This is a genomic window from Sphingopyxis sp. LC363, from assembly GCF_000756385.1.
GTDB lineage: Bacteria > Pseudomonadota > Alphaproteobacteria > Sphingomonadales > Sphingomonadaceae > Sphingopyxis.
In genome coordinates this window covers 1-89,578 of record NZ_JNFC01000006.1, presented here as the reverse complement: position 1 = coordinate 89,578, position 89,578 = coordinate 1, and the positions used below count along the sequence as shown (strand labels likewise).

At 65.9% G+C, this 89,578-nt stretch carries 80 protein-coding genes; 37 read left to right on the top strand and 43 right to left on the bottom strand.

Annotated elements, in window-relative coordinates:
* Positions 1–143: 143 nt before the first annotated feature.
* Positions 144–431: a 4a-hydroxytetrahydrobiopterin dehydratase gene (locus FG95_RS03700; protein WP_037554043.1), complete on the bottom strand. Its 288-nt coding sequence runs from the start codon at positions 429–431 to the stop codon at positions 144–146.
* A 51-nt stretch (positions 432–482) separates the two neighbouring features.
* Between FG95_RS03700 and FG95_RS03695 the strand changes: the two genes are divergently transcribed.
* Genes FG95_RS03695 through FG95_RS03680 form a run of 4 tightly spaced genes read left to right on the top strand, consistent with a single transcriptional unit; the run spans position 483 to position 2,573 of the window.
* Positions 483–914, top strand: a complete 432-nt coding sequence (locus FG95_RS03695) for a metallopeptidase family protein (RefSeq protein ID WP_052182051.1) — start codon at positions 483–485, stop codon at positions 912–914.
* A 23-nt stretch (positions 915–937) separates the two neighbouring features.
* The gene (gene ccmA / locus FG95_RS03690) at positions 938–1,522 is read left to right on the top strand and encodes a heme ABC exporter ATP-binding protein CcmA (protein ID WP_037554064.1); all 585 of its coding nucleotides are present in this window, start codon (positions 938–940) and stop codon (positions 1,520–1,522) included.
* The gene (locus tag FG95_RS03685; protein ID WP_037554042.1) at positions 1,519–2,166 is read left to right on the top strand and encodes a heme exporter protein CcmB; all 648 of its coding nucleotides are present in this window, start codon (positions 1,519–1,521) and stop codon (positions 2,164–2,166) included. The genes ccmA and FG95_RS03685 overlap by 4 nt, the downstream gene beginning before the upstream one ends.
* The gene (locus FG95_RS03680) at positions 2,163–2,573 is read left to right on the top strand and encodes a VOC family protein (protein ID WP_037554040.1); all 411 of its coding nucleotides are present in this window, start codon (positions 2,163–2,165) and stop codon (positions 2,571–2,573) included. The genes FG95_RS03685 and FG95_RS03680 overlap by 4 nt, the downstream gene beginning before the upstream one ends.
* A gap of 361 nt (positions 2,574–2,934) precedes the next feature.
* On the opposite strand, the gene rplA is transcribed toward FG95_RS03680, so the two are convergent.
* The 7 genes from rplA to FG95_RS03645 all read right to left on the bottom strand — a co-directional run bounded on the left by rplA (position 2,935) and on the right by FG95_RS03645 (position 8,211).
* Positions 2,935–3,633, bottom strand: a complete 699-nt coding sequence (gene rplA / locus FG95_RS03675; RefSeq protein WP_037554039.1) for a 50S ribosomal protein L1 — start codon at positions 3,631–3,633, stop codon at positions 2,935–2,937.
* A 4-nt stretch (positions 3,634–3,637) separates the two neighbouring features.
* Positions 3,638–4,069, bottom strand: coding sequence for a 50S ribosomal protein L11 (gene rplK / locus FG95_RS03670; protein ID WP_037554038.1), 432 nt, complete (start codon positions 4,067–4,069; stop codon positions 3,638–3,640).
* Between the two features lie 155 nt (positions 4,070–4,224).
* On the bottom strand, positions 4,225–5,154 hold the full coding sequence (locus tag FG95_RS03665) for an acyl-CoA thioesterase (RefSeq protein ID WP_052182050.1): 930 nt from the start codon (positions 5,152–5,154) through the stop codon (positions 4,225–4,227).
* Positions 5,155–5,253: 99 nt separating this feature from the next.
* Positions 5,254–5,790 (bottom strand): transcription termination/antitermination protein NusG, encoded by a 537-nt coding sequence (gene nusG, locus FG95_RS03660; RefSeq protein ID WP_037554037.1) that lies wholly within the window; start codon positions 5,788–5,790, stop codon positions 5,254–5,256.
* Between the two features lie 34 nt (positions 5,791–5,824).
* Positions 5,825–6,022 carry a preprotein translocase subunit SecE gene (gene secE, locus FG95_RS03655; RefSeq protein ID WP_037554036.1) on the bottom strand — a complete coding sequence of 66 codons (198 nt, stop codon included), beginning with the start codon at positions 6,020–6,022 and terminating at the stop codon, positions 5,825–5,827.
* 158 nt (positions 6,023–6,180) lie between these two features.
* A complete protein-coding gene (locus FG95_RS03650) occupies positions 6,181–7,527 on the bottom strand; it encodes an MFS transporter (protein ID WP_037554035.1) in 1,347 nt (448 codons plus the stop codon).
* A gap of 75 nt (positions 7,528–7,602) precedes the next feature.
* Positions 7,603–8,211 carry a TetR/AcrR family transcriptional regulator gene (locus FG95_RS03645; protein WP_037554034.1) on the bottom strand — a complete coding sequence of 203 codons (609 nt, stop codon included), beginning with the start codon at positions 8,209–8,211 and terminating at the stop codon, positions 7,603–7,605.
* Between the two features lie 140 nt (positions 8,212–8,351).
* Here FG95_RS03645 and FG95_RS03640 point away from each other — a divergent pair, with 140 nt between their 5' ends.
* From FG95_RS03640 to FG95_RS03625, 4 genes are read left to right on the top strand one after another with little or no spacing between them, the layout of a single operon-like run.
* Complete coding sequence (locus tag FG95_RS03640) at positions 8,352–9,506, top strand: efflux RND transporter periplasmic adaptor subunit (RefSeq protein WP_037554033.1); 1,155 nt, start codon at positions 8,352–8,354, stop codon at positions 9,504–9,506.
* 6 nt (positions 9,507–9,512) lie between these two features.
* Positions 9,513–12,677, top strand: a complete 3,165-nt coding sequence (locus FG95_RS03635; protein ID WP_037554032.1) for an efflux RND transporter permease subunit — start codon at positions 9,513–9,515, stop codon at positions 12,675–12,677.
* The gene (locus FG95_RS03630; protein ID WP_081932983.1) at positions 12,670–14,070 is read left to right on the top strand and encodes an efflux transporter outer membrane subunit; all 1,401 of its coding nucleotides are present in this window, start codon (positions 12,670–12,672) and stop codon (positions 14,068–14,070) included. Before FG95_RS03635 ends, FG95_RS03630 begins: the two co-directional genes overlap by 8 nt.
* A gap of 10 nt (positions 14,071–14,080) precedes the next feature.
* A complete protein-coding gene (locus FG95_RS03625; RefSeq protein WP_037554031.1) occupies positions 14,081–15,181 on the top strand; it encodes a DNA alkylation repair protein in 1,101 nt (366 codons plus the stop codon).
* A gap of 9 nt (positions 15,182–15,190) precedes the next feature.
* On the opposite strand, the gene FG95_RS03620 is transcribed toward FG95_RS03625, so the two are convergent.
* From FG95_RS03620 to FG95_RS03595, 6 genes are all read right to left on the bottom strand, one after another.
* Positions 15,191–17,245, bottom strand: a complete 2,055-nt coding sequence (locus tag FG95_RS03620) for a transglycosylase domain-containing protein (protein WP_200880141.1) — start codon at positions 17,243–17,245, stop codon at positions 15,191–15,193.
* Positions 17,246–17,498: 253 nt separating this feature from the next.
* Entirely contained in the window at positions 17,499–17,981 is a 483-nt protein-coding gene (locus tag FG95_RS03615; protein ID WP_037554029.1) for a DUF421 domain-containing protein, read from the bottom strand.
* Positions 17,981–18,499, bottom strand: coding sequence for a hypothetical protein (locus FG95_RS03610; protein WP_152567562.1), 519 nt, complete (start codon positions 18,497–18,499; stop codon positions 17,981–17,983). The genes FG95_RS03615 and FG95_RS03610 overlap by 1 nt, the downstream gene beginning before the upstream one ends.
* Positions 18,500–18,594: 95 nt before the next feature.
* Positions 18,595–19,482, bottom strand: coding sequence for a DUF4886 domain-containing protein (locus FG95_RS03605; protein WP_037554061.1), 888 nt, complete (start codon positions 19,480–19,482; stop codon positions 18,595–18,597).
* A gap of 77 nt (positions 19,483–19,559) precedes the next feature.
* On the bottom strand, positions 19,560–22,676 hold the full coding sequence (locus FG95_RS03600; RefSeq protein WP_052182048.1) for a TonB-dependent receptor plug domain-containing protein: 3,117 nt from the start codon (positions 22,674–22,676) through the stop codon (positions 19,560–19,562).
* Positions 22,677–22,708: 32 nt separating this feature from the next.
* Complete coding sequence (locus FG95_RS03595; RefSeq protein WP_037554026.1) at positions 22,709–24,052, bottom strand: dicarboxylate/amino acid:cation symporter; 1,344 nt, start codon at positions 24,050–24,052, stop codon at positions 22,709–22,711.
* Positions 24,053–24,275: 223 nt separating this feature from the next.
* On the opposite strand from FG95_RS03595, the gene FG95_RS03590 reads away from it, so the two are divergent.
* Positions 24,276–26,063, top strand: a complete 1,788-nt coding sequence (locus FG95_RS03590) for a sensor histidine kinase (RefSeq protein WP_161786527.1) — start codon at positions 24,276–24,278, stop codon at positions 26,061–26,063.
* On the top strand, positions 26,060–27,397 hold the full coding sequence (locus tag FG95_RS03585) for a sigma-54-dependent transcriptional regulator (RefSeq protein ID WP_037554025.1): 1,338 nt from the start codon (positions 26,060–26,062) through the stop codon (positions 27,395–27,397). The genes FG95_RS03590 and FG95_RS03585 overlap by 4 nt, the downstream gene beginning before the upstream one ends.
* A 7-nt stretch (positions 27,398–27,404) precedes the next feature.
* On the opposite strand, the gene FG95_RS03580 is transcribed toward FG95_RS03585, so the two are convergent.
* The 8 genes from FG95_RS03580 to FG95_RS03545 form a co-directional block, all read right to left on the bottom strand.
* Positions 27,405–28,586 carry a dipeptidase gene (locus tag FG95_RS03580; protein WP_037554023.1) on the bottom strand — a complete coding sequence of 394 codons (1,182 nt, stop codon included), beginning with the start codon at positions 28,584–28,586 and terminating at the stop codon, positions 27,405–27,407.
* Entirely contained in the window at positions 28,583–30,154 is a 1,572-nt protein-coding gene (locus FG95_RS03575) for a serine hydrolase (protein ID WP_037554021.1), read from the bottom strand. The genes FG95_RS03580 and FG95_RS03575 overlap by 4 nt, the downstream gene beginning before the upstream one ends.
* On the bottom strand, positions 30,151–31,290 hold the full coding sequence (locus FG95_RS03570) for a YkvI family membrane protein (protein ID WP_037554020.1): 1,140 nt from the start codon (positions 31,288–31,290) through the stop codon (positions 30,151–30,153). Before FG95_RS03570 ends, FG95_RS03575 begins: the two co-directional genes overlap by 4 nt.
* Positions 31,287–32,327: a DUF1611 domain-containing protein gene (locus FG95_RS03565; RefSeq protein ID WP_037554058.1), complete on the bottom strand. Its 1,041-nt coding sequence runs from the start codon at positions 32,325–32,327 to the stop codon at positions 31,287–31,289. Before FG95_RS03565 ends, FG95_RS03570 begins: the two co-directional genes overlap by 4 nt.
* Before the next feature lie 20 nt (positions 32,328–32,347).
* Positions 32,348–34,534, bottom strand: coding sequence for a TonB-dependent receptor (locus FG95_RS03560; protein ID WP_037554019.1), 2,187 nt, complete (start codon positions 34,532–34,534; stop codon positions 32,348–32,350).
* Between the two features lie 4 nt (positions 34,535–34,538).
* Positions 34,539–35,681 carry a dipeptidase gene (locus FG95_RS03555; protein WP_037554018.1) on the bottom strand — a complete coding sequence of 381 codons (1,143 nt, stop codon included), beginning with the start codon at positions 35,679–35,681 and terminating at the stop codon, positions 34,539–34,541.
* 82 nt (positions 35,682–35,763) lie between these two features.
* Positions 35,764–36,771: a dipeptide epimerase gene (locus FG95_RS03550; protein WP_037554017.1), complete on the bottom strand. Its 1,008-nt coding sequence runs from the start codon at positions 36,769–36,771 to the stop codon at positions 35,764–35,766.
* Positions 36,771–38,750 carry a serine hydrolase domain-containing protein gene (locus FG95_RS03545; protein ID WP_037554016.1) on the bottom strand — a complete coding sequence of 660 codons (1,980 nt, stop codon included), beginning with the start codon at positions 38,748–38,750 and terminating at the stop codon, positions 36,771–36,773. Before FG95_RS03545 ends, FG95_RS03550 begins: the two co-directional genes overlap by 1 nt.
* A 141-nt stretch (positions 38,751–38,891) precedes the next feature.
* Between FG95_RS03545 and FG95_RS03540 the strand changes: the two genes are divergently transcribed.
* Together FG95_RS03540 and FG95_RS03535 are read left to right on the top strand one after the other, a co-directional pair.
* Complete coding sequence (locus FG95_RS03540) at positions 38,892–39,515, top strand: helix-turn-helix domain-containing protein (RefSeq protein ID WP_037554057.1); 624 nt, start codon at positions 38,892–38,894, stop codon at positions 39,513–39,515.
* 23 nt (positions 39,516–39,538) lie between these two features.
* Positions 39,539–41,236 (top strand): N-acyl-D-amino-acid deacylase family protein, encoded by a 1,698-nt coding sequence (locus tag FG95_RS03535; RefSeq protein ID WP_037554015.1) that lies wholly within the window; start codon positions 39,539–39,541, stop codon positions 41,234–41,236.
* Here FG95_RS03535 and FG95_RS03530 read toward each other — a convergent pair.
* Together FG95_RS03530 and FG95_RS03525 are read right to left on the bottom strand one after the other, a co-directional pair.
* Entirely contained in the window at positions 41,233–42,132 is a 900-nt protein-coding gene (locus FG95_RS03530; protein ID WP_235211443.1) for an oxygenase MpaB family protein, read from the bottom strand. The genes FG95_RS03535 and FG95_RS03530 overlap by 4 nt on opposite strands.
* A 14-nt stretch (positions 42,133–42,146) precedes the next feature.
* Positions 42,147–44,594, bottom strand: a complete 2,448-nt coding sequence (locus tag FG95_RS03525; RefSeq protein WP_037554013.1) for a TonB-dependent receptor — start codon at positions 44,592–44,594, stop codon at positions 42,147–42,149.
* A gap of 138 nt (positions 44,595–44,732) precedes the next feature.
* On the opposite strand from FG95_RS03525, the gene FG95_RS03520 reads away from it, so the two are divergent.
* Together FG95_RS03520 and FG95_RS03515 are read left to right on the top strand one after the other, a co-directional pair.
* Positions 44,733–45,482 (top strand): helix-turn-helix transcriptional regulator, encoded by a 750-nt coding sequence (locus FG95_RS03520; RefSeq protein WP_037554012.1) that lies wholly within the window; start codon positions 44,733–44,735, stop codon positions 45,480–45,482.
* A 55-nt stretch (positions 45,483–45,537) separates the two neighbouring features.
* Positions 45,538–46,662, top strand: coding sequence for an acyl-CoA dehydrogenase family protein (locus FG95_RS03515; protein WP_152567561.1), 1,125 nt, complete (start codon positions 45,538–45,540; stop codon positions 46,660–46,662).
* Here the strand turns inward: FG95_RS03515 and FG95_RS03510 are convergent.
* Positions 46,659–47,681 (bottom strand): acyl-CoA dehydrogenase family protein, encoded by a 1,023-nt coding sequence (locus FG95_RS03510; protein ID WP_037554008.1) that lies wholly within the window; start codon positions 47,679–47,681, stop codon positions 46,659–46,661. The two genes, FG95_RS03515 and FG95_RS03510, sit on opposite strands and share 4 nt — an antisense overlap.
* 227 nt (positions 47,682–47,908) lie before the next feature.
* On the opposite strand from FG95_RS03510, the gene FG95_RS03505 reads away from it, so the two are divergent.
* The gene (locus tag FG95_RS03505; RefSeq protein WP_037554006.1) at positions 47,909–48,820 is read left to right on the top strand and encodes a DMT family transporter; all 912 of its coding nucleotides are present in this window, start codon (positions 47,909–47,911) and stop codon (positions 48,818–48,820) included.
* Here the strand turns inward: FG95_RS03505 and FG95_RS03500 are convergent.
* On the bottom strand, positions 48,817–49,719 hold the full coding sequence (locus tag FG95_RS03500; RefSeq protein WP_037554004.1) for a hydroxymethylglutaryl-CoA lyase: 903 nt from the start codon (positions 49,717–49,719) through the stop codon (positions 48,817–48,819). The genes FG95_RS03505 and FG95_RS03500 overlap by 4 nt on opposite strands.
* A gap of 118 nt (positions 49,720–49,837) precedes the next feature.
* Here FG95_RS03500 and FG95_RS03495 point away from each other — a divergent pair, with 118 nt between their 5' ends.
* Positions 49,838–51,001: a CaiB/BaiF CoA transferase family protein gene (locus tag FG95_RS03495; RefSeq protein WP_052182046.1), complete on the top strand. Its 1,164-nt coding sequence runs from the start codon at positions 49,838–49,840 to the stop codon at positions 50,999–51,001.
* 4 nt (positions 51,002–51,005) lie between these two features.
* Positions 51,006–51,710, top strand: a complete 705-nt coding sequence (locus FG95_RS03490; protein ID WP_037554001.1) for a glutathione S-transferase family protein — start codon at positions 51,006–51,008, stop codon at positions 51,708–51,710.
* Between the two features lie 6 nt (positions 51,711–51,716).
* Here FG95_RS03490 and FG95_RS03485 read toward each other — a convergent pair whose 3' ends face one another.
* The gene (locus FG95_RS03485; RefSeq protein ID WP_037554000.1) at positions 51,717–52,607 is read right to left on the bottom strand and encodes a LysR family transcriptional regulator; all 891 of its coding nucleotides are present in this window, start codon (positions 52,605–52,607) and stop codon (positions 51,717–51,719) included.
* A 150-nt stretch (positions 52,608–52,757) separates the two neighbouring features.
* On the opposite strand from FG95_RS03485, the gene FG95_RS20890 reads away from it, so the two are divergent.
* Positions 52,758–53,033: a hypothetical protein gene (locus FG95_RS20890; RefSeq protein ID WP_200880140.1), complete on the top strand. Its 276-nt coding sequence runs from the start codon at positions 52,758–52,760 to the stop codon at positions 53,031–53,033.
* 12 nt (positions 53,034–53,045) lie between these two features.
* Positions 53,046–53,411, top strand: coding sequence for an isochorismatase family protein (locus FG95_RS20885; protein WP_200880139.1), 366 nt, complete (start codon positions 53,046–53,048; stop codon positions 53,409–53,411).
* Positions 53,412–53,474: 63 nt separating this feature from the next.
* Here the strand turns inward: FG95_RS20885 and FG95_RS03475 are convergent, their stop codons facing one another.
* Both FG95_RS03475 and FG95_RS03470 read right to left on the bottom strand, forming a co-directional pair.
* Positions 53,475–54,200 carry a glutathione binding-like protein gene (locus FG95_RS03475; protein ID WP_037553999.1) on the bottom strand — a complete coding sequence of 242 codons (726 nt, stop codon included), beginning with the start codon at positions 54,198–54,200 and terminating at the stop codon, positions 53,475–53,477.
* Positions 54,200–54,697 carry a DUF3237 domain-containing protein gene (locus tag FG95_RS03470; protein WP_052182045.1) on the bottom strand — a complete coding sequence of 166 codons (498 nt, stop codon included), beginning with the start codon at positions 54,695–54,697 and terminating at the stop codon, positions 54,200–54,202. Before FG95_RS03470 ends, FG95_RS03475 begins: the two co-directional genes overlap by 1 nt.
* A 123-nt stretch (positions 54,698–54,820) precedes the next feature.
* Between FG95_RS03470 and FG95_RS03465 the strand changes: the two genes are divergently transcribed.
* Both FG95_RS03465 and FG95_RS03460 read left to right on the top strand, forming a co-directional pair.
* Positions 54,821–57,088: a TonB-dependent receptor gene (locus tag FG95_RS03465; RefSeq protein WP_037553997.1), complete on the top strand. Its 2,268-nt coding sequence runs from the start codon at positions 54,821–54,823 to the stop codon at positions 57,086–57,088.
* 104 nt (positions 57,089–57,192) lie between these two features.
* Positions 57,193–57,903, top strand: a complete 711-nt coding sequence (locus FG95_RS03460) for a glutathione S-transferase N-terminal domain-containing protein (RefSeq protein WP_037554055.1) — start codon at positions 57,193–57,195, stop codon at positions 57,901–57,903.
* 127 nt (positions 57,904–58,030) lie between these two features.
* On the opposite strand, the gene FG95_RS03455 is transcribed toward FG95_RS03460, so the two are convergent.
* Positions 58,031–58,798: an SDR family NAD(P)-dependent oxidoreductase gene (locus FG95_RS03455; protein ID WP_161786526.1), complete on the bottom strand. Its 768-nt coding sequence runs from the start codon at positions 58,796–58,798 to the stop codon at positions 58,031–58,033.
* 109 nt (positions 58,799–58,907) lie between these two features.
* Between FG95_RS03455 and FG95_RS03450 the strand changes: the two genes are divergently transcribed.
* Genes FG95_RS03450 through FG95_RS03420 form a run of 7 tightly spaced genes read left to right on the top strand, consistent with a single transcriptional unit; the run spans position 58,908 to position 64,345 of the window.
* Positions 58,908–60,203 carry a spinster family MFS transporter gene (locus FG95_RS03450; protein WP_052182044.1) on the top strand — a complete coding sequence of 432 codons (1,296 nt, stop codon included), beginning with the start codon at positions 58,908–58,910 and terminating at the stop codon, positions 60,201–60,203.
* Entirely contained in the window at positions 60,200–61,087 is an 888-nt protein-coding gene (locus tag FG95_RS03445; protein ID WP_052182043.1) for an SDR family NAD(P)-dependent oxidoreductase, read from the top strand. Before FG95_RS03450 ends, FG95_RS03445 begins: the two co-directional genes overlap by 4 nt.
* A 10-nt stretch (positions 61,088–61,097) precedes the next feature.
* Positions 61,098–61,493 (top strand): nuclear transport factor 2 family protein, encoded by a 396-nt coding sequence (locus tag FG95_RS03440; protein ID WP_037553995.1) that lies wholly within the window; start codon positions 61,098–61,100, stop codon positions 61,491–61,493.
* 10 nt (positions 61,494–61,503) lie between these two features.
* Positions 61,504–62,151 (top strand): carboxymuconolactone decarboxylase family protein, encoded by a 648-nt coding sequence (locus FG95_RS03435; protein ID WP_037553994.1) that lies wholly within the window; start codon positions 61,504–61,506, stop codon positions 62,149–62,151.
* Positions 62,151–63,080 carry an SMP-30/gluconolactonase/LRE family protein gene (locus FG95_RS03430; RefSeq protein ID WP_037553993.1) on the top strand — a complete coding sequence of 310 codons (930 nt, stop codon included), beginning with the start codon at positions 62,151–62,153 and terminating at the stop codon, positions 63,078–63,080. The genes FG95_RS03435 and FG95_RS03430 overlap by 1 nt, the downstream gene beginning before the upstream one ends.
* A gap of 42 nt (positions 63,081–63,122) precedes the next feature.
* Positions 63,123–63,740 carry a glutathione S-transferase family protein gene (locus FG95_RS03425; protein ID WP_037553992.1) on the top strand — a complete coding sequence of 206 codons (618 nt, stop codon included), beginning with the start codon at positions 63,123–63,125 and terminating at the stop codon, positions 63,738–63,740.
* An 11-nt stretch (positions 63,741–63,751) separates the two neighbouring features.
* Positions 63,752–64,345, top strand: a complete 594-nt coding sequence (locus tag FG95_RS03420; RefSeq protein WP_052182042.1) for a VOC family protein — start codon at positions 63,752–63,754, stop codon at positions 64,343–64,345.
* A 232-nt stretch (positions 64,346–64,577) separates the two neighbouring features.
* Here FG95_RS03420 and FG95_RS03415 read toward each other — a convergent pair whose 3' ends face one another.
* Entirely contained in the window at positions 64,578–66,143 is a 1,566-nt protein-coding gene (locus FG95_RS03415) for a long-chain-fatty-acid--CoA ligase (protein WP_037553991.1), read from the bottom strand.
* Positions 66,144–66,223: 80 nt separating this feature from the next.
* On the opposite strand from FG95_RS03415, the gene FG95_RS03410 reads away from it, so the two are divergent.
* Positions 66,224–67,282 carry a 5-methyltetrahydropteroyltriglutamate--homocysteine methyltransferase gene (locus FG95_RS03410; protein WP_443027697.1) on the top strand — a complete coding sequence of 353 codons (1,059 nt, stop codon included), beginning with the start codon at positions 66,224–66,226 and terminating at the stop codon, positions 67,280–67,282.
* A gap of 26 nt (positions 67,283–67,308) precedes the next feature.
* Here FG95_RS03410 and FG95_RS03405 read toward each other — a convergent pair whose 3' ends face one another.
* The 6 genes from FG95_RS03405 to FG95_RS03380 all read right to left on the bottom strand — a co-directional run bounded on the left by FG95_RS03405 (position 67,309) and on the right by FG95_RS03380 (position 74,335).
* The gene (locus FG95_RS03405; protein ID WP_037553989.1) at positions 67,309–68,001 is read right to left on the bottom strand and encodes an alpha/beta fold hydrolase; all 693 of its coding nucleotides are present in this window, start codon (positions 67,999–68,001) and stop codon (positions 67,309–67,311) included.
* Between the two features lie 118 nt (positions 68,002–68,119).
* Entirely contained in the window at positions 68,120–69,040 is a 921-nt protein-coding gene (locus tag FG95_RS03400; RefSeq protein ID WP_037553987.1) for an NAD(P)-dependent oxidoreductase, read from the bottom strand.
* On the bottom strand, positions 69,037–70,335 hold the full coding sequence (gene eno, locus FG95_RS03395) for a phosphopyruvate hydratase (RefSeq protein ID WP_037553985.1): 1,299 nt from the start codon (positions 70,333–70,335) through the stop codon (positions 69,037–69,039). Before eno ends, FG95_RS03400 begins: the two co-directional genes overlap by 4 nt.
* Positions 70,332–71,312 (bottom strand): phosphotransferase family protein, encoded by a 981-nt coding sequence (locus FG95_RS03390; protein ID WP_052182041.1) that lies wholly within the window; start codon positions 71,310–71,312, stop codon positions 70,332–70,334. The genes eno and FG95_RS03390 overlap by 4 nt, the downstream gene beginning before the upstream one ends.
* 140 nt (positions 71,313–71,452) lie before the next feature.
* Entirely contained in the window at positions 71,453–72,583 is a 1,131-nt protein-coding gene (locus FG95_RS03385; RefSeq protein WP_235211442.1) for a lysophospholipase, read from the bottom strand.
* Between the two features lie 117 nt (positions 72,584–72,700).
* Complete coding sequence (locus tag FG95_RS03380; RefSeq protein ID WP_037553982.1) at positions 72,701–74,335, bottom strand: long-chain-fatty-acid--CoA ligase; 1,635 nt, start codon at positions 74,333–74,335, stop codon at positions 72,701–72,703.
* 143 nt (positions 74,336–74,478) lie between these two features.
* Here FG95_RS03380 and FG95_RS03375 point away from each other — a divergent pair, with 143 nt between their 5' ends.
* Positions 74,479–74,931, top strand: a complete 453-nt coding sequence (locus FG95_RS03375) for a MarR family winged helix-turn-helix transcriptional regulator (protein WP_037553981.1) — start codon at positions 74,479–74,481, stop codon at positions 74,929–74,931.
* On the opposite strand, the gene FG95_RS03370 is transcribed toward FG95_RS03375, so the two are convergent.
* Both FG95_RS03370 and FG95_RS03365 read right to left on the bottom strand, forming a co-directional pair.
* Complete coding sequence (locus FG95_RS03370) at positions 74,928–75,503, bottom strand: NADPH-dependent FMN reductase (protein ID WP_037553980.1); 576 nt, start codon at positions 75,501–75,503, stop codon at positions 74,928–74,930. The two genes, FG95_RS03375 and FG95_RS03370, sit on opposite strands and share 4 nt — an antisense overlap.
* Positions 75,504–75,567: 64 nt before the next feature.
* Positions 75,568–76,074, bottom strand: coding sequence for a MarR family winged helix-turn-helix transcriptional regulator (locus FG95_RS03365; RefSeq protein WP_037553978.1), 507 nt, complete (start codon positions 76,072–76,074; stop codon positions 75,568–75,570).
* A gap of 185 nt (positions 76,075–76,259) precedes the next feature.
* Between FG95_RS03365 and leuD the strand changes: the two genes are divergently transcribed.
* Positions 76,260–76,844, top strand: a complete 585-nt coding sequence (gene leuD, locus FG95_RS03360) for a 3-isopropylmalate dehydratase small subunit (RefSeq protein WP_037553977.1) — start codon at positions 76,260–76,262, stop codon at positions 76,842–76,844.
* Here the strand turns inward: leuD and leuC are convergent.
* The 4 genes from leuC to FG95_RS03340 all read right to left on the bottom strand — a co-directional run bounded on the left by leuC (position 76,841) and on the right by FG95_RS03340 (position 82,053).
* A complete protein-coding gene (gene leuC, locus FG95_RS03355) occupies positions 76,841–78,253 on the bottom strand; it encodes a 3-isopropylmalate dehydratase large subunit (protein ID WP_037553976.1) in 1,413 nt (470 codons plus the stop codon). The genes leuD and leuC overlap by 4 nt on opposite strands.
* The gene (locus FG95_RS03350; protein ID WP_037553975.1) at positions 78,250–79,545 is read right to left on the bottom strand and encodes an acyl-CoA dehydrogenase family protein; all 1,296 of its coding nucleotides are present in this window, start codon (positions 79,543–79,545) and stop codon (positions 78,250–78,252) included. The genes leuC and FG95_RS03350 overlap by 4 nt, the downstream gene beginning before the upstream one ends.
* Positions 79,546–79,566: 21 nt before the next feature.
* Entirely contained in the window at positions 79,567–80,877 is a 1,311-nt protein-coding gene (locus FG95_RS03345) for a phosphotransferase family protein (RefSeq protein WP_052182052.1), read from the bottom strand.
* Positions 80,878–81,150: 273 nt separating this feature from the next.
* The gene (locus tag FG95_RS03340; protein WP_052182040.1) at positions 81,151–82,053 is read right to left on the bottom strand and encodes an EamA family transporter; all 903 of its coding nucleotides are present in this window, start codon (positions 82,051–82,053) and stop codon (positions 81,151–81,153) included.
* A 174-nt stretch (positions 82,054–82,227) separates the two neighbouring features.
* Here FG95_RS03340 and FG95_RS03335 point away from each other — a divergent pair, with 174 nt between their 5' ends.
* The 6 genes from FG95_RS03335 (at position 82,228) to nirD (ending at position 89,532) form a co-directional block, all read left to right on the top strand.
* Positions 82,228–82,809: an ANTAR domain-containing response regulator gene (locus FG95_RS03335; protein WP_037553973.1), complete on the top strand. Its 582-nt coding sequence runs from the start codon at positions 82,228–82,230 to the stop codon at positions 82,807–82,809.
* Positions 82,806–84,014, top strand: a complete 1,209-nt coding sequence (locus FG95_RS03330; protein ID WP_037553972.1) for a CmpA/NrtA family ABC transporter substrate-binding protein — start codon at positions 82,806–82,808, stop codon at positions 84,012–84,014. Before FG95_RS03335 ends, FG95_RS03330 begins: the two co-directional genes overlap by 4 nt.
* A 259-nt stretch (positions 84,015–84,273) precedes the next feature.
* Positions 84,274–85,509 carry a nitrate/nitrite transporter gene (locus FG95_RS03325; RefSeq protein WP_037553971.1) on the top strand — a complete coding sequence of 412 codons (1,236 nt, stop codon included), beginning with the start codon at positions 84,274–84,276 and terminating at the stop codon, positions 85,507–85,509.
* Positions 85,510–85,511: 2 nt separating this feature from the next.
* Entirely contained in the window at positions 85,512–86,714 is a 1,203-nt protein-coding gene (locus tag FG95_RS03320) for a hypothetical protein (RefSeq protein ID WP_037553970.1), read from the top strand.
* Complete coding sequence (gene nirB, locus FG95_RS03315) at positions 86,714–89,191, top strand: nitrite reductase large subunit NirB (protein ID WP_037553969.1); 2,478 nt, start codon at positions 86,714–86,716, stop codon at positions 89,189–89,191. Before FG95_RS03320 ends, nirB begins: the two co-directional genes overlap by 1 nt.
* Positions 89,188–89,532, top strand: coding sequence for a nitrite reductase small subunit NirD (nirD, locus tag FG95_RS03310; protein WP_037553968.1), 345 nt, complete (start codon positions 89,188–89,190; stop codon positions 89,530–89,532). The genes nirB and nirD overlap by 4 nt, the downstream gene beginning before the upstream one ends.
* Positions 89,533–89,578 lie beyond the last annotated feature (46 nt).

Sequence of the window (89,578 nt, the reverse complement as noted above, 5' to 3'; positions counted from 1 at the left end):
TGGCAGCTTGCTGCCTAGTCGTAGTGGGGTGGGGTCTATCGGCCTTGCGCAAGGCCGATAGACCCCACCCCCAACCCCTCCCCTGAAGGGGAGGGGCTTTCTTCTCTCAATGGCCGCAACCGGTCGAAACCGACCCGCCCCCCTCAGACCAGCGCCTCGATCGCCTCCGCCAGCTTCGCGTCGCGTTCGGACAGGCCGTCGGCGTCGTGCGTCGTCAGCAGGATGTCCACGCGGTTGTAGACGTTCGACCATTCAGGATGATGATCCATTTTTTCGGCGACGATCGCGACGCTCGTCATGAAGCCGAAGGCCTGCGCGAAATCGGCGAATGTGAACCGGCGCGTGATGGCATCGCGCGACGGTTCGTGCGTCCATTCGGGAAAGCGGACGAGCAGCGCGGCGCGCTGGGTGTCGTCGAGTTTCTGGACCATATCTTTTCTCCCGCTGGTCAATGCCGTGCGCTCGCCATAAGGAAGGGCGCGATGAGCGACAAGAGCAGCCTGCCCCCCGACTTGCCCGGCGCATGGACCGGAACCGCCCCCGACGCCGACGCGCTGTTCGCGATGGCCGAGGCGGCGCTCGCAACCATGCCCGATGTGTTCAAGCCGCATATCGAGGGCGTGGTGATTTCGATCGAGGAATTCGCCGACGACGACGTGCTCGCCTCGCTCGACATCGAGCACCCCTATGATCTCACCGGCCTGTACGAAGGCCGCCCGCTGACTGAGCGCAGCATCGGCGAAAGCGGCGGGATGCCCGACCGCGTCACCCTCTATCGCATTCCCATCCTCGTCGAATGGATCGAGACGGGCGAAAAGCTCGAATGGCTGGTGCGCCATGTCCTGATCCACGAGATCGGCCATCATTTCGGCTTCTCCGACGACGATATGCACGCGCTGGAGCGCATGGCGTGAGCGCGCCTCCGCGCGCGGGTGGCGTGGCCGAGCTTTTGCTGCTCGACGACGTCGCCTGTATTCGCGGCGACCGGCTGCTGTTCGAAGGCCTGTCGCTGACGCTGGACCGCGGCGACGCGCTGTGGCTGCGCGGCCCCAATGGCGCGGGCAAGTCGAGCCTGATCCGCCTCGCCGCCGGGCTTCTGGGCGCAGCCGCAGGCACGGTCGAGCGCCGCGAGCGCGTCGCGCTGATCGACGAAGCCAGCGCACTCGACACTGAACTGCCCTTGCGGCGCGCCCTCGACTTCTGGGCGCGCGTCGATACGGTCGACGGCCATGCCGTCGACCGCGCGATGGATGACATGGCGCTGACGCCGCTCGCCGACGTGCCAGTGGCGATGCTGTCGACCGGGCAACGCAAGCGCGCCGGGATGGTGCGCGTGATCGCCAGCGGCGCGCCGATCTGGCTGCTCGACGAACCCGCGAACGGCATGGACGATGCCGCACAAGCGCGACTGATTGCGGCGATCGCGAAGCACCGGGCAAACGGCGGCGCGGTGCTGCTCGCGTCGCACTTCGCGCTCGGCATTCCGGACTTGGCCGAACTCGACATGGGGGCGCTCGCTTGACCGCGCTCATCGCTCTTTTCTGGCGCGACCTGCGGCGCGCGTGGGGCAGCGGGGCGCTGTGGTTGCCGGTGATGTTTTTCCTGCTTGTCGCGACCGCCTTTCCTTTTGCGGTAGGGCCGGACGCGCCGCTGCTGCGCCGCGCAGGCGGCGGCATGGTATGGGTTGCGGCTTTGCTGGCGGCGCTGCTGCCGATCGACCGGCTGGTGCGACCCGACCGCGAGGCGGGCGTGCTCGACCAGCTTGCGGTGCGAGGTTTCGCCGACGAGTTGATCGCGGCGGTCAAGATCGCTGCGCACGCCGCCGGCTTTGGGCTGCCGCTGATGATCGCCTTGTTCCCCGCGTCGGCGCTGCTGGCGCAGGATGCGGAGCGCGTCGGACTGCTCGCGACGGGGATCGCGATTGCCATCCCGGCACTGGCCTCGCTCGCGGTACTGAGCGCTTCGCTGACCGCGAACCACAAGGGCGGCAGCGCGATCGGCGGACTGCTCGTCCTGCCGCTCGCGGTGCCGATGCTGATTTTCGGCGCAGGAATGCTCGACCCGTCGGGGCGCGGCGCAATCAAGCTGCTGGCCGCGGTCAGTCTTCTGCTGACCGTGATCGGGCCGTTCGCGGCGGGCGCGGCGATGCGGGGGCTGCGCGAATGACGCGCCAGTCGCTTGCGCATATCGCGCTGGTCGTGCGCGATTATGACGAGGCGATCGACTTTTATGTCGGGGTTCTGGGGTTCACGCTGATCGCCGACGAGTATCAGCCGGCGCAGGACAAGCGCTGGGTGCTCGTCGCTCCGCCGGGCAATCCCGAAGGCGGGGCGACGATCCTGCTGGCGCGGGCGGCGAACGAGGAACAGGCGAAATTCGTCGGCGACCAGTCGGGCGGGCGCGTCTTCCTGTTCCTGCAAACCGACGATTTCGTCCGCGATTACCAGCGCCTGCTCGACAAGGGCGTGCGGATCGAGCGCGAACCGCTGGAAGCCGACTATGGTACCGTCGCGGTCTTCCTCGACCTTTATGGCAACAAGTGGGATTTGATCGAGTTTCGTCGGTCGGCCTGATTGCCGGCGCGCGAAAGTTGACGAAGTTGACGCCCCCATGCGCGCGCGAACAAGGCGATAACCGCGACGGCGATCGATGGAACAGGGCTTTGGTATCGGCGTCATCCAACAGCGTAGATCATGTCGATATTTTTTAGGAAAGCGATTTATGGCGGATGACGGCATTCGACCGAACCTAGCCGTCGCCCCCGCGAAGGCGGGGGCCGCTGTCGTTTTACACAATGCCGCTGAGTAAGGCCGCTAGCGGCCCCCGCCTTCGCGGGGGCGACGGTTGTGGAATGTCCGCTCTCCACCCCATAGCCGACATAAGAAAAGGGCCGGAGTTTCCCCCGGCCCTTCCCTAAGTCATATGCGCTTGCGATCAGGCGCCGGCGACGTCGGCCGTGTCGACCTTCACGCCGGGACCCATCGACGACGACAGCGCGACCTTGCGGACGTACTTGCCCTTGGCGCCCGACGGCTTCGCCTTGACGATCGCGTCGACGAAGGCGTCGAAGTTCTGGCGGAGCTTTTCCTCGCCGAACGACAGCTTGCCGAGGCCGGCGTGGATGATGCCGACCTTCTCAACGCGGAATTCGATCTGACCGCCCTTTGCGGCCTTCACGGCTTCGGCGACGTTCGGGGTCACGGTGCCCAGCTTCGGGTTCGGCATCAGGCCCTTGGGGCCCAGCGTCTTGCCGAGGCGGCCGACGATGCCCATCATGTCCGGCGTCGCGATGACGCGGCCATAGTCGAGGTTGCCCGCGAGCATGTCTTCCATCAGGTCTTCGGCACCGACCTTGTCGGCGCCGGCGGCCAGCGCCTTTTCGGCATTGTCGCCGCGCGCGAAGACCGCGACCTTGACGTCCTTGCCGGTACCGGCGGGCAGCGTGACGACGCCGCGGACCATCTGGTCGGCGTGACGCGGATCGACGCCCAGGTTCATCGCGATTTCCAGCGTTTCGTCGAACTTGGCGGTCGCCAGCTCGCGCACCAGCTTGATCGCTTCGTCGACGCCGTGGAGCTTCAGCGCATCGACCTTGCCCTCGAGGGCCTTCTGCTTCTTGGTCAGCTTAGCCATGGGTTCAGCCCTCCGTCACTTCGAGGCCCATCGAGCGGGCGCTGCCTTCGATGATCTTCGTCGCCTGTTCGAGATCGTTCGCGTTGAGATCCTTCATCTTGATCTCGGCGATTTCGGCTAGCTTCGAACGGGCGATCTTGCCGCCGCTGATCTTGCCGGGTTCCTTCGAACCCGACTTGAGGTTCGCAGCCTTCTTGATCAGATAGGTCGCCGGAGGCGTCTTGGTGACGAACGAGAAGCTCTTGTCCGCATAGACGGTGATGATGGTGGGCGTGGGCGTGCCCTTGTCCATGCCATCGGTCGCGGCGTTGAACGCCTTGCAGAATTCCATGATGTTGACGCCGCGCTGACCGAGCGCCGGCCCGAGCGGCGGCGACGGGTTGGCGGTGCCGGCGGGCACCTGCAGCTTGATGTAGCCGCTGATCTTCTTGGCCATGATGGCCTCCTTTCTTTCTGTCGCCCCGGACCGCGATCCAGAGCTCAAAATAAGCGGTCGAACAGAAGGGCATCACGCCTTCCTCCCGCGCGGAATCGCAACCTTGTCTGATGCGAAGCGGCGCCCATAAGACCAAAGGCGCCGAAAAACAAGCCTTATTGGGGGCGGTAGCGGATCAGGCCTTCCTGCGCGACGGTGGCCATCAGCGTGCCGTCGCGGCGATAGATCGATCCACGGCACAGCCCCCGGTCGCCGCCCGTCCACGGGCTGTCCATCACGAAGACGAACCAGTCGTCGACGCGAACGTCACCGTGAAACCACATCGCATGATCGAGGCTGGTCGACACCATGCCGGGCGTCCAGAAACTGACGCCGTGCGGCAGCATCGCCGAAGACAAGAGCCCCATGTCCGACGCGAAAGCGAGAAAGCCGCGGTGGAGCAGCGGGTCGTCGCCGATCGGCGACGCGACGCGGAACCACTGATAATGCTGCGTCGCCTTTTCGGCGGCGGGCGGCCGAAAGCTGCGCACCTCGAACGGGCGGCTGCGTGCCATATGCGCGAGTTGGCGGTCCGAGATATGCGGGTCGGCCGCGATGAAGTCGGTGAAATCCCAGCAATCCTCGGGCGGCAGCAGCTCGGGCATCGGAACCTGATGTGACAGCCCTTCCGCAGGCAGCTGGAACGAGGCGGTCAGGTTGAAGATCACCTTGCCGTCCTGGCGCACGACGACGCGGCGGTTCGAAAAACTGCGGCCGTCGAAGTCGCGGTGGAGGCGGAAGTGCAGCGGTTTGGTCTCGTCGCCGCCGCGCAGGAAATAGGCGTGCAGCGAATGCACCTGCTTGTCGGGATCGACCGTGCGCGCGGCGGCGGTCATCGCCTGCGCGATGACCTGCCCGCCGAAAATCCGGTCGCGCGAGGTGGTCGGCCGCGCGGGAAAGGTGAATTCGTCGTCGAGGCCGGGCACGGCGTCGAGATCGAACAGACGGGCCACCGCGCCGACGACCTTGTCGGCGGGCGTGCTGCTGTTGATTTCGCGCGCAAGATCGAGGCGCGCCTGCAGCTCTTCGGGCGTGAGTATGGTCATGACGACAGCCTAACCCCTGATCCGTCGCCCCCGCGAAGGCGGGGCCGCTGTCGACATAGCGCAAGGCTGCCGACGGCCCCCGCCTTCGCGGGGGCGACGTTACTTGAAGCGTTCGACCTGTTCGAAGTCGAGTTCGACCGGGGTGGCGCGACCGAAGATCGACACCGACACCTTGACCCGCGCCTTTTCGAAATCGAGTTCCTCGACCAGCCCGTTGAAGCTGGCAAAGGGACCGTCGAGCACCTTGACCTGATCGCCGATTTCATAATCGACGCGGATTTCGGTCTTCGGACGCGCCGCCGCCTCTTCCTTGCTGTTGAGGATGCGCGCGGCTTCGGCCTCGCTGATCGCCTGCGGCTTGCCCGACGAACCGAGGAAACCCGTGACCTTCGGCGTGTTCTTGACGAGGTGATAGACGTCGTCGGTCATCGTCAGCTTGGCGAGGACATAGCCGGGGAAGAATTTGCGCTCGGCCTGGACCTTCTTGCCGCGCTTGACCTCGGTGACGGTCTCGACCGGCACCTCGACCGCTTCGACGAAGTCGGTGAGGCCCATGCGTTCGGCTTCGGAAAGCACCGAATCGCGAACCTTGTTCTCGAAACCCGAATAGGCGTGAATGATGTACCAGCGCGCCATGTCTATCCGTATCCTGTCCCTGTAACCGCGGGCGTTAGCGCGCGAGCGACGTCAGCCAGCTGACGATCGCGTTGAAAACCGTGTCGACGCCAAGGAAGAAGAGCGAAAGGATCGTCGTCATGATCAGCACCATGATCGTCGTCTGCACCGTTTCGCGGCTCGTCGGCCAAACGATCTTGCGAGCTTCGGCGCGCACCTGATTGATGAACTCAGCCGGGCTGGTCTTGGCCATGTCGATCGTCCTGTCCTAATAGCGTCAATGATCCGGGCCAGATGGGTTGCCGCCGCCCACGCGTCAAGCGCGCTTTGGGCAAGTGTCCGCCCACCCTCCCCGAGCATGTCGGCGAAAGGCGGAAGGGGAACGGCGCATCTGTCCGAATGAAGCGGCCTTTACTTGGGCAGCGCCGCGATTGCAAGCGCGGGCGCACGGGTGAATTCGCGCTGCATCCAGAGCAAGAGGCCGACCATCAGAATCCACGCGGTCGTCGGTTGCAGCGCGAAGATCAGGTGCAGCTCGCGCGCCGCCGCCTTGCCGTTTTGCGGGTCGAAGCCGACGAGGTCGAGCGCCGCATAGCTGACCGCGATCGCGGCGGCGACGCCGAATTTGGCCATCAGGTTCAAAAGCGCGAAGAGGAAGGCCGACCGATTGCGCCCGCAACGCTCGCTATCGCGCGGAATCAGGTCGGCGAGTATCGAATAAGTGAAGAGCAGCCCGACAAAGCCGGTGCCGAGCATCAGCGAAAAGCCGACCGCCTGCCCCAGCCCGCGCGGCTGCTGCGCCAGCGTCGCGACGAGCAGGCTGGAGATCAGCAGCCCCATCGCGATCATCATCGGCGGCTTGCCGAAGCGGCGCGCGAGGAAGGTCCAGATCGGAGACGCGAGCGCCCCGCCAATGAAGCTCGCAAACAGCAGAACGGCGCTCTGCGCATCGAGGTCGAGCACCGCGGCGGCGAAGAAGACGAAGAGCGACGTCAGCGACCCGAAGGCGAAGCTGTTGAGGAACTGTACCCCGAGCAGCAGCATCAACGGACGGAACGACAGCGACGTCCGGATTTCATGCCGCCATCCGAAGCCGGCTTCGGCCACCACCGTCCGCGGCGGCACGCGGCGGATCGCCAAGAGCGCGATCGGCACCAGCAGGAGGAAGAGGCTGGCGTAGGCGATGATCCGCCCTTGCAGGCTGAGCCCCGGAATAAGCAGCTGCGCCGCGGCAGGCGCGGCGAAAGCGAGGATCAGCGCGATCTTCGCGAACCAGTCGCGCATGCCATAGAGAAGCGCGCTGTCGGCCGGCGTGCGAACGAGCGCGGAGCCCCACGACAATTGCGCCACCTCATAGAGACTATAGCTTGAGTAAAAGAGCACCATTATCAGGAAGAGCGCCGCAAAGGGTAGCTGGTTGCCGACGGTCACGAGCGCAAGCAGCAGCAGCGACAGGGGAAGCAGTGCAAGCAACATCCAGCGCCGGTGCGCGCCGAGCCCGGTCCGAACGCGATCGACCGTTGTGCCGATCAGCGGATCGACCACGCCGTCCCAGATCGTCGTGAGCGAAAAGAGCAGCCCGACCAGCGCGACCGAAATCGCCCCGCCCTCGGCGATATAGGGCGGCAGATAGACGCTGAACGGCAGGCCGAGCATAACCGTCGGCCCCGCGGTGGCGGCATAGGCCGCGACGGCGCGCGGCCGCAGATCGGAGGTTTCGTCGGCCGGGGCGGCCGATGGCAGGGCGGTACTGGCCAAGATGCGACGCTCCCGAAACGGAAGCCGCAAGCTTTCAGCTATTTACAATTGTGTCAACAACAACCGGCGGGTCGCCTACCGAATCTTGAAGTGCGACAGGAACGGCTGGAGGCGCCAGTCAATCTGTTCACTATCGAGCCATTCAACCTCGATCCCCATCAAGGTGTTCAACATCGAATCGCCGACGACGATATCGAAGAACAGGCGCGCGGCGGCGTCCGGGCGGTCGATCTCGGCCTTGCCGGTGGCCGCCCATTCGGCGAACAGTTCGATCAGTTCCTCGAGCGCGGGCACATGAAGGTCGAGGTAGATCTGCATCGCGAATTCATGGTCGCGCAGACTTTCGGAGATCAGCATGCGCATCAGGCCGACAGCGTGCGGCGATTCCATCAGCTCTTTCTGGCGATGCGCGTAACGCTTCAGGATGTCGACACTCGACAGTCCCCGAATCGCATCGTCATCGAGCGACCGGAGCATGGCTTCGTCGCACCAGCGCGTCGCGATCGCGCGAAGCAGCCCCTGCTTGTTACCGAACAGTTCATAGAGCGTCGCGAGCGAGCCGCCCGAGCGCTTGACGATCTCGGCAAGGCTGGTGCGTTCATAGCCCTGTTCGAGAAACAGCGACTCGGCGGCGTCGAGAATGGCGCTTTGCCGCCGTTCGCGTGGTGAAGAATACCTATCCATTTGACATAAAGTCGATTCCGGCGTGCCCAATTATGCCCCCCCTCTCTTGCCCTTTTCTGTAATTTAAATTACACGACCCCTCAGCGCAAGCTTTTGCGTATATAACAATCCCGCACAACTGCGATTTTTCAGGGGTCCTTATGAGTCGCGTCCGTCCTCTCAGCTGCGCCGCCGGCGCTGCGCTGGCTTTTTTGCTGGCCGCCTGCTCGTCCGAGGCGCCCCCCGCGCCCCCGCCGCCCGAGGTCAATATCGTGACCGTCCGCACGCAAGCCGTGCCGAACGTGATCGAACTGCCCGGCCGGGTTCAGGCGTATCGCACGTCCGAAGTCCGCGCGCGCGTCAACGGCATCGTCGAGCGGCGGCTGTTTAACGAGGGCAGCTACGTGCGCGCCGGGACGCCGCTGTTCCGGATCGACCCGCGCGAGCTGATCGCGACCGCCAATGCGGCGCGCGCGCAGCTTGCCCGTGCGCAGGCGACCGCCGCCAACGCCCGGCAGGTCGTCGGCCGTTACCAGCCGTTGCTCGCCGACCAGGCGATCGGCAAGCAGGAATATGACGCAGCGGTCGCCGCGCAGCGCACCGCCGAAGCCGATGTGGCGGCCGCACAGGCCAATCTGGAATCGGCGCGCCTCAACCTCGGCTATGCGTCGGTCACCGCGCCGATTTCGGGCCGCGCGCGCCGCGCCGAGGTTACCGAGGGTGCGCTGGTGAGCGCGTCGCAAGGCACGCTGCTGACCACGATCGAGCAAATCGACCGCGTCTATGTCAATTTCGGCCAGTCGAGTTCCGACCTTTTGGCGATCCGCGGCGACATGGGATCGGGCAAGGTGAGCGTGCCGGAGCTCGAACGCGTCGAGGTCCAGCTGATCCTCGAGGACGGCACCGCTTATCCGGTCGTCGGCCACCTCGACTTCCTCGACCTCTCGATCGACGAAGCGACGGGCACCGCGGCGCTGCGCGCCGAATTTCCCAATCCCAATTCGGCGCTGCTTCCCGGCCAGTTCGTCCGCGCACGCATCTTTGCGGGCAATCGCGCCAACGGCGTGCTGATCCCGCAGCGCGCGGTCAAGCTGGCGGAGGACGCGGCGAGCGTGATGGTGCTCGACGCCAAGAATGTCGCGACGCCGCGCCCGGTCAAGCTGGGCACGATGGTCGCGGGCCAGTGGGCGATCCTCGACGGGCTGAAGCCCGGCGACCGGGTGATTGTCGACGGGCTGCAAAAGGTGCAGCCGGGTGCGCCCGTCCGCGTCGCGCAGCCCAAGGGAACGGCGTCGACCCCCGCGGCGAAGCGCTGATCCGACATGACCCCCCGCTTCTTCATCGACCGGCCCATCTTCTCATGGGTCATCGCCATCGGCATCCTGCTTGCCGGGATCATCGCGCTGCGCGGCTTGCCCGTGGAGCAATATCCGTCGGTCGCGCCGCCGTCGCTGACTATCAGCGTCACCTATCCGGGCGCCGACGCGAGCACGCTCGAACAGAATGTCACGCAGGTCATCGAGCAGGAACTGAACGGGGTCGAGGGCTTCCTCTATATGGCCTCGACCAGCGAATCGAATGGCACCGCCTCGATCACCTTGACCTTCGAGGCGGGGACCGACATCGACAATGCGCAGATGGAGGTGCAGAACCGCCTGCGCCGCGTCGAACAGCGCCTGCCCGAGGATGTCCGTCGTCAGGGCATTTCGGTGACCGAAGCTAACTCGGGCTTCCTGCTGATCGTCGCGATCACGTCGAAGAGCGGCGACACCGACCCGATGGAGGTCAACAATTTCGCCAACACGCGCGTGCTCGACGAGCTCAGGCGCGTAAACGGCGTCGGCAACGTCCAGGCCTTTGCGCCCGAATATGCGATGCGCATCTGGCTCGATCCGCAAAAGCTCGCTTCCTATAACCTCTCCGCCGCCGAAGCCTTGGGCGCGGTGCAGGAGCAGAACAGCCAGACGCCGGGCGGCCAGCTCGGCGACCAGCCGCTCGCCAAGGGCGCGCAACTCAACGCCGTCATCACGACGCAGGGCCGCTTCACCAAGCCCGAGCAGTTCGAAAGCATCATCCTGCGCGCCAACCCCGACGGGTCGGCGGTGACGCTGGGTGATGTCGGCCGCGTCGAGCTGGGCGCGGCAAGCTATCTCTTCTCGTCCGAACTCAACGGCAAGCCGATGGCGGGTCTCGCGGTCCAGCTGACCCCCGGCGCCAACGCGCTGTCGACCGCCGAAGGCATTCGCGCGCGGATGGACGAGCTTTCGAAGGGCTTCCCACCCGACATCACCTGGTCGATCCCCTATGACACGACTCCCTTCATCAGCCTGTCGATCGAAGAGGTTGTAAAGACGCTGGCCGAGGCGATGCTGCTCGTCTTCCTCGTCATGTTCCTGTTCCTCCAGAACTGGCGCGCGACGGTGATCCCGACCGTCGTCGTGCCGATCGCACTCGCGGGCGCGTGCCTTGGCCTGTGGATGTTCGGCTTCTCGATCAACGTGCTGACGCTGTTCGGCATGGTGCTGGCGATCGGTATCCTCGTCGACGATGCGATCGTGGTGATCGAAAATGTCGAGCGCATCATGAACGAGGAACATCTGCCGCCGTATGAGGCGACGGTGAAGGCGATGGGACAGATCACGTCGGCGATCATCGGCATCACTTTGGTGCTGATCGCGGTGTTCATCCCGATGGCCTTCTTCCCCGGATCGACCGGCGGCATTTATCGCCAATTCTCGATGACGCTCGCGATCTCGATCGCCTTTTCGGCGCTGCTCGCGCTGACGCTCACGCCTGCGCTCTGCGCGACGCTCTTGAAACCGCACGACCAGACCGCGCGCAAGGGACGGATCGGGGCATTTTTCGACCGCTTCTTCGGCCGCTTCAACGACTGGTTCGGGCGCACCACCGACCGCTACCAAGGCGGCGTGGGCAAGATGCTGGCGGCGCCGCTGCGTTGGCTCGGCGTCTTCGTCGCGATGGTCGCGGTGACCGCATTGCTCTTCTTCCGCTTGCCGGGTTCCTTCCTGCCGCAGGAGGATCAGGGCTATCTGATCACCGTCATTCAGGCGCCGCCGGGCGCGACGACGCAGCGCACCGGCGAGGCGACGAAGCAGGTCAAGGCCTTCTTCGCCGAACAGCCGCAGGTCGCCAACATCGTGCTCGTCAACGGCTTCAGCTTCTTTGGCCAGGGTCAGGCGAATGCGATCATGTTCACGCCGCTGAAACCCTGGGAGGACCGCCCGGGGAAGGAAAACAGCGCCGATGCGATCGCGGGCAAGGCGATGGGCACCTTCATGGGCATCAAGGAAGCGTTCGTCTTCTCGCTCAGCCCGCCGTCGATCCCCGAACTCGGCACGTCGAGCGGCTTCACCTTCAAGCTGCAGGACCGCGGCGGCAACGGGCGCGACGCGCTGATCGCCGCGCGCAACCAGATCCTCGGCGGCGCGATGCAGAGCAAATTGCTCGCCAACGTCCGCCCCGAGGGGCAGGAGGATGCGCCGGTGCTGAAGCTCGACATCGACCGCATCCAGGCGCGCGCGCTCGGCCTGTCGATCGGCGACGTCAATGCGACGCTCGCGATCAGCTTCGGCAGCGCCTATGCCAACGACTTCACCCGCGAAGGCCGCGTGCTGCGCGTGCTGCTCCAGGCCGACGCCGCGAGCCGCATGACGCCGCAGGACGTGCTCGATCTGCGCGTGCGCAGCGCGAACGGCGGCATGGTGCCCTTCGGTTCGTTCAGCACCGCCGAATGGTCGGCCGAGGCGCCGCAGCTCCAGCGCTATAACGGCTATCCCGCGATGACGATCTCGGGCGAGCCCGCGCCGGGCCAGTCGACCGGCGAGGCGATGGCCGAGATGGAGCGGCTCGCAGGCGCGCTTCCGGCCGGCTTCGCGTTCGAATGGACCGGCATTTCCTATGAAGAGAAGCAGTCGGCGGGCCAGATCGGCATGTTGCTCGGCCTGTCGCTCGTCGTCGTCTTCCTGTTGCTCGCCGCACTTTACGAAAGCTGGTCGGTGCCGGTCGCGGTGCTGCTCGTGGTGCCGCTCGGCGTGCTCGGCGCGGTGCTCTTCTCGATGCTGCGCGGGCTGTCGGCCGACATTTATTTCAACGTCGGCCTGATCACGATCATCGGGCTTGCGGCGAAAAACGCGATCCTGATCGTCGAATTTGCAATCGAGCAGGAAGCCGAAGGCAAATCGACGCTCGATGCGGTGATGAAAGCGGTCAAGCTGCGCCTGCGTCCGATCATCATGACCAGCCTCGCCTTCATCCTCGGCATGGTGCCGCTCGTCATCGCGAGCGGTGCGGGCGCCGCGAGCCGCATCGCGGTCGGTTCGGGCGTGATGGGCGGGATGATCGCCGCGACGTTGCTCGGCATCTTCTTCATCCCGCTCTTCTATCTGTCGGTGCGCAAATGGCTGAGCCGCAAGCGGCCCCCTGCCCCCGCCGAAAAAGGCCATCATGAGGAGCCCGGCCATGCGTAACCTGATCGCGCTCGCCGCGGCGACGACGCTCGCCGGCTGCGTCAACATGGCACCGAAGCACGAGCGCCCGCCGCTGTCGACTGCCACCGACTATCCCGCCGAATTCGCCGGCGACGTGACGCTCGGCCAGCGGGCGGCCGACGTCGCATGGCGCGACTTCTTTGCCGACCCGCAACTCGAGGTGTTGATCGAGCAGGCGATCACCCGCAACCGCGACCTCGCCGTCGCCGTGGCGCAGATCGAGGAAGCGCGCGGGCTCTACCGCATCCAGGACGCCGATCGCCTGCCGACCGTGGGCGCGAGCGCCGATGCGACGCGCTCGCGCAGCCAGTTGGTCCCGGGCACCGGGGCCTCGACCACCAACCGCTATTCGGTCGGCGTCGGCGTGACCTCGTTCGAGCTCGATTTCTGGGGGCGGGTCAAGAATCTGTCCGAAGCCGCGCGCAGCCAGTATCTCGCGACCGAACAAGCCGAGCGCGCCTTCCGCCTCGCGCTCGTGCGCGACGTCGCCTCGACCTATTTCTCGTCGCGCGGCGCCGAGGAGCAGATCGAGCTCGCCGAAGCCACGGTGACGAGCCGCAAGGAAGGGCTGCGCATTGCGAAACGCCGCCTTGACGCCGGCGTGACCTCGGCGCTCGACTATCGCCAGTCGGAGACGCTGTTGACGCAGGCCGAGACGCAGCTCGCGAGCCTGAAGCTCGGCAAGGCGCAGGCCGATAATTTTCTCGCCGTGCTCACCGGCGGGCCCGTCGCGGGTCCCCTGCCCGCGCCGCTGCCGCTCGTCGCGCAGGCGCAATCGCCGGCGCTGACCGCCGGGCTGCCGTCGGACCTGCTCGTCGCGCGTCCCGACATCGTCGCGGCCGAGGAACGGCTGCGCGCCGCGCGCGCCAATGTCGGCGCCGCGCGCGCGGCCTTCTTCCCGTCGATCTCGCTGACCGGCAATCTCGGCTTCGCGTCGGGGTCGCTCGACAATCTGTTCAGCGACGACGGTTTCGGCTGGAGTTTCGGCCCGTCAATCACGCTGCCGATCTTCGATTTCGGACGCAACAAGGGCAATCTGACCGTCGCCGAGGCGCGCGAGAATATCGCGGTCGCGACCTATGAGCGCACCGTGCAAGGCGCCTTTCGCGAGGTCGCCGACGCGCTTGCCGGGCGCCGCTACCTCGCCGAACAGGTCGAGGCGCAGGAGCGCGGCACGCTCGCGACGCGGCAGATCGCCGACCTTGCGCGCAAGCGGTATCGCGAAGGCGTTTCGACCTATCTCGAAGTGCTCGACGCCGAGCGCAATCTGTTCGCGTCCGAACAGACGCTGATCGAACTCCGCCGCGCGCAGGTCGACAATCTGGTCACGCTCTACGTCGCGCTCGGCGGCGGGCTGGTCGAGCGCCGCTGAGGCCGGCATTATGAGCGCCGATGCCCCGGCTCTGCTGAAGGATATTCTCGGGCCTCAGGCGCTGGAGACGATCGCCGATGCGGGGACGGCGGCGGCCGCGCGCTTCGACCGCGGTGCCTTCCTGCGCGCGGCGTCGCACGGGCTTGAGGCGCTGTCGATCATGGAGCGCGTGCGGCATATCGCAGACGCGCTCCATCCGGCGCTGCCCGGCGCATATGCGGACCGCCTTGATGTTCTCCGCGCGATGGCTCCACGCTTGACCCACGGATTCCAGGCGATCGCGATCAGCGAATATGTCGCGCGCCACGGGCTTGCAGACTTCGATGCGTCGATGGATGCGCTCGCGGACCTGACGCGCTTCGGCTCCGCCGAATTCGCGATCCGCCCCTTTCTGGTGGCCGATAGTGCGCGCGCGCTGGCGACGATGACCCGCTGGAAGAACAGCGATGACGATCATGTCCGCCGGCTCGCGAGCGAGGGCGCGCGGCCGCGCCTGCCGTGGGCGGCGCGCGTGCCGGCGCTCAGGGCCGATCCGACGCTGGCGGCGCCGATCCTCGAGGCGCTCAAGGCCGATCCCAGCCTTTATGTCCGCAAATCGGTCGCCAACCATCTGAACGACATCGCCAAGGACCGGCCCGAATGGTTGCTCGCGCGCCTCGCCGGCTGGCCGCAGGAGGATGCACGCACGGCATGGATCGTCCGCCACGCGCTGCGCACGCTGATCAAGCAGGGTGACCCCGGCGCGCTCGCGCTGATCGGCGTCGGCCATGGCGCGGCGGTGCGCGTGCGCGATTTCGCCATCGTTCCCGCGACGGTGCGCCTTGGCGACCGGATCGCGATCGGCGCCGAAATCCTGTCGGATTCGCCTGACAATCAACCGCTGGTCGTCGATTACCGCATTCATTACGCCCGCGCGGGCGGCAAGACCGCGCCCAAGGTGTTCAAGCTCAAGAGTTTCGAACTCGCGGCGGGCGATACCGCCACCCTCCGTATCAACCAGACGATCCGCGATTTCAGCACGCGGCGCCATCATCCGGGGCGGCATGAGGTCGAGCTGATCGTCAACGGCCGGACGATGGCGACCGCGGCGTTCGACCTGGTACCGAGCTGAGGCCCCCGCCTATGGCGGCGTCGTCACCGGCGGCGGCTCTACCTCGACCGGTTCGGGCGTGCGGTCCTGAATCGGCAGGCGCAGGTCGATGCGGCGACCGCCCACCTCGGTCGAGATCACGGCGTCGCCGTCCTCGATCCCCACGCGCGTCCGGTCGCCGACCGGGATGTCGCCGATATCGGGGATGTCGAGGGGTTCGACCGGACCCGCGGGATCGGCGCGTCGGGGTCGCGGCGCAGCTTTCCGGCCCGATGCCTCGGTCATGAAGTCGCGCCAGATGCGTGCGGGCATGCCGCCGCCCGATATGCCCCGAAGCGGTGTATTGTCGTCGTTGCCGATCCACACCCCGACGACGAGGTCGTTCGCATAGCCGACGAACAGCGCGTCACGATTGTCCTGCGTCGTGCCGGTCTTGCCATAATTGGCCTGCGGCAACCGCGCGGCGCGGCCGGTGCCGCGATTGACCGCGGCGCGCAGCATCGTCTCGATATCCTCATGCTCGCTCGACCCGAAGCGCGACGGCCCCCATACCAGATTTTCGAACCAGCCCTTTTCGGCCTCCTTGAACGCGTGCGGTTCGACCGGATAGCTGTTCGCCGCGACCGCGGCATAGGCGGCGGTCAGTTCGAGCAGGGTCATGCTCGACGTGCCGAGCGCGAGGCTGGGGTCGCCCTTCGGCAGCGGCGCGGTGACGCCCAGGTCGCGCGCCATCGCGATCACCTTTTCGTCGCCGACTTCGCCGAACAGGCGCACCGCGGCGACATTGCTCGACGAGGCGAAGGCGTCTTCGAGGCTGATGTCCTTCGAATAGGCGCCGCCCGAATTTTTGGGGCGGTAGGAGCCGGTTTCGATCGCGCTGTTGTCGATCCGGTCGTCGGGTTCCCAGCCCGCGTCGAGCGCCGCGAGATAGACGAAGAGCTTGAAGGTCGAACCCGGCTGGCGCCGCGCCTGCGTCGCGCGGTTGAAGGGCGAAGCGGCGTAATCCTTGCCGCCGATCATTGCGACCACCTCGCCATTCGGGCGCATCGCGACGAGCGCGACCTGCGCCTTGCCGAGCCCCGCGCGGCCTGTCACGCGGCGCGCGATCGATTGCAGCCGCGCGTCGAGCGTCGTCGTGATTGTCTGGCGCGAATAACCGACATCGCTCAATTTGCGCGCGGCGGGCAGCGCCCAATCGGCGAAATAGGTGCCGGTGGGCAGCGTATTGCGCGTGCGCACGTCGATGCGCGGGGTGCGGATCGCCTTGGCTTCGGCCGCGGTTATAGCGCCGGTGTCGACCATCGCGTTCAGGACGAGTTTCATGCGCTTTTCGGCAAGATCGGGATTGCGCGTCGGCGCGAGGCGCGACGGCGCCTGCACCAGCCCGGCCAGCATCGCCGCCTGCGCGGGGGTCAGCTTTTCGGGATGGCGGTAGAAATAATGAAGCGATGCCGCGCGCAGGCCATAGGTGTTGTCGCCGAAATAGGCGTTCGAGAGATAGCGTTCGAGAATCTCGTCCTTGGTCAGCCAGGCTTCGAGCCAGAAGGCGATCAGCGCCTCGCGCGCCTTGCGGCCCAGCGTCCGCTTCGGCGTCAGGAAGGTGAATTTGGCGAGCTGCTGGGTGATCGTGCTGCCGCCCTGCGTCCGGCCGCCGGTGACATTGCTCCACACCGCGCGCGCGATGCTGCGCGGGTCGATGCCCCAATGGCTGTAGAAGCGCCGGTCCTCGATCGCGAGAAAGGCGCCGGTGACATGTTTGGGAAGCTTCTTCGCCTCGACCGGTGCATCGACGATGGCACCGGTGCGCGCGATCGGCGTGCCGTCGGAAGCAAGCAAGGTGATCTGCGGCGGCGCGATCGGTTCGAGCGATTTCGACAGCGGCGCGGTGAGTGCGAGCCAGCCGACGAGCAGGAGGAAGGTGACGCAGAAAATGGCGAAGCCGCGCGAAATGCGGCGCATCCATTTGCGCCGCCGCGTTTCGGGAACGGGCGGCTGCGGGGGCGGCGCCATGTCGGCGAAGCGCCCATCCGGCGGCATCATCGCGAGGGTGGGGTCGGGGCCGTCGGGTTTACGAAACCAGGTCATGCTCGGGGCCGTATTACAGCCCCAATACAGCATAAGCAAATGGATTGGGGCGGGCGCGGCTAAATCTGATCCGCATCCCCGAGCCCTTCGACTGCCCTGACGGACGCTCAGGATAAACTTCGGCCTTTGGCCGAAGACGAGGGGCTATGCCGAGCGAAGTCGAGGCTGCGGGGTTACGCGGTTCTCGCTCCGCTCGAACGAGCCCCTCGTCTTCGCTCGGGGATGCGGAAGCTTCGGATTTCGCGCAATGGGTCTAGTCGGCGGGATCGTCGCGATCCTGCTGCCGCGCGCCGCCATGGTCCTTCTTGATAAAGCTCATCTTGCCCTGCGGCTCGAGGATCGCCCAGGCGACGTCGGCGAGCCGACCGATCCCGGCGAGCCGCATTTCGGAGAGGATTTCGTCGCGCGTCAGCCGGTCGCGGCGCAGGTTCTCGGTCACGATCCGGCCGTCGCGAACGACCACCCGCGGCGTCCCTTCGAGCAAATCCTTCGCGCGCGGTACCAGATAGGCGGTCCAGCTGAGGACCAGCGCCCAGAAGGCGAAGGTGCAGATCGCCAGCGTCGCGCCGGTCAGGCTGAAATCATTGTGCGTCACGCCCTGCTGGATCAGGTCGCCGAGCACGACGAGAACGACGAATTCGAACGGCGTCATCTGGCCGAGCTCGCGCTTGCCGAGCAGGCGGATCAGCAGGAACAGGACGAAGAACATCACGGTGGCGCGAAGGACGATATCCATCAGGGAAGCACCTTTATCCTCAGCGGCATCGCACCGATGGGCCGGTCGCCGTCGAACACCGCGATCTCGCCGCGCGTGCCCGCGAACAGCGGGGGGTTGATCTGGCCGTCGATCTTGACCTGCAACCGCTCACCGGCGTCGAGCGGGCCGTAGGAGAAATGGAAATATCCGTCCTCGAAGCTCTCTTCGGCCGGCGCCGGGATCATCGTGTTGACCGTCATGTCGTGCCACAGCGCCGGAGTCACCGCGATCACCGCATCGTCGAGCGGGGCGTTGGCGGTCAGCGTGACGTCGGTTTCGAAGAATTCGCCGTTGCGGATGATCACCGGCGTCTTCACGGTCAGGCGGGCGGCGCCGAAATCGGCGGTGCGCGGGGGGCTCGGCTGGCCGCCGGTTAAACCAAGGACGGCGGCCAGCAGCAGGCTGCCGAGGAGGAGGATCGATATCGGGCTGGCGTGCCGGTCCCAGAAACGCTGGCGCGACGGCTTCGCATCCTCCAGTCCTTCGAGCGCTTGCATCCCATCCTCCTGCCCGGCCGTGACCGGCCGAGAGCCCATATTGGACGCTTGGCGCGGCGGTTCGTTCCCGCGGGTTCGGTGGTCGGCAGTGTTATCTAGGCGGCGTTCGCGAGCGTGTCGCGCGCGATGCGTTGGAGCGCCGTCGCCTGCGCATCCGACAGACCGAGTTCGTCGGCGCCCTTTTCCTTCGGACCCAGCGTCGTGGGATCGATCCCCGTAACCGCGCTGAAGGTAACGAGCGCCGAGAGATAATAACCCGCGACGCTCGCGTGATAATGGTCGTAAGCCCAAAGGTCGAGCTGGTCATAACCGATCCCGTCATAGGGATTGGGGTCGGCGACCCCGCTCGTCATCGCGCGGTTCCACGCTTGCCCGACCGGCAGCACGCCCGCGACCGCGGGGTTGGCGGACCGCGCGCGGTCGGCGGCGGCACGAAGGTCTTCGGCCATCGCCGTCACCGGCTTGCCATACCAATGCCCCTTGGGCTTATAGGCCTGGTCGGCGCGCGACCAGGTCGCGACGAGGCGGATGTCGACCGCGGGATTGCGCGCCTTGAACAGCGCCGCGAGGCGGCCGACATTGCGGATATATTCGGCGGGATCGCCGGGCCGTTCACGGTCGAGCGTGCTATATTCCTGCAGCACGACGACGTCCCACGCGCGGTCGAAACGCTGGCGCCGCTCGTCATAATGAAAGCCCAGCGTCTTGCCGCCCTGCGTTTCCAGGCTGACGCGATAGTCGAGCCCCGCCTGCTCGGTGAACAGCTTGAACAGCGCGGGCACGCCGCCGTAACCCGCATTGTTGAGGTCGGTGACCGACCCCGCGCGCCAGTTGCGCGCCGCCGAATGCGCGCCTTGGGTGAAGCTGTTGCCGATGAAAAGGATCGTTTTCGGCGCCGCCTTGGCCTCGGCCGCCGACGCGGCAGCTTCACCATGCGGGGCGGTGCTGGCGACCGCCTGGCCGGGCGCGCACCCTGCCAGCATCAGCAGCACCGCTCCCGACATGGCCTTCAGGGGTCCAGTGGATCGAAGCCCCGAAGCTCTTTGCATTGCATTTCCCATCAGAATTTCACCGTCGCACCGACATAGAAGCGGCGTCCGGCAATATCATAGACGCCGTTCTGGTTGGTCAAGCGACCGCTCTCGGTCCCGCTCGGCAGGAAGGGGCTGGTCGAATTGAACAGATTGTTCACCCCGCCATAGAGGCGGAATTCCTTGCCGCCGCTGTCGATATCGAACGACATAAACAGGTCGTGCTCCCACACGTCGCCGATGTTGAGGAAAATCGGCACCTCGGCATTCGGGTTGGTTTCGAGGAGCGCCGCATATTGATCGGCGAGCGAATTGCTGTCGTTGATCTTGCCGTAATAAGTCGTCGTCCAGCGAATGCGGAAATTGTCGAGCTTCCAGCTCAATGAGCCGCGCGCGCGATATTTGAAGCTGCCTTCGGCAAGGTCGCCCGCAAGATCGTTGGTGACCGTCCCGTCGACGCCCTGGAACTGCACCTTCTGCTTCAGCACATGCGTGCCGTCGTAGCGCAGGTCGAAGCGGCCGGGAATGCCGAGCGCGTCGTCGAGGCGGAAGCGATAGTTGAACGCGACGTCGATCCCCTGCGTGTCGAAGCGCGCCAGATTGACCTGCCGCTGGACCAGCTCGACGATCTGGCCGTTGTTCGCGTTGCGCGTGATGTCGGCGCAGAAGGGGTTGTCCGCCTGCGGCACGTCGGTGTCATAGCATTGCAGCTGGATGTCGCGGTTCGAATAGGCGTCGATCGCGTCCTTGATGCGGATGTCGTAATAATCGACCGCGATCGTCAGGCCGGGCACGAAACGCGGCGCGATCACGGCGCCGAGCGTCAGCGTATCGGCGGTTTCTTCCTTGAGGTCGAGGTTGCCGCCGTTGGGGCTGTAGAGGTTGTTGCCCGCCTGCGAATATTGCTGCGTTACATTGTCGGCCGCCTGCTGCGCGAACAGCGCCTGAATGCCGGGATCGAGTCGGCAATTGGCCGCAATCCGCCCCGCCGTCGTCGGAGTGACGCCGTCGCAGAGATCGTTCGCGGCCTCGAAATTGCCGCGCGGCGGCGAATAAAGCTCGGCGATGTCGGGCGCGCGCTGGGCGCGGGCATATTGCGCGCGGAAGCGGATATCGGGGATCGGGGCATATTGAACGCCGCCGCGCCAGCTGAACACCGTCCCGACATTGTCGATATTATAGTCGGCGACGCGCGCCGAGGCATCGACGCTAAGCAGATAGGCGCCCGGCGCGTCGCGGAGGAGCGGCACGCTGACTTCGCCATAGCCTTCCAGCGCGCGGATCGAGCCGCCGAAATTGGGCACCGCGTTGCCCGTCGTTCCGCCCGTTTGCGACAGGAGGTCGCCGGTGAGTTCCTGGCTGTCCTTGCGGTAATCGATGCCGAAGGCGGCGCCGACCGGACCGGCGGGAAGCTGGAAGAGTTCGCCGGTGACGAAGGCCTGGCCGGTATATTGGCGGATCGTCAGCTCCTGATGCAAGTCGGCGCGGATCCACGCCGCCGCCTCCGGCGTGATCGCTCCTTCGCCGAACAGGTTGATCGGCACGCAGCCCGCGGCGCGCGCGTCGGCGTCGGCGCATTGCGGCCCGTTGGCTCCCATTTCGGCATCGAGCGCCTGCGTCAGGTTGACGCCGTTGATCTCGTTCCGGCGCCACTGGTCCTGCTTGTACTGGCCGTAGCCGAAGCTCGCTTCCCAGTTCCAGCTGTCCGAAATCTTGCCGCGCAGGCCCGCCCAGCTGCGGATCGTCTCGCGCTTGTTTTCGGTGATCTGGCCGCCGACCTCGTCGAAGCGGCGATCCCAGGCGATGCCGACGCCGGAGGACGGCGTTTCGTTGCCGCGCAGTTCGGCGGGGACGAAGGGATTGCAGGGGCCATTACGCAAGCACGGGATCTTGCCATATTCGACCTCGGTCGTGATGCCTGTGACCGGATCGGTCAGCGGATAGGTCGAATCCCAGCCGATACCGACCGATTCGCGCGTTTCGCCCGAGGTGATCCGCGAATATTGGAGCTGCGCGAAGGCCTCGACCGCGTCGGAAAATTCAAATTCGAGCTTGGCGGCGCCGAGATAGCGTTTGCGCGCGAGGATCAGCGAGCGACCGGTGCGCTGGTTGTAGCCGTCGCGATTGGGCAGGAAATAGCCCGTGTTGCCGTCGTCGGTGGTTCCCACTCCGATCGGCTCGCCCGTCTGGACATCGGGGCCGAGCGGCACGAGCTGGCCGTTCCGGTAAAAACGGTCGCGCCGCGAACTGACTCCCGAAAACACGCCGCCCGGAATGAAACTGCTGAGATCGCTCATCACCAGCGGCGGAAATTCGGACGCAGGACGCGATCCGCTGGCGGGCGCGCCGTTTTCGTTGATATAGACCCCCTCGAACTCGTTGATGCCATTATCGAAATCATAATCGTAGGACACCGGCCGCACCGCCCATTCGCGGTCGACCGCGCGGATGCCCCAGTCGCGGTCATAGGTGCCGCTGAGGAGGAAATAGCCGCGTCCGTCGGCGAAGCGCGTGCCATAGGTCGCGCCGAGCGTCAGCTCCTGCCCGTCGCCCTCCGAGGTGATGCCCGCACGTGCGCGCAGCGTCAGGCCGCGCTCATTCTTCTTGGTGATGATGTTGACCACGCCCGCGACCGCGTCCGAACCATAGACCGACGAGGTGCCGCCGGTGATGACCTCGACCCGGTCGATGAAATCGCTGGGGATCGTCGACAGGCTGACGAGATTGCTGATCCCCGAGTTCGACACGGTGCGGCGGCCGTCGATGAGGACGAGCGTGCGGTTCGAGCCCAAGTTACGCAGTTCGATCGAGCTGAGGCCCGAATTCTGCGTGTTGCCGGTGACCGTCGAATCATTGTTCGCCGACGACAGCTGCGGCAGGTCGGCAAGCGTCTCGCTGAGTTCGCTATCGCCCGCTTCGAGCAAATCTTCTGAGGTCACGCCGATCACCGGCGCCGGCGTGTCATAGGTTTCGCGCGCGATGCGGCTTCCGGTAACGACGATCGCTTCTTCGCCCGCCGCCGCGGCGGCAGCAGCTTCGTCTGGCGTTTCCTGCGCGGCGAGTGGCGCGGCGAAAGCGCCGATGCCGGCGAGAACCAGCACGGTGCGGCTGCTGTGGCGGGCCCAGCGGGCTTTGGTCATATTCATTGTCTCACTCCCCATATCTTGTTCTTGTCCGGTCAATCGGCGTCGGTTTCGATCGGCTGTGCGGCGAGCGGCGCGGGCTCGCCCCCCAGCGCGCGGTGAAGCGCGTCGCGGTCGAGCGCCTTTTCCCATCCCGCGACGACGATCGCCGCGAGCGCATTGCCGATGAAATTGGTGAGCGCGCGGCACTCGCTCATGAAGCGGTCGATGCCGAGGATCAGCGCGAGCCCCGCGACGGGCACCGACGGCACGATCGACAACGTCGCCGCGAGCGTGATGAACCCCGCGCCGGTAACCCCGGCCGCGCCTTTCGAACTGACCATCGCGACGAGCAGCAGCGCGATCTGGTCGCCGAGGCTGAGATCGACCCCGACCGCCTGCGCGATGAACAGCGCCGCGAGCGTCATATAGATGTTGGTGCCGTCGAGGTTGAAGCTGTAGCCGGTCGGCACGACGAGGCCGACGATCGGCTTCGCGCAGCCCGCCTGTTCGAGCTTCTGGATCAGGCTGGGCAAGGCCGCTTCGGACGACGAGGTACCGAGCACGAGCAGCAATTCGGCCTTGAGATAGGCGATCAGGCTGAAGATCGAGAAGCCGCACAGCCGCGCGACCGCGCCGAGGACCACGATCACGAAGAAAAGCGAGGTCAGGTAGAAGGTCGCGATGAGCAGGCCGAGGTTGGCGAGCGATTCGACGCCATAGCGGCCGATCGTAAAGGCCATCGCGCCGAACGCGCCGATCGGCGCGAATTTCATCAACATGCCGACGAGGCCGAAGAAGACGACCGAGACTTTTTCGAGCAGGCCGAGCACCTGCTGTCCCGGCTCGCCCGCGTGCGACAGCGCGAGGCCGAAAAGGATCGCGGCGAACAGCGCCTGCAAGATCGATCCCTCGGTCAGTGCCGAAACGAAGGTGGTCGGAATGATTTCGAGCAGGAAGGCGGTGAGCGTCGCTTCGTGCGCCTTCGCCTCATATTGCGCGACCGCCCCGGCATCGAGCGTCGCCGGGTCGATGTTCATGCCCGCGCCCGGCTGGATCACATTGGCGACCACCAGCCCGACGATCAGCGCGAGCGTCGAGAAGAAGAGGAAATAGGCGAAAGTCTTGCCGACGACGCGGCCGAGCGCCTTGGTCTCGCCACCGATCGAAGCGATTCCCGTCGCGACGGTCAGGAAGATGACCGGCGCGATGATCATCTTGACGAGCTTGATGAAACCGTCGCCGAGCGGTTTGAACTCGGTCGCCACCGACGGCCAATAATGGCCGAGCAGCACGCCAGCGAGGATCGCGCCGAGCACCTGGACATAGAGATGTGCCCACCACGGCCGCGGATTCGGCTCCGCCTGTATCGCGTTCAGATCGATCGTGGCTGCCACCAGCCTCTCCCCATTCTCGCGCCCATCGACGCATCTCGCGGCCGTCGAGCGACCTTTCCGCTAATCTAGGAGCGGCGCAGAGAGGGGGTCAAACATGACATGAGATGGGCACAATATCATGTAATAAATAGATTTTATATATTCGCGTATCGACCGGCGAACGCATATTGTGCGATTCTCCGCATACACTCGGCAATGTTTGTGCAATAATCCGCACATGCCTTCGATGAGCGATTCGACTCCGATCGGTCCCCAAGCCAACCGCCGGCGCGTGATCGTCGCGGCTGCGGCGGGACTTGCCATCCTGCTCGTCGCCGGGTTCGCGCTTGCGCAGTGGGCGGCGGGCCGCGCGAGCGCACAGGCCGATCTGGAGGCGCGCCAGAATGCGCGCGCGCACGCGAGCCTGCTCGAAAGCGAATTGCAGAAATTCCGCCTGCTGCCTCGCGTCCTCACCGAATTTCCCGACGTGCGCGCGGCGCTCGCCGACAAGAGCGCCGCCGCCTCGCGCCGTCTCGACCGCGAACTCGAGCAGCTCGCGGCGCGCACCGATGCCACGGTGATCTATGTTCTCGACGCCGGCGGCACGACGATCGCGGCGAGCAACTGGCGCGCGCCGACGAGCTTCGTCGGCCAGAACTACCGCTTTCGGCCCTATTTCCAGGGCGCGATGCAGCGCGGCGCGGCCGAGCTGTTCGCGCTCGGGACGGTGAGCGGACGCCCCGGACTCTATCTGGCGCGGCGCGTCACCGTGGGCGGACGCCAGCTCGGCGTGATCGTGCTCAAGGTCGAGTTCGACAAGCTAGAGGCACGTTGGGCCGATTCACCCGCGACGACGCTGGTGACCGACGCGGCGGGGATCGTCGTGATGAGCAGCGATCCGCGCTGGCGCTTCCGCTCTTTCGCGCCGATCTCGGCCGAAGCGCAGCAACGGCTACGCGCGACGCGCAGCTATGGTGAGGCGCGGCTAGCTCCCCTGCCCGCCGACCGCATCGACGGCGATCTTCGTATCGGCGACGATCTGTTCCGCCAGGCCGACGAGCGCGTGTCGCTCCCCGGCAGCACGCTCCGCCTGCTCCAGCCCGCCGGGCCCGCGCGCGCCAGCGCCGGCGCGATCGCGCGCGTCATCTTCCTGATCCTCCTTATCCTGGTAGGCGCGGCGATCGTCACGCTGCTCCGCTTCGTCGAGCGGCAGACGATGCGGCAGGCCGCGCACGAAGCGCTCGAACGCGAGGTCGCCGCCCGCACGCGCGATCTGCGTACCGCCAATGAGGAGCTACGTCAGGCATCGGAACGACAGGCCGAAACCGATCGCCGTTATCGCGCCGCGCGCGAGGAACTGGCGCAGGCGAGCCGGCTCGGCTCGATCGGGCAGATCACCGCGGGCGTCGCGCATGAGATCAACCAGCCGGTCGCCGCAATCCGGACCTTCGCCGAAAACGCGCTTGCCTATCTCAATCGCGAGCAGGCGGGCAAGGCGCGCGGCAATCTGGACCATATCGTCGAGTTGACCGCGCGGGTCGGGGCGATCACCGGCGAGCTGCGCAATTTCGCGCGCCGCGCGCCGGCGCCGCTCGGTCCCGTCCCGATGCAATCGGCGATCGACGGGGCGTTGCTGCTGATCGGCGACCGGCTGCGCGCGCAGGGCATCGCGCTCGACGTGGAGGTAGAGGATCCGGCCATCGCGGTGCATGCGGGCCGCGTGCGGTTGGAGCAGGTGCTGATCAACCTGCTGCAAAATGCCGCTGAGGCGGTGCGCGACGTCGACGGTGCGCGCGTCACATTGCTGGCGCACGGCAGCGCCCCGGTGCTGATCGACATTTGCGACAACGGCCCCGGCGTTCCCGCCGAGATCCTTCCGCAGCTGTTCACGCCCTTCGTCACCGGGCGGCCCGACGGGCTGGGACTGGGGCTGGCGATCGCGAGCGACATCATGAGCGGCTTCGGCGGCACGCTGACGCTCATCCCCTCGCCGCTCGGCGGTGCAGGCTTTCGCCTGACGTTGAGGCCGGCATGAGCTTCTTCACCGCCGAGCAGACGATCTTTTTCGTCGACGACGACTCCGCACTGCGCGAGGCCAATGTCCAGACGCTCGACCTTGCCGGGCTGACAGCCGAGGCCTATGCGGACGCGCACAGCGTGCTGCCGCGGATCGCCGCCGATTTTCCGGGTGTCGTCGTGACCGACATCCGGATGCCGGGGATGGACGGGCTCGAGCTGCGCGCCGCGATCCACGCGATCGATCCCGAGATTCCGGTCGTGCTGATCACCGGCCATGCCGACGTCGCGATGGCGGTGCGCGCGCTGCACGACGGCGCCTTCGACTTCCTCGCCAAGCCCTTTGCCGCCGACCATCTGGTGGGCGTCGTTCGCCGCGCGCTCGCGCACCGCGCGCTGATCCTCGACAACCGCCGGCTGACCGCGGCGGCCGCGGCGATCGACAGCCCGCTGATCGGCGAAAGCCCCGCGATGGTGCGGCTGCGCGAAACGATCGCGCAGCTCGCGCAGGCGGACATCGACGTGCTGATCGAGGGCGAGACGGGGACGGGCAAGGAACTGGTCGCGCATATGCTCCACCGCCAGAGCCGGCGGAGCGCGGCGTCGCTCGTCGCAGTCAATTGCGCCGCGCTGCCGCAAGAGCTGGCCGAAGCCGAGCTGTTCGGCAGCGACATGATCGACCGGGCGACGGGCAAGCTGGGACAGGCCGGGCGGATCCGCAGCGCGCATCGCGGGACCTTGTTCCTCGACGAAATCGACACGATGCACCCCGCGGTGCAGGCCAAGCTGCTCCGCGTGATCGAGGAGCGCGAAGTGCAACCCTTGGGCGCCAGCGCGCCCGAACCCGTCGACCTGCGCGTCGTCGCGGCGACCAAGACCGACCTGAGGGACGCGGTGCGCGGCGGCGATTTCCGCGAAGATCTCTATTACCGGCTGCACGTCGTGAAGCTGCGCATCCCGCCGCTGCGCGAGCGGCGGTCGGACATTCCGCAGACCTTCGCCTTCTTCCTCGACGAAGCCGCGGCGAAGATGGGGTTGGCGGGGTTCCGGATCGACGACGCGGTGCGCCGCCACCTTGTCGAGCACGACTGGCCGGGCAATGTCCGCGAGCTCAAGAATTTCGCTTATAGCGTCGTGCTCGACCTGCCGTCGGACCCCGGCCGCGCGGCGATGCCCGCCGACGCGCCGCTCGCCGAGCGCGTGCGCCGTTTCGAGGCGACGATTATCGAGGACACGCTTGTGCAGACGCGTGGCCATATCGCCGAAACGATGGCACGGTTGGGGGTGCCGAGAAAGACGCTTTACGACAAGATGGCGAAGCTGGGGATCGATCCCAAGCAATTCCGGAGCTGAACCTCGTCTATTTTCCCTGCGCAGCAAGCACGCGCAAGATGTTGCCGCTCCACATCTTCTCGATGTCGGCGTCCGAATAGCCCGCCGCCTTCAGCCGTTCGGTGACCTTGGGCAGCGCCGAAATATCCTCGATGCCGGGCAGGCCGCCGCCGCCGTCCCAGTCGGCACCGAAGCAGATGTGATCCACCCCGCCGACCTCGATCGCGCGCAGCACCATCGTCATATAATCCTCGAAATCGGCCGCCCACAGCGCCTCGGTCTTGTCGAGTTCGCGCCACTGGCGATTGAGATCGGCCTGTTCGGCGGGAGACAGTGACCCGATCCGTTCATATTTGCCGAACAGCTCGCCGCGCGCGGCCGACATCTTCATCTCCGACATGAAGATGGTCGAGATGCACATCGCCCCGCCCTTCGCCGCGAGCGCCTTCAACCGCCCCTCGTCGAGGTTGCGCGGATGGTCGTAGGCCGACCTCAGGCTCGAGTGCGACAACAGGATGGGATATTTCGACAATTCGAGCATCTGGTCGAACGCCGCGTCGGACGAATGGCTCGCGTCGATGACGATGCCGAGACGGTTCATCTCCGCCACCCACTGCTTGCCGAGCGGGCTCAGTCCCTTCCAGCGTCCCTCGCCCGTCGCGCTGTCGGCGAATTGGTTATCCTTCGAATGCACCGGCCCGGCGAGGCGCAGCCCCTTGTCGTAGAACTCCTGGAGCAAAGACAGATCCTCGCCGAGCGGATAGCTGTTCTCCATCGACTTGAAGGCGATGAGCTTGCCTTCCTTGTTCAGCCGCACTGCGTCGGCCGCAGTCCGCGCAGGCGCGATGGCGTCGGGATATTTGGCGATGGTGCGGTCGATCAGCGCCGACCGCGCCCGCGCGAAAGCCAGCGCGTCGGCATAGCCCTTGGCGGTCAGCGGGCCTTGCTCGGTATAGATGGCGAAGAAGCCGCCATCGAGGTTGCCGTCCTTCATCCGCGGGATGTCGAGCTGCGCCATATCGTCCGCGAGCGCGTGGCGATCGGCGAAGCTCCAGCCCGTGCGTTCGAAATGAAGCGGCGTGTCGAGATGCGTGTCGAGCACGAGCATCCGGCTGTGCAGCGGCGCTTCGGGCGCCGCCTTCGGCTGGTCGCCGCCGGTCGAGCAGGCGGTCAGCGCGGTGGCCGTCAGCAGGATCGCGATAGGCTTCACTTCTTGTCCTCCACAGGCTTCAGGTCGAGATCGTGATAATCCCAGCTGAAGTCGGCGATCTTGCTAACCGCCTTCATCGTCACGCCCGTCACCTTGCCGTCGGCGTCGAGCGCGAAGGTCACATAGGCGGGTTCGATCGCCGGATCGTCGAATTTGGTGACGAAGCTGTCATATTGCCAATGGTCGAGCCGCCCCGCCATCCGCGGCGTTGATGTAAAATCGATCGTCAGCCCCTTCGCGTCCGAGCCGATCACGACGTCGCCATACCAGGGGTCGCGATAGCGCCCGGCGTAGCCCGCCAGCGCGAGCGAGGGACCGCTCTGCGCCGGCGATGCCTTCGACTGTTTCAGAAACTCGACCCCTCCGGCGAGCCGCGCCTGATACCAATCCTCCCATTTCGTAATCCAGCCATATTCGGGCTGGTCCAGATAATGGTCGAGCAGATCGTAGGTGAGGCCGAGGAGCATCCCGCTGTCCTCGCTGTTCATCATGATCGCGAAGCCGACATTTTTGTCGGGGATCATCACGACGCGCGTGATCGAACCGAAGACGCCGCCGCCGTGCTGGATGATGCGGTGGCCGCGATAGTCCTGCACATTCCAGCCGAGCGCATAGGCCTGCTGCGTCGGCTGCGCGGGTTTGAGCGCGTCGGGCAGCGGGGTGATCGGCACCGGCGTCACCGGCGTCCACATCTCGGCCGCCTGTTCCTCGCTGAACAGGCGTTTCCCATCGGGGAGTGCGCCATGCGCGAGCTGGACCTTGAGCCACGCCGCCATGTCGTCGGCGCTGAGCGCCAGCCCGCCCGCGGGGGCACCGTTGCGGCCGAGTTCGTCGCGCTCGTTCAGCGCCTGTTGCGGGCCGAGCCCGCGCAAGGGGCCCGACAGCCGCGCGTGCGGCCACGACCGGTTGGCAATGCGGAAGCGGTCCTCGCTGTCGCTCGTTGCATTCTTCATGCCGCCGGGGCGCAAAACGTGCGCGCGGATGAAGTCCTCCCACGTCTGGCCGGTGACCTCTTCGATCAGCTGACCCGCGACCGCGTAGAGGATATTGTCATAGGCATAGGCCGAGCGGAAACTCGTCTTGGGCTTCAAATAAGCGACGCGCTCGACCGTCTGCTTGCGCGTGAGGTGCGTGCGCGGCACGAACATCAGATCGCCCTGCCCGAGCCCGAGCCCGCTGCGGTGGACGAGGAGATCGCGGATCGTGATCTCGCGCGTGACCCACGGGTCGTACATGCGGAACCACGGCATATGTTTGATGACGGGGTCGTCCCACGCGATCTTGCCTTCGTCGACCAGCACCGCGAGCGCCGCGGCGGTCATCGCCTTGCCGGTCGAGCCGGTCTGGAAAATCGTCTGTGCATCGACCGGCGCGCGCTCGCCGAGCTTGCGCACGCCCCAGCCGCGCGACAGCGTCGTCTTGCCGTCCTCGACGATCGCGATCGACCCCCCCGCCGCGCCAATTTTCTTGCGCAGCGCCTCGACGCTTTCGCCGATGTCGGCGGGCGGCTCGGCCCACGCCGGCACGGCGACCGACAGCATCAGCGACAGGGCAAGCAGGCGTTTCATGGCAAAGCCTCCATATGGGGAGCGAGTGCGGGGCGCAGCAGGCGCCAGATACCGACGGTGAGCAAGGGCAACACGAAGGTCGCGAGGAACAGCCACGCGAGGAAGCGGTATCCGCTGGCGATCAGGTCGACGAGGCCGACGCGCGCCGCGACGAACATACAGCCGACGAGCACGACGCCGCCGATCGCCGCGCGCGCGCCGGTCCCGAGCGGCCGGCGGCCGCGCGCCTCGACGACGCCCGACACGCGCTCGTTGATCGCATGGATCGCGCCAACCCCGCTTTCGAGCAGCGCGGCGAAGATCATCAGCTGGAACAGCACATGAAAACCCGGCACCGCCATCTGGCGCAGCAGGAAATCGGAGGGCAGCGTCTCACCGCCAATCGCGGGGTAGAAAGCCATCATCGCGACGAAGAAGAGGATCGCGGGCAGCATCGTCAGCGGCCCTGCGATCAGCCCGGCAACCACGGCATCGCGCTGGCTCGTCAGGTGACGGAGGACGGGCAGTATAACGACCGCCCCGACGATATTGTAGCTCGCATAGGTGATGCCGCCCGCCACCCAGTTCCCCGAAGGCGGCGGCGCATTGGCGAAACCGCTCGCGATCAGGTCGCCGAAGCTGGTGAGCGCGAACAGCAGGAACAGCGCGTAGACCGCATAGATCAGCATCGAGGCATATTTGAACAATGTCTCGACCAGCGCGGTTCCGAAGGCGGTGAAACCGAGGATGCCGAGCGCGAGCAGCACCGATCCCGCGAGCTCGGGCCAGCCGAACGTCGCCGCGCCGATCGCACCCGCAGCCGCACCGAACACCGCGAGGATCAGTACGACGAAGATCAGATAGGCGACCTCGAACGCGATCCAGGCGGGGCCGAGCAGTCCTTCGAAGAAGCTGCGATAATCATAGGCCCGTATCCGGCGCGCGAGCGCAAAGGTCAACGCGGCGACGACGCTCCAGATCAGCGTCGCGAGCAGCATGGCGGAAAGCCCGCCCCAAGGCCCCGACGGCACGAAATATTCCGCCAGTTCGCGCCCCGTGGCATAGCCGCCGCCGATGATGACGGCCTTCAGCGCGAAACCGGGCAGCAGGAAGCGCTGGAACCAGCTCGACCTGCCACCCGTCTCGCCCACACTCATGCGAGAATATTGTCCACGAGCGCATCGAAGGACGCGCCGCCGCGGATCGGATCGGTGACCGGCAGGCCGAGGCGTTGCCGCTCGGCCGCCATCAGCGCCTCGGCCGCGTCGGCGTCGTAAGCCGAGGTGTTGAGACTCACGCCGCCGCAGCGGATCGCGGGATTGGTGCGGCTGCCGAGGCGGATCGTCAGGTCGATCACCTCTTCGATGCTCGGCAGTGCAAAGCTTTCCATGCCGAGAATCACCTTGCGCGCCGGATCGTGGCAGACGACGAACACGTCGGGCTGGCTGCCGTGCAGCAGGCCGAGCGACACCGCCGCATAGGCGGGATTGAAGATCGATCCCTGCCCCTCGATCAAATCCCAATGGTTTTCAGGCGCGTCGGGGCTCAATATCTCGGCCGCCCCGGCCTCGAAATCCGAAACCACCGCGTCCATCGGCATGCCGCCGCCCGCGATCATGATCCCCGTCTGGCCGGTCGCGCGGAAATCGGCGTCGATCCCGCGCGCGACGAAGGCGCGATGGAGCGCAAGCGCCGTATATTTCTTGCCGAGCGCGCAGTCGGTGCCGACGGTCAGCAATCGTTTGCCGCTCCGCTTGCGCCCATTGGCGATCGGAATCGACGGCGGCGGGGTGCGCACGTCGATCAGGCGCTGGCCGGTGCGCCGCGCCGCCTCGACGAGCGCGGGGATGCTTGTGAGCCGCGTGTGGAGCCCGCTGACGATATCGAGCCCCGCCTCCATCGCCTCGACAAGCACGGCGACCCACGCGTCGCCGATGACGCCGCCCTGGTTCGCGACGCCGATCACCAGCGACTTCGCCCCCGCGGCACGCGCCTCGGCGGGGGACAGCCGCGGCAGGCCGGCGCTGACCGAGCAGGCGCCGATTCCATATTCGCCGACGCAGCGGTCGGCCGCCCAGTCGGCGAGGCCAAAGGCGGTCTTGGCATAGCCCGCCTCGGTCGTGTCGCCGAGGAACAGCAGATAGGGTTGCGGCAGGGTCAGGCTTTCGGCCAGTCTGCCGGTGGGCGCGTTCATCTTGTCCAACTCCAGTTCGCTCAGAAAGCCATGTCGAGCGCGACGCCGATCGTGCGCGGCTGCAGCGGCGAGATCCCGAGGAAGCTCGGCTGGTTCAGCCCGTCGGCAAACGTCGATCGCGCCATCTCGCCCTTGTTGTCGAGCAGATTGCGCGCATAGGCGCGGAGCGTCCAGTGATCATCGAAGGTCACCGACGCGTTGAGATCGACCGACGTATAGGCCTTGGCGCGCGCGACGAGCGGATCGCTCTCGACCAGCGACAGGCGGTTGCTCGCGTGGCGGATGCCGGCGCCAAAGCTGCCCTTGTTGCCGCCGCCCAGTTCGAACTCGTAATCGGCGCGCAGCGCGCCGCTGAACTTGGGCACCGCGGGCAGGCGGTCGCCATCGACGCCGCTGATCTCGGGCACGTCCTCGCTAAGCGTCGCGTCGGTGTAGCTGCCGGTGGCGCTGATCGTCAGCCCCGCCGCCGGGCGCAGCGCGAGGCTGCCTTCGAAACCCTTGCTCGTCGCCTTGCCGCCGTTCGCGCCGCCCGACACGCCGCCGAAGGCGCGTGTGACCTGGATGTCGGTCCAGTCCATCCAGAAGAAGGCGGCATCGACCGACACCATGCGGTCGGCGAAATCGGCCTTCAGCCCGACCTCGTAATTGGTCATGCGGTCGGCATCGACGCTCGGCGGGACATTGGGAACGATGACGTTCGGGCCGCCGGGGCGATAGCCCGTCGCGACGCGGGCGTAGAGCATCGCATCCTCGTTGATGTGGAACTGCGGGCTGACCGAGAAGGTCCAGACGCTTTCGGCCGATTCACCCGGATCGTTGGCGCTGGGAACGATCGCGCCTTCGCTGATCTGGGTGAAAGTCTGTTCGTTGCGCGCCCAGCGGAGGCCGCCGGTCACTTCGAACTGCTCGCTCAGCTTGAAGGTCGCGTTGCCGAAGATCGCATATTCCTTGTAGGTCGCGGGCAGCCCGACGATCGCCAGCGGGTCGAGGCCCGGGATGCTATTGCCGTCCATGTCGAACGACCGCACGAGCTGGGCATTGCTCGTTTCCTCGTCGGTGAAGAAACCGCCGATCATCCATTCGAACCGCCCGCCGCTCGGCGAAGCGAGACGGACTTCCTGCGTCCATTTCTTGAGCCCGAGGTCGAGCGAAAAGGGTGTGATGCCCGGATCGACCGCGCCGTCGGTGAGCAGCGGGAACAGCACACCAAAGGCGTAGCTTGCATCCTGCACCTGCCGGCTCTGCGTCTGACTATATGTCGTCGCGGAGGTCAGCGTCGCGGCGCCGAAATCATAGTCGATCGTCGCCGAATAATAATCGAGATCGATGTCGTAGGATTCGGGGACATAATTGTTGAACGAATGGCCGTTGCCGAGCCGGTTGCCGTCGAGATCGGCGGCGTAGAGACCATTTCCGTCCGAATCGAGCGACTGCCAGATGCCCGCGAGCTTGATGCTGAGCTCGGGCGTCGGCTGCCACAAGAGCGCGGCGCGGCCGCCGCGCTGTTCATAGTCATTCTGGTCCTTCAGCCCCGCATTGTTGACGCTGTCGACCCAACCCGGCGTCTTGCGCCACGCGAAGCTGCCCGAAATCGCGAGCGTGTCGGTGACGATCGGCGCGTTGGCATAGACCTGCCCGCCCCAGCCAAGGCTACCCGCGTCCTTGATCGTGAAACCCTCGACGCCCGCGCGCACCTTGAAAGCGCTCGTATCGGGCTGGACGGTCACATATTTGACGAGGCCGCCGATCGAGCTGGCGCCGTAAAGCGTGCCCTGCGGCCCCTTGAGCACCTCGATGCGTTCGAGGTCATAGGGCATGAGGTCGATCGTGAACGACCCCGCCCGATTGTAGAGCGCGCTCGACCCCACCGGCGCATCATCGAGATAGATGCCGACGGTCTGGCTGGCGTTCAATGGCGCGACGCCGCGCAGCGTGATCGTCGTCTGGCCCGGCGTGCCGCCATTGCTGACGTTCATGCCGGGAACATAGCCCGCATAGTCGACGAGCGAGGCCGAACCCTGCTCCTGCAGTTCCTCGCCGCTGACCACGGCGATCGATATCGGCACGTCCTGCACATTCTGGACGCGCTTTTGCGCAGTGACGACGATCTCGCCCGCGGCTTCGATCGCGCCCGCTTCCTGCGCCTGTGCCGGCATCGCGGCGATCACCGCGGCGATGCTTGCTGCAACGAAAAGTCCCTTGTTCATCGTCTTACCCCCAGACTTGGGCGAGCAGGCGGCGGAAATTGCCACCGAGCACGGCCCGGATGTTATCGTTCGAATAGTTGCGGCGGATGAGTTCCTCGACGAGATCGAAGGTCTTCAACGGATGGTCGAAACCGTCGATGTCGATCTTGTCGCGAAAAGCGTAGCTGCCCTTGTAGCTGCCCTTGAGCGCGGCATATTCGTCCGGCTGCATGTCGTCGTAACCGTGCAGGTCGGCGTCGGAGCCGATCCCGACATGGTCGATGCCGACGAGCTTCGCGACATGGTCGATATGATCGGCCATATGCCCCACGTTGGTCGGGTCGGTCGTCCGCACGAACATGCGCACCCCCGTGATGCCCATCACCCCGCCCTTTGCGGCGAGCGCCAGAATCGCTTCATCGGTCTTTACGCGCGGGTGATCGACGAGCGCGCGGGCGTTGCTGTGGGTGATCGCGATCGGGCCCTTCGCTATCTCGATCGCGTCCAAGGTCGTCTTGTCACCGCAATGCGAGACATCGACGAGCATCTTCTGCTTTTCCATCTCGGCGATGATCGCCGCGCCATAATCGCTGACGCCGCCGTCGACGCGCTCGGTGCTGCCCGACCCGATCCGGTTCTGGCTGTTGTAGGTAAGCTGCGCGCAGCGGAGGCCGAGGCGGCGGAACAGCGCGACATCCTCGACCTTTTCGAAATGCTCGGCATTCTGGATGCCCATGATGACCGCGCATTTCTTTTCCGCCTTGGCGCGGTCGAGATCGGCGACCGTGTCGACGAGGGTGAAGACATGGCTGTTGCGCCCGGCGAAGCCCTGCCAGCCGGCGAGGAATTCCATCGCCTGCGCCTTCGCGTCGGGGCCGCCAAGGCCGTAAGCGTTGTGAAAGCCGGTGATGCCGCTCGCCCGGAACTCGGCGGCTTCGGCGTCGGTCAGCCGGTGCGCGACATAATTCTCGTCGAGCGTGATCTTGAGCGGCGCGAGCATGTCGATGACGAGCGACGAGGCGACGAGGTCGACCGCGCGGCGCGAATAGGCCTTCGCCGGGGCCGCCGCGAAGGCATAGGCGCCGCGATTCACCATCGGCGCGGACAAAGCGACCCCGACCGCGCCCGCGAGTGCCGCGCGGCGCGTCATCGGGAATGACGACGTCATTCCAGCCTCCCTCAATGAAATCTCAATTCAAAGACTATTGTCCTAATCAGAAAATTGTCAACCCGTTTAGGACATCAAATTGTCACGAACCCCAAATTTCTGCCGGGCAATGGATCATCCCGCCGCGATATTCGACACCCGGCACGCGATCGCGCGCAAGGAAGGTCGGCCCGTCGAGATCGACGATGTCGCAGAGCTGGCCGACCAGATAGGACGGCGCCATCGACAGGCTGGTCCCCATCATGTTGCCGACCATCACATCGAGCCCGAGCTTTTTCGCCTGCCGCGCGATCGCCAGCCCTTCGGTCAGGCCACCGCATTTATCGAGCTTGATGTTGACGATGTCGAAGCGCCCGACGAGTGCGGCGGTATCGACGAGCGAGAGCGCGCTTTCGTCCGCAGCGAAGGGCAGCGGCCGCTTCAACCCGTCGAGGTCGGCCTCGCGCCCGCGCCTGAGCGGCTGTTCGAGCTGCGCGACGCGCGCAGAGACGAGCACCGGGAGCAGGTCGGCGAGCGTGCCGACGTCATAGCCCTGATTGGCGTCGACGCCGATCCACGCGTCGGGGCGTGCGGTGCGGATCGCTTCGATGCGCGCGATATCGTCGGCAAGGTCGCCCGTCAGCTTGACCTTGATCGGCGCCTCCGGGTCGATCGCTAACGCGGCCTTCGCCATATTCTCGGCGCTGTCCGCCCCGAGCGTCAAGGTCGAGCGCAGAGCCCTGGGCTGCTCAAGCCCCGCGAGCGCCCACACGGGACGTCCCGCCTGCTTCGCTTCCAGATCCCAGAAAGCGCAGTCGAGCGCATTGCGCGCGCCGCCGGGCGGCAGCAGATGCTGCAATTCCTCGCGCGTTGCGCCGCGCTCGATGTCATCGCGAACCCGTGCCGCTTCGGCCAGCATATGGTCGATGTCGTCCCCGAGATAATAGACCCCGGCTCCTTCGCCGCGCCCGACATGTGTGCCGTCGGATATCTCGGCGACGAGCAGCGCGGTTTCGGTGAAGACGTGGCCGGAGATGCGGAAGGGCTGATGATAGGGAAAACGCTCGACCCGAAGGTCGAGCGTCAATTTCGAGGCCTGCTGCGTCGCCATCAATAGACCATCCCGAAGCCATAGAGATGGAAGACGAGCGTCACCCAGACGAGTACGAGCGCGGCGAGCGCGAGCAACACCGCGCCCAGCTTCATCGTCCACTTCTGCTTGCCCTTGATGCTGAGCCAGAGATGCCAGGCCGCCGTCGCCAGCAGACCGAAAGCGGCGAGCGGGGTCAGGATACGCAGCAGGTGGATGAGCCAGTCGAGCGGCCCGCCGATGCTGCCGATGTCGGCTGAGAAAGCGGCGATCAGCCCGATCCATCCGGCGAGCGCGCCGAGCGCGATCCAAGCGAAGACACGCGACAGGCGATAGGCGCGGAGCGACTTGTCCTGAAGCGCGAACTCGGCCTTGAAGCTGCGCCGCACCAGCGCACGCACCGGCCATGCCAGCGCCGCGAGCAAGATAATGCCGAAGGCGAGGATCAGCGCGGGATTGAGCCATGCGGCGTTGACGCCGGCGGGCGCGGGCTCGAAGACCATGAAGGGCGACCCGGCGTCGATGCTCCAGCGCACGACGCGGCCGTCCTTGACCTCGGCGGCAAGACGCTCGCCCGTGCCCGTATCGCGCCACACAAAGGGTTCGACCTCGACCCAGTCGCGCGCGCCAGCGCCGAGCCCGTCGAGCGCGGGGAGCGTGATCTTTCCATCCTCGGTCAAGCTGATCGACGCCTGCCCCAGCAGGCCGAACAGGCTCATGAAATTGGTGAAGGAGCCGCGGCTGCTGATATAATTGCCGACCATCATCTGCGCATGCTCACGCGCCGTCTTGGCATCGACCTGCGCCGGCTTTTCGGCCGGACCCGGCAGGTAGCGATCGGCGAATTTGTGGAACAGCGCGCTGCGCACCGCACCCGCCGCGCCGTCCTTGCCCGCGCTGTTCATCGATACGAAAACTCCGGTATCGGCGTCGGGGAACAGCCAGAGGTAGGAGTGGAACCAGACGGTGTCGCCGCCATGCGCGATCGCGCGGTGGCCGTTGACCCATTGTTCATAAAAGCCGAGCGCCATGCTGTTAAGCGGGCCGACGCCGGGGGCCTTGAAATCGTGCATCATCTTCGCGGTTTCGGGCTTCATCAGCCCCGCGCCGTCATTGAGGTGCGCAATCATGAACTTCGCCATGTCGGCGCCGCTCGACGACAGGCTGCCCGCGGGCGCGGGGATCACCATTTCGAACGGCTCGGGCTTCCCGGTGACGTCGGGATAGCCCTTCGACATATGCGGCACGAGGCGCGCGGGAAGCGGCTGGCGGAACGACGAATGCGTCATGCCGAGCGGCTGGAAGATATGATTTTCGATATAATTGTCGAACGGCTCGCCGCTGACGCGCTCGACGATATAGCCCGCGAGCGCGGTGGCATAGTTCGAATAGGCCGGGGTCGTGCCGGGCGCGAAGACGCGCTCGGGCAGCGCAAGCGGCATCTGCTTCTTCAGCGTCATCACCGCTTTCGGATCGCTGCTGATCAGGTGGCGCACCGATTCCTCGAAGCCCGCGGTGTGCGTCATGATGTTGCGCATCGTCACCGGCTTGCCCTCATAGGGCGGAATCTTGAAATCGAGATAGGCGTTGACGTCCTTGTCGAGGTCGATCTTGCCGGCCTCGACCTGTTGCATCACCGCGGTCCAGGTCAGCAGCTTCGACACCGAGCCCGGGCGGAAAAGCGTCGTCTCGGGCAGGACGGGCGCACGCTTGGCGACATCCGAATAGCCATAGCCCTTCTGAAGCACGACCTCGCCGCCGCGCACGACGACCACGACCGCGCCCGGAATGCGCCCGCGTTCGAGGGCGTAGGGCAGATAGCCGTCCATCCACGCTTCGAGATCCTTGGGGTCGAGCGCGACCGGCGCCGTAGCCGTCTTGGCAACCGGCGCAGTCGCCTCGGCCTTCTTCACGGCGGGCGCGGGCACCGGCCCCTGCGCCGCGAGCGGCAGCGCGGCAAAGGCCGCCAGCCCGATCATCGCCTTGCGGATGAAACGCATCGCTTTCCCCTTTTGTCTGGCGCGCCTGTCACACCTTGCGGCAAGCCGCGCGACCCCTTACCAAGGGACCAACAGTTGTTGGCCCAATAGGGACATAATGATCCTGATTAGAAAATTGTCAAATATGGAATGGAAAAACTGATGGCGGACCGTGCAACCCCGCCGACGCTCGGCACGGTGATGAAGGGCATTCGCGCGCGAAACGGCTGGACGCTCAAGGAAATGAGCGCGAAGTCGGGCATTCCGGTTTCGACGCTGTCGAAGGTCGAGCATGACCGGCTGACGCTGAGCTATGACAAGCTCCAGCAACTGAGCCAGCGACTCAAGATTCGCATGTCGGACCTGTTCGCCGAGGATGAGGAGGACAGCACCCCGCGCGTCACCGGGCGCCGCAGCATCGGAACGATCGAGCGCGCGGCGCGCGTAACCACCGACAATTACGACTATCATTACCTCTGCACCGATCTGCGCCAGAAGCGGATGATCCCGATCCTGACGCGCATCCGCGCCCACAGCGCGAGCGAGTTCGGCGAGCTCGTCCATCACCAGGGCGAGGAATTCATCTATGTCCTCGAAGGGCGGATCGAGGTGCACAGCGAATTCTACGACCCCGTCACGCTCGACGTCGGCCAGGGCATCTATATCGATTCGTCGATGGGCCACGCCTATGTCGTCGCCGACGGGTATGACGAAGCCCTCGTCCTCGGCGTCTGTTCGAGCGCCGACGACGGGCTGATGGACAGCTTGATGAGCCTTCACGGATAACCCACCGAAAAACGGAGAAGAAAATGGCACCGCCCCGGCGCTTCGCACCCTCGCTTTTGCTGCTGTGCAGCTCGATGCTGGTCGCGGGGCCGATCGCCGCGCAGGCGCCGGCCTATGACCTGATCATCCGTGGCGGCACCCTCTACGACGGGTCGGGCAAGCCGCCCGTCGTCGGCGATCTCGCAATCAAGGACGATCGCATCGTCGCGGTCGGCAAGGTCGACGGCACCGCGAAGAGCGAGGTCGCGGCAAAGGGCATGGCGGTCGCGCCCGGCTTTATCAATATGCTGAGCTGGGCGACCGAATCGCTGATCGCCGACCCCAAAAGCCAGAGCGACATAAGACAGGGCGTCACGCTGGAGGTGATGGGCGAAGGCTGGTCGATGGGGCCGATGAACGCCACGATGAAGCGCCAAGAGACCGAGCGGCAGGGCGACATCAAATATCCGATCGAATGGACGACGCTTGGCGACTATTTCGGCTGGCTGGAGAAGCGCGGCATATCGACCAATGTCGCAAGCTTCGTCGGCGCGGCGACGGTCCGCGTGCACGAGCTGGGCGAAGGCGACGTCGACCCGAACCCCGAGCAGCTCGCCCGGATGCGCGCGCTGGTGAAGCAAGCGATGAATGAAGGCGCGATGGGGGTCGGCAGCTCGATCATCTACGCGCCGGGCTCCTACGCCGAGACCGACGAGCTCGTCGCGCTGACGAGCGAGGCCGCGAAATGCGGCGGCATGTATATCAGCCATATGCGGTCAGAGGGCGACCGGATCGAGGAGGCGGGCGACGAGCTGATCGAGATTTCGCGCCGTTCGGGCGCGCCCGCCGAAATCTATCACCTCAAGATGGCGGGGCGCAGCAATTGGGGCAAGCTCGACACGATCGTGAAGAAGATCGAGGATGCGCGCGCCGCGGGGCTGCGGATCACGACCGACATGTACACCTATACGGCGGGAGCAACCGGGCTCGACGCCGCAATGCCGACGTGGGTGCAGGCGGGCGGGCTCGAGCAATGGATCGAGCGGCTGAAGGATCCCGCGATCCGCGCGCGCGTCGCCGAGGAAATGAAAAAGCCCGGAAGCGACTGGGAAAATCTCTATTTCGGCGCGGGCGCCGACAAGATGATCCTCTCGGGCTTCAAGAATGACGCGCTGAAACCGCTGACGGGCAAGACGCTCGCCGAAGTCGCGAAGATGCGCGGCAAGTCGCCCGAGGAAACCGCGATGGACCTCGTCGTCGAGGACGGCTCGCGCGTCGGCACCGTCTATTTCCTGATGTCCGAGGACAATGTCCGCAAGCAGATCCAGCTTCCCTGGATGAGCTTCGGGTCGGACGCGGCGTCGCAGGCGCCCGAGGGCGTTTTTCTGAAATCGGGGGCGCACCCGCGCACCTATGGCAATTTCGCGCGGCTGCTCGGCCGCTATGTCCGCGACGAGAAATTGATCCCGCTCGAACAGGCGGTGTACCGGCTCACCACCCTGCCCGCGACCAATTTGGGCATCAAGGATCGCGGCGCGCTCAAGCCCGGCTATTATGCCGATGTGGTGGTCTTCGACCCGGCGACGATCGGCGACCGTTCGACCTTCGAGAAACCGCACCAATATTCGGTCGGGGTGCGCGACGTGTTCGTCAACGGCGTCGCGGTGCTGCAGGGCGGCGAGCATAGCGGCGCGACGCCTGGCCGCGCGGTGCGCGGCGCCGGGTGGAACCGCTGTTCCTAAGCGGCGGCTAAAAGCCGCCGCTGCTCGGCGGGTGACTTGAACAGGAAATCGTGCGGCAGACCGAGGCGGACGCTTGCCTGACAATGCGGCGCAGCACGGTCGACATGGTGATCGGCGAGCCGGCCGGCGATGCCCAGCGCGGTGCGGTCGAGCCGTGTCAGATCATAGCGCGGGCCGAGGTCGAGCTTGCGACGGATATGATCGGGCAAGAGCGACACCGACGCGCGCGCAATGGCGCGATGCAGGAAGCGCGGCACGCCCGGCGCGGCGCGGCCCGACTGGATAATATCGAGAAATTCGAAGATGATCGGATGCGGCTCGAAGCGCGGTTCGAGCTCCTCCATCATCGTCATGAAGGCCGCCACCGTCGGCGGCGTACGCCGCGCCCCGAACTCGCGACCGATCGCATCGCCATCGGCCATGAAGCGATCCTTGTCGGCGTCGCTCAGGGGGTGGACGAAACGATCATAGGCCATCAGGAAGCCGTATGAGGCGGTCGCCGCGACCCAGTCGAGCAGCAGCGGGTCCATCGCACGATATTTGTCGCCCGCCGGCGTTTCGCCCTTCACCTTGCCGTGCATGCGGTTGACCTTGCCGATCACCTCCTTCGCGGCGCTTGCGGGCCCATAGCAGGCGAGCATCGCGACGAGACCCGTGCGGCGCGAACGGCCGATCGGGTCGGCCTTGTAGGTCGAATGATCCCACACGCCCGACCGGATGCGCGGCTCGGCGAATTCGAGCAGCACCGCCGCGATGCCGCCGATGCCGAGCGCGATCGCATTCTTGTAGACGCGCCACTGGACGCTGTCCGGCGCGAGCAGCGCGGGTTCGCCGAGGGGCGCGGCGAAATCGATCGCCGTCCCCAGATAATCCTCCTGCATCGGCGCACGCACCACTTTCTCTCGCTCCTTCAGAAGTCATAACCCAGAGTGAGGCCCCAGGTTCGCGGCTGGTTGGCGAAGCGCACGACGACATTGGCGTTGCTCGCCACCGCCGACCAATAATATTTGTCGAACAGATTCTTCGCCCAGAGCGAGGCCGACCAGCCGCTTTCGCTCTTGAGGCCAAGGCTCGCATTGACGATGCCATAGGCGTCGACCTTGTAGAGATCGAGATCCTCGAAGATCGTGTTCGACTTGCTCTGGTACCGCGCGCTGACCGCTCCGGTCAGGCTCAGCGTGTCGCTGACCGGCGTGTCATAGGCGAGCGTCACGCTGCCCTGAAATTCGGGGCTGTAGATAAATTCGGCGCCATCGAAATTCTCCGGCTGTCCCGCCGCGTTGGTGCCGTCATAATCGTTGATCCGCGTCTTCAGCCACAGCGCGTTGGCGGCGAGCGTCAGCCCCGTCGCCGGGCGGATCGTCAGCTCGCCCTCGACGCCGTAAGCTTCGCTGTCGGGAACATTGTCGAGGCGCGAGAGCGCGGTATAGATCGGATCGGCGAAATAGGTGCTGATCTGCTTGTCGCGATAGTCGTAGTAGAAGGCCGAAAGATTGGCCTGCACTAGGCGATCCGCCAGCGTCGCCTTCACGCCCACTTCATAGGCGGTGAGCTTCTCCTGCGTCACCGGCGCATTCTGGCGCGCGAGGTTCGCGGCGTTGATCGGCGTCGTCCCCGATTTATAGCCGCGCGAGACCGAGGCGTAGAGCAAGGTATCGTCGTTCGGCGACCAGTCGAGCGCGGCGCGCCACGCGACATTATTCTCGTCGAGCAGCGACTGGACCTCGCCGAAGGTACCGGTCATGGGATCGAAAGTGTTGCACTGACCCTCGGCGATTTCGGGCGCGAGCACGCCATAGGTCTGGAAATAGAGCGCGCGGTTCACGACATTGACGTTGGGCAACATATTGCCGTTGAAGTCGCGCGAGCAGCCGTTGTAGCGCTGCTTGTCCTCGGTATAGCGCACGCCGAGCGTGAGTTTGAGCTGGTCGGTGAGTTCGGCATCGGCGTTGCCGAAAATGCTCCATGTCTTGGTGCGGATACGGCCGAAATCCTCGTAGGTGCGGAAAGCCTGCGAAAGTTCGAGCGGGGTGTACCCGCCCGAATTGAACGGCGTTCCTAGCAAGGGCACGCCCGCGCCGCGGATCAGCCCGACATTGGCATTCTGGCCGAGCAAAGTGCGGTTGGAATCGATGATCCGATCGTTGGCGTAATAGGCCCCGACGAGCCAGTTCACCGCGCCGCTTTCGCCTTCCAGATGCAGTTCCTGTGCAAAGCTCTTGATCCGCCCCACCGTGTTCTGGAGCAGGATTTCGAAGGGCGCACCGCTCCAGTCGGAGAGCGCGTTGCGCTTGAAATCATTGTAGCTGGTGAGCGAGACGAGCTTCATCGTCTCGCCGAGATCCTGATCCCAGCGCAGCTTCAAGCCCCAGAAACGATTGTCCTCGGCGAGCGGGCCGGCGAGGCCGAGCCCGGTGCCGATATCCGCCGAACGCGCCGCTTCGGGTGCCCAGTCGGCCTGGCTCGCCTTGGTCGGGAAATTCGCCCCGAGATAGTCGGCGAGCCCCGGCGCATTGAAGAAGCGCGAATTGCTGGTGCCGCTGACGGGGTTGGTGGCGGGGGTGAAACCGATCCCCTGCCCCGCGACGGTATCCGACCTGTTGCGCCACCAGGTCACCGACAGGTCGAAATGCGTCCCCGGCGCAGGGTCGATGGCAAGCGAGCCGCGGATGCCCAGCTTGTCGACCTCGCCAAGCCGTTCGCCCCGCGTGTTGCTGACCTGCCAGCCCTTGTCGCTATTCTCGCTGCGAAAGGCGATGCGCGCGGCGATGCCTTCGCCAAGCGGGCCCGAGATATGGCCGCCGATATTCCAGGTCTGGTAATTGCCGAGGTCGGCCTTGATGCTGCCCTCGAAACTGTCAGTCGGCTTGGCGGTGATGAAGTTGATCAGGCCTGCGGTGGTGTTGCGGCCATAGAGCGTGCCTTGCGGCCCCTTCAGCACCTCGACGCGCTCGAGGTCCATCACCGGGCCGGTGTTCATGATCGGATAGGCATAGGCGACCTCGTCGACATAAGTACCGACCGTCGAGGTCGACGACAGGTTGATCGTATTGAAGCCGATCCCGCGCAGCGTATAGGTCGGAACCCCCTGATAGCTTTGCGAGACGGTAAAGCTCGGCGCCACCGCGGTCAGGTCGCGCATGTCGGTCACGCGCAGATTTTCGAGCGTTTCGGCATCGACCGCCTGGATCGCCATGCCGACGTCGTTCATCGATTCGGCGCGGCGCTGCGCGGTGACGATGATGTCGCCTTCGGCCGCGACGCTGTCGGGCGCGGTTTCCTCCGCCGCAAAGGCCGGAGCCGCGACGACGAGCCCCATCGCCGAACCGGCGGCCAGGAAAATACGCATTGCCTTCATCACTCATCCTCCCTCAAACGGCTTGTCGCGGGGCTCGTCTTTGTGCGAGCGTCGCGCGAAACCGGACCGTGACAGAACAAGGGATTGCGGCGGGAGGGACAAGCTGACACCTGTGTCAGGGAGTGGAGGGACGAGCGGGTGATCGACGAGAGGGCGGAATGCTGGTCGGAAATGCCGGGGCTGATCGCAGCGGTGCAGGCGGCTGGCGACGCGATCGGCCTGCCCTATGTCGCGGCACAGGCCGACCTTGGCGACCCCGAGCCGATGAGCGACGAGGCCGGACGCCCCTATGCCGAAACCAGCTTTCGCTGGGTCGATCCGAATTACGCCTATTGGCGCGACCGCAAGCTGGCGCTGCACATCGCCTTCCTGACCGCGGCGCGGCTGGTGGGCGAACCCTTTTACTACAGCGACGGCCGCCTTCGCACCTGGCGCGCGACGCAGCTTCTTGAAGCCGTCGATTGCTCGCAGGCCAAGAACACGCCCAATTTCGGCGAAGCGATCATCGCGCCGGTGCATCTGCCGCGCGGGCTGGTCGGCGCGGTCTTCTGGTGCTCGCGCGAGTCCGTCGGGGTCGAGGCGATCTTCGCAAAGCACGCCGGGCATCTGCACAACCTCGCGGTCAGGCTGGTCGCGACGCACAACGAAGCGCGCGGACGCCCGCGCAACGCGACGGTGCCGCAGACGCTGACGCGGCGCGAAGTCCAGTGCCTGCGCTGGGCGGCGGCGGGCAAGACCGACGGCGAGATCGGCATCATCCTGTCGCTCTCGGTGTCGACGGTGCGCTTCCACCTGCGCAATGCCGCGGCGAAGCTCGGCGCGACGGGACGCGCGCAGTCGATCCAGATCGCGGCGGGGCTCGGCTTCGTCGGCGCGCGCGCGGCCTGATGCAGGTGCCAGCTTGGCCCGGCATCGCGCAGGGGCCTAAGCCGGAGCCATGGACATGCTGAACGATCCGGCGCTGATCGCCTTTCGCGACCAGGTTCGCGCCTTCCTGGCTGCGCATCTGCCCGACGATATTCGCCTAGCGGCCGCACGCGCGACCAGCGTCTTCATCGATCCCGACGTGTCGCTGCCGTGGCAACGCATCCTGCACGCGCGCGGCTGGGCGGCGCCCGACTGGCCCGCCGAGTTCGGCGGCCCCGGCTGGAACGAAATCGAACGCTATATCTTTGCCGCCGAATGCGCGCTGGCGGGCGCGCCGAACCTCGCGCCAATGGGGCTCAAGATGGTCGCGCCGGTGATCATGCACTATGGCAGCGCCGAACAGCGCGCCCATTATCTGCCGCGCATATTGTCGGGCGAGGATTATTGGTGCCAGGGCTTTTCGGAGCCCGGCGCGGGGTCGGACCTCGCCGCGCTGCAACTGCGCGCGGTGCCCGACGGCGACGACTATGTCCTGAACGGGTCCAAGATCTGGACGACGCACGCGCATTTCGCGAACCGCATGTTCGCGCTCGTGCGCACCTCGAACGAGGGCAAGCCGCAGGCGGGGATCAGTTTCCTGCTGCTCGACATGAAGGCGCCGGGCATCGCGGTCGAGCCGATCCGCACGCTCGCCGGTGATCACGAACTCAACCAGGTGTTTTTCGACGACGTCCGCGTCCCGCGGGCGAACCGGCTCGGCGGCGAGAATGAGGGCTGGTCGGTCGCGAAACATCTGCTCACCTTCGAACGCGGCGGCAAGTATGCGCCAGGGCTGATCTGCCGCCTCGAACGGCTGCGCGCCCGCGATGACATCGATCCGGTGCTGCGCGCGCGGCTCGACCGCGAAGCGGTTGCGCTCAAAGCATTGCAGGCGCTCGAGCTGAAAGCGATGCGCGGCGTCGGCGGCAGTCCGGCGCTTTACGCCTCGGCGCTCAAGATACTCGGGACCGAGACCGCGCAGCGTATCGACACGCTGGCATGCGAGGTCGCGGGCCATGCCGCATGGGCCGACGCCGACGGACAGACGCCCGCCGAGCTGGCGGTCGCGGTGCCGCGCTATCTCAACGACCGGGCGGCGAGCATCTATGCGGGGTCGAACGAAATCCAGCGCGACCTGATCGCGCGGACGATGCTGGGTTAGTCAGCCGCCTCGGTAAAACGCGCGAGATGACCGGCGCGCGGGCCGAATGCCGCCGCGATCGCGAGCGCCCTTTTGAAATAGCCACCCAGACTCAGTTCCTCGGTCAGCCCCATCGCGCCATGGATCTGCACCGCGCTTTCGCCGACCACACGCACCGCGTCGCCAACCTCGATACACGCCGCGCTGACCGCCTGCGCGCGGTCGCGGTCGTCCTGATCGACTGCGGCGACCGCCACCTCGGTGAGCGCGACCGCCTTCATCATCGCGAGCTGCATGTCGGCCGCGCGATGGCGCAGCGACTGGAAACGGCCGATCTCGATCCCGAACTGTTTGCGCTGGCCCAGATAGTCGACGCTGTCGGCGATGATGCGCTGCATCAGCCCGACCGCCTCGGCACATCGCCCGGCCAGAATCAGATCGTTCGCATAATCGGCCAGCACCCGCGCTTCGTCCCCGTCCGCCAGCAGGTCCGCATCGCCCGGCTTGAGCGTGAAGGAAAGGTCGGCCGACACGCTGCCGTCGTGCATGATGCGGTGGCGCTGCTCGACCTTGTCGCCATCGGCGGCAACGAGCAGCAGCGCATCGTCGCTTGCGAGCAGCAACAGGTCGGCCTCGGCCGCGCCCGCGACCAGCGCCGCGCTGCCGCGCACCAGCTCGCCTTCGACAGCGGGCATCGACGCGGTCGAAGCCGTACAGACGATCGCGATGCGACGATGGCCCGCCGACAGATCGCCGAGCGCCGGATGCCCGGGCGCAACGCGCGCGAGAAGCACCGTCGCCGCGACATGCGATAGCCAGTCGGCGCCCGCGAGCGCCGGACCAAGTTCGGCCATCACGACCGCAATGTCGACCGCACCGCCGCCGAAACCGCCGACGCTTACGGGCAGCGCGATGCCGGCAAGGCCAAGCGTTTCGCACAGGTCGCGCCAGCCGGGACGTTCGTTGTCGGCGAGGAAGCGCTGCACGCTGTCCTGCAGCATCTGTTGCGCTTCGCCAAGCGGCGGGTCGAGTTCGGCCATGTCAGATCCCTCGCCCGGCAGGCCGCGTCTTTGCGTATATTTGCGTCATCTGCTCTCCCGCACCCTTTCTGCAACCTGTCGCGCCGCGGGTCTAGCTGATTGGCGTGGCAGGTCGGGCGTCTGCACCCCCCACTCAACCTCATATACTTAGTAATCAAAGTATTGCATGGAGGCGGAATGAACGGGACAAGACGAGTCGATATCGCAACACCGGTCCGGTCGGCGGCATGAACCCGATCTGGCTCCCCGCGTCGCTGTTCGGCGGCCTGTTCCAGGCGTGGCGCACCGCGCTGCAACAGCGCCTCCGCGCCGAACTCAGCGTCAGCGGCGCGGGGCTCGTCCGCTATCTATACGGCCTCCCCTTCGCCCTCGCCTTTGCCGCCATCTGGCTGACGATCCGGCACGAAGCGGTGCCGACATTCGGCACCGCTTTCGCGGGCTTCGTCCTCGCCGGGGCGGTCACCCAGATGGCGGGCACGATCCTGCTCATCATGGCATTCGGGCATCGCGGTTTCGTCGTCGGCACCGCCTTTTCCAAGACCGAAGCGGTGCAGGCCGCACTCGTCACCGCGCTCTTCCTCGGCGAACGATTGCCGCTGCTCGCGTGGATCGGGATCGTCGCCGGGGTTGCCGGCGTGCTGGTGCTCGCGCTTGCCGGACGCGGCGTTTCGACGCGCGAGATCTGGCGCGCGCTCGGCCAGCCCGCGGCGCTCTGCGGCCTCGGCGCGGGATCGATGTTCGCGCTCGCGGCAATCGCGGTGAAGCTCGCGACCGCCGAACTCGATGGCGTTGATCTAATCGGGTCGGCGCTCGTCACGCTCGTCGTCGTCATGGCGATCCAGACCGGCTTGCACCTGCTCTGGGTCGCGTTGCGCGATCGCGACACGCTGCGCGCCATATTCCGGACCTGGCGCAATTCGAGCCAGGTCGGGCTGCTCTCGGCGCTCGGTTCGGCCTGTTGGTATATCGGCTTTGCTGCGGCGCCGGCGGCGCTCGTGCGGATCGTCGGGCAGGTCGAGGTCGTCTTCACCATCGGCTTCGCGCATTTCTATCTGCGCGAGCCGGTGCGCTGGCACGAGATCGTCGGGCTGCTGCTCGTCGTCGGCGGCGTCGTGATGGCGCTGCTCGCGACCTTCTAGGGAAAGGCGGGCGCCTTGCTGACCATGGCGGGCAACGGACGACCCATGACGCCGGCGAGCCAGTCGGCGGCTTCAATGACCTGCGACAGCGTCACACCTGTCCCCATGCCGCTCCGATCGAGCAGATAGACGACATCCTCGGTCGCGACATTGCCCGCCGCGCCGGGCGCGAAGGGACAGCCGCCGAGCCCGCCGAGCGACGCATCGACCGTCGCCGCGCCTTCCTCCACCGCGGCCCAGACATTGGCGATGCCGGTGCCGCGCGTGTTGTGGAAATGGACGCGCACCGGCAGATCGCCGACCGCCTCGCGCACGCGCCCGACCATCTCCGACACCTGCGCCGGCACGCCGACCCCGATCGTATCGGCGAGCGCGATTTCGCGCGGGCGCGCGTCGGCAGCGCGCTTCGCCATCTCGACGACGCGCTGGGTCGCCACCCTGCCCTCGAACGGACAGCCGAACGCGGTGGCGATGGTGATCTGCCCGCTGCGTCCCGCCCCCCGCGCCAGCGCGACGATCTCCATCGCGGCGGCGAGCGATTCGTCCGAGCTTTGCCCCTGATTGCGGATGCCGAAACTGTCGCTCGTCACGCACACCGCGCCGAGTTCGTCGATCCGGCCCGTCGCGAGCGCGCGCTCGGCGCCGCGGCGATTGAGGACGAGGCCGATATAGGTCATATCATCGCGCGCCGGCAGCATCGCCACCAGCTCCTCGGCGTCGGCAAGTTGCGGCACCTTCTTCGGATTGACGAAACTCGTCACCTCGATACGCCGGATCCCATAATCGATCGCACGGCGGATCAGTTCGAGCTTGTCGGCGGTCGAAACGATCGCCGTCTCATTCTGCAGCCCGTCGCGCGGGCCGACCTCCACCAGTTCCACGGCTTTATTTTTCAACATCTTGCGTCCCGAGTGTTCCGAGTCATTTAGCAGGTTGAAAATTACATAGCATTCTAAGTATACAAAGGCCATGGGCGAGGCAGGTCGTTTTATCAGAGTCGGCCGCGAAAGGAATGATATGAGCGATACGGGCAGCGGGGGCGCGCTGGAGGGCATCAGGGTGGTCGAGATGGGTCAGCTCATCGCCGGCCCCTTCTGCGGGCAGCTTCTCGGCGACATGGGCGCTGAAATCGTCAAGCTCGAACCGCCGGTGACCGGCGACCAGATGCGCAACTGGGGCCAGGGCGACAAACCGAGCTGGTGGCGCGTGATCGCGCGCAATAAATATTCTGTCGCGGTCGATTTGCGCTCCGAAGAAGGACAGGCGCTCGCGCGCGAACTGATCGCCAAGGCCGACATATTGATCGAGAATTTCCGCCCCGGTACGCTCGAGAAATGGAACCTCGACCCCGTCGAACTCCGCAAGACGAACCCGGGGCTGATCGTCGTGCGCGTATCGGGCTATGGCCAGACCGGCCCCTATTCGTCGCGCGCGGGCTTCGGCGGCATCGGCGAAGCGATGGGCGGCTGGCGCGGAATCGTCGGCTATCCCGACCTCCCCCCTGCGCGCATGGGCGTGTCGATCGGCGATACGCTCGCCGCGACTTACGGCTGCATGGGCGCGCTCGCCGCGCTTTACCACCGCAGCAAGACCGGCGAAGGCCAGATCGTCGATTCCGCGCTCTACGAGGCGGTGCTGCAGGTGATGGAATCGACCGTGTCGGACTATTCGGCAAGCGGCACCAAGCGGCGGCGCACCGGATCGACGCTCCCCGCGATCGCGCCGTCGAACGTCTACCCGTGCAAGGACGGCGAATATCTGATCGGCGCCAATCAGGACGGCGTCTTCGCAAGGCTCGCCGCCGCGATGGGCCGCCCCGAACTCGCGAGCGACGATCGCTATGCGACGCACCGCGCGCGCGGCGCGCGGCAGGAAGAACTCGACGCGCTGATCGGCGAATGGACGCGGATGCTGACCATCGAGGAACTCGAGACGAGGATGATCGAAGCGAGCGTGCCTGCGGGTCGCATTTTCGACGCCGAAGACATGATGGCCGACCCGCATTTCGCCGCGCGCGAAGCGCTGGTGACGGTGGCCGACGAAGAACTGGGCGAAGTCACGATGCAGGGTGTCTTCCCGAAACTGTCGGCGACGCCGGGCAGCGTGCGTCGCCCTGCCCCGCTCACGGTCGGACAGGATAGCGCCGACGTGCTCAGACGCTGGCTTGGACGGGAGGGCTGACGCGATGATCACCCTCTATGGCGGCCCGACCCCCAATGCGCGCAAGATCGCGATCGCGCTCCTCGAAATGGGGCTCGACTGGCGGCTCGAGTATATCGACATCCTCGCGGGCGACCAGCTGACGCCCGAATTTCTCGCGCTCAACCCGAACAACAAGACGCCGGTGATCGTCGACGAGGACGGACCCGGCGGCGAGCGCTTCGTGCTTTGGGAAACCGGCGCGATCCTCCTCTACCTCGCCGAGAAGAGCGGGCGTTTCCTGCCCGCCGATCCGGTGAAGCGCGCGATCTGCTGGCAATGGCTGATGTTCCAGGTGTCGGGCGTCGGCCCGATGTTCGGGCAGGAGGCGCATTTCACTCACTATGCCAGGGACCGGCACGACTATGCCATCGCGCGCTACAGCCGCGAGGTCGACCGGTTGATGATGGTGCTCGACAAGCGGCTGGGCCAAGCCGAATGGCTCGCGGGCGACGACTATACGATCGCCGACATGGCGACCCTGCCCTATCTGCGCCGCCAGTTGATCGAAAAGGCCGGACGTTTTCCGAACGTCGATCGCTGGGGCGCCGCGATGCTCGAACGCCCCGCGGTCGCAGAGGGGATGACGGTCGGCGTCGCGCGCGCCGAGACGATCGAGGGCGGCCTCACCGGCTTCACCGACGAGCATCGCGCAATCCTGTGGGGCGACCGCCAGCACGCGAAACGCTAGGCGCGGTTATACGGTTCCCGCCAGCGACGGCGTCTGTTCATAATATTCGATGAGCAGGTCGGTGAGTTCGCGTATCTTTCGCGCCGGATGCGGGCTGGGCGGCCGGACGACGTATATGCCCGCCGGCGGCGGAAGATGCCGCGTCATGACCCGCACGAGCGCGCCCGACGCCACATAGTCGTGCGACAGGCCGTCGGGGAGATAGGCGATCCCGAGCCCGGCGACCGCCGCCGCGATCAGCGCCGTCCCGTTGTCCGCCTTGAAACGCCCCTGCGGACGGACCGTCACGACCCTGTCGCCATCGAGGAGCAACCAGCTTTCGGTACCCTGCATCAGCGCCTGATGGGCGACAAGTTCGTCCGGAGTCTCGGGCGCGCCGTGTGCGTCGATATAGGCTGGGCTGGCGAGCAACCGTCCATACATCGGGCCGATGCGGCGCGCGATCAGGTTGGAGTCCTGCAGATAGCCGACACGGATCGCGCAATCGTAACCCTCCGCGATCAGGTCGACGAAGCGATCGGTGTAACAGGTCTGGATATGGAGCCGCGGATGGCGGCAAGCCATTTCGGCGAGCACGGGCGCGAAATGGGTCGGGCCAAAGGTCAGGGGCGCCGAAACCCGCAAGCGCCCGCGCAGCTCGCCCGCGGGAAGAATTGTCTCTCTCGCCACATCGATTTCGGCGCTGGCCCGCGCCGCATGGTCGCGGAAAATGACGCCGGCTTCGGTCAGCGCCGCGCCGCGCGTCGATCGCGCGAGCAATTGGACGCCAAGGTCGGCTTCGAGGCGCGACAGCCGCCGGCTGACGATCGATTTGGAAACGCCCAGCCGACGCGCGGCGGGCGATACACCCCCGGCATCGGCCACTTCCACGAAGGTCCTGAGGTCGTCGATGTCCAATGGATCGTTCCTTATTTCGCGACACAGTGTGCCATTGGACGGCACTACCGCATCAACTTCAGGAACGGCAAGAAGATCGAGCAGGCGCCCGGGCAGACAGCGCGGGCCTGCCGGCACATTGCCTTACTCTATCGACAGCAAGGGATAATCATGACCTTTCGCAACGGCCTCGCGTCGCTTCTTCGCCCCGAAGATTCGGTCCTCGTCCTCATCGATCATCAGCCCTATCAGCTAGCGAACCTGAACAGCCATGATCCGCACGCGGTGGTCAATAATTCGGCCGCGCTCGCGAAAACCGCCAAGGCGTTCGGCGTCCCCACCATCCTGACCAGCGTGGTTGCCGCCCGCGGCGGCCTGATCTTTCCGCAGATCACCGATCTGTTCCCCGATCAGGGTGTGATCGATCGCACCTTCATCAACACCTAGGAAGACCGGAAAGTGGTCGACGCAGTGAAGGCAACGGGCCGCAAGCAGTTGATCATTGCGGGTCTGTGGACCGAAATCTGCGTCGCAATGCCGGTGATCCAGGCGCTCGGCGAAGGCTGGGACGTCACGGTCATCACCGATGCGTCAGGCGGCACGTCGATCGAGGCGCATCAAGTTGCGATCCAGCGCATGATCGCAGCGGGCGCGAACATGATGACGTGGCTCGCGCTCGCGGCGGAATGGCAGCGCGACTGGGCGCGGACCGAACATGCCGCCGAACTGACCGACGTCCTCATCCAGCACGCCGCGGGCAGCGGTATCGCCTATCTGTGGGAGCAGCAGTTGCTCAACACGCCCGTGCCCGGCGGCGCCGGCTGACCCGTTGGTGCCGGGATCGCCGGTCCCGGCACCACCTCTTCGCGCTCCGCGCGCGCCAGTGTCTCAGTCACCTTTCACGGCCGCATGGTTCGCAGCGCCGAACATGTTCGACCATTCCTTCTCGTCGAGCGCCTGGTGCCGGCCGATATATTTCGCCGGCGCCTTCAGCTCCTCGCGCGTCATCGCCCGCGCTACCGCCGGGCGCTCGCGAATCTCTTCGAACCAGCGGCGCATCGCGGGCCAATCGTCGAGTCCCATTCCCATGACGAATGCCGACGCGCGGCCGGGCCAGATCGCCATGTCGGCGATGCTATAGTCGTCGCCCGCGACATAGGCGCTCTTTTCCAGCCGCTTTTCGAGCACGGTGAGGAGGCGCGTGAGCTCCTTCGTATAGCGCTCGGTCGCATAATCCTGCCCCGCCGGGGCGTAGCGGAGGAAATGGCTCGCCTGCCCGCCCATCGGCCCGAGCCCTGCGACCTGCCAGGTCAGCCATGACAGCGTTGCCGCGCGCGCCGCGCCCAACGCGGGCAGGAAGCGCCCGCTTTTCTCGGCCAGATATTGCAGGATCGCGCCCGACTCGAACACCGTCACCGGGTCGCCGCCACCTGCCGGGGCATGATCGACGATTGCGGGCAATTTGTGGTTGGGGTTGATGCGCCCGAACTCGGCGGTCAGTTGGTCGCCCTCGAAAATGTCATAGGGAATGACGCGATAGGGCTCGCGGATTTCCTCAAGCATGATCGCGATCTTCTGCCCGTTCGGGGTCGCCGAATAATGCAGGTCGATCATCACAATATCTCGTGGATCGCATGGCGCACGCCGAAACCGGTGCGTTCGCCGACGCCGACCGCGAGCACGCCGTTGAGCCAGGCATATTTCGCGCTGGCGGTTTCGAACACCGGCGCGATTCGCAGATAGTAGCGTGAGGGGTCGGCATCGGGCACCGCAGGGTCGGCGAAGGTCGCGCGCACATCGTCGGGAATGATGTTGCGGCCGGTGTAGCTCAGATAAATGAGGTCGCCGTCATCGGTCTGCCACACCGCGCGCGCATCGAAGGTGCCGACCGACGCATCCTCGCCGAGCCGCCCGCTGCGCGACCAGTTGCCGCCACCCGGCAAGACTATCCCATTGATCCGGGACCCGAAAAAACGGCCGCCGCTGATATAGCCCAATCGCTGGTCGCCGAACGGCGATGCGCCGATTCCGATGATTCCGCCGCCGACTTCGAACTCGACGGTGCAGAGATGGCGCGTTGCGAGCGCCGCTTGCGAGTTTTCTTCGTTCATGATGCGAGTCCTCTTCCTGCCTATGGACAATCATAAAACCATTAGTATACTAAGGGTCAATCAGATTGACGGATCGGAAGGCTTTCCGGGACCGGCAGCGATCAGCTCTATGGGAGGGTGACAATGAAGGCTCGCAACCAGTTTCTACTGTCCGGCGTCGCGGGAATCGCGATGCTCGCGGGTGCCGCACCGGCATTCGCGCAGGCGGCGCCCGCCGACGCGGCGACCGTCGATGCGTCGGACGTCGACGACAGCAACATCAACGAAATCATCGTCACCGCGCAGAAGCGCGAGCAGAGCCTGCAGGACGTGCCGATTTCGATGGAGGTCGTCAGCGGCGCCAAGCTCGCCGAGTTCAACACGAGCGACATCAAGGCGGTAATGAATTACACGCCGAACGTCTTCGTCCAGTCGACCGCCGGCAACGACGTCATCTATATCCGCGGCTTCGGTTCGCCGCCGGCGAACTTCGCCTTCGACCAGTCGGTCTCGCTCTATGTCGACGGTATCTATGCCGGCCGCAACCGTCAGGCGCAGGCCCCCTTCTTCGACCTCGAACGCGTCGAGGTGCTGCGCGGCCCGCAGGGCGCCCTGTTCGGCAAGAACACCGCCGCGGGAGCGGTCAGCGTCGTGTCGGCGGGGCCGACGAAGGATTTCGAGGGCGCGATCACCGGCCTTTACAATTTCGACCATAAGGGCACCGACTTTTCGGGCTATCTGTCAGGACCGATCACCGACACCCTCGGCGCGCGCTTCGCGTACAAGATCGTCAACCAGGACGGCTATATCTATAACCGCGCAAAGGATCACGACGACCCCGAGATCAAGTCGCAGCTGCTGCGCCTGACGCTGAAGTGGGAACCGTCGGACAATTTCGACTACACGGCGAAGGTCGAATATGGAAAGCGGACGGTCATCGGCGGCATCACCGTGTCCAGCCCGCTGACGAGCGGACAGGATCCGCAGACGAACCGCTATCTCGAACGCTCGGCGCTCGGCGACGAAGGCAACAAGAACAAGTCGGTGATGATCTCGGGCGTCGGCAATCTCGCGCTCGGCGATTTCACGCTGACCTCGGTCACCGGTTACAGCTGGTTCAAGTCGAAGATCGTCAACGGCTTCGACCAGACGATCCCGAACAGCGGCGGGGCGGTTGTTCCCAACTCGGTGTATAATGCCTTCCCCGAACGTTTCGACCAATTTTCGCAGGAAATCCGTATCCTGTCGCCGACCGGTCGAACCTTCGAGTTCATCGCGGGCGCCTATTACGACAAGTCGAACTACACGCTCGAGCAATATCAGGGCTTCAACATCGCGGCGCTCAACTATTTCGGCCGCATCGACAGCCTGTTCAAGCAGAAGGCCGAATCCTGGTCGGTGTTCGGCCAGGCGACGGTCAACATCAGCGACGCGTTCCGTGCGATCGGCAGCCTGCGCTACAGCCATACCAAAAAGGACGGCGATTTCGCCTCGCGGCTGGTCTACGGCCCCTTCCCGATCCGCCCGATTTCAAGCGCCACGGGGTCGATCAGCGAAGGCAATTTCGATCCGTCGGTGACGCTGCAATATGATATCGCGCCGCGCGTCATGGTCTATGCGACGTGGGGCCGCGGGTCGAAATCGGGCGGCTTCGTATCGAACACGCTTGGCACCGTAGACAGCACCTTCACCTTCGAACCCGAACGGTCGGAGAATTTCGAGGCGGGCGTCAAATCGACGCTGTTCGACGGCAAGGTCGTTGCGAACGTCTCTGCCTATCACACCAAATTCAAGGATTTGCAGGTTTCGGTCTATCGGCCCGAAACGTCGAGCTATCTGACCGGCAACGCCGCCAGCGCCACGTCGAAGGGCATCGAGGGATCGCTCAGCATCTTCCCAATCCCCAATTTCGACATCAGCGCCTCGGCCGCCTATTCGGATATCAAATATGACGATTATCCGGGCGCAGCTTGTCTCGCCATCCAGGTGACCGACGGCACCTGCAATCCCGCCGACCCGGTCAGCATCGAGAACAATAATCTCGCCGGATTTCCCGTCGCCTATTCTTCGAAATGGACCGGCAGCGTCACCGCGCACGCCCGCTTCGACATGTCCGATGATCTGAAGCTCGACATCACCGGCGTTGCCGCGGGCCGGTCGAAATATTTCAACTCGGACAATCAGAGCCCGGTGTTCGGGGTGCAGAACGGTTATGTGAAGCTCGACCTGCGCGTTCAGCTCGCCGATCAGGACGACCGCTGGCACGTCGCGCTCGTCGGCAAGAATCTGACGAACCAGAAGACGATTGGCAGCGCCTTCAACCTGCCGGCACCGATCACCGCAACGCCGCGCGCGATCCTCTACCTCGAACCTACGCGCAACATTTCGGTCGAGGCGGGGATCAAGTTCTAGGTTCGGATTCGACGATGTCCCAGGGATCGGCCGCGGCCAAAGCTTTTCCTAGACCGGGAAGCGGCGGCCGCGGTCGTGACCTGTTTAAACAGGTGAACCGCGGCATGATCGACGTCTATTTCACCCCCACGCCGAATGGCCACAAGATCTCGATCATGCTCGAAGAGGTGGGGCTGCCGCACCAGCTTCTCGCGATGAACATGCTCGAAGGCGATCATCTGACCCCCGAATATCGCCGCATCAATCCCAATGGGCGCCTGCCCGCGATCGTCGACCATGATCCGATCGGCGGCGGCGCACCGCTGCCGGTGTTCGAGAGCGGGGCGATCCTGCTTTACCTTGCCGAGAAGAGCGGGCAGTTGCTTCCGGCCGACCCGCGCCGCCGCAGCCAGGCGCAGCAATGGCTGATGTGGCAGATGGCGAGCTTCGGCCCGATGCAGGGACAGGCGCACCACTTCATCCGCTATGCGCCCGAGGGGCAGGCCTATCCGGTCGAACGCTATCGGGGCGAGACGCTCCGCCTGCTCCACGTCCTCAACGGGCGGGTCGCCGAGACCGACTATCTCGCCGAAGAATATTCGATCGCCGACATCGCGTGCTGGCCGTGGACGCGCGCGATCCGCGCAATCGGGCTGACGCTCGACGATTATCCCGCCGTCGCCGACTGGTTCGCGCGCATCGGCGAACGGCCGGCGGTGATCGCCGGGACCGACGTCAAAAATGCCGCCAACCTGTCGAGCGCCCGCCCGGTGCTGACCGAGGAGCAATGGTCGAATTTGTTCGGGAAGAATATGCTGGAAGCGCCGACGCGCTGATCCCTTCTCCCCTCCCGCTTGCGGGAGGGGTTGGGGGTGGGCCAGCAACGGCGCGGTGATGCCCACCCCGCTGCGAACAGCGAGCAAGCTCGCAACTCTCGCTGCCCCTCCCGCCTGCGGGAGGGGATCAAATGCTGTCGGCGTGGCCCCACTGATATTCGACCTTGCCCTCCAGCCGCCGCACCGCGACCCAGTCGCCACCCGCAAGGCTGTCGTCCCCGATCAGCGCCATGACGCCCCCGGCGATATCCTCGGGCGCGCACGCTTCGTTGTTCGCCAGCACAGTCTTCATCCATTCGGACTTCCCGCCCGCGCCGGTCGTGTCGAGGATCGGCGTATCGACCAGCCCCGGCAGCATGCCCGCGACGCGCACATTGCACTCCTCCTTCAAAGGCGCGCAGCAGCGCGTGAACATCATCACCGCCGCCTTGGTCGTCGCGTACATCGCGTCGTAAAAGCCGGTGCCGAGCGCGACGGTCGACACGGTATTGATAATCACCCCGCCCCCGCGCGCCTTCATCTTCCGCACCGCGATCTGCGTCGCGGCGACAAGCGAAGTGATGTTGACATCGATGATCCAGCGGATGCGCGCGGCATCGACATCGGGGAATTGCGGCAGGCCCGACACGACCCCGGCGTTGTTGTGCAATATATCGACGTCGCCATGCGCCTCAAACCAGGCTTCGACCGCGGGGACGTCGGAAAGGTCCAGAACATGGATTGTTACCCGCGCGCCCTTTGACGCGACGAGCCGCGCGGTTTCGGCGAGCGCATCTTCCTTGACGTCGACGAGCCCGATTTCCGCCGCGCCACGCTCCGCCAGCATCACCGCGGTCGCGCGGCCGATGCCGCCTGCCGAGCCCGTGACGATCGCGCTCTTGCCCTTGATATCCATGACCTTCTCTCCCGTCGATTTTGCCATTACCGTAAAGCACATTGACAGATAAACTTAAATATCTAAGTATTTTTCGACCGAGAAGACTCGTGCGTTTTTGGGGAGAGTTATGACCGAGGCCACCGCCTTCAGTGCAGGCACCGCAGCGCCGGGCAACGGCCATGCGCTCCGCCGCAACGTCGCGCTCGCGATGCTGTTCGTCGTCGGAACGATCAACTTCGTCGATCGTCAGCTCCTCTCGGTGCTCGTCGAGCCGATCCGCGCCGAAATGAATTTCAGCGACACGCAATTCGGGCTGCTCACCGGCTTTGCCTTCGCCCTCTTCTATGCCGCGGCGGGCGTGCCGGTGGCGATGATCGCCGACCGCTGGAACCGGGTGAAGCTCATCGGCATCGCCTGCGTCGTATGGAGCGGCTTCACCGCAGCGTGCGGGATGGTCTCGAATTTCTGGCAACTGGCCTTGATGCGCTTCGGCGTCGGCGCGGGCGAAGCCGGCGGAACGGCGCCATCGCTTTCGGTGATTGCGGATTATTATCCGCCCGCGCGGCGGCCGCTCGCGATCGGCCTGTTCACGCTCAACGGCCCGTTCGGGGTTTTTGTGGGCGCAACCTTCGGCGCATGGGCGGCCGCGAATATCGGCTGGCGCAACGCCTTCATCGTCATCGGGATCGTCGGTATCCTCGTCGCGCCACTTTTGATCTGGCTCGTTCGCGAACCCGCGCGCGGGGCGATGGACGCGCACAAGCCCGCCGACGAAGCCCTGCCCTTCAGCCAGAGCCTCGCGATGTTCATCCGCCGTCCGTCGCTCCGCATGGTGATGATCGGCAGCGGGCTCGCCGCCTTTGTGAGCTATGGCATGCTCAACTGGATCCCCGCCTTCCTGATGCGGACGCAGAAGATGCCGTTGGAAGCCATGGCGACCTATTTCGGTCCGGCCGCGGGCATCACCTTCGGCATCGGCATCCTCGGCGGCGGCTGGCTCGTCAGCCACCGCGCGAAAGTGTCGGCGCGTGCCTACGGCACCATCCCCGCGCTCGCGACCGCGGTGCTGATCCCGACCTTCATCGCGGCGCTTCTCGTCGATAGCTGGCAGGTCTCGCTCGCGCTGATGCTGATTCCGATGGCGGCATGCACCGCCTATGTCGCCCCCGCGCTCGCGCTCGTGCAGAACCTCACCCCGCCGCGCAGCCGCGCGACCGCCGCCGCCGTACTGATGCTGATGTTCAACATCATCGGCCTCGGGCTCGGCCCGCTGTTCGCGGGGATCGTCAGCGACACGCTGAAACCCGATTATGGCGACGAAAGTCTCCGTTGGGCATTGATGGCACTGATGCCCTTCGCCGCCGCCGCGGGTCTCGCCCAGTATCGCATGACGCGCTATCTCGAAAAGGATTTCGCCGAATGACCGACGTCGCGGGAAAGACCGCCTTCATCACCGGCGGCGCGAGCGGGCTCGGGCTTGCGACCGCCAAGGCGCTCGCCGCGAAGGGCGCCTCGGTAATCCTCGCCGATATCGACGGCGCCGGCGCCGAAGCGGCCGCATCCACGCTGCGCGGCGAAGGCGCCAACGCGCTCGGCCTCCAGCTCGACGTCACCAGCGAAGAGAGCTGGGCCGAAGCCGGCGCGAAGGCGCGCGACTTCGCCCCCGTCCGCATCCTGTTCAGCAACGCCGGAGTCGGCGGCGGATCGGGGCCGTTCGAACAGTATGACACCAACGTCTGGCGCTGGAACTATGCGGTCAACGCGCATGCGCATCTCTATGCCTGCCGCACCTTCCTCGGTGAGATGAAGGCGAGCGGCGAGCCGAGCCACCTCGTCATCACCTCGTCGATGGTCGCGATCGTGCCGCCCCCGATCTCGGTCGCCTATATCAGCTCGAAATATGCGACGCTCGGAATCGCGATGGCGCTGCGCAACGAACTCGCTGAAACCTGCGTCGACGTTTCGGTGCTGATGCCCGGCATGTCGGCGACGCGGATCGTCGAGACGACGCGCGAGCTGCGCCCCGTCGAGGTCGAGGTCGGCAAGGCCGCCGCGACGAGCCAGGCGATGCAGGGCGTGCTCGCTGGCGGCATGTCGCCTGACAGGATCGGCGCGCGGGTGGTCGAGGCGATCGAAGCCGGCGATTACTGGATTTTCACCCATCCCGAATGGAAGGCGATGGCCGAACTGGTGACGCAGGACATGCTGTCCGCCTTCGGCCCTTCGGCCGACCCGGCGTACGAGGGCGACGATATCGACGGGCTGATCGCGGCCAATGGCGGCCGCATGTTCGGCGCCAAGGTTTAAGGAGAGCATCATGGCAGAGCAGGACGACATCCGCGCAATGGCGCAGCGTTTCTTCGACGCGATCGAGGCGGGCGACATCGAGACGATGCAGAGCAGCTTCACCCCCGACGCCGAAATCTGGCACAATACCGACGAGCTGATCGTCACCCCCGCGCAGACCGCGCAGACGCTGACCGGTATGGTCGCGCGGATCAAGGACCGCGAATATGCCGACCGCCAGCTCACCACCTTCCCCGGCGGCTTCGTCCAGCAGCATGTGCTCAAGGGCAAGCGCGTCCACGACGACGGCGCCGTCCGCCTCCCCTGCGCGATCATCTGCAAAGTCGAAAATGGCAAAATCACGCGGCTCGACGAATATTTCGACAGCGCGCATGTCGCCGAATTCCGCAAATTTGCGAACGCCTGAGGAGTCAGTCATGCCCGTGTTGCGCCAAGTTCCCCGCTCGGAAGTCACCGACGAGACCGTCCTCGCCTATTACAACCGCCTGTTCGGCGACCGCGACCCCGTCGCCGAGCCCGGCACCGCGACCGGCACGCCCGGCGACTGGTGGACAGTGTTCGCGCTGTCGCCCGACATCTTCGAGCATGCGGTCAAAGGCTTCGCCGTCTATCGTAACCCAGCGCGCACGATCGACCCGGTGCTGCGCGAGCTCGGCCAGACCCGCGCCGGCTGGGTCAAGGGAAGCCAGTTCGTCTTTTCGCAGCATTGCAAGTCGCTCCGCGGCCTCGGCGTCAGCGAGGAGAAGATCGCCGCCATCGCACACTGGCAGGTCGCCGACTGCTATGACGAGCAGGAACGCACCGTGCTCGCCTATGCCGATTGCCTCGCACAGGCCGGCGGACGCGTGCCGCTCGAGGTGTTCGACAAGCTCAAGACCTTCTGGAACGACGAGCAGATTTTCGAATTCACCTACATCACCTGCCTCTACGACATGCACGCGGTGATCACGCGCGCGCTACGCATGGAATATGACGCGCGCGAAGATCCGATCGTCGAGATCGCGGCACCCGAAGGCTTCAGCGCCGCCGACTTCCTCAGCGCGCCGCGCCCCGCAAACGGGTGATGGGCGACTACGGGCCCGCCGAAGTCGTCGCGACAGGCCTTCGCTTTCCCGAAGGTCCGGTGCCGATGGCCGACGGCTCAGTGCTGCTTGTCGAGATCGCGCGCGGCACGCTGACCCGCGTCGCACGCGACGGGACGCTGTCGGTCGCCGCCGAACTCGGCGGCGGGCCGAACGGGCTCGCGATCGGCCCCGACGGCGCCGCCTATATCTGCAACAATGGCGGGTTCGAGTGGATCGAGGCGGGTTCCCTCCTCTTCCCCGGCCATGCCGCGAATGCCGAACCTTGCGGATCGATCCAGCGCGTCGACCTGACCACCGGTGCGGTGACGACGCTCTACGACAGCTTTGAGGGCGAGCGGCTGAAGGGGCCGAACGATATCGTCTTCGACGCCGATGGCGGCTTCTGGTTCACCGATCATGGACAGGTTCGTGCCAGCGGCCGCGACCACGGCGCCATCTATTACGCCGCCGCCGATGGATCGCGGATCAGCCGCCAGCGCGCCGACATGATGGGACCGAACGGCATCGGCCTCTCGTCCGATGGCAAGACGCTCTATGTGAGCGAGACGATGACCGCGCGCGTCTGGGCGATCGGCATCGTCGCGCCGGGCGAACTCACACCCCCGCCGCCATGGTCGCCCGGCCGTTTCGTCGGCACGCCGCCCGCCTTTCGCCTGCTCGACAGCCTCGCGGTCGAGAAAAGCGGACGCATCTGCGTCGGCACGATGGTCGAGGGCGGGATCACGGTTTTCGACCCCGACGACGGTGGTTCGGAATTCCTGCCGCTCCCCGACGTCGGCATCACCAATATCGCCTTCGGCGGCGCCGACCGGCGCGATGCCTATATTACAGCGTCGACCACCGGCACGCTCTATCGCGTCCGCTGGCCGCGACCCGGGCTAGAACTTGCAAACCGTCAACTTAATTGACGGTTGTGCCGAAAAATGATAAGACTCGCGTGAGAGGACAGGATGAAATTCTATAATAGCGTCGGCCCCAACCCGCGCGTCGTGAAGCTGTTCATGGCCGAAAAGGGTATCGAGATCCCCGAGGTCACAATCGACCTGCGCGGCGGCGAGAACCGGCGCGCGCCCTATAATGTCGATGTGAACCCCGCCGGGCAGACGCCCGCGCTCGAACTCGACGACGGCAGCACCCTCTGCGAGATCACCGCGATCTGCGAATATCTCGACGAGAAATATCCCGGGCCCACGCTGATCGGTTCGACGGCGGAAGAACGCGCCAACACGCGCATGTGGACGCGGCGCATCGACCTCAAGATTTGCGAGCCGCTGACCAACGGCTTCCGCTTCGCCGAAGGGCTGCCGCTGTTCGAGGCGCGGCTGCGCTGCCTTCCCGAAGCGGCCGAAGGGCTGAAAGCGACCGCGCAGGACGGGATAAGCTGGCTCGACGCACAGATCGCGGGGTGCGAATTTATCGCAGGCGATGCCTTCACACTCGCCGACATCATGCTGTTCGCTTTCCTCGATTTCGGCGCGTCGGTCGGTCAGCCGATCGACCCCGCCAACACGAATATTCTCGGCTGGTACGAGCGGATGAAAAGCCGCCCCAGCGCCACCGCAAACTAAGGAGACGGATCATGGCTGCAACCAATAGCGAATTCGAATTCTGCGGGGTCAACCACCTCGCGCTCGTGTGCAAGGATATGGCGAAGACGGTCGAATTCTATCGCGACAAGCTTGGCATGCCGCTCACCAAGACGATCGACCTGCCCGGCGGGCGCGGCCAGCATTTCTTTTTTGACATCGGCAACGGCGACAGCCTCGCCTTCTTCTGGTTCCCCGACGCGCCCGAAGCGGTCCCCGGCATTTCGGCCCCCGCCGCGCTGCCGACGCGCGGCAGCTTCGTGTCCGCGCACGGATCGATGAACCATATCGCGATCAACGTCCGCGCCGACAAATTCGACGATTATTACAACCGTCTGATCGAAAAGGGCATCGAGGTGACGCCAGTGCTGAACCACGACGACAGCCCGACGCAATCCTCGGCCGAAATGCACCCCGGCGTCTTCGTGCGCTCGGTCTATTTCTTCGACCCCGACGGCGTCTGCCTCGAATTCGCGGCGTGGACCAAGACCTTCGACGAACGCGACGTCGCGCACGACCCGGTCCAAGCCGACGGCACCAAGCGCGAAGGCTTTATCGTCGGCCGCGCGCCGGTGCCCGCCGAATAAAAGATTCCCGAAGACACCACTGGGAACTCCTCCTGGACCCGGCCTGTGGCCGGGTTCTTTTTAGGGGTGGTGATCGGCAGCTTTCGACCGAATGCGGACGTTAAATATGTGATCCCCGGCGAAAGCCGGGGCCCAGAATGCGGACGCCAACCTGGCGCTTTTCCGCACTGGACCCCGGCGTTCGCCGGGGTGCACGAGGGGGCAGCTCACCACCCCAAGGCCGAAATCCAGCCTACCCCACCGCGCGGTCGCGCCCTTCCCAATAGGGCGCGCGCAATTCGCGGCGGAGCACCTTGCCCGACGGATTGCGCGGCAAGGCGTCGATGAACGCGATGCTTTTGGGGACCTTATACGCGGCAATCCGCGCGCGCGCCCAAGCGATCACGTCGGCGGGCTCGAGCGCCGCGCCCGCGGCGGGGACGATCAGCGCCTTCACCCCCTCGCCCCACTTGTCGTCGGGGACGCCGATCACCGCGACATCGGCGACGCCCGGGCAGCCCATGATCGCACTTTCGACCTCGGCCGGATAGACATTCTCGCCCCCCGACACGATCATGTCCTTGATGCGGTCGTGGACGTAATAGAATCCGTCGGCGTCGCGATAGCCGACGTCGCCGGTGTGGAGCCAGCCGCCAGCGAGCGTCTCTTCGGTCGCCGCGGCGCGGTTCCAATATTGCTTCATCACGATGCCGCCGCGGATCGCGATCTCGCCGATCTCGCCCTCGTCGAGTTCGTTCCCCTCGCCATCGAGGATCGCCATTGCGGCGCCCGGCCAGGGTTTGCCGCATGATGTGAGCTTGCCCGGCAGATCGTGCGCGGCGGGCGAGAGGTAGGAGCCACCGCCGGCGGACTCGGTCATCCCGTAGAATTGCACGAAATCGCAGCCGAAGGTTGCGCGCGCCCGGCGCAGGACATCCTCGGCGATCGGCGAGGCGCCATAGGCGATCGACTTGAGCTGCGGATAAGCGCCGCTGTTCGCATCGGGCTGAAGCAGCATCATCTGGATCATCGCGGGGGCGAGGAAGGCGTGCGCGACATCTTCCTCGCGCAACATCCGCACCGCGTCGGGAGCTGTAAAATCCTTCACCAGCACCAGCCGTCCGCCTTGCGCGAGCCCCGAGAAACTAACGTTCGTCCCCGCGACGTGGAACAAGGGCATGACGATCATTACCGTCTCGTCCTCGCCATAAGCGAAGCCGTCGACCTTGGTCGCCGCTTCGAGGAAAGTGCGATAATTGGCGTTGGTCAGCACGACGCCCTTGGGCAGCCCGGTCGTGCCGCTGGTGTAGAGTTGAAGCACATCGTCGGCGAGTTGCGGCGCGTCGGCGAGCGGCGCGTCGGATGCGCCGCCAAGCCACGCGTCGAACGGCTCGAACGCCGGATGTTCGCCGTAGAGCGCGATCAGGCGCGGCGGCGCGGCCAGATCGGCCACCGCCGCGAGCGCGCAGTCGAAGAAATCCTCGCCGACGAAGAGCAGCTTCGGCCCGGCATCGCCGAGGATGAAGCCGATTTCGGCGGGTGCGAGGCGGCAGTTGATCGGCGCGAAGCAGGCGCGTGCGCGCGCGGTGCCGAAGAAGAGCGGATACCAGCTGTCGTGGTTCTTGGTGAGCGCCGACACGCGGTCGCCGGGCGCAATGCCCGATGCGATCAAAGCGTGTCCGACGCGGTTCGAGCGCGCGTCGAGTTCGGCGAAACTCGTCTCGCGCGTCCCGAACTTCACTGCGGTCGCGCGCCCCCGCATTTTCGCTTGTGCCGCCGGAATGTCCGCCAGCGTCCGGATGGCCTCCAGATCGATCATTTTGCTCTCCCAACCGTCGTTTCGACTTGAATTAGATAGAATACTAAGCAAATGTTTGGCCAGCCCAAAAATCGAGAGGATTGGCCTTGTTCGACCACCCCATATTGCCGACGACGATCGTCGGAAGCTACCCCCAGCCCGACTGGCTGATCGACCGCGAACGGCTGAAGGCCAGCCTGCCCCCGCGCGTGCGTGCCGAGACCTTGTGGCGCATCCCCGAACCCTGGCTCGCCGACGCGCAGGAAGCCGCGACGCTGATGGCCATCCGCGACCAGGAAGAGCTCGGCATCGACATCGTCGGCGACGGCGAGATGCGCCGCGAAAGCTATTCGAACCGGCTCGCGACCGCGCTTTCGGGAATCGACCGCGAGAAGCACGGCACCGCGATCGACCGCACCGGCAACGCGAATCCGGTGCCGCTCGTCTCGGGCCCGATCCGCCGCGTCGCGCCGATCGAGGCGCAGGATGCGGCCTTCCTGCGCCGTCATTCAACGAAACCGGTGAAGCTCACCCTCCCCGGTCCCTTCACGATGACGCAGCAGGCCGAGAACGGATATTATCCAGACCTGCGCGCGCTCGCGATGGACTATGCCGACGCGGTCAATGCCGAGGTCAAGGATCTGTTCGCGGCGGGCGTCGACGTCGTCCAGCTCGACGAACCCTATCTGCAGGCGCGCGCCGCCGAGGCGAACAGCTATGCGGTCGAGGCGATCAACCGCGCACTCGACGGCGTCGGCGGCACCACCGCGCTCCATATCTGCTTCGGCTATGCGATGGTGCATCACGGCGCGGGCGCGACCGGACCGAAGCCCAAGGCTTATGACTTCCTTGCCGAACTCGAAGCCTCGGCGATCGACGTGATTTCGATCGAGGCCGCGCAGCCGGGGCTCGACCCCGCGATCCTCGCCGAACTGCCGACCAAGACCATCATGTACGGCGTGCTCGACCTGTCGATCACCGAAGTCGAGCCCCCCGAAATCGTCGCGAACCGCATCCGCGAGGCGCTACGCTACGTCGACGCCGAGCGCCTGTGGATCGCGCCCGATTGCGGGATGAAATATCACAGCCGTGAGCATAGCCAGGCGAAGCTGAAGGCGATGGTCGAGGGTACGGCACTGGTGCGGGCGGAACTGAAGTAATTCTCCCTCCCGCTTGCGGGAGGGGATTATGCGTCGATGAACGCGCTTAGCAACGCCACCACTACGTCGGGCGCCTCGACCGTCGGCAAATGCCCCGCGCCCGCGACCACTTCCAGCCGCGCCCCCGGGATCGCCTCGACAATCTCGTCATGATGCGCGCGGCTGGTGATGCCGTCCTTCTCGCCCCAGATCAGCAGCGTCGGCACCGCAATCTCACCGAGCCGCGGGCGGCTGTCGATGCGCGCCATGATCGCGCGCTGCTGCGCGAGGAAGGTGCCGGCGCCGGTGTCGGCCGCCATTTGGCGGGCGATATCGAGCAGGCGCTCGTCGCTCCGCTTCCCTTCGGGAAAGAGGATCGGAATGCGTTCCTCGACGACCTGATCGAAATTGCCGCTTTCGACGAGGTCGATATAGCCCTGCCGCCGGGCGGTCTGCGTCGGGCCGTCGGCCGAAGCGAGCGTCGAGATGAGCGCGAGCTTGGCGACACGTTCGGGGGCGCGACGCATGACCTCAAAGGCGACGAAGCCGCCCATCGCATGCGCGACCAGCACGAATTGCGGCGGGGCGTTGTCGAGCAGGCGCTGCGCAAAGCCCTCGATCCTGTCGTCGCTGCGGTTGTCGGCGACGATGACGTCGCGATCGGTCCACGCGTCGAGCAGGGGCTGCCACACGGCGTCGGTCAAAAGCTGGCCGGTGATGAGGACAATGGGGAGAGTCATTCGAATACCTCTTATCAAACCATTTGCCCTGAGCTTGTCGAAGGGCCGTTCTTCCTTTTCAACGTCAAAGAAAGAGCGGTGCTTCGACAGGCTCAGCACAAATGGAACAGGGGGGCCGCTAGACCACCTGATGCAACAGCGCCTCGCCCGCGGCGAGACGGCGGCAATTCTCCTGGGCGACCGTCAGGCTGCGCACGAGCGTTTCGGGGGTGAGCCAGGCGATGTGCGGCGCGAGCACCGCATTTGGCAGACCGAGCAATGGGTTGCCGCGCGGCAGCGGTTCTTCGGCGAAGACATCGAGCCCCGCGCCGCGGAGATGTCCCGATGTGAGCGCCTCGACCAGCTTCGCCTCATCGACCAGTTCGCCGCGCGCGGTGTTCACGAGCACCGCGCCCTTCTTCATCGCGAAGGGGTCGATCGATGCGCGCGTGTCGTCGGTGAGCGGGATGTGCAGCGACACGATATCACTTTCGGCGAGCAGGCGGTCGAGCGGCCAATATTCATAGGGCACATCCCGCGCGCCGCGCGCGGTATACACGACCTTTGCGCCGAGCGCCGCGAGCACCGGCGCCAGCAGCTGTGCCGAGTTGCCGAAACCGACGAGGCCGACCGTGCGCCCGCCGATCTCGCCAACACTGTCCAGCTCGGACGGATCGGCGGTCCAGCCCTCGCCGCTACGCGTTCGCGCATCGAAGAAGCAGGTGCGCCGCAACACTGCCATCATCAGCGACAGCGCCATTTCGGCGACCGCTTGGCTGTTGGCGCCAGGCATATTGCACACCGCGACGCCATGGCTCTGCGCCGAATCGAGCGCGATCGTGTTGACGCCGACCCCCAGCTTCTGGATCAGCTTCAGCTTCGGCGCCGAGGTGATGAAGTCGGGCGTGACGGGAGTCAGAACGTGGAGCAGCGCGGTGATGTCGGGCGCCACCGCGTCGAGCGGCGCCGCCTCGTCGACATGCACGACGACGCCGGGTCCGAAGATCGCATCGACAGCCTCGCGGAATCCGGGGCTCGGGCGGGCGTGGAGGACGATCATGCCGCGACCCGGCCGATCGAACCTGCAAAGGCCGAAAAGCCCGCGAATTCGGCATCGGCACCCATCGCTTCCTCGATCCGCAGCATCTCGTTCCACTTCGCCATGCGTTCCGACCGCGTGAAGCTGCCGACCTTCAATTGCCCCGCGTCCCAGCCGGTCGCGAGATGCGCGATCGTGACATCCTCGCTCTCGCCCGAGCGCGCCGACACGATCGCACCCCAGCTGCGCGCTACCGCAGCGTCGAGCGCGGCTTTCGCCTCGGTGACGGTGCCGACCTGATTGACCTTGATCAGCGCCGCGTTGCACACCGCCGCCTCGGCCGCGCGCGCGACGCGCTCGGCATTGGTGACGAGCACATCGTCGCCGATGATCTGCACCTTGTCGCCGATCGCCGCGGTCACCGCCGCCATCGTCGTCCAGTCGTCCTGCCCCGCCGGATCCTCGATCGACAGGATCGGATAGCGCTTCGCCCATTCGACGATCCGCGCCGCCATTTCCTCGCCCGACAGGCGTCCGTCGTCGAGCGCGAGATCATAGCCGCCCGCATCGCCGAGCTCGTTCGCGGCGATGTCGAGCGAGATGAATACCTCTTCGCCCGCGCGGTGCCCGCTCGCCTCGATCGCCTTGGTCATCGTATCGAGCGCATCCTCGTTCGACGCAAAATTGGGCCACCAGCCGCCTTCGTCGGCGACGCCCGACAGCGGACCTTTGGCTTCCATCAGCCTGCCCGCCGCGCGATAGACGTCGTCGGTGATTTCGAGCGCGCGGCGGAAGCTGCCCGCCTTCGGGCACATCACCATGAAATCCTGCACATCGGTGCGCCGCCCCGCATGCGCACCGCCGCCGAATATCTGGATTTCGGGTAGCGGGACGCGCACCTTGCGCCCGCCCGCGAGATAGCGCCATAGCGGCTCGCGCGCGTAGGCGGCTGCGGCATGAAGCACCGCCATCGATACCGCGACGACCGCGTTCGCGCCGAGCCGCGCCTTGTTGGCTGTGCCGTCGAGCGCGCAGAGCGCAGCGTCGACCGCCGCCTGATCGCGCGCGTCGATGCCGGCGATCGCGCCCGCGATTTCCGATCCGATCCCCGCCACCGCGCGGTTGACGCCGAAGCCACCGAACGCGTCGCCGCCGTCGCGCAGGTCGATGGCTTCATGCGCGCCGCGCGAGGCGCCTGCGGGCGCGATCGCACGCCCGATCGCGCCCGATTCGAGCACCACTTCGGCCTCGACGGTGGGCCGGCCGCGCGAATCCCAAAGCTGGCGGCCGGTGACGGAGGCGATACGCGAAGTCATTGGAAGGTCCTTTTCCAGTTGGCGACGAGCGCGTCGATCGATTGCGGCGCGAGGATGAGCATGCGCGCCTGATCGCGCACGGTGCGCTTGTGTTCGGGGTTGGTCAGATAGGGCGCGGGCGACTTGCCCTCGACGCGCGCGAGGAGGAGCGCGGCGGTGAGCTTGCCCGCGCGCAGCAGCAAGCCGTCGGCGTCCTCCCAGCCGATACCGGTGCGATAGGCCGCAACCAGTGCCCCGGCGGCTACATTCATCCGGGCATCGTCCGACCGCACCGCCTTCAGCAACAGGTGCGTCGTGCAAAAGGCAAGGTCGAAGGCCGGATCGCCATAGACCGCACATTCGGCGTCGAGGAACACCGGGCCATCGCCGCTGACAAGGATATTCTTGGGGCTGACGTCGCCGTGGACGAGCGCGATCTTGCGCGAGGCCAGATCGTCGGCGAGCGCGGTGAGCGCGGGCGCGAGTTCGCTATCTTGCTGCGCAACATAGAGCAGAAAAGGATCGACGCGCAGCGCACGGAACATCTCGTCGTTGGGAAAGGCGGCGCGGTCGCGATCATTGTGCGCGGTTGCATCGTGCACAGCGGCGATCCCCTGCCCCACCTGCGCCGCAAAGGCGGGATCGACACGCCCCGCCATCAGCTCGTCCTTCCACACCGGACAGCCGGGGAGGAAGCGCATCGCGAAAGCGTGACCGGGCAGTTCGGCGAGCACTTCGGGTGCGATGCGCGGGTCGACGCCGCGCGCTCGCCTGAGCCAGCGCACCTCGCTCGTCCCGCGCTCGACTGGCGCATGCCATTCGGCGGCGACGCGCAGCTGTTCGAGCGGACGCTTCACGACGATCGGCCCCGTGGGCGTCTCGACCTTCCACACATCGCACGACACGCCGCCGGTCAGCGGTTCGAGGACGACATCGCTATCCCCCACCAGTCCGGCGGCGCGCAGGTCCGCGATGATGTCCGGTTCTGCCGTTTCCATGTTCAGCTACCCTAGCGCATTCAGAGGCATTCCACCCTCACCCTTCCCACCGGCGGGGCCAGTGGGCCCCTTCCCTCTCCCAATGGGAGAGGGAGGGAGGCGCGAAGCGCCGGAAGGGAGAGGGTGATATGCGTCGCAAATTACAGCTTCTCCCGGATCCAGGCGCCGACGAGGTCGGCGGCATTCTGCCGCTCCTCGATCGAGTCCTCGAAATAATGCGCGCCGGGGATCAATTCGAGCTTCTTGTCGCTGCTCCCGAGGAAATCGAAGATTTTGCGCGCGTCGCTCGGGAAAACGCCGGTGTCGGCGGTGCCCTGAACCACGAGCGCGGGCGTGTCGTGCTTCGCGAGATGCGGCTGGCCCTGGCACGGCGAGGTTTCGAGGCTCCACATGTTGAGCCAGGTCTTGATCGTATTAGCGCGCCCGATGCTCGGCGTGCGGTTCGCGATCGCGGGGTCGCCGCGATAGCACCAATTGGGCTTGCGGTCCGACGGGTCGATCGCGGGATCGACGCAGCGGATATCGCCCCAGCAACGGAACATCGGGAAGATGCGGTCGGGAATGCCCGCGTCGTTCAACCGCTTCAGTTCGGCCTTCGCCCAGTCGGTGATGCGCTGGTTGCGCGCGCGCTGCGCGGCGCGATATTTTTCGATGAACGCGTCCGAATAGGGCGGCCCGTTGTCGGGATTGAACGGATCGAGTTCGGGATCGGTCAGCGTCGGATCATTCTCGTCGATCACCGATGCGTCCATCCAGTCGGTCAGCACTTCGGGGCGCCCCTGATGCGCGTTGAAGCTGATGTAGAGGTCGCCCTTGACGAGCTGCGCGAGCGCATCCTGCCCGGCCGACGGCAGGCGATCGGTCAGCGTCGGCGCGATCGCCTCGGCCTGATAGGCGCCCATCAAGGAGCCGCCGCCCGAATTGCCAAGAATGACGATCTGCTCGACCCCCGCCTCTTCTTTGAGCCACTTCATGCCGACGCCGATATCGAGCACCGCATGTTCGAGCAGGAATTGGTCCTCGACGCCGCGATAGCGCGTGTTCCAGCCGAGGAAACCGAAACCCTGCCGCGCGAAATAGGGGGCGATATAATGTTCGGAGAAATCGACATTATAGTGTGTCGCGATGATCGCGACCTTCGGCCGCTTGCTGCTTTCGGTCCAGTAAATGCCCTGGCACGGATGCCCGCCCGCCTGAATGCGCGGCGCGGTCGGCGATATGCGCCCGATAAATTGCGCGTCCAGTCCTTCGATCCCGTTCGGGTCCATCATCGTCTCTCCTGTCTGTTATATCGCATCGTCATCCCGGACTTGATCCGGGATCCATTGCCTCGGCGCTGGTTGAATGGATCCCGGATCAAGTCCGGGATGACGAAAATGGGAACCATCTCAGCGCGTAACCTCGAAAGGCAGCTTGTAGCCTTCCAGCCCGGCGCGAATGGCCTTTTTATCGATCTTGCCAGTCGGGCCGAGCGGGATTTCATCGACAAACAGCACGTCGTCGGGCATCCACCAGCGCGCGATCTTGCCGTCGAGATAGGCCTTCAAATCCTCAGCGCAGGCGTTCGCGCCCTCTTTGAGCTGGCACAGCAGGATCGGCCGCTCGTCCCATTTGGGATGCGCAACCCCGACGACCGCGGCGTTGGCGACCGCGGCGTGCCCCATCGCGATATTCTCGATCTCGATCGAGCTGATCCACTCGCCGCCCGACTTCACGACATCCTTGGCGCGGTCGGTGATCTGCATATAGCCTTCGGCATCGATCGTGCTGACGTCGCCGGTATCGAAAAAACCCTCGTCGTCGAGCACCTCGCCGCCCTCGCCGCCATAATAGGCGCCCGCGATCGTCGGCCCCTTGATCATCAGCCGCCCCGGGGTCTTGCCGTCGTGCGGCAGCCGGCTACCGGCGTCGTCGACGAGCTTCATTTCCAGCCCGCAGAGCAGCCGCCCCTGCTTGAGCTTATAAGCCATCTGCTCGGGTTCGGACTTCGCCGCGACCGCCGCATTGGGAACCGACACGGTGCCGAGCGGCGAGGTTTCGGTCATGCCCCAGCCCTGTATGACGTCGACGCCATAATCGTCGCGGAAGGTGCGGATGATCGATTCGGGGCACGCCGAGCCGCCGATCGTCACGCGCTCCAGCGTCGTGAAACGCTTCCCATTTTCCTGCATATAGGTGAGCAGCATCTGCCACACCGTCGGCACCGCGGCGGAATAAGTGACGCCTTCCCCTTCGATCAGATTATAGATCGATTCGCCGTCCATGCGCTGCCCGGGCAGCACGAGCTTCGCACCGACCGCGGGCGCCGAATAGACGACGCCCCAAGCGTTGGCGTGATACATCGGCACGACGAGCAGCACGGTGTCGCGCGCCGACAGCGCGAGCGCATCGCGCTGCAACGTCATCAGCGCATGGATGTAATTGGAGCGGTGCGAATAGAGCACGCCCTTGGGATTGCCCGTCGTGCCGCTGGTATAGCAAAGCCCGCACGCGGCATTCTCGTCGAATGCACCCCAATCATATTCGGCCGGATGCCCCGCGATCCAGTCGTCGAAGGCGGTCGCGGCAAAGCTGGTTTTCGGCAACGACGCCGCGTCGCAGAAAAAGATCACCTTCTCGATCGATGGCACCTGCGGCAGCAACTCTTCGACAAGTTCGGCGGTCGCGGGATCGGCGATCAGAAGCCGGTCGCCGGCATGGTTCGCGATATAGGCGATCTGTTCGAGGAACAGCCGCGGGTTGAGGGTGTGGAGCACCGCGCCCATCCCCGCCGCGCCATACCAGGCGGCGAGGTGCCGCGCGCCGTTCCACGCCATCGTCGCGACGCGGTCGCCGGGCTTGATCCCTTCGGCGGCGAGCGCATTCGACACGCGCTTCGCGTCGGCATGAATGTCGGCATAGGTCGCGCGGGTGACGCGCCCCTCGGCATCGCGCGACACGATCTCGCGCGCGCCGTGCCAGTTCGCCGCATGGTCGATGATCCGGTCGACCGTCAGCGGCACATTCTGCATCAACCCGTCCATGCGGCACTCTCCCTCGTCGCTGAATAGATAGTATACTAAGTATTTTGCCTTTGCAACGCCGCCCGGCCTTGCTTCGCCCGCATCGCTCTTCTAGCGTGACGATGTCGGCACCCGCCGGCAACAGGGGCACAACATAGCGTCATATGCGCACAAACCAGCTTATCATCGCGCTTTTTCAACGCTTCTGCTGGCTCGACGAAGGGCTGCAAGCGCGGCTTCACGATCATGGCTGGCCCGACGTCAATCGCCCGCAATCGATGATAATGACCAATATCGTCAGCGGCGTCGTGCGCCCGTCGGACATCGCGCGCAACCTCGGCGTGTCGCGGCAAGCGGTCCACAGCACGATCAACCAGATGGTGAAGCTCGGCATCGTTCGGCTCGACGTCGATCCCGACGACCGCCGCCACATGATCGTGTCGCTGACCGACCTTGGCGCGCGCATGCGCAAGGATGCGCAGCGTTCGATGGACGCGCTCACCGCGCAGATCGCCGACCGCTTGGGTCAGGACAAGTTCGACGCGCTGCTCGCCGCGCTCGAGGCCGACTGGGGCGACAATATCGCGCGCGCGCGCGCGACTTCGCGCACTCGCTAGACGGCAAGCGCCTTCGCGACGGCGACCAGCCGCGCGGCGGTCATATCCACCAGCGACGCGGGCAACGGCTCCTTCAGACTGCCATCCTCGGCAAAGGCGGCGTGCGCGTTCGGCACCAGCACCTGTTCGGGGATCACGAGCATCTGGATCGTCGACAAGATCTGGCGCAGGTGCATCAGCCCGCGCAGCCCCCCGAACGGGCTGATCGACGCCGACATGATCGCCGCCGCCTTGCCGCGATAGGCGGAGAGCGCGACAAGTCCCTCATCGCCGGTGGGCCGCGACGCCCAGTCGATCGCATTCTTGAGCAGCGGCGGCAGCGAACCATTATATTCGGGCGACACGAACAGCAGCCCATCCTGCGCGGCGAACAGCGCCTTGAGCTTCAGCGCATCGGGCGGAAAGGCACCGGCTTCAAGCGCCGCCGAATAAAGCGGCAGGTCGAACGCCGCGAGATCGACCCGCGTGACGCTTGCGCCCTGCGCTTCGAGGCTCGCGGCGGCAAGTTCGCCCAACGCGCGGTTATAGGATCCCTCGCGAATGCTCCCGACGATGACGGCGATGCTGGTCATTTTTCCTCCCGGACAATATGATTAGAATACTAACTTATTGTCCGGTCGCGGCAAGATCAAGCGGTCAGGCCTTGATGTCCGAAAGCACCGCGAGCTTGCGCGTTTCGTCGGCGAGATTGTCGATCACGCGGCGCATCAGCCCCTGCAACACCTCGACCTCCTCGTCGCTCATGCCCTTGGTCGCGATCTCGTGGATCTCGGCGTTCATCGGCGCGAGGATTAACTCGAGCTTCTTGGCGTGCGGAGTCAGATGGATGAAGGTCTTGCGCCGGTCGTCGGCGGTCTTCTTGCGCGTGATCAGCCCGGCCTTTTCCAGCCCTTTCAGCGCGACGACGGTGGTCGGCTCGCGCATCCCGACGCGTTCGCTGAGTTCGCGCTGGGTAATGCCGTCCTCGCGCCACAGCTGGCGCAGGAAACGCCACTGCCCCGCCGACACGTCATGCGTCAGCGTGCGGCGTTCGAGCAGCCGCGAAAAGGAGCGGAAGACGACGCGCGCGAGGTAGCCGATGCTGTTTTCAGGATCGGTGTAATATTCGGCAGGATGCCGATAATCCTTTGTTTTCTTGACCAAAATCCTGCTCCCCTGTCGCGGCGCCGGGTGCCGACCCCGCCGCGTATCAAATCTTAGGACGCGAAGGTTCGCGCGGCAACCATCTTCGTCGTCGCGTCCTGTCCTGTCGCCGTTCCAACCCCGCGATAATGTTGGACAAGATTCGTCGATCGATATACTTAGAATGCTAAGTTAATGGAGGCGATGTGCAAAAATTCATTCGGACGAAAGCGGTCGCGGCGCCCTTGCCGCTCGCCAATGTCGACACGGACATGATCATTCCCGCCGAATATATGAAGGCGCTGACGCGTTCGGGCCTGGGCCGCCATCTCTTCCGCGAGCTGCGCTTCGACGGGGATGGTCGCGAACGCGCGGATTTCATTCTCAACCGGCCTGCCTGCCGCGACGCGCGGATTCTGGTCGCCGACCGCAATTTCGGATGCGGCTCGTCGCGCGAACATGCAGTGTGGGCGCTCACCGATTTCGGCATCCGCTGCGTCATCGCGCCGAGTTTCGGCGATATCTTCGCGGGCAATGCGCGCAAGAACGGCCTGCTGCTGGTTCGCTTGCCCGATGAATGTTGCGCCCGACTGCGCGGCGAGATCGAAGCTGCGCAATATGCGCCCATCGAGGTCGACCTCGAAGTGCAGCGCATCCGCCTCGCCTCGGGCGAAACGATCGCTTTCAACGTCGATCCCGACGACCGGCGCATATTGATGGAGGGACTCGACGATATCGCCCGCACGCTGCGTCATGCCGACGCCATCGCGCGGTTCGAAGCGGCGCTCTAGCCCAGCATTTCGGGCGACGCGATACAGCCCGCAATCGCACTCGCCGCCGCGAGCGCCGGGCTCATCAGGTGGGTGCGCCCACCGCGCCCCTGGCGATTCTCGAAATTGCGGTTCGAGGTCGCGGCGCAGCGTTCGCCGGGGTTGAGCCGGTCGGCGTTCATTCCGACGCACATCGAACAGCCGGGCTCGCGCCAGTCGAACCCCGCGGCGCGCAGCGTGTCGGCGACACCCTCCGCCTCGGCCTGTCTCTTGACCAGTCCCGATCCCGGCACGACCATCGCGCGGACGTGCGGCGCGACGCGGCGTCCGCGCACAATGTCGGCGGCGATGCGCAAATCCTCGATCCGGCTGTTGGTGCAGCTGCCGATGAAAATGCGGTCGAGCCGCTGGCCGGCAATCGCCCGCCCGGCGGCAAGGTCCATATAGGCGAGCGCCCGCTCGGCCGCGGCGCGCGCGTCGGGATCGGCCAGCGCCGCCGGGTGGGGAACGGGATCGTCGATCGCGACGACCTGCGACGGGTTGGTCCCCCAGCTCACCATCGGCCGCACATCGCGGGCATCAAATTGCAGTTCGCGGTCGAATGCCGCACCGGCGTCGCTCGCCAGCGCCGCCCAGCGCGCCGCGGCTGCCTCCCAAGCGTCACCGCGCGGCGCCGCAGGGCGGCCCTTCAGATAGGCGAGCGTCGTCGCATCGGGCGCGACCAGTCCGGCGCGCGCGCCCATTTCGATGCTGAGGTTGCACAGCGTCATCCGCGCTTCCATCGACAGCGCCCGCACGGCCTCGCCGGCATATTCGATGACATGCCCCCCCGCGCCGTCGACGCCGATCGTGCCGAGCAAATGAAGCGCGAGATCCTTGGCATGGACATGCGGCGCCAGCGCGCCCTCGACGCGCACGCGCATGTTGCGCGAGCGGCGCTGGCGGATCGTCTGCGTCGCCAGCACATGTTCGACCTCCGACGTTCCGATCCCGAAGGCGAGCGCACCGAACGCGCCGTGGGTCGAGGTGTGGCTGTCGCCGCAGACGATCGTCATCCCCGGCTGCGAGCGCCCCTGTTCGGGGCCGACGACATGGACGATCCCGCCGCGCGGATCGCCCATCGGGAAATTCTCGATCCCGAAATGACGCGTATTTTCGACCAGCACTTCGAGCTGCGCGCGCGCCTCGCGGTCGGCGACCCCCGCAGGTCCTGCCGCCTGCCCCGCCGTCGGGACATTATGGTCGGACAGGGCCAGCGCGCGCTCGGGACGCCGCACCGCCCGCCCCGCGGCCACAAGGCCGGCAAAGGCCTGAGGCGACGTGACCTCGTGCAGCAGGTGCAGGTCGATATAGAGCAGGGTCTCGCCATCGTCCTCGGCGACGGCGTGCGCATCCCATATCTTGTCGTAAAGCGTGCGCGGGCGGGTCACAATTTCCCCAGCGTCTCTTTCCGGGGCCCCAGATAACCGAAGAGATAGGCTGCGACTTTCCGCATCTGAATCTCTTCGGCGCCTTCGGTGATGCGATAGCGACGATGGTGGCGATAGATATGTTCGAAGGGTTTGTGGCGCGAGTATCCGATGCCGCCGTGGACCTGCATGGCGCGGTCGGCGGCTTCGCAGACAAGGCGGTTCGCCCAATAGTTGCACATGCTGACCTTGTCGGACAGCGTGCGCTCGATTTCCTTGTGCGGCGTGTTGTCCATATCCCACGCGGTTTTGCGGATGAGCAGGCGCAGCATCTCGGCCTGCGTTGCCAGCTCGACGAGCGGGAACTGGATCGCCTGGTTCTTCGCCAGCGCCTCGCCGAACGGCTTGCGCGTCCGGGCGTATTTCACGCTCTCCTCGATGCAGTAGACGGCGGCGCCCAGCGAGCTTGCCGCCTGGCGAATGCGGTTCTGGTGGACGAAGCTTTGCGCGATCGCGAGCGCGCCGCCCTCGGGGCCGAGCCGCGCGCTGTCGGGCACCCACACATCGGTGAACGTCATGCGCGGATGGTCGGTCGGCATGTTGAACGTCCACATATATTCGTCGACGCTCATCCCCGGCGTTCCCGTCGGCACGAGCAGGCAGGTGATGCCCTTCGCATTCCCGTCGGCGCCGCTCGTGCGGCAAAAGGTCGCGCAGTGCGTCGCGACGTGCATGCCGGTGATCCACATCTTGCGCCCGTCGATGCGCCAGCCGTCGACGCCATCGCGCGTTTCTCGCACGCCGCGCGTCTCCATATGCGTCGCGTCGCTGCCGTGATCGGGTTCGGTCAGGCCGAAGGCGGTGCGCCGCCTGCCCTCGAACCCGCCGAGGATGAACTCGGCCTTCTGTTCGTCGCTGACCCCGAACTGTTCGAACATCTCCACAAAGGGGAAGTTGCCGACGATGCTGTGCTCGTTCTGAAGGTCGTTGTGCAGCCCCAGCCCCTTCGCCGCCAGATGCTCGCGGATCACCGCCATCCACAGGTTGCTGCCGTCCTTGCCGCCATATTTCTTCGGCGCCGAAAAACGCCAGTGGCCCGCGGCGTCGGCTTTGCGCGTCGCGGCCTTGAGCAGCTCTTCCCACTCGTGCCGCGGCAGCCCCTGATTGTCCCAGTCGGTGCGCGCATGCTCGCGGCGATGGTCGAAAAAGCGGATATTGTCGTCCGCAAGCTCGAGCGGCTTGATCTCGGCCGCGATAAAGCGATCGAGCTCGTCCAGATAGGCCGCAAGGTCGGCGGGCATCGCAAAATCCATCGTCTCTCTCCCTAATCTATCTTATCCGCGCCACGCCGCGCGCGCCGCGGCCAGCGGCGCATATTTGGGGCTGTCGACCGCGCATTTGTCGAGCACATCGCGCCGCAGCTTTGCGAGCAGCCCGGCCTCGGCAAGCGTCCGCTCGCCCGACAGCAGGGCATCCGCGAGCGCCTTGTCCTCCGCGCGGCATCCGGCGCCCAGATCGCGCAGCACGATACCGAGCGCGTTCATCGCGACCACCGCCTCGAACTTGGCGTGCCCCTCGGACGCCGGCTTGATCGCGCTCGCGATCCAGTCGCGCACCGCCTCGACCATCTCGGCATTGGTCGGCTCGCCCATCGGCGCGGGTGCGGCATCCAGCGACGCGGAAAGCGCCCGGTCGCGCTCGGCATCGGGCGCCTCCGCCTCGATCAGCCGGACGAGGTCGAGCTCCTGCTCGGCCGTCCGCCGCCCGACGACGACGCGCTCGACCGTCTTGTCGGCGCCGCTCCGCCATGCCTGCCCCATCTGCAGGCACCCAAGCGCCCACCAGAGCGTCCGGTAGACGAGCCAGAAGCGAAAACGGTCCACGTCGACACGCGTCCCGCCGGCGCCCTCATAGGCCGCAAAATAATCGTCGAGGCTGCCGAGCCCGAACGCGGGCCTGTCCAGCTGTCCAAAGCGCCACACGCTCATGCAGCCGAACGCCAGATCCTCGTGCGCGTCGCCCCGGTGCGCCAGCTCCCAGTCGAGCACCGCGGCCAGGCCGTCCACTCCCGCCATCACGTTGCCCATCCGGTAGTCGCCGTGCACCAGCACCGGCGGCGCCGGGTCGGGCAGATGATCCTCGCACCAGCGGATCGCGAGCGCGATCGCCGGGCGGTCGCCGCCGTAAGACAGAAAGCGCGCCTTGAGCTCGGCGAGCGCCGCGCCCGTGTCCATCGGCGGGATCGCATCGGGAACCGTCTCCAGCGGAATGGCGTGAATATGCGCCAGCTCGCGGCCGAGATCCCCGAGCAACGACGCGGGCGGATCGGCCAATATCTCCGCCGGCGACCCCTCGCCGCCCCCCCGCCGCATCACATAGCCGGTGCCGAGAGCGTCGCCCGGCTCCAGCACCCCCACCACCTCCGGCGCCCGAACCCCCGCCGCGCAGGCCGCCATCACCAGCGCCGCCTCGTCGCGATGCCCGAACGGACGATCGGCCATATAGGCGGCCGATGGCGCGCGGCGCAGGACATAACCCGCCGTCCGGCCCTCCGCCCGCCAGTCGAACGACCAGCTCTCCATATTCGCCCCGCCCGAAAGGCGCGACAAACCGGAAAGCGCGCCGGCGCCAACGATGCGCAGCATCAACAGGGAAAGCAGATCGGACAAATCCGTCACAGAGCCGGCGATGGGCGCAACATCGGGTTTCGTCGGTATCTCGCGCATAGCCCTGCTTCCCACCCCCGTCGCCCGACACTTTACTTAGCATGCTAACTATAAGCGAGGAATCGGTTCGCGGCAAGCCAGCTCGACAGGCCGGATAACAGATTTGGCGTCAATCGACGAAGCGCGGTTCGTTTTCGCCCGGGTCCGCGCCCATGCGCCCGACGCGTGTGGCAGCCACACCCGGCCTCCGGACTATTCGCCGTCGAACGGCGGTTCGGCCGGCGAATAATCGCCCGCGCCCTTCGCCGTGCCGATCGACGACAATATGACCAGGCCGATCGCAAACCATTGCGTGAAAGAGAGCAATTCGCCGAGCAGGAAGAAACCCATCAGCGCCCCGACCGCGGGTTCGGCGCTGAGCAGCGTGCCGAAGCTGTTCGGCGGGAGGCGGCGCAGCGCGACCATTTCGAATCCGTATGGAATCGCGCTCGAAACAAGGCCCACGACCAGCCCAAGCGCCAATATCTCCGGCTGGAGCAGATCGGCGCCGGCGTGGATGATGCCGATCGGCGCCGCGACGACGGCCGCGACGATCGTGCCGCCCGCCGCGGCGGCGGGGCCGTGCTGCGCGCCCGCGCGCTTACCGAGCAATATATAGGCGGCCCAGCAAAGCCCCGCGAACAGCGCCAGCGCGACGCCCCGCCAGTCGAGATGCGCCGTGCCCGCGCGAATCGGCAGCAGGAGCAGCAGGCCGAACACCGCGATCCCGATCCAGAGAAAGTCCGCGCGCCGGCGCGAGGTCAGCACCGCGACGCTCAAGGGACCGATGAATTCGATCGCGATCGCGATGCCGAGCGGAATATAGCTCAGCGCATTGTAGAAGCTGAGGTTCATCGCGCCGAGCACGACGCCATAGGCAAGGATCGAGCGCCACCCCTCGCGATAGTTCAGCCGCCACGGGCGGAGCACCACCGACAGCAGGATCGCGCCAAAGATCAGGCGCAGCGCCGTGGTCCCCGCAGGACCCACCAGCGGGAACAGGCTCTTCGCCAGCGCCGCACCGCCCGTCACCGAAACGAGCGACAGGAACAGCGCGCCGAGCGCGAGCAAATCGATCGTTCCGCGAATGGGCGTCCTGGGGTCGGGAAAGGTCATGGCCGCTCGTCGTTGGACAAGAGCGGGCCAATTCGCAAGGTGCGTTCGGCGCGTCCCTGAACACAGGCCGGACCCGCAACGAAAATGTCCCGTCCGGGCCATCAAGCTATTCTTTCGGCGCCCCGAACATGATGACGCTGGAAGATTCGAACATCCCCGCGTAAGGCGCGGGCCATGAGGATCGCGATCATCGATACCAGCACGACGCGCGCGGCGATCATTTCCGATGGCTTGCGCGAGGCGGGACTCGACGATCTGGTGCTGATCGACCCCGCCGGCGCGCTCGCCCGCCAGATCGAGGCGGCGCAGCCCGAAGTCGTCCTGATCAATCTCGAAAACCCCAGCCGCGATCTGCTCGAGGATTATTTCGCCATGTCGCGCGCGCTGGCGCGGCCGATCGCGATGTTCGTCGACCAGAGCGACGCCGAAGCGACCGGGGCGGCGATCGACGCGGGGGTGTCGGCCTATGTCGTCGATGGCCTGTCGAAACAGCGGATCAAGCCGGTGATCGACCTTGCGGTGCGGCGTTTCCAGGCCTTCTCGCGCCTCCAGCGCGAGCTCGACGAAGCGAAAAACGCGCTCGCCGAGCGCGCGGTCATCGACAAGGCCAAGACGATCCTGATGAAGCGCCGCCAGGTCGACGAGCCGGCAGCCTATGCGTTGCTGCGCGGTCAGGCGATGCGCAGCAACCGCCGCATTTCCGAAATCGCGGAGGCGATCGTAACGAGCGAGGCGCTGATGGGGGACATGGAATGACCGACAGGTTTCGTATCGGTTTTCTGCCGCTGGTCGACGCCGCCTTGCCGATCCTGGCGCACGAGATGGGTTTCGCCGCCCGCGAAGGCGTGGAGATCGAACTCGTCCGCGACATGACCTGGGCGACGGTGCGCGACCGGTTGCTTTACGGCCACACCGACGCGGCGCACATGATCGCACCGCTGGCGATCGCAACCACGCTCGGGCGCGACCGGCCTCCGGTTCCCCTCGCGGTGCCGTTCGTGCTCGGGCTCAACGGCAATGCGGTGACCTTTTCGACCGGGCTCGCCGACGAGGTGGGGCTCGGCAACGCGCTCGGCGATCCAACTGAAACCGGGGCGGCGCTGCGGGCGATCGCGGCGGCGCGCAAGGCGGCGGACAAGCCGTTGCGTTTCGGCGTGGTGCACCGCTATTCGAGCCATAATTATATGCTGCGCTACTGGCTCGCGGGAGTCGGCATCCAGCCCGACGTCGATGTGGAGATCGTCGTCACCAGCCCGCCCTTCGCCGCCGATGCGCTCGCGGCGGGCGAAGTTGACGGCATCTGTGTCGGCGAGCCGTGGAACTCGATCGCGGTCGATCGCGGCGTCGGCCACATCGCCCTCGCCACCGCGCAGATCTGGCGGCGCGGGGTCGAGAAAGTGCTCGCGATGCGCGCCGCAATTCTCGACGAGCGACGCGACACGGTCGAGGCGCTGGTCCGCGCGCTGCACGCGGCCGCCGCGCATTTCGTCGAACCCGGCGCGGTCGAAACGAGCGCGGAGATATTGGCGCGGCCGGAGTATCTGGATGCACCGCGCGACGCCGTGCTGCGCGCGATCACCGACCGGATCCGGCTCGCGCCGGGCGGCGAGCCGATGCACTATCCCGACTTCATGTTCCAGTATCGCGAGGCCGCGAACTTCCCCTGGCGCAGCCAGGCGGCATGGCTCTATTCGCAGATGGTCCGCTGGGACTTCATGGCCTTCGATCCGGCGCAAGCCGCCGCCGCCGGCGATGTCTTCCGTCCCGATGTATACCGGAGCGCGCTCGCGGGCTCGGGCGCGCCCCTCCCGGGCGCGAGTTCGAAGCTCGAGGGCGGGCTCGACGAACCGATCGGCGCGGGCTCGACGCAGGGTCGCCTGACGCTCGGCAGCGACCGGTTTTTCGACGGCCGCGCGTTCGACCCCGACGATATCGAGGCCTATCTCGCTGAACTTCCCTGAGTTTGTTCCACGCTCCCTTTTTTGCTGCACCTGCGAAATAAACGCTTGCCGCCTGCCTGAGAATCAGGCAGTTTAGTCCCACCCGGCAAAGCTGCCGGGGCAGGACAAGGCGGCGACGGCTCCAACGAGGGGGCCGAACCGCAGGCGGACGGGGAGCCTTTTCCCCGGAAATCCCACAGGCAATGAAGCCGTCAGGATGCGCCCGCGCGGCCGCCGTCCTGGCGGCTTTTTTATTGCCCGTCGCACAAGGGGACGGACGATGACGACTGCAAGCGGAGGTGCCGGCACGGCATCCGGATCGAGTTTCTGGGCGAGCGGCCACTGGCCGACGCTCGTAGCCGCCTTTCTCTATTTCGACCTCGCCTTCATGGTCTGGGTCATCCTCGGCCCGCTCGCGCCCGCGATCTCCGAAGACCTCGGCCTGACCCCGGCGCAAAAGGGTCTGATGGTCGCAGTGCCGACGCTGGCCGGCGCGGTGCTGCGCGTGGTCAACGGCCTGCTCGTCGACCGAATCGGGCCGAAGCGTGCGGGCGCGATCAGCCAGCTCATCGTTATCCTGGGCCTGTTCACCGCCTGGCTTACGGGCGTCGAAAGCTTCGCCGGTACGCTCGCGCTTGGTATCATCCTCGGCTTCGCGGGCGCCAGCTTCGCGATCGCGCTGCCGCTCGCCAGCCGCTGGTATCCGCCCGAACATCAGGGCAAGGCGATGGGGCTCGCCGGCATGGGCAATTCGGGCACCGTGCTCGCCGCGCTGTTCGCGCCGGGCCTTGCCAAGATCTTCGGCTGGAACGCCGTGCTCGGGCTCGCGTGCATACCGCTGACGATCGTCTTCTTCCTCTATCTTGCGATGGCGAAGGACGCGCCCGATGCCCCCGCGCCGAAGAAGCTCGCCAATTATTTCGAGCCGCTCAAGACCGCCGACGCCTGGTGGCTGATGGCCTTCTACTCGGTGACCTTCGGCGGCTTCGTCGGGCTCGCCGCCTCGCTTCCCATCTATTTCACCGACCAGTTCGGCCTCACCCCCGTGATGGCGGGATATTGCACCGCCGGCTGCGTCTTTGCGGGGTCGCTGGTGCGCCCGATGGGCGGCGCGCTCGCCGACCGCATCGGCGGGGTCAAGGCTTTGATGATGGTGTTCGTCGTCGCCGCGCTCGCGCTCGCCGGGGTGCCGCAGGCCGCGACGCTGCCCGCCGCGCTCGGGCTGTTCGTGATCGCGATGCTCGCGCTCGGCACCGGCAACGGCTCGGTGTTCCAGCTCGTCCCGCAGCGTTTTTCGGCCGAGATCGGCGTGATGACCGGGCTCGTCGGCATGGCGGGCGGCGTCGGCGGCTTCTACCTCGCCTCCTCGCTTGGCTTTGCAAAACAGTGGAGCGGCAGCTTCGCGCCGGGCTTCTACATCTTTGCGGGGCTCGCCGTCGCGGCGCTCGTCGCGCTGATGTTCGTCAAGGGCCAGTGGCGCAGGGCCTGGGGCGCCGCCGAAGGCGTGCGGATCTAAACATGGACCGCACCTTCATCCTGCTGCTGGCGCTCGCGCCGGCCGGGACGGCGCACGCCGAGGAGGCGCTGCTGACGCCCCTCGGCGAAGCCCGGCTCCGCTATGAAAATGTCGATCAGGACGGGCTTGCCGCCGACGCCGACGCGCTCACCCTGCGCGTCCGCGCCGGGGTCGAGGTAAAGACGGGACGCTGGTCGGCGCTGGTCGAGGGTCAGGGCAATCTCGCCATCGTCGACGACTATTTCGACGGCCTCCACGGTGCCGCGACGCGGCCGCTGGTCGCCGACCCCGACAATATCGCCCTCGCCCGCGCGCAGCTTCGCTACGCCGCGCCCGCTTTTGCGGTCACTGCGGGCCGTCAGAGGCTCGGCTTCGACGACGAGCGTTTCGTGGGCTCGGTCGGATTTCGTCAGAACGGCCAGAGCTTCGACGCGGTGCGCGCCGAAATCACCCCGGTGAGGGGCGTGAAGGCCGATGTCGCCTACGCGTGGAGCATCCGCACGATCTGGGGGATCGACGGAGCCGGCGCGCGGCAGCAGGCGGTATCGGGCGACAATGTCTTCGCCAATCTGAGCGCGCAGACGCCCGCCGGCAAAATCGCCGCCTTCGTCTATCTCGTCGATCAGGACGAGGCCGCGATGCAGGGCTTCCGCCTGTCGAACCAGAGCTACGGCGTCCGGCTCGACGGCAGCCAGCCGCTCGGAAAGGCCAGGATCGCGTATCAGTTCAGCTATGCGCGCCAGTCCGACTGGCACCGCAACCCCAACAACTATGCCGCCGACTATTGGCGCGCCGATGTCGCGGTCGATCTTGGCGGCCCCCGGATCGGCGCCGGGTATGAGATACTCGGCGCCGACGACGGCGTGGCGCTGACGAGCTTCCAGACCCCCCTCGCAACCGGGTTCAAATTCCAGGGCTGGGCCGACAAGTTTCTCGTTACCCCGCCCGACGGCGTGCGCGACCTCTATGCGACCGCCGGCTGGGGCTGGGAGGCAGTCGGCGCGCTCAAGGCCGTGACGCTGCAAGCCGCATACCACAATTATCGCAGCGATCGCGCCAGCCGTTCCTATGGCGACGAGATCGACCTGCTCGCCAGCGCCAAGCTCGGCAAATTCACCGCCTCCGCCCGCTACGCGCACTACGACGCCGACAATTTCGCCACCGACACCGACAAATTCTGGCTGCAACTGGACTGGACACTCTGATGGAACATCGCCCGATCAAGGCGGAAAGCGACACGCGCGAGCATCTCGTGGTGATCGGCAACGGCATGGCCGGCTGCCGCGCGGTCGAGGAATTGCTCGCGCGCGATCCGGCGCGCTACCGCGTGACGATTTTCGGCGCCGAACCGCGCGTCAACTATAACCGCATCATGCTCTCCCCCGTGCTCGCGGGCGAAAAAAGCTTCGACGACATCGTGATCAACGATGCCGACTGGTATGCGTCGAACGGCATCGCGCTGGTCGCGGGCGACCCGGTGGTCGCGATCGACCGCGCCGCCAAGACGGTGACGACGCGCGGCGGGGCCAGCGAAAGCTATGACAGGCTGCTGATCGCGACCGGCTCCGATCCCTTCATCATCCCCGTCCCCGGCAAGGATCTGCCCGGCGTCATCGCCTTTCGCGACATGGACGATGTCGACACGATGCTCGCCGCGGCCGATGCCGGCGGCGACGCGGTGGTGATCGGCGGCGGGCTGCTCGGGCTCGAGGCGGCACACGGGCTTTCGCTTCGCGGCATGAAAGTCACCGTCATCCACCTGATGCCGACCCTGATGGAACGCCAGCTCGACGAAGCCGCGGGCTGGCTGCTCAAAAATGCGCTCGAAGCGCGCGGCCAGACGATCCTGACCGGCGCCGACACCGCCGAGATCGTCGGCGACGCCAAGGTAGAGGGGGTGAAGCTCAAGGACGGGACGCTGATCCCCGCCAGCCTCGTCGTGATGGCGGTCGGCATCCGACCCTCGGTCGCCCTCGCCCGCGACGCGGGCCTCGCGGTCGGGCGCGGTATCCAGGTCGACGATCATATGGTGACGAGCGACCCCGCCGTTCTCGCGGTCGGCGAATGCGTCGAGCATGACGGACAGGTCTATGGCCTCGTCGCGCCCTTGTGGGACATGTGCCGCAGCCTCGCCGACGGGCTGGTCGAACAGCCGACCGGCTATCGCGGCTCGGTGACCTCGACCAAGCTCAAGGTGTCGGGCATCGACGTCTTTTCGGCAGGCGATTTCTCGGGCGGCGACGGGTGCGAGGACATCGTGCTGCGCGACGCGAGCCGCGGCGTCTACAAGCGCGTCATCGTCAAGGATGACCGCATCGTCGGCGCCGTCCTCTATGGCGACACCGCCGACGGCAGCTGGTATTTCGACCTGCTCAAGAAGCAGGAAGATGTCTCCGACCTCCGCGACCTGCTGATATTCGGCCAGGCCTTCGCCGCGGGAGGCGGCGCGGCGGACCCTAAGGCGGCCGTTGCGGCGCTTTCCGACGATGCGGAAATCTGCGGCTGCAACGGCGTCACCAAGGGCCAGGTCGTCTCGTGCATCGCCAAGGGCGCGCACAGCCTCGATGCGGTGCGCGGCAGCTGCAAGGCGTCGGCGAGCTGCGGAAGCTGCACCGGCCTCGTCGAAAATCTGCTCGCGCTGACCCTCGGCGACGATGTCCAGTCGGGGCCGAAGACGATGTGCAAATGCACCAGCTTCGGCCACGACGACGTGCGCCGCGAAATCGTCGCACAGGACATGCGCTCGATCCCCGAGGTGATGCAGAAGCTGCACTGGACGACCCCCGACGGCTGTTCCTCGTGCCGCCCCGCGCTCAATTACTACCTGCTCTGCGCGCTTCCCGGCGAATATCAGGACGACCAGCAGAGCCGCTTCGTCAACGAACGCCTCCACGCCAATATCCAGAAGGACGGCACCTATTCGGTCGTCCCGCGCATGTGGGGCGGGCTCACCAACCCGACCGAGCTGCGCGCGATCGCCGATGTCGTCGAGAAATATAATGCACCGATGGTCAAGGTGACCGGCGGTCAGCGGCTCGACATCTTCGGGATCAAGAAGGAGGATCTGCCCGCGGTGTGGGCCGACCTCAACGCCGCCGGCATGGTCTCGGGGCATGCCTATGGCAAGGCGCTGCGCACGGTCAAAACCTGCGTCGGGTCCGAATGGTGCCGCTTCGGCACGCAGGATTCGACGGGGCTCGGCGTCAAGCTCGAGCGGATGAGCTGGGGCAGCTGGATGCCGCACAAGTTCAAGATCGCGGTGTCGGGATGCCCGCGGAACTGCGCCGAGGCGACGATCAAGGATTTCGGCGTCGTCTGCGTCGACAGCGGCTACGAACTCCACGTCGGCGGCAACGGCGGCATCCACGTGCGCGCCACCGACCTCCTCTGCAAGGTCGCGACCGAGCAGGAGGCGATGGACCATTGCGCCGCTTTCATCCAGCTCTACCGCGAGGAAGCGCGCTACCTCGAACGCACCGCGCCGTGGATCGAGCGCGTCGGGGTCGAATATGTGAAGAGGCGGATCGTCGACGACGCCGCGGGCCGCGAGGCGCTGCGCGCGCGCTTCCTCTACGCGCAAAGCTTTTCACAGGACGATCCCTGGGCACAGCGCGCCGAGGGTGCCGAGGCCGAACATCATGCGCCGATGGCGCGCTTCACCCCGCAGGAGGCCCTCGTATGACCACCACCGCAGAATGGCTCGACATCGGCTGGGTCGACCAGATCCCCGTGCGCGGCAGCCGCACCGTGCAGGTCGAGGGCGGCGACGACATCGCCGTCTTCCGCACCGCCGAGGGCAAGGTCTTTGCCCTCCTCGACCGCTGCCCGCACAAGCATGGGCGCCTCAGCCAGGGCATCGTCCACGGCGGCGCGGTCGCCTGCCCGCTGCACAATTGGCGGATCAGCCTCTCGACCGGCGAGGCGCTCGGCGAGGACAAGGGCTGCACCCCGACCGTCCCGGTCAAGATCGACGGTGGCCGCGTCCTCATCTGCCGCGCGAGCACGCTGAAGGCGGCTGCGTGAGGATCGACCTTCTAAAGCCCCTCCCCTTCAGGGGAGGGGTTGGGGG

Coding starts and splice junctions, on each gene's coding strand:
- FG95_RS03700 (WP_037554043.1), bottom strand. CDS start 431: ATGGTCCAGAAACTCGACGACACCCAGCGCGCCGCGCTGCTCGTCCGC.
- FG95_RS03695 (WP_052182051.1), top strand. CDS start 483: ATGAGCGACAAGAGCAGCCTGCCCCCCGACTTGCCCGGCGCATGGACC.
- FG95_RS03680 (WP_037554040.1), top strand. CDS start 2,163: ATGACGCGCCAGTCGCTTGCGCATATCGCGCTGGTCGTGCGCGATTAT.
- rplA (WP_037554039.1), bottom strand. CDS start 3,633: ATGGCTAAGCTGACCAAGAAGCAGAAGGCCCTCGAGGGCAAGGTCGAT.
- rplK (WP_037554038.1), bottom strand. CDS start 4,069: ATGGCCAAGAAGATCAGCGGCTACATCAAGCTGCAGGTGCCCGCCGGC.
- FG95_RS03665 (WP_052182050.1), bottom strand. CDS start 5,154: ATGACCATACTCACGCCCGAAGAGCTGCAGGCGCGCCTCGATCTTGCG.
- nusG (WP_037554037.1), bottom strand. CDS start 5,790: ATGGCGCGCTGGTACATCATTCACGCCTATTCGGGTTTCGAGAACAAG.
- secE (WP_037554036.1), bottom strand. CDS start 6,022: ATGGCCAAGACCAGCCCGGCTGAGTTCATCAATCAGGTGCGCGCCGAA.
- FG95_RS03645 (WP_037554034.1), bottom strand. CDS start 8,211: ATGGATAGGTATTCTTCACCACGCGAACGGCGGCAAAGCGCCATTCTC.
- FG95_RS03640 (WP_037554033.1), top strand. CDS start 8,352: ATGAGTCGCGTCCGTCCTCTCAGCTGCGCCGCCGGCGCTGCGCTGGCT.
- FG95_RS03635 (WP_037554032.1), top strand. CDS start 9,513: ATGACCCCCCGCTTCTTCATCGACCGGCCCATCTTCTCATGGGTCATC.
- FG95_RS03630 (WP_081932983.1), top strand. CDS start 12,670: ATGCGTAACCTGATCGCGCTCGCCGCGGCGACGACGCTCGCCGGCTGC.
- FG95_RS03625 (WP_037554031.1), top strand. CDS start 14,081: ATGAGCGCCGATGCCCCGGCTCTGCTGAAGGATATTCTCGGGCCTCAG.
- FG95_RS03620 (WP_200880141.1), bottom strand. CDS start 17,245: ATGACCTGGTTTCGTAAACCCGACGGCCCCGACCCCACCCTCGCGATG.
- FG95_RS03615 (WP_037554029.1), bottom strand. CDS start 17,981: ATGGATATCGTCCTTCGCGCCACCGTGATGTTCTTCGTCCTGTTCCTG.
- FG95_RS03610 (WP_152567562.1), bottom strand. CDS start 18,499: ATGCAAGCGCTCGAAGGACTGGAGGATGCGAAGCCGTCGCGCCAGCGT.
- FG95_RS03605 (WP_037554061.1), bottom strand. CDS start 19,482: ATGCTGGCAGGGTGCGCGCCCGGCCAGGCGGTCGCCAGCACCGCCCCG.
- FG95_RS03600 (WP_052182048.1), bottom strand. CDS start 22,676: ATGAATATGACCAAAGCCCGCTGGGCCCGCCACAGCAGCCGCACCGTG.
- FG95_RS03590 (WP_161786527.1), top strand. CDS start 24,276: ATGAGCGATTCGACTCCGATCGGTCCCCAAGCCAACCGCCGGCGCGTG.
- FG95_RS03585 (WP_037554025.1), top strand. CDS start 26,060: ATGAGCTTCTTCACCGCCGAGCAGACGATCTTTTTCGTCGACGACGAC.
- FG95_RS03575 (WP_037554021.1), bottom strand. CDS start 30,154: ATGAAACGCCTGCTTGCCCTGTCGCTGATGCTGTCGGTCGCCGTGCCG.
- FG95_RS03570 (WP_037554020.1), bottom strand. CDS start 31,290: ATGAGTGTGGGCGAGACGGGTGGCAGGTCGAGCTGGTTCCAGCGCTTC.
- FG95_RS03565 (WP_037554058.1), bottom strand. CDS start 32,327: ATGAACGCGCCCACCGGCAGACTGGCCGAAAGCCTGACCCTGCCGCAA.
- FG95_RS03560 (WP_037554019.1), bottom strand. CDS start 34,534: ATGAACAAGGGACTTTTCGTTGCAGCAAGCATCGCCGCGGTGATCGCC.
- FG95_RS03555 (WP_037554018.1), bottom strand. CDS start 35,681: ATGACGTCGTCATTCCCGATGACGCGCCGCGCGGCACTCGCGGGCGCG.
- FG95_RS03550 (WP_037554017.1), bottom strand. CDS start 36,771: ATGGCGACGCAGCAGGCCTCGAAATTGACGCTCGACCTTCGGGTCGAG.
- FG95_RS03545 (WP_037554016.1), bottom strand. CDS start 38,750: ATGCGTTTCATCCGCAAGGCGATGATCGGGCTGGCGGCCTTTGCCGCG.
- FG95_RS03540 (WP_037554057.1), top strand. CDS start 38,892: ATGGCGGACCGTGCAACCCCGCCGACGCTCGGCACGGTGATGAAGGGC.
- FG95_RS03535 (WP_037554015.1), top strand. CDS start 39,539: ATGGCACCGCCCCGGCGCTTCGCACCCTCGCTTTTGCTGCTGTGCAGC.
- FG95_RS03525 (WP_037554013.1), bottom strand. CDS start 44,594: ATGAAGGCAATGCGTATTTTCCTGGCCGCCGGTTCGGCGATGGGGCTC.
- FG95_RS03515 (WP_152567561.1), top strand. CDS start 45,538: ATGCTGAACGATCCGGCGCTGATCGCCTTTCGCGACCAGGTTCGCGCC.
- FG95_RS03510 (WP_037554008.1), bottom strand. CDS start 47,681: ATGGCCGAACTCGACCCGCCGCTTGGCGAAGCGCAACAGATGCTGCAG.
- FG95_RS03505 (WP_037554006.1), top strand. CDS start 47,909: ATGAACCCGATCTGGCTCCCCGCGTCGCTGTTCGGCGGCCTGTTCCAG.
- FG95_RS03500 (WP_037554004.1), bottom strand. CDS start 49,719: ATGTTGAAAAATAAAGCCGTGGAACTGGTGGAGGTCGGCCCGCGCGAC.
- FG95_RS03495 (WP_052182046.1), top strand. CDS start 49,838: ATGAGCGATACGGGCAGCGGGGGCGCGCTGGAGGGCATCAGGGTGGTC.
- FG95_RS03490 (WP_037554001.1), top strand. CDS start 51,006: ATGATCACCCTCTATGGCGGCCCGACCCCCAATGCGCGCAAGATCGCG.
- FG95_RS20890 (WP_200880140.1), top strand. CDS start 52,758: ATGACCTTTCGCAACGGCCTCGCGTCGCTTCTTCGCCCCGAAGATTCG.
- FG95_RS03475 (WP_037553999.1), bottom strand. CDS start 54,200: ATGATCGACCTGCATTATTCGGCGACCCCGAACGGGCAGAAGATCGCG.
- FG95_RS03470 (WP_052182045.1), bottom strand. CDS start 54,697: ATGAACGAAGAAAACTCGCAAGCGGCGCTCGCAACGCGCCATCTCTGC.
- FG95_RS03465 (WP_037553997.1), top strand. CDS start 54,821: ATGAAGGCTCGCAACCAGTTTCTACTGTCCGGCGTCGCGGGAATCGCG.
- FG95_RS03460 (WP_037554055.1), top strand. CDS start 57,193: ATGATCGACGTCTATTTCACCCCCACGCCGAATGGCCACAAGATCTCG.
- FG95_RS03455 (WP_161786526.1), bottom strand. CDS start 58,798: ATGGATATCAAGGGCAAGAGCGCGATCGTCACGGGCTCGGCAGGCGGC.
- FG95_RS03450 (WP_052182044.1), top strand. CDS start 58,908: ATGACCGAGGCCACCGCCTTCAGTGCAGGCACCGCAGCGCCGGGCAAC.
- FG95_RS03445 (WP_052182043.1), top strand. CDS start 60,200: ATGACCGACGTCGCGGGAAAGACCGCCTTCATCACCGGCGGCGCGAGC.
- FG95_RS03440 (WP_037553995.1), top strand. CDS start 61,098: ATGGCAGAGCAGGACGACATCCGCGCAATGGCGCAGCGTTTCTTCGAC.
- FG95_RS03435 (WP_037553994.1), top strand. CDS start 61,504: ATGCCCGTGTTGCGCCAAGTTCCCCGCTCGGAAGTCACCGACGAGACC.
- FG95_RS03430 (WP_037553993.1), top strand. CDS start 62,151: ATGGGCGACTACGGGCCCGCCGAAGTCGTCGCGACAGGCCTTCGCTTT.
- FG95_RS03425 (WP_037553992.1), top strand. CDS start 63,123: ATGAAATTCTATAATAGCGTCGGCCCCAACCCGCGCGTCGTGAAGCTG.
- FG95_RS03420 (WP_052182042.1), top strand. CDS start 63,752: ATGGCTGCAACCAATAGCGAATTCGAATTCTGCGGGGTCAACCACCTC.
- FG95_RS03415 (WP_037553991.1), bottom strand. CDS start 66,143: ATGATCGATCTGGAGGCCATCCGGACGCTGGCGGACATTCCGGCGGCA.
- FG95_RS03405 (WP_037553989.1), bottom strand. CDS start 68,001: ATGACTCTCCCCATTGTCCTCATCACCGGCCAGCTTTTGACCGACGCC.
- FG95_RS03400 (WP_037553987.1), bottom strand. CDS start 69,040: ATGATCGTCCTCCACGCCCGCCCGAGCCCCGGATTCCGCGAGGCTGTC.
- eno (WP_037553985.1), bottom strand. CDS start 70,335: ATGACTTCGCGTATCGCCTCCGTCACCGGCCGCCAGCTTTGGGATTCG.
- FG95_RS03390 (WP_052182041.1), bottom strand. CDS start 71,312: ATGGAAACGGCAGAACCGGACATCATCGCGGACCTGCGCGCCGCCGGA.
- FG95_RS03385 (WP_235211442.1), bottom strand. CDS start 72,583: ATGATGGACCCGAACGGGATCGAAGGACTGGACGCGCAATTTATCGGG.
- FG95_RS03380 (WP_037553982.1), bottom strand. CDS start 74,335: ATGGACGGGTTGATGCAGAATGTGCCGCTGACGGTCGACCGGATCATC.
- FG95_RS03375 (WP_037553981.1), top strand. CDS start 74,479: ATGCGCACAAACCAGCTTATCATCGCGCTTTTTCAACGCTTCTGCTGG.
- FG95_RS03370 (WP_037553980.1), bottom strand. CDS start 75,503: ATGACCAGCATCGCCGTCATCGTCGGGAGCATTCGCGAGGGATCCTAT.
- FG95_RS03350 (WP_037553975.1), bottom strand. CDS start 79,545: ATGGATTTTGCGATGCCCGCCGACCTTGCGGCCTATCTGGACGAGCTC.
- FG95_RS03345 (WP_052182052.1), bottom strand. CDS start 80,877: ATGCTGCGCATCGTTGGCGCCGGCGCGCTTTCCGGTTTGTCGCGCCTT.
- FG95_RS03340 (WP_052182040.1), bottom strand. CDS start 82,053: ATGACCTTTCCCGACCCCAGGACGCCCATTCGCGGAACGATCGATTTG.
- FG95_RS03335 (WP_037553973.1), top strand. CDS start 82,228: ATGAGGATCGCGATCATCGATACCAGCACGACGCGCGCGGCGATCATT.
- FG95_RS03330 (WP_037553972.1), top strand. CDS start 82,806: ATGACCGACAGGTTTCGTATCGGTTTTCTGCCGCTGGTCGACGCCGCC.
- FG95_RS03325 (WP_037553971.1), top strand. CDS start 84,274: ATGACGACTGCAAGCGGAGGTGCCGGCACGGCATCCGGATCGAGTTTC.
- FG95_RS03320 (WP_037553970.1), top strand. CDS start 85,512: ATGGACCGCACCTTCATCCTGCTGCTGGCGCTCGCGCCGGCCGGGACG.
- nirB (WP_037553969.1), top strand. CDS start 86,714: ATGGAACATCGCCCGATCAAGGCGGAAAGCGACACGCGCGAGCATCTC.
- nirD (WP_037553968.1), top strand. CDS start 89,188: ATGACCACCACCGCAGAATGGCTCGACATCGGCTGGGTCGACCAGATC.